Below are 115,343 nucleotides of genomic sequence, written 5' to 3' on the forward strand. Positions count from 1 at the left end.
GATTCCCGAGTGGCCAAAGGGGGCAGACTGTAAATCTGTTAGCAACGCTTTCGAAGGTTCGAATCCTTCTCCATCCACTTAGCTTAACAGCTAAGCCGATGTGGCTCAATTGGCAGAGCAGCTGATTTGTAATCAGCAGGTTATCGGTTCGAGTCCGATCATCGGCTTTTGATTTTAAAAATTAATATCGCGGGGTGGAGCAGTCTGGAAGCTCGTCGGGCTCATAACCCGAAGGTCATAGGTTCAAATCCTGTCCCCGCTATTTTGCCCAGATAGCTCAGTTGGTAGAGCAGAGGACTGAAAATCCTCGTGTCGCTGGTTCGATTCCGGCTCTGGGCATTCACTTTGAAAGTGATAATTAAATAATATGGAGCATTAGCTCAGTTGGTAGAGCACTTGACTTTTAATCAAGTTGTCCGGGGTTCGAATCCCCGATGCTTCACTTTGAAACTTCTGTGATATTCTCACAGAAGTTTTTTTGTGTTTTTTTAACCCTAACATCATTTTATGGAATTACTATAGAGAAATAAAAAAGTTCTAAAGTTTTATGCTTTTTCATATATTATTAGTACCTGATACCATTAACCGTAGGAAGTGCGCAGTCTTAACGGTGGACAGGCTGTTTGAAGTCAGTAGATGTAATGCAGAACAGGAGGAGTTTTTATGAAGAGTCCTTTAAAGAATCTGAAAAAATATTTTCAGTTAATCATGACTGCTCTTATTTGCTTTGTAATGGGAGTCATTGAAGACAAGAAAAGAATCTGCATAAAAGATACAGATTCTAAAAAAGACAGAACTGTTTTGCGTCCGGATGATAAAAAGAACAACAGAAAAAATAAAATCATTTACTGGAATGAACCACGAATCCAGAATAGAATAAATAGAGCTGTATATTTTAATACGGGGTAATGAAGCCCCGTATGCAGAAACTATCGCAGTCCTCTCAATTAATGAATTTGAGACAGTTCAGCAGGATTTTATGTTCTGATGAGCAGGATCAATATGCATTATTTACGAGAATTGCTATATAACAGAAGTGTTATAAATAATATACATACAGATAAATATATATGTATATACTAAAAAGAAGAAGTTTATAATGATGGTCTGATATGAGAAAGTCTTTTTTCCCTGGAACAACGGGAATCTTTGCTCTGTTTTTTGTTCCCTATATAGTTACAATTATTTTTAATGGTGCCAACACTACATTGATCAATAAAAAATTTAATGTGGAAATGCTTCTGCCGGTGATCGTTTCATCGCAGATTGAAGACAAATATGAACTTGAGACTATAAAAGCACAAACAATCATAGCAAGATCAAATTTTTACCGGACAATGAAAGAGGAGAAAAATCTGGCAATAACTTTATGTCAGATAAAGAAAGAGATGGAGGGGAAATCCCTGGCTTGTGTAATTTTACAGAATAAGTACGAAAAAGCAGTAACAGAAACAGAAGGAAAAGTCATTGTATGGAATAAAGAATTAAAGTTAGTTCCCTATCATGAATTAAGTGCAGGACAGACAAGAGATGGAATGGAAGTTTTCCACAACGAAGATGATTCGTATCTCAGATCCGTACACAGTCTTGTGGATAAAAATGCAAAAGATTATTTGAATAGTGTATACATAAATAAAAATGTCCTTCCGGAAAGAATTGAAATAAAATCCAGGGACAGTGCCGGTTATGTTACAGAAATTCTGGCTGACGGGAAAGTGTTGGAAGGCGAGGCATTCAGAAAAGGAATGGGACTCACGTCCTCAAATTTTACAATTCAGAAGTCTGGAAAGGAAATACGATTTTTATGTAGAGGAAAAGGTCATGGATTAGGATTCTCACAATATGGAGGGAATGAGATGGCAAAGGAGTCTGCGAATGCAAAAGAGATTTTACAATATTATTTTCCTGAGATGGATGTGCTGAACATAAAATCTGTAAATTGCTGAATAGACACGAATATTCTGGACACCCTATAGATATGAAGATGAAAACAGAGGTGAAAGGAATATGATGAATAACAAAGTGACAAGAATCATTGCCAATTCCGTTGGACTGGCCGCTGTAGCAGCATTGGGAATTACAGTTTATCAGTTAGGTACCTCCCCGGTCAAAGAGAAAACTCCTGAAGAAAAAACAGAAAATGTCGGTGAAAGTACACAGGATACGGAAGAACAATTGAGTGAAGATGCAGGAACGAATCATGTGGAGTCAGAAAATCAGTGGATATCCGATGACGGGGAAGATTTGGATGATACAAAGGTTACATTCCAAAAACAAGGAATGTATGGGGAAACAGCTCAGAATACTGTGGATAATAATGAATCAGATAATACTGCAGATGTGGATAAGACTGACAATGCTGTAAATTCTCAGCAAGCAGAAGAATCATCAGTAAATGCAAATATGAAATCCCAGACGATATCAGAAGATCAGGCAGATGAAGCAACAGATGTTTCGGCATCGGCCCTGAATCTTGCGACAGTAAATTTTTCGGAAGATACATTAATGGAGTGGCCGGTGAATGGAAATGTTCTCCTTGATTACAGTATGGATCAGACTACTTATTTTCCGACGCTTGATCAGTATAAATTGAGTCCGGCTATTGCTGTCGGTGCAGTAGAGGGAGCACCTGTGGTAGCTGCTGTTAATGGCAAGGTTTATTCTATAGAGCAGAATGCGCAGACGGGTACTACACTGACAATGGAACTTGGAAATGGATATCAGGCTGTTTATGGACAGCTTACAGATCTGACAGTGTCAGAAGGAGATACAATTAAAAAGGGAACGACGATAGGATATATTGCACAGCCTACAAAATATTACAGCACAGAAGGAACCAATCTTTATTTTGCAATGAAAAAGGATGGAGAACCAATAGATCCGATTGAATATCTTCCATAATGAAATAGAAGAAAAAAACAGGGCTGCCGTAGATCGGCAGCCCTTAATTTGGTATAGGGCCAAGACAGTAACGTATAAACAGTACTTTGATATTTGCAACAGAAATGATATGTGTAGTATAATACAAAATATGTAGTGATTCAGCAGTTAACAATTCGTGGATATCAGATTAGGGGCAAAATCTCCCACAAATTGTGACATACATCTTGCGGAAAGCATTTTTCAGACACGCTCTAGCATCATAAAATACTGCTGGTTATAAAAATACTTTCGGAAATTATACAGACAGCATGAAAGAGGAGCTTTTTATATGAATATTAATGAGATTGCCAAACTGGCAGGGGTCTCCAGAGCTACCGTATCCAGGTATCTGAACAATGGTTATGTCAGTGAGGAAAAGAAAAAAAATATCAGCAGAGTTATTGAAGAAACCGGGTATCAGCCTTCTTCACAGGCGCAGAGGCTGCGTACTAAGAAGACAAAACTGGTCGGAGTAATTCTGCCAAAGATAGATTCCAATACGATCAGCCGGGAAGTTGCCGGAATCAGTGACATACTTACCAAAAAAGGATATCAGCTGATACTGGCAAATACAAATAACAGTGTTGAAGAAGAATTGAAATATCTTTCGCTGTTCAGGGATAATCAGGTCGATGGTGTTATTTTTATTGCCACCATATTGACAAAACAGCACAGGGAAATGATGAAGGGATTTAAAGTTCCGATTGTTTTACTTGGACAACAGCTGGATGGTTATCCATGTATTTTTCAGGACGATTATAAGGCTGCTGTAAATCTTACTGAACAGATGGTGAAGACAGGAAAGAAGTTTGGATATATTACAGTTACGGATAAAGATGAGGCAGTTGGCAGGCAGCGAAAATCAGGTGTGGAGAAGGTTCTTGGAGAAAATCAGATTACATTGGAAAGTGGATGTGTAAAATGCGGAAATTTCACATTAGAGTCAGGATATGAGAAAGCGAAAGAACTTTTTACGGAGCATCCCGATGTAGATACATTGATCTGTGCAACAGATACCATGGCAGTTGGAGCGGCAAATTGGCTGAAGGAGAACGGATATCAGATTCCTCAACAGGTTCAGATTGCCGGAATGGGAGACAGTTTTCTGGGAAAGATCATAGAACCAAAGCTGACTACTGTACATTTTTTTTATAAGACAAGTGGAATGGAATCAGCAAAAGTGCTGGTAGATTTGATAGAATCTAAGGAAACATCATCTGTACATAAAGAAATAAAAATGGGATGTAAGGTGGTACTCAGAGAGTCTCACCGAAATATATGACTGAACATGAAAGAGGAACTCTGAGGCAATCATCAGAGTTCTTTTTTCCGGATAATTGAATTTACATATATTAATTTACATATATTAAAGGGAGTGTTTTGGAAATAATATATAAAAAATGGATATAATATTTGTGATATGTTACATATTTACAAATAAAAAACGCCCAGATATAATAGCATATATGAGAACGATTCCATAAAAGTACATACAATCCATAGGAAATACATATTGGTGATCAGATAAGAAATATCGTGAGAGTGCAAGACATCTGCTGAGTTATAATCAGATATCAGAGTAAATTTGGAATGGTATAAGATGATATTAAGGTTAAAAGGTATTTTTATAAGATTAACAAGTGAAATTTGTTGAATATGTGAGAATTTCGAAGTGTACATTTATATGAGAACGATTTCATAAAAGGAGGATATTATGGATTACAGAAAAACAGCACAGGAGATATATGACCATATCGGTAAAAAAGAAAATATTATTTCCGCAGCTCATTGTGCCACACGTCTTCGCCTGGTTATCAGTGATAATTCAAAGGCTGATAAGGAATATGTTGAGAACATTGAAGGCGTAAAAGGTGTTTTCTTTGCGCAGGGACAGATGCAGATCATTCTGGGAACAGGTGTAGTTAATAAAGTATATGATGAGTTCATCCGGATTGCAGGAGTTTCTGAGAGCAGTAAAGAAGAGCTGAAAAAAGTTGCGGCTTCCAGGGCAAATCCGGTACAGAGACTGATCAAGACACTTGGAGATATTTTTGTGCCGATTATTCCTGCAATTGTTGCAAGTGGTTTCCTGATGGGAATTATGGAAGCACTGAACTTCATGGTAAACAATGGATTTTTGAATATTGATACCAGCGGTTCTATTTATACATTTGCACAGCTTTTCAGTAATACGGCATATACGTTCCTGCCAATCCTCATCGCATACAGCGGTGCTAAAGTGTTTGGTGCAAACCCGTATCTGGGTGCAGTTATCGGTATGATCATGATTCATCCGAATCTCCAGAATGCATGGACAGTTGCCACAGAAGGTGTTAAAGCAACTCAGAAAGTATGGTTTGGACTTTACTCTATTGATATGGTCGGATATCAGGGGCATGTAATTCCGGTTATCATTGCAGTATGGGTACTGGCTCAGATTGAGAAGAGACTTCACAAAGTAGTGCCGGCAATGTTTGATCTGTTTGTTACTCCGCTTGTAAGTGTCTTTGTAACAGGATATCTGACATTATCCATTATCGGACCTATCTTTGTTACTGTTGAGAACGGACTTCTGAATGGGATTCAGTGGCTGATCGCATTGCCATTTGGTATCGGAAGTTTTATTATGGGTGCGTTTTATGCACCGACGGTGGTTGCCGGTGTTCACCATATGTACACGATCATTGATCTTGGACAGTTGTCTAAATTTGGAGTTACTTACTGGCTGCCTCTTGCTTCTGCAGCGAATATTGCACAGGGTGGAGCCACTCTTGCAGTAGCACTTAAGACAAAGGATCAGAAGATTAAATCAATGGCAGTTCCGTCTGCATTAAGTGCCTGTATGGGAATTACTGAACCTGCGATCTTTGGTGTTAACCTTCGCTTTGGAAAACCATTTGTGATGGGATGTATTGGTGGTGCATTTGGTGCACTGTTTGCATCTGTTACAGGACTGGGGGCTACGGGAACTGGCGTAACCGGTATCTTTGGAATTCTTCTTTGTCTGAATAATCCGGTTTCTTATATTCTTATGTTTGTGATTGCATTTGGTGCTGCCTTTGTACTTACCTGGTTGTTTGGATATAAGGACACTAATGTTTCTGAAAAGACAGAAAGTGTTGAAGCTGTGGGAGATAAATCAACAACAGAAAAAAGCAATGCAGATGATTCTGTGCTTTATAGTGTATCAGAAGGAACTGCGATTTTGCTTTCCCAGGTAAATGACGCTACATTTGCTTCGGAAGTACTTGGAAAAGGAATTGCCGTAATTCCATCGAAGGGTGAAGTTGTTGCTCCATGTGATGCTGTGGTTGAGACTGTTTTTGATACAAAGCATGCAGTTGGTTTAAGTACGGAAAGTGGTATGGAGCTTCTGATCCATATCGGGATCAATACAGTGGAATTGAATGGAAAATATTTTACATCTCATGTAAAGAATGGAGATCACGTAAAGAAAGGCCAGCTTCTGATTTCCTTTGATATGGAGAAAGTTAAGGCAGCAGGATACGATGTGACGACTCCTCTTATTGTAACGAATTCGGATGATTATAAAGATGTGAAAATCCTGTCGGAAGATTCGGTAACACCATCAGATAAAGTATTGGAGATTGTGAAATGAGTACGCTAACTAAAGTTCTTGAAAGAAATATAAAAGTAATTGAAAAGAACGCAGATCTGACAGAAGGAAGATTCCGGCTTGGACATCATCTGATGCCGCCGGTCGGATGGCTCAATGATCCGAATGGACTATGCTGGTATAAAGGCAGATATCATGTGTTTTTTCAATACGCTCCCTTTGATGTGGAAGGCGGACTGAAATTCTGGGGACATTATACAAGCGAAGATCTGGTAGACTGGAAATACGAAGGGACAGCTCTTTATCCGGATTCTCCTTATGACTGTCATGGTGTCTATTCCGGATCTGCATTGGCAGAGAGTGAAAAACTTCATTTGTTTTTCACCGGGAATGTAAAGATTGACGGTGATTATGATTATATTAATGAAGGACGTGAGACCAGTACGCTTCATGTAGAAAGTGAGGACGGAATTCATTTCGGAGATAAAGAAGAGATAATTTCTTTTGAAAAATATCCGGAAGAGTTTACCTGTCATATCAGAGACCCGAAAGTCTGGAAAGAAAACGACAGGTATTTAATGGTTCTTGGCGGACGTCTTAAGGGAGATAAAGGTGCAGTTCTGGTTTATGAATCAGAAAATCTGAAAGAATGGAAATTTAAACATATAATAACCACACCGGAAGCTTTTGGCTATATGTGGGAATGCCCGGACTATTTCGAACTGGACGGGAAGAAATTTCTGTCTGTATCACCACAGGGCTTGAAGAGGGAAGAATTTCGTTTTCAGAATATCTATCAGTCAGGCTATTTTCCGGTAAAAGAGGATGGCTCTGTAGATGAAAGAGACTTTCGTGAGTGGGATATGGGATTTGACTTTTATGCTCCACAGACCTTTACAGATAACAGCGGAAGGCGACTTCTGATAGGATGGATGGGAATGCCGGATGCAGAGGAGGAATATACCAATAAAACCATTGATGAAGGCTGGCAGCATTGTCTTACCGTACCGCGGGAACTGAGGGTAAAGGATGGAAAAATATTCCAGTATCCGGCAAAAGAACTGGAGAGACTCCGAAAAGAGAAAACAATTCTTGATGATGAAAAATCAATTGTTGAGGTTCGTGTAGCAGTAAATGAAGGTTTTGATCTGTTAATTGAAGATATTGCAGTGACAGACAGAAGTTTTCAGATCAGTATGGGCGGACAGATGCTCTTTAAATATGAAAATGAAATTGCGGAGATTGGATTTTCTGAAATTGCGGGTGCAGGAAGAAATAAGCGGAAAGCGAAAGTCAGTGAACTGAACAATATCCGGATTCTTGCAGATACTTCTGCAGTGGAACTTTATCTGAATGATGGAGAGATTGTATTCTCAACCAGATATTATCCGGATCGTGAAGATCTGCAGCTAAAGGTAAAAGGCGGAAAATTCAGGGGAAATCTCTGGAATCTTCGAAAAATGATATTCACAAAATAAGAAAATAAACGTATAATAAAGCAGGTGGGAAAGAAAATCCGCAGTCGGTTTCCCTGCCTGCTTTTTTGACATATTGGTATTTCTGGTGCTGAGAGATCTGGCTGTCAGAAAGAATATGTGTCCGGATGAGATACGTGTTTTAAACCGACTGTTTATTATAGAAACAGGGACGACCGCAAAAGATAGCAGTTGTCCTTTACATAAATTATAAAAAATTTCAAATAATGCAATTCCAGACAATAAGACAGTTGCTTGATTATAATATAAGACTGTCGGGTGATTATGATGAATTATACTTACATTGTTAAATGTGCAGATGGGACTCTTTATACAGGGTGGACAAACTGTCTGCAAAAACGTATGAAAGCACACAACGAGGGAAAGAACGGCGCGAAATATACAAGGACCAAAAGACCGGTTACACTTGTATATTATGAAGGATTTTCAACAAAAGAAGAAGCGATGAGACGTGAATATGAGATTAAACAATTTACCAGAAATAAAAAACTGGAGTTGCTGAGCTTCTGAACCCGTCAGATAAGGAGGATAAGAGAAAATGAAAAAGATGACAAAATGGCTTGCAGTATGCGCAGTATGTGTGATGGGCAGTGTTCCGGCCATGGCAGCAGAAGTACCGGATGTTACTGTAACACCGATCCCGATTGAAACACCGGCTCCGGATGTAACACCAATCGAGACACCTGCACCAACACCCATACCGGAGGTGAAAAATGGCTGGTGTGAGTATGGAACAAAAAATAAGAAATATTTTAAAGATGGACAGTATCTTACAGGAATGCGTAAAATCCATGGTGAAGTTTATTATTTCAGTCCAAAAGGATTTATGAAAACCGGATGGATCAAATACAATAACAAGAAATATTATTTTGATTCCAATGGAATACGTTACAGTGGCGTTAAGAAAATCAGCGGAAAATATTACTATTTCAGTGACAAGGGTGTTCTGAGAACGAAAACAGTTAAAGTTGGAAATACAATTTATTATTGTACAGAAAAGGGAATTCTGGAAGCCTGGAAAAAAGGAAAGACGATTTATTATCCAAATGGAAAGAAAATGAATTCCACCAAAGCGTATGAGTATGAGACTTTGCAGAGAGCAAAGGATGTTGTCAGCAAGATCACAAAACCGAGTATGTCAAAAAGTGAGAAATTTGAAACCTGTTTCAGATGGGTAATGTATCAGCATTATTACGATACCAGAAGAATATTTTATAATCAGACTGCATGGCCTGCGTTATATGCAAACGATTATCTGATACTGAGCGGAAAAGGCGGGGACTGTTTCTCAGATGCCTGTTCGTTTGCCTATCTTGCAAAGGCTCTTGGATATAAGAATGTTTATGTCTGCGTAGATACAACGGCAACTGACGGAAGCGGTCATTGCTGGGCTGAAATCGGAGGCAGAGTATACGATCCGCTGTTTGCAGAGGCGAAGAGCTATTATGGATATTTTGGCGTGGGATATGGATCCTATGGATTGTATCCGGAAAGAAGAGTAGCTGTGTAATATAAAAGCTTTCCTGCAGGGATTATGCTGTAGCAGAGAAAATTGTATTGTTAAGGGGTTGTAGCACCGAAAAAAATCCGGTGCTGCAACCCCTTGTTTTGTTTATTGGCAAATTGACGGTTATACAGGTAGTGGAGCAACAAAAAAGTACATGACAATGAAATGGCAGGCACTTCCAAGCATAACAAAGATGTGAAAGATCTCATGGGAACCAAAATTCTTATGTCTGGAATTAAAAAGCGGAACTTTTAATGCATAGATCACACCACCGATGGTATAAATGATTCCGCCTGCAAGAAGCCAGTCAAATCCTGCACGTGGGAGTGCATGGAAGATTGGAACAAATGCCAGTACACACAGCCAGCCCATGGCGATATACAGTACAGAGGACAACCATTTGGGACAGGTAATCCAACAGCCCTTTAAGATAATGCCGAGGACTGCAATACTCCATACCAGCGCGCACAGAATATATCCAATGCGGTTATGAAGAACGATCAGGCATACAGGAGTATAGCTTCCGGCGATCATCACAAAAATCATCATGTGATCCATTTTTCGCAGCCGTCGATTGACCTTCTCTGTAGAATCTACAGAATGGTAAATGGTACTGGCTGCATAGAGCAGAACCATGGTAAGGATAAAAATACTTAAAGCAACAATATGGAGCACATCATAAGAACGCGCTGCCTTGATAATAAGAGGAACTGCTCCGACTGCAGCGAGAAGAAGGGCAATACCATGAGTGATCGCACTTCCGGGATCTTTTAATTTAAATTTCATAAAAACGCCTCCATTCATTCAGATAAATATAATGAAAACAATATAATATAGTTTTAAAAACTACATATCAAGTATATAAATACTATAACACAAAAAAACAAAAAATCAAGGGCTTATTTTGGGAATCAAAGAAATGTTTGTCCGGCAATGCAAATGAGTTACAGGGTTGCGAAGATGAGGAAAACAGTTGAATCTATATGATAAATCTCCTATAATACAAGTAAAGTAAGTGGTAAAGGAGACAGTTCCATGGGAAAAACCATAACGATATGTTTTACAAATAATAAGGGTGGAAGTGGAAAAACCACAACCTGTTCAAACCTTGGAGCGGCGATGGCTCAGGCAGGGAAAAAGGTTCTTCTGATCGATGGAGATATGCAGTTAAATCTTTCTCTTGCTTTTTTTCCGGAGAACTGGGTGCTGGAGCAGGCGAAAGGAGAGAAGAATCTGTATTGCGCAATCGGAAAACAGGAAGAGCTCAGCGGTTATGTGGTACATACTCCCTACGAAAATCTGGATCTGATACCATCGTCTACATTGATGAGTTCTATAGAATATGAACTTTTTACAAAATGGCAGAGAGAATTTATCCTGCGAAAATGCATTCAGAAGATAAAGGATGCAGGAAATTATGACTATATTCTGATTGATGCACCTCCTACGCTGGGTGGTTGGGTGATGAATATCCTTTGTGCATCAGACAGGGTAATTATTCCTGTTGAGGCAAGTCCATGGGGAATGTTCGGACTTGCGAATATGTTTGAATTTCTTAATGAAGTAAAGCAGATTACTCCGGAACTGGAAGTTGCCGGAATTGCAGTGACAAAGGTAGATACAAGAAAGAGTTATTATAAACAGACAATGGAAACACTGCATGAACTTGAGGATATTCATGTATTTGAGCAGATCATCAGAGTGGACAGCTCTGTAGAATGGTCACAGGATAACAGTATTCCGGTTGTGGAATATAAAAAATCAAGCAGAAGTGCCAGGGAATATACGAGATTGGCAGAGGAGGTCATGGAATTATGTCAGTAGGCAGGGAGAGTATTCGGCGTGCAGCAAATGCAGGTGCCGGGAAAACCGTAAAGAAGCCCGTTGTATCCACAAAAGAGGCAGAGAAACCGGAAACAATATCTGTTGCAGAAGAAAAGAAAAAAACAGCAAAAGGTTCTGTTCATATTAATGAGGAACTGCCGGTATATCTTCTTTAAAAGTTATTTGTAAGTGCTTGAGTATTTTGTTATTTTATAGAAAATAATCAAGTGGTTGCGCAAAAAGTGGGGTATTTTATGGAAACAGAAGAAAAGAAGATATATACAATAGAAGATATCGCCCGGGAGCTTGGGGTAAGTAAGACTACGGTATCACGTGCTATTTCAGGAAAGGGAAGAATCAGTCAGGCTACAAGAGACAGAGTACGGGCATTTATAAAAGAACATGATTACAGACCCAATGTTGTGGCAAAGGGGTTGGCACAGCGTAAAACTTATAATATTGCACTGCTGATGCCGAAGGATTATGTTGCCACAGAGTTTCTTTTTTTTAAAGACTGTATGAATGGAATCTGTGAGATGGCTTCCTCCTATGATTATGATATTATTATTTCTATGATTGATGGAGCAGATGTATCGCAGATACAGAGACTGGAGGCAAATCGAAAAGTCGACGGGATCATTGTAAGCAGAGCAGTGGTAAGTTCCAAGGTACAGAAATATCTGAAGAACTGTAAGGAACCATATATATTGATCGGCCCATCTTCAGATCCGGAAGTTCCGTTTGTAGATAACAAGAACCAGGAAGCCGGAAAAGAACTGACAAGTATTATGTTGATGAAAGGTTTTCGGAATCTGGCACTTCTGGGTGGAAATCAGTCCTACAATGTTACCGGAAGCAGATATCAGGGGTTTCTGGAAGCACATGAGGAAATGGGAGTTTCTGTTAACGAAAATCTGATCTTCATGGATACGGATAATCAGGCAGCAGTATCTGATGCTGTGAAGAGACTGCTTGAAGAAGGCGCGGATGGTATTGTCTGTATGGATGATGTGATCTGCAGCATGTGTCTGAGCAGTCTGAGGGAAAAGAAAATATCGGTTCCTGCAGAAATAAAAATAGCCAGTATGTATGACAGTAAGAATCTGGAATATAATAATCCACCGATTACCAGTATACGCTTTGATACGGTAAGACTGGGAAAGATGGCATGTGCGAAATTACTGAACATCCTGGGAGAGAAGCCACTGGAGGATACAGTGCCTCTGAACTACCAGGTAGTGTTGCGGGAGTCGACACAGTAGTATATGGATGTAAAATCCGATCAGATTATAGAAATTGAAAATGAATGGCAGGATTAGAAAGTTCTCTGTATTTATTGTAAGGATCAATAAGCAGAGAACTTTTTGTGTATAAAAAAATCGGTTGAAATTCTCTGGACAATCTGATTTTATCAAAATGAAAACGGTTGCACAAATCAAGTATATCATTGTATGAAAAAACGAAAAAATCAAACTGAATTGTGCAATATGACAAAAAAAGAGTTTTGAAATTAGATAATAATGGCTAATTGACTTTATAAATATAAAGGAATATACTAAAAATATGAACAAACGGTTGCGCAAACAAAACTGAGGGCGTTTATTACGCAAATCGGATGCGGGCTGTTTAGGCATAACCATCAAAAACAGGAGGAAGAGAAAATGAGAAAAAATGTAAAAAAGGTGATTGCACCGTTACTGGCAGCAGCTATGGCACTTTCCTGCACAGTATGTGTAAGTGCAGCAGAGGATGAGACAATTAAACTGACTGTATGGGGAGCTGAAGAAGACCAGAATTTATTAAAAGAACTGACAGATAAATTCCAGGAGAAGTATGCAGATCAGAAATTTGATATTCAGATTGGCGTAGAATCTGAGTCTACTGCAAAAGATACTATTCTGACAGACGTAGAGGCTGGTGCAGATGTATATGCATTCGCAGATGATCAGCTTCCGGATCTTGTAAAAGCAGGAGCACTTCTGAAACTTGATGATTATGCAGAAGCACTTCAGCTTGCAGATACAACACTTGATGATGTAAAAGCTGCAAACGTTGAAGGCGCTATTGATGCAGCAACAATTGATGGCAGTCTGTATGCATTTCCAAGAGCAGCTGACAACGGATATTTTCTTTACTATGATTCATCTGTAATTTCCGAGGAAGATGCAGCAAGCTGGGACAGCCTTCTTGAAGCAGCTGATAAGGCCGGAAAGAAAGTTGGTATGACACTTGCTTCCGGATGGTACAATGCTTCTTTCTTCTATGGAGCAGGATTTACAACAGGACTTAATGATGACGGAACAACAACTATGGACTGGAACGGAACAAGTGCTGATGGATATACAGGTGTTGATGTAGTAAAAGGAATGCTTGATATTACATCTAATCCGGCATTTATGGCAGTTGCTGATGGTGATATGTCTAATCAGCTTGCATCCGGTAATCTGGCAGCATGCGTTTCCGGTACATGGGATGCAATCACAGCAAAGGAGATATTTGGTGACGGATATGCAGCAACAAAGCTTCCTACATTCACAGTTGGTGACAAACAGGTTCAGCAGGGATCTGTTGCCGGTTACAAATATGTTGGTGTAAACGGCTATTCTGAGAATTCCGGATGGGCAGTTCTTCTTGCTGAGTACCTTACAAATGAAGAATCCCAGCAGATGTTCTTTGATCAGAGAGAAAGCGGTCCTTCAAACAAGAATGTAGCAGCATCTGATTCTGTTCAGGAAAATGTAGCACTTGCAGCACTTGCAGCTCAGTCTGAATATGCACAGGCTCAGAAGGTTGGCGGAAAATATTGGGATCCTGCAAAGACATTCGGAGAACTGATTGCACAGGGAACATTATCTGCAGATGATGATAATGCAATCCAGGAAGCACTTGATAATCTGGTAGAGGGTGCTGCTGCTTCTGTAGAATAATTGTAAAATAAAAAAATTATATAACAGATTTAAAAAAATGGCCCATATGCATAACGGCATGTGAGCTGTTTTAAGGAAACGGCAGATGCTGTCTGAGAAAAGATAGTAACAAAAATGAAATGACGAGGAGGAGAGATATGGCAGCACAGGACAATAATTCTGCTGCAGCGGCAGTGAGTGGATTCTTTAAATCCATCGGTGGATTTTTTGCTGACTTTGGTACTGCTGTAGTGAAAGGTGATGCCTTTGTAAAGCTGTCCCTGATCTGGATGGGCGCAGGCTATGCAAAGCGTAAACAGTATGTGAAAGCAGTACTGATGACATTGCTGGAGATCGCAGTGATCGTTTTTTCAGTGAAATTTGCAATGCAGTATGTACCAAAATTCAGTACCCTTGGTACTGTAAAGATGGAAAAAGTCTTTAACATGAAAACAATGAAAAGTGAATTTAATGATTATGATAATTCCTTTACGATCCTGTTGTTTTCATTGTTCAGCTTTGTTGTATGGTTTGCGGTAGCTGTTGTGTGGTTTAAGAACGTGATCAATGCTTATACACTTCAGAAAATGGAAGAAGCGGGAAAGCATATCAATACTTTTAAAGAAGATCTCAGATCACTGACAGAAGAGAAGTTTCATATTACATTACTGACACTTCCGGTACTTGGAGTTGTGATTTTCACATTAATCCCCATCTTACTTCTGATCTTTGTAGCATTTACAAATTATGATCAGCAGCATATGCCTCCTACTGAGTTGTTCTCATGGGTAGGTTTCAGTAACTTTATCAGTTTGTTTGGCGGCGGCGGTCTTACATCTACGTTCGGATATGCATTTGTGCGGGTTCTGGGATGGACACTTGTATGGGCTTTCTTCGCAACATTTACAACTTATATCGGAGGTATCCTGCTTTCACTGCTTCTTAACAGCAAGAAGACAAGACTGTCGAAGATGTGGCGTACTTTATTTATCGTAACGATTGCAGTCCCGCAGTTTGTATCACTTCTGCTGGTGCGTAATTTCTTCTCCAATGGTGGTATCGTCAACACAATCTGTCACAGCATTGGACTGACCGGATTCTTAAGAAGCATAGGACTTGTGTCCACAAGCTATATTCCGTTTCTTTCTGCTCCGGGCTGGGCACATGTAATGATCATTCTCATTAATATCTGGATTGGTGTTCCGTATCAGATGCTGATCGCAACAGGTGTTCTGATGAACCTTCCTTCTGACCAGCTTGAGAGTGCAAGAGTAGACGGTGCAACAAACTTCCAGATATTCAGAAAGATTACAATGCCATATCTGCTCTTTGTAACAGGACCTGCTCTGATCACAGACTTTGTAAAAAATATTAATAACTTTAATGTTATTTATCTGCTCACACAGGATGTTTATACAACAACTAATCAGGCAATGGCAAGCTCACAGGCAAAAGAGGTTGACCTTCTGGTTACCTGGCTGTTCCGTCTGACTCAGGATTACTACAACTATAAGATGGCATCAGCAATCGGTATTATCGTGTTTATTATCTGTGCAGTATTCACCCTGGTTGCATTTAACAGGATGATCAAGGGAGATAAGGAGGGAACATATCAATAATGAAAAAGATGAAAGACAGTCGTACTTCTTCTATAGTATTACATAATTTATTGATCGCAGTGCTGGCATTTATCTGGCTGATCCCGATCATCTGGCTGTTATGTACTTCCTTCAGTGCATATTCAGGAATGAATACCAGTACATTTTTTCCGAAGGAATGGAGCATCAGCAATTACATGAAGCTGTTTCATTCAGATTCTGTATCTCAGTTTCCGCAGTGGTTTCTGAATACATTTATCATTGCATGCTTTACATGTGTGATTTCCACTATGTTCGTACTGATGGTTGCATATGCAACATCTGTTATGAGATTCAAGATGAGAAAACCGCTGATGAACATGGCAGTTATCCTGAATCTGTTTCCTGGTATGCTGGCAATGATTGCAGTTTACTTCACACTGAAATCTTTTAATCTGACAAACAGCTATGCCGGTTTGATCATGGTTTACTCTGCTTCTTCAGGTCTTGGTTATTTGATTGCGAAAGGATTCTTTGATACAGTTCCGAGAGCACTCTGCGAGGCTGCCAGAATTGATGGATGCAGTGAGGCAAGAATCTTCTTCCAGATGGTTCTGCCCATGAGCCGCCCGATTGTTGTTTATACAGTTATCAGCAGTTTCCTGGTGCCATGGATGGATTTCGTATATGCAAAGATGATCCTGAATGCCGGTATTTCTTCCAAATATACAGTTGCCATTGGTCTGTACAAGATGCTGGATAAGAGCCTTATCAATTCTTATTTTACTCAGTTCTGCGCAGGTGGTGTACTGGTATCCATACCGATTTCTATTCTGTTTATGATCATGCAGAAATTCTATGTGGAAGGAATTACAGGCGGTGCTGTAAAAGGTTGATATTATGAATATGACAACGGGAAGAAGAGGAATCGTCTGGAAAACTCCGGATATCACAGCTGATGGGCTGAAGATGTTTGCATGTATTACTATGCTGATCCAGACAGTTGGAATTGCCATTATTGAAAAAGGCCTGATCCATTTAGACCAGTATACTCAGGAGAGTCTGAACCAGGCGATGTCTCAGGATTCCCGTTTGATGACACTTGCGGGAGTCGGATCCATTATGCAGCTTATAGGCGGGATGGCGATTCCCGTATTTGCGTTTCTGCTGGTAGAGGGATTTCGTAATACATCGGATTATAAGAAGTATCTGATCATGATGGCTGTTACTGCACTGGTCAGTGAGATTCCATATGATCTGGCAATCTGCGGAAAAGTATGGGACTTTTCCAGTCAGAACGCAATGATCACGATGTGTATCTGCCTGATTATGCTGAAATGCTTAGATCTGTTTAAAGAAACTTCCGGATTTACAGGTGGTATGTTAAAGGTACTGATCCTGATCGCAGCTATTGTCTGGGTGAGCATTTTCCGGGCAGAGTATGGACTTTGTATTGTTCTGCTTGTGTTTGTGTTCTATGTGTTTGAGACAAGAAATGTGCTGAAAACAGTGCTGGGCTGTATTATCAGTCTGATGTATGTGACCGGACCGATTGCGTTCTATGGAATCTGGTGCTGCACTGGAGAGAGAAAGGATCACATCAATAAATATGTCTATTATGCTTTTTATCCTTTGCATTTGCTGGTGCTTGGAGTAATTGCAAACTATATCCTGTAAGAAGAATGAAATCAAATCCCGTCTGCTTTGACTGAGAAAAGTAATAAGCAGCGAGAATAGTGTGTTTTGAAATTGGATAGAGTATTAAATATGATAGTGAAAAAGAAAACGACTGAGAATAGAGAATTAAGAGGAGAACAAGTATGGACTTTAGAACGGATAAGCTGCTCCATGGAGGTGATTACAACCCGGAACAGTGGTTAAAGAGACCGGATATTCTGGAAAAAGATATTGATATGCTGGAGGAGTCTGGCTGTAATGTAGTAAGCCTTGGGATTTTTTCCTGGTCTACACTGGAACCGGAAGAAGGTGTATTTCATTTTGAATGGCTGCAGGAAATCATTGATAAGCTTTATAAAAGAGGAATTTCTACAATCTTGGCTACACCGTCAGGTGCAAGACCAAAATGGATGGCAGATAAGTATCCGGAGGTACTTCGTGTAGATGAAACGCGTCACAGAGCGTTATTTGGATTCAGACATAATCATTGTTATACTTCTCCTGTTTACAGAGAGAAGGTACATATTATTAACAAAAAGCTGGCACAGGAGGTTGCCACACATCCGGGTGTGATCCTGTGGCATATTTCCAATGAATATGGCGGAGAATGTCACTGCCCATTGTGTCAGGAAGCATTTCGTAACTGGTTGAAAGAGAAATATCAGACTATTGAAAATTTGAATGATAAGTGGTGCACCACTTTCTGGAGTCATACTTATAACAGCTTTGACCAGATCGAGAGTCCGTCTAAGATTGGTGAGACACAGCTTCATGCACTGAATCTGGACTGGAAACGATTTGTTACTCATCAGACAGCGGATTTCATTCATCATGAGATTGCAGCATTGAGAGAGGGAGGAAGCACACTTCCGACTACTGCTAATCTGATGCATTATTTTGGTGGTTTAGATTATTTTAAGATTGCAAAAGAGATTGATGTGGTTTCCTGGGATACTTATCCGACATGGCATAAAGAAGCAGTGATCGATACAGCTTATGACAATGGTATGTGCCATGATCTGATGCGTTCTCTGAAAGGAAAGCCGTTCTTCCAGATGGAATCCTGCCCGACTTCTACAAACTGGCAGAGTGTGAGCAAGTTAAAGAAACCGGGAATGCTTTTTGCACAGTCCATGCAGGCAATTGCACATGGCGGAGAAGGTGCTCTCTATTTCCAGATTCGCCAGAGCAGAGGTGCTTCTGAGAAGTTCCACGGAGCAGTGATCGATCATTACGGTGGAAATGATACAAGAGTGTTTAAAGAAGTTTCCAGAGTTGGAGAAGTTCTGAAAGAGTTAAAAGAACTGGCAGGAACAACTGTGAACAGCTCGGTTGCCATGCTTTATGACTGGGACAGCCAGTGGGCAATGGAGGACAGCCAGGGACCCAGAAATAAAGGGCTTCATTATCTGGAAGCAATGCTGAAATTCTACAGAGGTTTCCGGAAGCAGGGCGTCAATGTGGATGTGATCGATATGACCTGTGAACTGGATAAATATCAAGTACTGGCTCTTCCAATGGTTTATATGTTCAAGGAAGGTTTTGCCAAAAAGGTTCGTGCGTTCGTGGAAAACGGCGGTACACTGATCACAAGTTACTGGTCCGGAATTGCAGATGACACAGACAGGTGTTATCTGGAAGGAACACCACATGGACTGATGGATGTACTGGGAATCAGAAGCACAGAAATTGACGGCCTTTATGACTGGGAAGAAAATTCTTTTGTTCCTGTGGCTGGCAATGAACTTGGACTGGATAAGACTTATACATGTAAATATCTGTGCGACCTTGTGGAGCTTCGCGGAGCACGTACTTTAATGACCTACGGAAGTGATTTCTATGAAGGCTATTCCTGCCTGACAGTGAATGAATACGGCAAAGGTAAGGCATGGTATGTGGCAGCAGATGCTGATAAAGAATTCTATGGAGACTTCCTTGAAAAAGTGCTCAAAGACAGCGGCGTTTCCTGCGGAATCAAAGAAGAAATCCCGGATGCACTGGAGATCACAGTGAGAGAGAATGAAAATGAGAAATATTATATTTATCAGAATTTCGGAACAGAAGCTGTAAGCATTCCCGTACCGGAAGGCCAGATCAGTTGGATTTATGGCAATGGCAGCGATAAACTTAAAGTTTATGGTCTTGCAGTTGCGAAGGTTATCGTGTAAAATAAATAACGATGGATGAGGAAATCCCTTCACTTTAAGCAGAGATTGATGCTGCCTGGTGAAGGGGTTCTTTTTTACTCAGGTTTAACCGCCTGATTATGGTTAAATGGCATTTTTTGTAAATACAGAAATGTATATTCTGCCTGTTTTTCCACATAATAACCATACAACACATGATATGGAAACTGAAGGGTACAAAGACAGTAAACTTCGATAAAAGGAAAAACAGGAGGAAGAAAAGTGCATGAAAGCGACAGGAATTGTTCGGCGCATAGATGATCTGGGGCGTGTGGTCATTCCTAAGGAGATCAGAAAAACGCTGCGGATAAAAGAGGGGACACCACTGGAGATTTTTACTGACCGGGAGGGGGAGATTATTCTGAAAAAGTATTCCCCTATCGGAGAACTGAATGTTTTTGCAAAGGAATATGCAGAGGCGCTGGCGCAGTCAAGCGGGATGGTAGCGTGTATTACAGATCACGATCAGGTGGTGGCTGCTGCGGGACAGGGAAGCAGGGAATATGTGGGAAAACCTATCAGCAAAGCTCTGGAAGATGCAATTACGGAGAGAAGCTCTGTGTTTGCCAACGGAAATGACAGAAGCAGGATACCTGTGACTCAGGAACAGAGAGAACCTTTGTATTCCCAGATCATGCAGCCTATTATCAGTGCAGGAGATACAATAGGATCTGTGCTTTTACTGGGAAAGAATGAAAGGGATGTGATGGGTGAATCAGAGAAGATGCTCATCAGAACAGCAAGCGGATTTCTGGGAAGACAGATGGAACAGTAAAATTCATAGAATCTTCAGCAGCTTAGGGTAGTGTACCGACAAGTTGATTTCTCGAACAATCTTGCGTCTAAATTTTTTATTTCCGCGTTGTCGTCGGTCGCCGTAGCCACCGCTACGCCTCCTTCCTCCGCCTTGAAATAAGAAAATTTATCCTGCAAGATTGTTTCAAGAATCAACTTGTCGGCACACTAGCGGCTGAGGATTCTTTTTTGTATAATAAGAAGCAATTATGATTTTCTGGAATTGTTATAGTAATAAAATTGTTATGGCAATGAGAGTTGGAAAGGAGACATATTATATGGCTGCAATATATCTGGCACCGTTTTATCTGTTGGTATGCGTGTATATCCTGCTTCGCAGCCTGCACTGGTTTCAGGTATTGCATACGGTTTTTCAGAATGTGTGGGTGTGCAGGGGGATTGGACTTGTATATTTATTTGTAGTGTTTAGTATACTGATCGCATTTATGGCACCTGCATCAGGATTCAGGAGATTTATGAAGCTTCTGAGTAATTACTGGCTCGGTGTTTTGATGTATACACTTATGACTCTGGGAATCGCGGATGGATTGAGACTGTTACTGAAATATCCTCTTAGAAATTTTGCCTTTCCGGGGAGAGAATTGCTTTTCAGCAATATGGGAACTGCTGTTGTGGGAGCTGTCTGTGCGGTGATCATTTCAACAGTCAGTATTTACGGAGTGCTCAGTGCCGGAAATATACATACAACGAAGTACAATATTTCTGTTGATAAAAAGGCAGGAAATATGAAGGAGTTAAATGTGGTTCTGGTCGCAGATCTTCATCTGGGATATAATATTGGATGCAAGCAGATGGAGCAGATGACAGAGAAGATCAATAAGCAGAATCCGGATTTGGTGGTAGTGGCAGGAGATATTTTTGACAATGAATATGAGGCACTGGATGATCCGGAAAAACTGGCAGAGATATTGAGAGGAATTCGGTCGAAGTATGGTGTGTATGCATGTTACGGAAATCATGATATTCAGGAAAAGATCCTGGCAGGCTTCACCTTTGGCAGTAAGGAAAAGAAAGAGAGTACCCCGGAGATGGATGAGTTTCTGGAGAAAGCGGGGATTACGCTTCTGAGAGATGAGTATGTGCTCATTGATGATTCCTTTTATCTGTATGGCAGACCGGATTATGAGCGTCCCGGACGGGGGATTGATAAACGAAAGACTCCGCAGGAAATCACAGAGGGTATGGATGTGTCACTGCCAGTGTTGGTTATCGATCATGAGCCGAGAGAACTTCAGGAACTGGCGGATACAGGTGTGGACGTAGATCTCTGCGGACATACCCATGACGGACAGGTATTTCCGGGAAATATTGTGATCAGATTCTTCTGGGAAAATCCCTGTGGTTATCTGAAGAAAGGAAATATGCATAATATCGTTACATCCGGTGTAGGGCTTTTTGGACCAAATATGAGAGTTGGGACTAAAAGCGAAATTTGTGATGTCAGCATATGTTTTAACTGAATCAAGTAAGTCCCCGGCTTCAACTGCCTGTTGATTTTTGCGGTTGGAGCCGGGGACTTGTCTGTTTTGTTACTCTTAATCTGAGTTTATGCTCAGTCGAGAGCTTTCTCACTTATTTCTTCCAGAAGGTCTTTTTTCAGATCCCAGAGTTTCTGAGAAAGGTCTACATATACTTTCTGAGGATTTACGAAACGTCTGGATTCATCCCAGAGAGTATTCTGCTCTTTCTGGCAGTATTCGCGAAGCTCCATAACAGATGGAGATTCATAGACCCGTTTACCTTCTCTGATGACAGGAACGAGAAGTTCGCGTACTTCATAGGTTCCGCCGAGAACTTTTGTCTTTTTCCAGGTATCGATTGGATCAAAGAGAACCATGTTCTGGTCTGCATCAAGCTTTTCATCAGCAAGGCAGATAAGATCTGCTCTGATTTTTCCGGTTTTCTTATTATAGAGACGATATACGGTTTTATTTCCAGGGTTGGTTACTTTCTCTGTGTTTTCGGAAAGCTTGATCTTAGGTGTAAATTCGGTACTGTCTGCATCTTTGACAGCAGCAAGTTTGTATACACCGCCGAATGCAGGATTATCGTTGGCAGTGATCAGTCGTGTTCCGACACCCCAGGAATTAATCTTGGCATCCTGAGCCTTCAGGCTCTCAATGAGATATTCATCCAGATCGCTGGAAGCGGAAATAACTGCATCATCAAATCCGGCAGCAGCAAGCATCTTATATGCTTCTTTGGAAAGGTAGGCAAGATCACCACTATCGATACGGATACCGTATTTGGTAAGCGGAATACCTTCTTCACGCATTTCCTCAAATACACGAATTGCATTTGGAACACCGGATTTCAGGACATCATAGGTATCTACCAGTAAGGTGCAGGCATTGGGATAAAGTTTTGCATAGGTTTTGAATGCGGTATATTCATCTGGAAAGCTCATGATCCAGCTGTGTGCGTGAGTTCCAAGTACCGGTACATCAAACATTTTGCCTGTGAGAACACAGGAAGTACCGGCACATCCACCGATGACTGCGGCACGTGCGCCAAAGATACCTGCATCCGGTCCCTGGGCACGACGCAGACCAAATTCCATGATCGCATCACCCTTTGCAGCATAGCAGACGCGGGCTGCTTTGGTAGCAATGAGGCTCTGGTGATTGATGATATTCAGGATTGCTGTCTCTACAAGCTGAGCTTCCATGATAGGTGCTACAACTTTGACAAGCGGTTCTCTTGGGAAGACAACTGTTCCCTCAGGAATTGCATAGATATCACCTGTAAAACGGAAGTTGCTTAAATATTCAAGGAAGTCCTCTTCAAAAATATTCAGGCTTCTGAGGTATTCGATATCTTCATCTGTGAATTTAAGATTCTCAATATATTCAATCATCTGTTCCAGTCCGGCAGTGATGGCAAATGCACCTCCGCATGGATTGGTACGGTAAAACATATCGAAGATAACAGTCTGGTTCGTTGGGTTCTTAAAATAGCCCTGCATCATAGTAAGTTCATAAAGGTCTGTGAGCAGAGTAAGATTATTAGCTCTCATATATAGCTCTCCTTTTTGGTTAATAATAATATCTCATTATGAGAACAAAATTATTATTAAAATTTCCTCGTAAAAATATTTCCTGCTGTTTTAGAGTTCTGCGAAAGACATTATTATAAACAGCAATAAGTTTTTATTGATTATAGCATAATTTCACTCTGAGTACATAAAAAAAGTCCCGGAAATAGGCGGTATTTTCATGTTTTTGAAGAAAAATAAAAAAAATTAAAAAAATTTCAAAAAAGGGGTTGCATTTTCCGGAAGACTATTATATAATACCAATTGTCGCGAACGAAGTAGCGAAAACAAAACATAAAGGGCTATCGCCAAACGGTAAGGCAACGGACTCTGACTCCGTCAGTTCAAGGTTCGAATCCTTGTAGCCCTGCTAAATGAGACATCTCGGTATGAGGTGTCTTTTTTTTGTGTGACTTGAAGGAGTGTGGGTCTTTTTCCTTTTTTATTGAAAAATTTTGTAACCTATGTATAATTTTTTCGACTTATATAATAAGAAGATGATATCCTGCAGGAATAATCATATCTTATTGAAACAATAAAAGGAGAAATGCGGTGGAGGATATAAAAATTATCGAGTTGTTTTTTAACAGAGATGAAACGGCAATTCAGGAGTTAAGCAATAAGTATTCGGGTTATTGTTATAAAATTGTATGGAATCTTTTAAATAATCATGAGGATGTGGAAGAATGTTTAAATGATACGTGGCTTGCTGCGTGGGAATATATACCACCCAGGAGGCCGTCTGTATTATCTGCATATGTTGGAAAAATTGCACGAGGATTTGCAATTGATTGTTTTCGTAAAAAGCAGGCTGCGAAGCGCATGGATGGGCATGTTGCTGACGTTTGTGGTGAAATGGATGAATTAAGCTTTTCTTATGTAGTGGATGAAAAAATCGCGGAAAAAGAACTGATAAAAATCATAGAAAATTTTCTGAGAAAACTGTCAGATTCAGACAGGGATATTTTTATCAGGCGTTATTGGTATCTGGATTCCATAAAGGATATTGCGAAAAGACATGGCGTATCCCAAGGGTGTATTAAAACAAATTTATGCCGTAATCGAAAAAAACTATATCGTATTTTGAAACGTGAGGTGTTGATATGAAAAAATACTTAGACTTTTCACAAGAGTTTGGAAAGGTTGATGAAGAACTGATAGCAGAAGCAGGAAAACCATGGACAATAAAGAGAGGCGATATTTTCAGGCTGTACAGGCGAAAAATCGGTCAGGCAGCAGCAATCCTTTTGGCTTTTATCACAGTGGCTGGTAATTCGCATGTTCAGGCGGCAGTTAAAGAATTTACTACAAAAATAGGAGAGCTGATGGGATTTTCCAAAGATTTGTCTGCCTATACAGAAGTGATAAATCAGGTACAGACAAAGAGTGGGATATCATTAACAATCAACGAAGTAATTTTGGATAATTATAGTTTGATTGTATCAGTAAAACCTGACTATGAAGAAAAAAAGAAAGAATCTCTATATTTATGGATTAATGATGAAAAAACATTGATTAATGGTAAGCGATATCAGAGTTTTAGCAGCACGACAGGGCTAATGGATTTGGACTCTTATACAAAATATGAGATGGATACAGAAATGGTTCTGATGCAGGAGTATGATGGTGTGGAACTGCCAGCTGGAGAAACAGAGATACATCTTGTTTTGGATGTGGGAAGTAGCGCGCCAATTTCTGAGAAAAATCGTTCTGAGAATATTACGGAGTTTGTTTATGACTTTACTATTACAGCAGAGCAATTAAAAGAGCAGACGATACGAAAGAAAATGAATATGGAAATTTCAGGTGGAGATGGAGGTAATCTGATTTTAAAGGAACTTGCGATGAACGATTTACATTCCAGGATTACGGCACTTGGGGTGACTCCGGATGATAAATGGCTTAATGAATATGAATTGAAACTGAAAGGCACAGATAGTTTTGGCAATCCAGTGAGTTTTGAAGGTGCAGGATTTGGACCGGAAAATGAATTGAGGTTCGAAACCAGTGTTTTTGGTGACTATGAAGAAGGCGATGTAGTTGATGAGGATAACTTCCAGATGTCGCTGCCAGACAAAAACTGTCAATATCTCGATTTACAATTGTATCAGAGAAAAATCCGGTGGGATTTACAATCAGCAGAACAACTGGATGATGAATATTATGTACAGGAAAAAACTGATTCTGACGAGATATATTCAAAAGAAAATAATTATGGATGGGAACCGGTTGGGGAGAAGTTTCGAATCCAAATAGATGAAGATTTAGATATTGCTGATAAAATTATTGGTGGTGCTGGTGAACCAACATATATAGATCTTAAGTAACCATTCAGCAGTCTATTATTTTGCAAGGATGCTGAACAGTTACTAAAAGATAGGTAGTGTAAAATAGTTTGTATTTTTTATGGCAGTTGCAAAGGAACAAATTCGACAGATCATCTCAGAAAACAACAGTAATAGCGTTGCAGATATATACACGCTTCTGAAAGAAAGTTTCAAGGATATCTTGCAGGAGCTGATATTGGATCACATAAAAATTCAGCAAATATTTTTGTCACAGGTGAAACTATGGAAAAAATGGGGATTTTTAGTTGTAAGGAGCTTATCTGGTAATTGAGAAAAGTATATCCATGGTAAAAAATCGAAATAAAGAATCTGATGAAGAAAACAACTATGTATCTCTGGAAGGTAGCACTAAGAATCAAAAGGCAAGAACGATAGAACTGAATAAAGAAGCAAAATATATCTTACAGAAAATAAAATACAGTCGGGACAGCAGTCTGCCAGATGAATTTATAGTGACCACAAAAACGGGAAAGATTAATACAGCTTCTAATTTAGAACACCGCATGAAAGTTATTATGAAAAATGCAGAGTTACAAAAGGTGGATTGCATATTTTCAGAAAAACATTTGCAACCAGAATGTATGAAAGTGGTGCATGAGTAGAGGAGATAGCTGCCTATATTGGTGATCTTGAGTCAACAACTCAAAAATATTATATTGCTATCCGTAAAAAGGTAGTTTCAAATGGAGAGGTACGACAGGTTGTTAAACTTCCCGGAATAAAAGAAGAGACAACTGTAGCGTAAAAGATTTGCTCAGCATAGGAGCTTTTGTCGAAATGTTTTTTCGAGGGAAACTTGCTGAAAATAGATGCTTGTGGTAACATAAAAATAGAAGAAGTAGAAGACATGCTTGCGGGAGATGATGATTATGGAACGGCAAACAGATATAGCCAGACAATAGAACTGGCGGCAGACAGAGCACGATATGATGAATGTGCGAAAAAATTGCTGACGTATAAAGCAGTTATTGCCTGGATTTTGAAGTCTTGTACAAAAGAGTTTTCGCAGTATAGCGTAAAATTTATCTGCGATAATTGTCTGAATGAAAATGTGGAGTTATCGGAACATGCAGTCCATCAGGATCAGCTGAATCGTGATGAAAGACTAAATGGCGATAAACGTTTGGATGGTTTAAACACAGAGGCAAATGCTGTCAAAGACCAGACAGTGTATTATGATATTCGTTTTAAAGCAACCCTGCCAGAGAGCAAAGAGCCGGTACAGCTTATTATAAATCTGGAGATTCAGTTAAATGATACACCGGGATATCCACTGGTAACAAGAGGTTTCTACTATTGTGCCAGAATGATTTCAGAGCAGTATGGAACGGTCTTTACAGATGAACATTATGAGAAGATACAGAAGGTATATAGTATCTGGATATGTCCTGATCCGGCGAAGAAAAGGAAGAATGGAATATTCAGATATCATACCGTTGAAGATTCTGTTCGTGGTAACTCGTTTGTGAAATCAGAAGCATATGACCTTATGGAAGTTGTCATACTTAATCTTGGTGATGCGGATGAAAGCAGTGATCTGGAAATTCTGGATTTGTTAAATGTGCTGTTTTCAACAACTGCAACACCAGAAGAAAAGAAGAAACGTTTAAATGATGAGTTTGATATTGCAATGACAGCAGAGTTTGAAAGTGAGGTGCGTGATATGTGTAATTTAAGTAAAGCACTTGTTGAGCAGGGCATTGAACAAGGCATTGAACGGGGAATCGAACAAGGTATTGGAAAAGGAATCGAACAGAAAAATTTATCATTGGCAAAAATGATGATTGAAGGTAACGAACCAATAGATAAGATTGCGAAATATACAGGATATGATTGTTTCCTATTAGGAACGCTGTAAATACAAGGCTTTTCGGAGCCTACGAACCACAAAAAATAATATTTGATCTATCACATTACACAAAAAGCCGTCCGGCGTTCAAATCGGGCGGCTTTTTTGCGTGGATAGACCGGAAGGAGGCGGAAAAATAATTACAGAAATTTAGCCCGCAAAATTGTGCAACTTTCACGAAAAGGAGGATAGTGAATGGCAGATGAAAAATTGAACACAGGCCCCGGTGAGGAGAAGCTCCCGGAGGCTCCCGCTCCTGTTACGGTTGACGAGCCCCAGGCTCCGGCTCCCGAACAAACTGCCGCTCCCACACCCCAGCAGGAGGGGCCTGCCCAGCCCGAGCCCGGTGATGTGGTGGTGTCCTTTGACAAAATCAATGAGCTGATGAATGAAAAGCGGCAGACAGCCCGGGCCGAGGTAGAAAAAGAGGAGTCGGCAAAAGAGCCGAAGGAGAAAACGCAGGAGGAACCTCCCACCGCTGGGGATGATGAACCTAAAAAGGCCCGTCGGGGCCGTCCCCCAAAAGAGGAAAAAGCGGAGCCTGCTGGCAAGGAGGCGGCGAAGCCCCGCAAGGGCCGCCCACCCAAGGCGGATAAGGCGGCCCCCGGCGAGGCCACGCCGACTAAGCGAGACAAATTGTCCCGAAGTGGGAAAAAGGCTGCGGAGGTTAAAGCTGCCCCGGAACCCGAAAAGGCCCCACCCGAAAATGCGGCTCCGGCCCCGGAACAGGCTCCGCCTGAGCCAGCCGCTCCGCCCCGTCCTGTGGAGGAAGGAAAGCTGGTCTATCTGAAGCTTTCCGAAATGCATCCGTTCCACACATTCCGCCCCCACCCGTTTAAGGTGCGGGACGATGCCAAAATGCAGGAAACGGTAGCGTCCATCAAGGCAAACGGCGTAATGGTTCCCGGTCTTGCCCGCCCGGAAAAGGATGGCAAGGGTTATGAAATTGTGGCAGGCCATCGCCGCCATCATGGTTGTGAGCTGGCCGGGCTGGAGGAAATGCCCTTTATCGTCCGGGAAATGACTGACCACGAGGCGGTACAGGCCATGAAGGACAGCAACAAGCAGAGGGATCAGACGCTCCCCAGCGAACTGGCCGCCCTGTTGGAACTGGAAGTGGAGGACATCAAGCACCAGGGCGGGCGGCTGAAAAATGTGGCCGAGGGCGATATTGGAAAACGCTCCGTTGAGATCGTGGGCGAGGCGCACGACATGAACTATAAAAAGGTCATGCGTTATCTGCGGCTGAACTCCCTTGTGCCGGAACTGCTGGACAAGGTGGACGATAAAAAAATGGGCTTTATGCCCGCTGTGGAGATTTCCTATATCCGCCCCAAAAACCAGCGGCTGATCGCTGTTTCCATTGACGGAGAACAGGCATCCCCCTCTCTGGCCCAGGCGAAAAAGCTCCGGGAGCTGGACAAGGACGGGAAACTCAATGGTGATGTCATTGATGGCATCTTATCAGAAAAGAAAAAGGAGGATCGAGGCGTGATTATTTCTACCGCTGAACTGGAAAAGTATTTTGGCAAGGAAGCCACTCCCGCCAAAATGAAGGAGCAGATCATGACTTTGCTGGACGAGTGGAAAGAGAAACAGCCGCCCGAACTGGCGAAGGCTCCGAAAAAGATGGAGCAGGACAAGTAACCACTTCGAGACATTTTGTCCCGAGGGCCCTGCCCTCCGCATCATGGCTCTGGTGGTATATATCCCCCGTCGCCGCCTGTTTTTTCGTACAGCCGGGAGCGGGCTGTCAAGGGTGCATCGCACCGCCGTTTTACGGCGGCCTGCCCTTGACGGTCTGCCCCGGCTGTGCTATTTCCCCGGCAAGCGGCGGGGGTATATCCTCCAGAGCCGCCCCCTTTCCCATGATTGGGAAAGGGCGGGGGGATTGGGTTGAACTTTCTTATTAAAATATCGGAGGTATTGACTATGAAGCGTCCCCTTGCATACATTACCGCCGCATGGTTGAGCGGCGACAGTGAAAACGCAGAACAGGCCGCCCGCTACTGCCGGGCGGTTTATGAGGCAGGCTTTTCCCCAATCTGCCCGCCCCTTTATCTGCCCCTGTTTCTCAATGACGCAGTACCCGAGGAGCATAAAAGCGGCATCGACATGGGCCGTGACCTGCTCCGCCGCTCCCATGTGCTGGTGGTCTGCGGCCACACCATGACCGAGGCCATGAAAAATGATATTGCCGTGGCCCAGCGGCTGGGAATTACCGCCACCACCCTTGAGGGCATCCTGACCGTCAAGGGACAGGGCAAACGCTGATGGAGTCTGTTTTTGAGGCTTTCATTTCAAATCCTGCCCTTTACAGTGCGGGGCATCTGGTGGGGGAAACGCTGCATTTCCCCACCAACACGGAGGAGGTGCAGTCCCTCTTAAAGCGGATCGGCGTGGACGGGGTGCGCTGCCAGGAATACTTTATTATCTCCTTTGACAGCGACATTCTCGGCCTTTATGACTATCTGGGCGAGTATGAAAACATTGACGAGCTCAACCACCTGGCCCATCTGCTGAAGGAGCTCTCCCCATCAGAACGGGAAACGCTGGAGGCGGTTATGGACAGCGACCAGCATTGTGGCTCGGTGCAGGACTTGATCAACCTTACGCAAAATCTGGACTGCTACGACCTGCATCCCGGTGTGGACAATGAGGAAATGCTGGGCCGCCTTTATGTGGAGGATATGGAAAGTCTCGAAGTGCCGGACAATATAAAACCCTACTTTGACTTTGAAGCATACGGGCGGGACATTTCCATCAACGAAAACGGACACTTTGCACCGGGCGGCTATGTGACGAAGGTGAGTGACGATTTCCGGGAGGTCTACCACGGCCCCCAGGACATCCCCGCTGAACACAGGGTTTTTGCTTACCCTCAGCTTTCGATCCGGGAGCAGATGGCCGCTTATCAAGAAATTATTGACGGTTCCTCAAAGGAGGGGTTCCGGCGGCTGGCTGAAAAACACCATGAGGAACGGTAACTGGACTTCGAGACAATTTGTCCCAAGGCGAAAGGAGGCGGTGTAACTGATTGATGAAGAAATTTCCCGGAGCTCCATAGCGATTTCTGTCCGGGCCAGCAAGCTGACAGCCCGGGGGCTGGCCTATGTGCTCCGGGCGGCTGGCCGCCAGATCGCCAAACGGCATAAGAAAGCCCAAAGGCCCCACGGCAGGCAGAGCGTGAAAAAGCTCATGGCCCACGGCGAAAATGTGAACAGCATCGAGGTGGAGGCCCCGAAGCTCTTTGACCGCATGGCCCGCCGTTTCAATGTGGACTATGCTTTTTACAAAACCGGGCCGGACAAATACCTGCTGTTTTTCAAGGCAGGACAGGCGGATGCAATTACCGCCTGTTTTGAGCGGTACTCCCGCAGGCTGTTGGAACAGTCAAAATCCAGCCGCATCCCCATCCGGGAACAACTCAAAAAAGCGGCGGAACAGCTTGTAAAGGAACCGCCCAAAACACAGGAACGGACAAAGGAGGTGGTTCGTGAAGAACGATAGCATCAAAAAATACCTTATTCCCAACATCCCGTATCTGTTTGTCCTGTGGGCCTTTCTCAAGCTGGGGACGGCCTACCGTCTGGCGGCGGGTGCGGATTTTGCTCATAAGCTCATGGGGCTGGGCCAGACCATTGGCCCGGCCTTTGCCGACTTTGCCCCGGGGCTTGCTCCCTTTGACTGGCTCGTTGGCATTGTGGGGGCTGTGGCGTTCCGGGTAATGGTCTATGTGAAAAGCAAAAACGCTAAAAAATTTCGGCGGGATGAGGAGTATGGATCAGCCCGTTGGGGCTGTCCGAAAGATATAGCCCCTTTCGTAGATCCAAAGTTTGAAAACAACATCATTCTGACCGGGACGGAGTTCCTTACCATGAATACCCGTCCGAAAAATCCAGCCAACGCCCGCAACCTCAATGCCTGTGTGATCGGTTCGTCCGGCTCCGGCAAAACCAGGTTCTGGCTTACCCCGCAGATTTTGCAGGCCAGCGCAGACAAAAACGGCGGATGCAGCTATGTGTGTGTCGATCCCAAAGGAGGCGTTCTCGGGCAGGTGGGCCACTTCCTGCAAAAGCGTGGGTATCGGATCAAGGTGTTCAATTCCATTGATTTCACAAAATCCATGCACTATAACCCGCTGGCGTACATCCGTAACGAGGCCGACATCCTTAAATTTGTGGACGCTCTCATTTCCAACACAAAAGGCGAAGGCAAGGAAGGCGATCCATTCTGGACAAAATCGGAAACCCTGCTTTACTGCGCCCTCATCGCCTATATCATTTTTGAGGGTCCCGCCGAGGATCGGAACATGAACACCTTGGTTGACATGATTTCCGGGATGGAGGTCAAGGAGGATGACGAGGATTTTATGAACGCCGTGGACTATATGTTTGCGGGCCTGGAAAAACGAAAGCCGGATTGCTTTGCGGTCAAGCAGTATAAAAAGTACAAACTGGCCAGCGGCAAAACAGCAAAGTCGATCCTTATTTCCTGCGGTGCAAGGCTGGCTCCCTTTGACATCCCCCAGCTTAGGGAGGTCATGGCCTATGACGAGCTGGAGCTTGACCGCATCGGGGATCGAAAAACGGCGGTGTTCTTTATCATCTCGGACACTACGCAAACCTATAATTTCCTTGTGGCTCTGGCCTTTTCGCAGATGTTCAATCTGCTGTGCGAGAGGGCCGACAATGTTCACGGAGGCCGCCTGCCCCATCATGTACGGGTGCTGTGGGACGAGGCCGCCAACACAGGGCAGGTTCCCCAGCTTGAAAAGATCGTGGCTGTCATCCGTTCCCGTGAGATCAGCTTGACGCTGTTCTATCAGCAGTTGGCTCAGTGTAAGGCGATTTACGATAAACACGCCGAAACCATTTTGGGAAATATGGACAGCGTGATATTCCTCGGGGGCCGGGAGGCCAGCACCATCAAGGAAATATCCGAGAACTGGCTGGGTAAGGCTACAATCTCCATGCAGACGGACAGCCGCTCCCGTGGTCAGTCGGAAAGCTACAGTCAAAATAACCAGCGGCTGGGCCGGGAATTGATGACACCCAGCGAGTTGGCAACCATGCCCGGGGATAAGTGCATTTTACAGCTTCGGGGCCTGCCCCCGTTCTATTCCCCGAAATACGATTTGAAAAAGCACCCGAACTACCGATATACGGCTGAAGCCGACAAAAAGAAAAACACCTTTGACCTTGACCGGCTTATCAACCGCCGCAGGCGGCCCAGGCCGGACGAGCTGTGTGAGGTGTATGCCGTGGCTGTGCCGGATGATGGGCTCACAAGCGAGGACGAGGACATCCTCAATTATGATGACATCGACGATCCGGACGCCTTTGCATAAATAGGGCTTTGGGACAAAGTGTCCCGAAGTATGTAACCTGCCGCCAGAAATGGCGGTTTTTTTCATGGCCGGGAATACCCCGGAGAAAAGGAGGCTCTATGCAGTTTTTCACTTCCGCTATTGATACTTTGCAGACTCTTGTTGTAGCCCTCGGCGCTGGACTTGGCGTGTGGGGCGTTGTCAATCTGCTGGAGGGCTATGGATCGGACAACCCAGGTTCCAAGAGCCAGGGCATGAAGCAGCTCATGGCTGGCGGCGGCATCATCCTTTTGGGAACCACGCTGATCCCCCTGCTGTCTGGCTTGTTCTAAGGAGGGCTTATGGATTTTCTCACCGACTGGCTCACGAACTGGCTGAAAGAGCTGTTGATCAGCGGCATTATGGGGAACCTCGAAGGGCTCTTTGATACCGTCAATGCCAAAGTCGGAGAGATTGCGGTACAGGTAGGGACTACCCCGGCGGCATGGAACGCCGGGGTTTTCTCCCTCATCCGCCAGCTTTCCGAAACGGTGATCCTGCCGATTGCCGGATTGGTGCTGACCTTTGTTGCCACCTACGAGCTGATACAGATGCTTTTGGAAAAGAACAATATGCACGAGTTTGATGTGGCGAATATCTACAAATGGGTATTCAAAACCGCTTGTGCCATCCTCATTCTTTCCAACACCTTTAATATTGTCATGGCGGTGTTCGATGTGTCGCAGAGCGTGATTGCGGATGCGGCGGGGCTCATCCAAGGCTCCACTGACATTACGCCGGATATGCTGACGGAGCTGGAAACCACGCTGGAGGGCATGGACTTGGGGGCGCTCCTTGGCCTGTGGCTCCAGTCCTCTGTAATCGGGCTGACCATGCAGATCATGGGAATCATCATTTTCGTTCTGGTGTACGGAAGAATGATTGAAATATATTTAATGACCAGTCTGGCCCCCCTTCCCGTTGCCACGCTGTCCAACCGGGAGCTGGGCGGTACAGGGCAGAACTACCTAAAATCCCTGTTCGCCGTGGGCTTTCAAGGGATGCTCATACTGGTCTGTGTTGCGATCTATGCGGTGCTCATCCAAGGCATCGCCACAGGCGGCGATCCGATTGGAGCGATATGGGGAACCGTGGGCTATACGGTTCTTCTGTGCTTCATGCTGTTTAAGACAGGCGGCATCGCCCAGCGCATCTTCGGGGCGCATTAAACGGACGGACTTCGGGACAATTTGTCCCGAGGCCGGGAAAGGAGGAAACAATTTTGAGTAAGGATGTCATATTAACCCCGGAACAGATCGCCGCCGAGGAGCGGCGCTGGCTGTTCGATGCGCCGATTGCGGAACTGGCCGAGGTAAAAGGCGTGACGGTGGACGAGGCGGTTAAGCTGCGGACGGACGCAATTTTGCAGGAGGCCGCTGTTCCCATCGAAGTCACGGTTCGCCCGATTGAGCCCCAGGGCAAGCTCATCGGCTTTGCCAGCGTCAACTATGGCGGTGTAGTGATTGACGATTTCAAGGTGGTGGATGGTAAGAACGGGATTTTCCTCGGGGCTCCCAGCAAACCCGATCCCACCAGCAGGACGGGCTACCGCTCCACAGTGCGGATCAATGACCGGGCCACCCAGGAGCGACTCAATGCGGCGGGAGCCCAGGCGTACCATTCAGCGGTGGAAAAGCTCATCGCCCGGGCCGAGGCAGTCCGCCCCACCCCGATCAAGGAGCAGATGGCACAGGCCGCAAGGGAGGCCGGGAAGGAAAATGCCGCCCGAACCGCCCCGGCAAAGAAAAAGGAGGTCCGGGATGACAGGTGATGTGACCTCGAGACAAATTGTCCCGAAGTCTCCAGCCTGCCCGGAGGGGCTGTTTTTGATGGACGGGATTGAAGGGCTGCGCTCTTTGCCGAAGCACTCGGTTGATATGCTCCTTACCGATCCGCCCTATGGCACTACCCGGAACTTTTGGGATGTGCCGCTCCCGCTCCCGGAGCTGTGGGAGGCGGTCAAGTGGGCTGTCAAGCCGGATGGCGCAGTGCTGTTTTTCGCACAATGCCCCTATGATAAGGTGCTGGGGGCATCCAACCTCTCTATGCTCCGCTATGAATGGGTATGGTACAAAAGCAGGTGTACTGGCTTTCTCAATGCAAGGCGGGCTCCCCTAAAGCGGACGGAAAACATTCTGGTGTTTTATCAAAAATTGCCCTATTACGATCCGCAGTTTGAACAGGGCAAGCCCTATAAGAAAATTTCCCGGACAGGGGACAACAGCCCCAACTATGGAAAATTCCTGCGTTCCAGCAGTGGATCAGAGGATGGCCTGCGTTTCCCCGGAAACCTGCTGGCCTTTTCTTCCGTACAGCGCACCATCCACCCAACGCAGAAACCCGTGGAGCTGTGCGAGTATCTCATCAGAACCTATACCCGGCCCGGGGAGCTGGTGGCAGACATCTGCGCTGGCTCCGGCACGACTGCTGTGGCTGCTGTCAATACGCGCCGCCGCTTTGTATGCTTTGAAACCGCCCCGGCCTTTTACGCCCCGGCTACAGAACGCATCCGGCTGGCTACTGAGGCGGTCAAAGCCGGGCAGAAAGGAGTATGACTATCGGAAACTATTCTATCATTTACGCCGATCCCCCTTGGCAGTACCAGCGCAGTAAGGTACAGGGGGCGGCAGAAAACCATTATCCCACAATGGGGATTGACGAGCTGTGTGCGCTCCCGGTGGCTGATCTGGCCGCCCCGGACAGCGCACTTTTTTTGTGGGTGACTTTCCCCCAGCTCCCGGAGGCCCTGCGGCTCATAGAGGCGTGGGGCTTCCGCTATAAGTCGGTGGCCTTTGTCTGGCTGAAAAAGAATAAAAAGGCGGACAGTTGGTTTTATGGCCTTGGCTTCTGGACGAGGGGAAATGCGGAGATCTGCCTGCTGGCTACCAGGGGCCATCCCAAACGGCAGGCGGCAAATATCCATCAGTTTATCATTTCCCCGATTGAAGCCCACAGCAAAAAGCCGGACGAGGCCCGGGAAAAGATCGTGGCCCTTATGGGCGACCTGCCCCGGGTGGAGCTCTTTGCCAGACAGTCCCCGCCCGGCTGGGAGGTGTGGGGAAATGAAGTGAAAAGCACGATCCCGGACTTTGGGCTCATGGGGCCCCCGCAAAATCAGCGATTTTGTGGGGAGAGGAGGAACAACGGAGCGGACGGACTTCGGGACAAAGTGTCCCGAGGTAGTCAAGCGGAGTTTGTGACGACGAGTCCCGAGGTTAAAGGGGCCGGAAAGGAGGCTGATCCATGCCCTATGTGAATGTACCCAACGACCTGTCAAAAGTAAAAACCAAAATGGCCCTAAACCTTACCAAGCGCCAGCTCATCTGTTTTAGCTGTGCGGCGGCGGTAGGCATCCCGTCCTATCTGCTGGCCCGGGGCTCTATCGGTAATACCGGGGCCATGTTCCTTATGCTGGCCGTGATGCTCCCGGCGTTTCTTCTGGCCATGTATGAAAAAGACGGGCTCCCGGCGGAAAAGGTGCTGAAAAACATCATACGGGCCCGGTTTCTGCGGCCCGGAGTCAGGCCCTATCAGACACAAAACATTTACGCCCCCTTTGCCGGACGGGGCGCTGTGAGAAAGGAGGATGCGATTGCGAAAGGCAAATCCAACCAGCGGAAGAAAAACCGCAAAGGCTAAAAACCGGGCGGCCCTGTCCGCCCAGCAGACGATCCCCTATGTGGCGATGCACCCGGACGGGGTATGCAAGCTCCCCGGCGGGCTCTACACAAAGACCGTGGAATATGAGGACATCAATTATTCCGTGGCATCCACCGAGGATCAGACTGCAATCTTTGGCGGCTGGAGCTCATTTCTCAACTACTTTGACAGCTCCCTGCCGTTCCAGCTTTCCTTTATCAACCGCCGCTCCCACTCCCGGAGCCGCTATAAGGTAAACATTCCCCAGACGGATGATGATTTTAACAGCGTCCGGGAGGAATTTACCGGGATGCTGAAAAACCAGATCGCCCGGTCTAACAACGGGATTGAACGCTCCAAATACATTACTTTCGGCATCCCAGCCGGAGGGATCGTGGAGGCCCGTCCCCGTCTGGAGCGTGTGGAGGCCGATGTGATGGGCAACTTTAAGCGGCTGGGTGTTCCCTGTGAACCGATGGACGGGCGGGCAAGGCTGGCCCTGCTTCACAGCCAGATGCATCCGGGCAACCGGGAACCGTTCCGCTTTTCATGGAAGGACATCCCGCAGACGGGGCTCGGCACCAAGGACTATATTGCCCCGGACAGCTTTGACTTCCGGCACTCCCGCCTGTTCCGGGTGGGCCAGTATTGGGGCGCTGTTTCCTACTTGCAGATTTTAGCGTCTGAGCTCTCGGATAAACTGCTGGCAGAAATTCTGGAGCTGGATGCGGAAATGACCGTAACCCTCCATATCCAGACGGTGGATCAGCTAAAGGCTATCAAAACCATCAAGGGAAAAATCTCCGACATCGGAAAAATGAAGGTGGAGGAACAGCGGAAGGCTGTCCGGGCCGGGTACGATCCCGACATTCTCCCGCCCGACCTCATTACCTTTTCCAAGGATGCGGCGGAGCTTCTTGCTGACCTCCAGTCCCGTAACGAGAGGATGTTCCTTTTGACTTTTACGGTAGTCAATATGGCCCCTACCCGCCAGCGGCTGGAAAACGATGTGTTTACCGTGGGCGGCATCGCACAGAAATACAACTGCGCCCTCAAGCGGCTGGACTGGCAACAGGAGCAGGGCTTTGTGTCCTCGCTGGCCCTCGGCTACAACGAAGTGGAGATCCAGCGTGGTATGACAACCAGCTCCACGGCAATTTTTATCCCCTTTATGACAAGGGAGCTGCGGATGGACGGGCAGGCCCTCTACTATGGCATGAACGCCCTTTCCCACAATGTCATCATGGCTGACCGCAAAAAGCTGAAGTCGGCCAACGGAATGTACCTCGGCTCTACGGGCTCGGGAAAATCCTTTGCGGCAAAGCGGGAACTGCTCAATGTCTTTCTGACCATTCCCCAGGATCGGATTATCATTGTTGATCCGATGGGCGAATATGCCCCGCTGGTTCGCAGGCTGGGCGGACAGGTGATAGAGATTGCCCCGGACAGCCACCACCACCTAAACCCGATGGATGTGGATCTTAACATGGCCGCCGGGGAGAGCCCTCTTTCCATGAAGGCAGATTTCCTGCTTTCCCTGTGCGAGCTGGTGGTAGGCGGAAAGGAAGGCTTACAGCCCATCGAAAAGACAGTTGTTGACCGCTGTGTGCGGCTGGTGTACCGGGAACAGGCCCTTGGGCTTGATACGGGAAAAACCCCGCTTTTGCAGGACTTGTACGAGGAGCTCTTGAAACAGCCGGAGCCTGAGGCCCGGCGTGTGGCAACCGCCCTTGAGCTCTACTGCACCGGCTCCCTCAACCTGTTTAACCATCCCACGAATGTGAAAACCGACAGCCGGGTGGTGTGTATCGTGCTGAAAAACATGGGAGAAAACCTCCGCAAGATCGCCATGCACATCACAAATGAATTTGTGTCCCAGGCGGTAGATACCAACTTCCGGGAGGGCGTGGCGACATGGTGCTACTTCGATGAGTTCCATGTCCTGCTCCGTGATCCGCTGACCGCCAGCTATTTTGTGGCGGTGTGGAAAATGCTGAGAAAGAAAGGCTGCGTTCCCAGCGCCCTCACGCAGAATGTAAAAGACCTTCTGGCCAGCCGGGAGATTGAGAACATTCTGGATAACACCGATTTTATGATTTTGCTCTCGCAAGCTCAGAGCGACCGGGCGATTTTGGCAAGACAGCTCGGTATTTCCGAGCATCAGCTTTCCTACATTACCCACTCTAATTCCGGCGAGGGCCTGCTGTTTTACGGGAATGTGACCATCCCGTTTGTGGATCGGTTCCCGAAGGGGGAAATCTATGACCTCTTAACCACCCGACCGGAGGATATGAAGAATGAAGCGAAAACCGAATAAACCACGCCCGGAGTCCCAAACGCATACGGAACCCGGAGGCGGAGCTGCCGAGCCCGGGGGCTCTGCTTTTGGGGCTGGCTCTGAACAGGAGCCCGGGGCGTCTGGCACTTCGGGACAAAGTGTCCCAAAGTCAAAATTTCGGCAGAAAAGCCAGCAGGAACAGGCGGCGGCATCCAAGCTCCGCATGGAAAAGCGGGGCGAAAAACGGGAAGCCGCCCGGGAAAAGCTGGCAAAGCAGAAGCCGCCCAAACAAAAAGGCCCGATCCGTAAGGCGGCGGGGGCCGCTGGATGGGGCGTTCACGGCTTTGTGCATGGCAAGCTCTACGAGGTGGAGCAGGAAAATGTAGGAACGGAAGGGGCCCACCGTTCGGAGCTTGCCGGGGAAGTTATCCTGCGGCATGGCTCCCGGTTTGTAAAGCGCAAAGTCCGGGAGCATCCGGCAAGGGCGGCCAGCCGGGCCGAGGCCAGGTATCAGAAAGCGGCGGCGGATTATCATTTCCACACCGCCGCACAGGAGCACCCGGAGCTTTCCAAAAACTATTTTACCCGGTACTGGCAGAAACAGCGGCTTAGAAAGCAATACCAGAAGCGGGCGAAGGAGGCCGCAAAACAGAGCGCAAAAGCCGCCGGGAAAACAGCCGCCGCCACGGAAAAGCTGACAGCCCGGGCCGCCGGGTTTGTGAAGCGCCATCCAGTCGGATGCCTGCTGGCGCTGGCCTGTGTCCTTGTGATCGCCCTGATCCAGTCCTGTTCGTCCTCGCTGGTGTCCATCGGCAACGCCGGAGCCGGGGCGCTGGGAGCCACCACTTACCCCTCTGCGGATGAGGCGATTTTAGGGACGGAGGCGGCTTATGCCGGGCTGGAGGCAGAACTGCAAACCTACCTTGATACTTACGAAAGCACCCATGATTATGATGAGTACCACTTCGATCTGGACGAGATCGAACACGATCCCTATGTGCTCATTTCCCTGCTGTCGGCACTCCATGAGGGGGAATGGACGCTTTCACAGGTGGAGGGCTCCCTGCAAATGCTCTTTGACCGCCAGTATATTCTGACGGAGCGTGTGGAGGTGGAGACGCGCTATGACAGCGACGATGAACCCTATTCGTGGTACATCTGCTATGTGACGCTGGAAAACAAAAACCTGTCCCACCTGCCTGTTTCCCTGTTGAGCGAAGAACAGATGTCCCGGTATTCCATCTATATGTCCACACTCGGCAACCGTCCCGACCTGTTTCCCGACTCTCCCTATGTGGACAAATACATTACCAACCCGCCGGAGGGCTATGAGGTTCCGGGGGAATATCTGGACGATGAAACATTCGCCGCTATTTTCTCGGAGGCAGAGAAATACATCGGCTATCCCTATGTGTGGGGCGGCTCCAGCCCGTCTACATCTTTTGACTGCTCCGGCTATGTGTCATGGGTGATCAATCATTCCGGCTGGAATGTGGGCCGCCTTGGGGCGCAGGGGCTTTACAACATCTGCACCCCGACCAGCTCCCCAAGGCCCGGCGACCTTGTGTTTTTCAAGGGAACCTATGATACCCCGGGCGTGAGCCACTGTGGGATTTATGTAGGCGATGGGCGGATGCTCCATTGTGGCGATCCCATCGGATATGCAAACTTAAATACAAGCTACTGGCAGTCTCATTTTTACGCCTACGGGCGTTTACCATGATTGGAGGTCATTTATGGCAACGGCAAAAAGCATGAAAATCCAGGCCGAGATTGATAAGATCAAGGCCAAAATCAGCGAACAGCAGGCCCGGCTCAAGGAGCTGGAGCAGAAAAAGCTGGAGGCGGAAAACAGTGAGATCGTGGACATCGTGCGTGGCATGAGCATCCCTCTTGCGGAGCTGCCCCTGCTGTTTGAAAAGCTGAAAGGCGGCGGGGCTTTGGGACAAAGTGTCCCGAAGTCCGAGAATGAGGAAAAGGAGGAAAACTGAATATGAAACGGTTTCGAGTTTTGACAGCGGCGCTTTGTGCCGCTGTTTTGTTATGCGGCTTTAGCGTTCCCGCCTATGCCTACGCAGGCGGCGAGGGCGAGGACTACGGCGATCCCACAATGGAAACCCCGGCCCCGGAGCCGACTATTACGCCGGGCGAGGGCTTTTCTGAGGAGGGAAACCTTGTAACCCGTGATCTGCTCTATGACGAGCACACCAACAAGCAGTTTATTACCGTCCAGACCAGCGGCGGCAATACCTTTTACATTGTCATTGATTATGACAAGCCCGTGGATGATGAGGGCGAGCAGTATGAAACCTACTTTTTCAGCGTTGTGGACGAGGGGGATCTGCTGGCCGCCGCTGAAGCCGCTGGTGTAGAGCAGGCGGTCTGCTCCTGCCCGGAGAAATGTGCGGCGGGGACTGTGAATACAGACTGCCCGGTGTGCTCCGTCAATATGGGGAAATGCGTAGGTGCAGAGCCGGAGCCCGAGTCTGCCCCGGAGCCCGAGCCGGAACCCGAAAAGAAAAGCAATTCCGGGATGCTCCTGCTGGTGCTGGGGATTGCCCTAATTGGCGGCGGGGCTGGCTGGTATTTCAAGGTTTACCGTCCGAAACACCAGCAAGCTGACCAACCCGAGGAGGACGATGGCGGGGAGTACCCGGACTATGACGAGTTTGAAGATGACGGCCCCCCGTGGGACGAGGAGGACGAAACCGAAGAAAAGGAGGAAATCAGATGAATTTTACCAACAGTCCCTTTGAACGAATGATGAAAGAAAAACCCCGTCCCCAGGCTCCCGCTGAGAACAGGCCGCCCAGGGGCTCTGCCTGTTATGGCTGCTGTTACTGGCGGGGGATCGCCTGTGTGTCCTGCTACAAGGAGCTTTTGAAGGCCGGGGCTGGCGGGAGGTGATGGATTGTCCCGTGAACTGACACGCAAGGAAAAGACAGCGATCCGCTCTCTTGTGGTAACATGGTGCGCTAACTATGACCGGGAATACGGATGCCTGCCGCTGGATAGCGATTGCTATATGCTGGGTAAATGCTGGACGGGATCATACTGCCGCTATTTCCGGGAGTCCGTCCTGCCCCTTGATCCGGCGCTGGAAGTGGCCCTTATGAGCGAGGGCCCAAGGCCAGATTTTAAGATATGCCCGGTATGCGGCGGGCCTGTTCCCCCGGACAGGCGGCAGGCGTACTGTTCGGCGGCCTGTGCAAAGAAAGCCCACCGCCGCCAGCAACGGGAATATATGCGGAAAAAGCGGGGTGCATCCGTTGACAATTAGGGCCTGCAAAATCCGCTTATAGCAAGGCTTTCCGGGGCCATTTCGTTGGCCTGCCGTATCATTCTACGGTATGGCCCCGTTTGCCCTGATGCTGTCAACATCCATACAGCGGGACTTTGGGACAATTTGTCCCGAAGTACCCGCTTTCTGAGAGGAGGAATTATGCCGAAATATTACCCCATCAATGAGGAGGCCGCCCGGCGTGCCAAAAACGCCAACAGCTTTTCCGACTATGTTCCCGGCTCCGCCACCGCCGCTTACCGTGAAATGGTGGATCGGGCCTATACCCTCGGGAAACAGCAGAAAGGGCGTGTCGATCCCATGTACCACGAAAAGATTGACGGGCTCATAGACCGCTATGCCCGAAAGCTGGCGGAGAACATCAACCAGAGCAACCTCATAGATGCCCGTGTACCCTCCATCCTCATCGCCGGAGGCTCCAACTTCCCGGTGCGGAAAAAGGAAAAGCAGAACGCCGCCCGGGATAAGAACATGGGCGAATATATGCAGATCGAGGGCCTGCTGGATAAGGTGCGCTCAACGGGCAGGGGCGGGATCAGCGCAGACGATGACCGGGCTGTGGAAAAGCTGGAGGCAAAGCTGGCAGGGCTGGAGGCCATGCAGGAGGAAATGAAAACCGTCAATGCCTACTACCGCAAGCATAAAACGCTGGAGGGCTGTCCCGTCCTGTCCGCCGAGGAAATCGGAAAGCTCCAGTCCTCTATGGCATCCGACTGGCGCAAAAATCCCGTACCCTATCCGTCCTATCTGCTTACCAACAACAACGCCAACATCCGCCGCACACGCCAGCGCATTGAGGATTTGAAAAGCCAGTCGGAATATGCGGGCTGGGCCTTTCCCGGAGGGCGGGCGGAAATCAACGAAGGAGAAAACCGCTTGCAGCTCTTTTTTGAGGAAAAGCCATCGGAGGAACAGCGGCGGGAACTGAAAAGCAACGGTTTCAAGTGGGCTCCCAGCCAGGGGGCATGGCAGAGACAGCTTACGAAAAATGCCATCTATGCGGCGGGCCGGATGGAGTTTTTACGCCCGGAGGATGGGCAGAGCCCTTACCAGCTCCAGCCCTTTGCCCGAAAAACGGAAAAGGATATGACACGATGAAGGAGGTGTATTTGTGGACAAAAATCAAGGCTATTCCATTTTGAAGGCTGTGATGCTGGAAAATGGCAGGGGCTTTGCGCTGGGGCATCATCCCACAGCCCCATCCCCCTATGTCACATGGGCCTGTTACGATGATAAGAACGGCCAGCGGCAGTATGAATGGGGACATTACGGCAACGATCTGGCCGCTATGGAACAGGATTTTTCAGACCGGGTAAAGGACTATCAGCGGCTTTACCATGTGGGGATCGTGCAGACCGAGGCCCCCGGCCTTTACAAGTATTACTCTACCCAGCGGCCTGTGGACATCGGGACATTCCCCAAACCGCCCCACAATGCCCCGGATGAGATCGTCAACTATGACCGCCGCATCCCGGTGGAGGGCGGCGCATTTCTGGCATGGGGGCATCTGACTTATACAAGGCCGCTGACCGAAAAGGAGGCGTCTGACTATGAGCTCCGTCCTGCCCCCGTCATTTCTGAATTATCCCGAAAAAACGATGACAGGCCCCTCTCGATTGCCCAGCAGATGAAAGAGGCCGGAGCTCTGGCCGAAGCCAGCCAGGGCGATCCCATCCATAAGAAAAAGGCCCCCGACCGGGGCGACCGATAGGAGGATTTGTATGGAAGAAAGATATAACCCGATGAAAAGTGCGGAGATCGCCACCGAGCACAATTACAATATGCTGGACGGTGTTCTCAATAACCAGGCCCCACCCCCGGAGGAAAAGGAGCTGGATAAGGTTAAGGAACCGCCCCACAAGCGCCGGAGCCGGGAACGGGAGGAACGATGACAAAGAAACGCCGCCGCCCGATCCATCTCCATGTGATGGTGTCCGAGGAGGAGCAGGCCCTTATTCAACAGCGCATGGCCGAGTCGGGCATCCGCAATATGGGGGCCTATATGCGGAAAATGGCCCTCAATGGCTATGTGCTCCATGTTGACCTCTCGCCCGTCCGGGAGTTGGTATCGCTCCAGCGGCGGTGCTCAAACAACCTCAATCAAGTGGCGATCCAGGCCAACACCTACGGCGGGATTTACCCCGAGGAGATCGCCGCTTTGCAACGGGACTATGCCGCCCTGTGGGGGCCGCTGTCCGATCTGCTGAAAAAGCTCTCCGCATTGGTGGAGCTCTGATCCTGCCGGGGAGTGGCGTATGCCGCTCCTCGGTTTTCACTACTTCGGGACAATTTGTCCCGAGGTGCTGAAAGCCGGAGGCATCCTTGTTGTCCCTCCCGGACAGAGGTATAATTATCATGTAAGGAACCATAAACCACACTTTTCAAGGAGGTATCAAGCGATGCGGATCATTCTGAAACTTTTAGCGGCCCCCTTTGTTCTGGCCCTCACGCTCCTTGTGGCAGTATTGAATTTTGCTTTTTCCTTTGCGTCATGGGTGTTCTGCGCCCTGTCCTTTCTCTGTCTGATCGGAGCCCTGTTTGCTTTATTCACGGGGGATCGCTGGGGCATACAGGGGCTTGTGATCGCCTTTGCTGTTTCGCCCTTCGGCCTGCCCGCTGTGGCGGAGTGGCTCATTGACAAGCTGGACAGTCTCAACTACTCGCTAAAGAGTTTTATCACAGGATAACGCTTTGGGACAATTTGTCCCGAAGCCCCCTGCGGCGGCTGGACGGACAGCCGCCGTTTTCTTTTGGAAGGAGGTGTGCTCACGGCTACAACTTATATCCGGCCCTACAAGGTGGCGGCTGGGAAAGGCGCTGTCCAGACAATGGAGGAACGCTTTAACTATGGGCTTAATCCGAAAAAGCTGGGAGCCCTGTCCTCATACCTCTGCGATCCGGCCACGGCTCCCGCTGAGTTTCTGCTGGTAAAGAGCCAGTACCAGGCGGAAATGGGCCGGGCCGTAGAGCGTGGAGCCCTGTTTTTTCAAATCCGGCAGGCGTTCCCACCCGGCGAAGTAACAGCAGAGGAGGCCAACCAGATCGGCTATGAAACAGCCATGCGCTGGACAAAGGGAAAGTATCAGTTTTTTGTCTGCACCCACACAGACAAGAGCCACCTCCACAATCACATTTATTTCAATTCAACGGCCTTTGACCGCTCCCGGAAGTTCCATAATTTTATCGGCTCCAGCTTTGCCCTGCGGCGGCTCTCTGACCGGGTGTGCATTGAGCATGACCTCTCTGTGATCCAAAATCCAAAACAGCACAGCAAGGGCCGGTATCTCCATTATGGCCAGTGGATTGGGGAAAAGCCGCCCTCTGCAAAACAGCGGGTGCGGCTGGCCATCGTGGAGGCTCTGAAAAAACAGCCTGCCGATTTTCCGGCGTTTCTGAGACTTATGGAGGAGTCCGGCTTTCTGGTAAAGCATGGCCGTGGCGGTGTGATCTCCTTCCTTGCTCCCGGGCAGGATAAGCCCACCCGCCTGCGGGCATCTACCCTCGGGGATGGTTTTGATCCCGAGGACATCCGGGCTGTGATTGCCGGGGAGCGTCCGATCCCGGAGCTCCCGCAGGAGACCCCGGCTTCTGCCCGTCGTGTCAATCTGATTATAGACATTCAAGAGCGCATGGCACAGGGCAAGGGCCCGGCCTATGAACGGTGGGCCAAGGTTTACAATCTGAAACAGATGGCTGCTGCACTCCAGTACCTGCGGGAAAATGATTTGATGGACTATGAGACGCTGGCGGTCAGTACAGAAAAGGCAGTAGAGCGTTTTCACACGCTGTCCGAGGAATTGCGGCAAACGGAGACGGAGCTGGAAAAGACCTCCGGGCTCATGGCGGCTACTGTGGACTACGCAAAAACCCGGCCTGTGTTTGACGGTTACAAGGCGGCCCGGTACAGTAAAAAATATCTGTCGGAGCATGAGGCGGAGCTTACCGCTTACCGAGCGGCCCGGGCCACTATGAATGAGCTTTTGGACGGTGCAAAATTGCCAAAGATGGCGGATATGAAAAAGTCCCGCCAGGAATTGGCGGGAAAGAAAAAAGCCCTCTATGCGGAATACCGCAAGGCCCAGGCGGATATGCGGCAGGCTGTGGCGGTCAAAGCGAACATAGATCATCTGCTCGGCGTGACAGACGGGCGGGAAAATAAGGCCCAGGAGCGATAGCGACAGGCCGCAGACAACAGGCGCATAGCGCCGGAACTTTGGGACAATTTGTCCCGAAGTCCAGCGGGTTTGGGGAGCTCCCCAACAAGCATTTTTGCGGGCCTGCGGCCAGCAAAAATTTCGGAGTGTGGCCACACCCGAATTGCTTGCCATTTAGCGGCACCCCCGAAAAGCCCCCTAAAAACGAGAAAAACGAAGGCCCTCTTACTTGACCTCCGTTTCTCTGGCTTTTTGTAGTCCCTCTGCTGTGGCCTCCATGACCGTCAATTCCTTTTCGTCCATTGTATTGAGTAGCCTGTCAATATGCTGGCGGCAGTCGCTTTCGCCGTTCTGCCTGTCAGGATAAAAGAATTGGTCTACGGAAATGTCCAACAGGGTGACGATTTGGTAAAAGGTGTTCAGGCTCGGATGCTGGCCCCGGTTCTCAAAATACATGATGGAACGAGGGGTACGATCTACGAGCTGTGCAAGGTATTCCTGTGTCCAGCCTTTCGCCTCCCTCTTGCGCTTGATCTCCCGGCCTAATGCGTGGAAGTCAAGCCGCCTGGTGTCTTGGTACATTCTCATATCACCCCTATATTATTTTACATTTCGGGTTTGACTATGAGAACGAAACACAGTTTTATGTTTTGGTAGTATTTTATTGTCCGCTGACAAGGTTGCCGATGTTACACGGCCAAGGTATAATAACAGAAAGAAAATTTGAAAACTACACTTTAATCACAAAAATCTATGATACGCTATCTTTGGAGGTGTTACCATGCAAAGAATTTTAGTCGTTGAGGACGATTTTGATATTCAAGAACTTTTACAGAATTTTTTACAAGAAGCAGGATATGAAGTAGCTGTTGCAAATGATGGTGTCGAGGCACTCTCTTTATTTGCAGGCCAACGATATGACTTGATTGTATTGGACATTATGCTCCCCAAAATTGACGGTTACGGTGTCTGTGAATTGATACGCAAGCAATCTGATGTTCCTATCATTATGCTAACCGCATTAAGCGGAGAAGAAGATCAGATTAAAGGATTGGATTTGCAGGTGGATGACTACATCACAAAACCGTTTTCTATGCCTGTCCTGCTCCGCAAAATTGCGGCTGTACTTCGGCGCAGTAACCGGGAAACAGATGAAAAGTATCAAATCATTACTTATGGCAATTTGCTTTTGAACTGTGACAGCTACACCGCCACCGTGGACGGAGCTAATTTTGAACTGACACAAAAGGAATTTGAAATACTGCGGGAACTGCTGACCCATCAGGGCCGGATATTGACCCGGCAGAACTTGTTGGATAAGCTGTGGCGATATGATTTTTATGGGGACGAGCGTGTTGTTGATACCCATATCAAAAATCTACGAAAAAAATTGGGAATAGATTTCATTCAAACAATCAGAGGGGTGGGATATAAAGTTGATAAAGAGAATTAAAGGCAGTCTGTTTGCTAAAGTCTTTATTCTGACTGTGGCAGTTTTGCTCTGCGTGAGCTTTCTTGTCTATGGCGTTTTGGCTTGGTATATGCCTCAAACCTATTCTAACAATCTCAATGCGGCATTAGATGAACAGACAAGCGACTTTATTTATGAATTAGAACATATCCGTATGCAGGATAGCGGCGGACTTTTTGATCAGTTTCTTCAAAACACGACAATTAGCATGGTGGAGCTTTATACTGCTGATGGTGTTCTGGTGGAAACACCGTCTAACCAAAATAGCTTTAACGATGGGATCACCGGGGAGGCTCTTGGCGGAGCATCTTATGAAAGTGCGCCGATTATATCCAACAGCTATTACTTCTCATTTGCAGATGATAATAGCCAATATATTTTAACAGTTTATGGAGAAGCCTCTCAAATCGCAGAACTGCGGCAATCATTTGTAAGCGTATTACCGATTTTGTTTTGCGTTATTCTCCTTGTATCGTTGGCAACTGCTTGGGTGTATTCTCGTATTATTACAAACCCGGTATTAAAAATCAGTCGGATTTCTAAAGAAATGTCTGATATGCGGCTGGAATGGCAACTTGAGGAACGCCGTTCTGACGAGCTGGGTGTACTGGAGAATAGCTTGAATACGCTGTCCCGGAAACTATCTGCTACCTTGGAGGAGTTGCAAAGTGCAAATCTCCAGCTCCAAAAGGATATTGAACATCAAAAGGCGCTGGAACGGGCACAACAGGATTTCTTTTCTTCCGCTTCCCATGAACTGAAAACCCCTATCACCATTATCAAAGGTCAATTAGAGGGGATGCTATTGGGTATAGGGGCATATAAAGACCACGAAAAGTATCTTGCCCGATCCTTGGAAGTTGCAGCTACGCTTGAAACGATGGTGCAGGAAATATTAACGATTTCAAGGCTGGAAACCAATGTCGATTTCAAAATGGAGCATTTTGATTGCGCTCCCATGATACATGGCTATTTGAGGGAGATTGATGATTTAGTGGCAACAAAAGAGCTACAAATACATCTTGATATACAGTCTCCCGCTTTTATCAATGGGAACAAATTACTGATTGAAAAGGTGTTCTCCAATTTGATTTCAAATGCTGTAAAGTATTCGCCGCATGGAGCAAGCGTTGATATTATTTTACAAAATACCAACGGACGCTTTTTGTTCTCCGTAGAGAACACAGGTACACATATACCAGAAGATGATATTCCCAAATTGTTTGACGCTTTTTATCGTATGGAGCAATCCCGCAGTAGAAGAACAGGCGGTAGCGGCTTAGGGCTTTATATGGTTCAAAGAATTTTACAACAACATAACAGCTATTGTGAGGCTTGCAACACAGAAAACGGTGTTAAATTCTTCTTCACGATTTAGCGGACAATCAGCGGCAGGTGAACAACCTGCCGCTTTTTTTAACTACACATAAATCACAAACTAATCCCAAAGGTATCCCAAAATGCTTTGCTATACTTGGGGTACATTCAAAGAAAGGATTGGTAAACACTATGAGAAGAATGGCATTATGCGCTGCGTCCATGCTCTTGTTAGGCTGTTTGGCTGGATGCAGTACGACACCACAGAACAGCCAGGAACAAGGTAATCCCGTTATCAAGGAAGAAATCAGTCAACCTCTTGGCGGTTCTGAGGCGCTGGGAAACAGCGAGGACAGCTCGGCACTCTCCGCCGCAGACAAAGAAAAAATGTTTGCACCTTATGAACAATACGGGATGACCTATGACGCGGTCAAAGATGAACTTACCTATAACGGGAATTTGGTTCGCTGGTTTGAGGACTATTATCCCATCAGTAACAACGAAACCGCCGGTATTGATTTTCTAAATGAGAACGGCACAGTAGATGTGTATGCTGTACGGGATTTAGAGAGCTTTTCAAAAGCGGCTGACGGCTCCGTTGATCCGGCGGGTAAACTGATTGGCTTAAAAGAGTTTACCCAGCAGGAATTTGACGCACGGGATATTGAGGCGTTGAAAAACAGCACATCCGTTGCTATGGCAGGAACGCCGCTTGAAGATAGCGAAACTGCAAAGCTCGTTGCAGAGTATGAGGCATTTGGAGTAACCTATGATGCCGAAAAAGATCAGTGGTATTTCAATGGTGAGGAAGTCCGCTATTTCCGGGATGTTCTTACTTCTAATGGTGAAAGCCTCACCAGCGGAAAATTCCGAGGCGAAATGAGAACGCTTGGAAGTGGTGTTGGCACAATAGACATTTATACCGTTCGTGATTACGGCCACTTGAACAGCGAACATCACGGAACATTAACTGGCATTGAGAAATACAGTCAAGAGGAATTTGACGAGCATACACAGGCCGGAATGTCTGGAAATCAGCCCATAGGTAATGCAAGCCATAACTAAACAAACCATCTATCTGCCGGACGACGGCAAAAGAAAAAAAGCCGTCGTAGAGCAGACAATTTGACACGCCCATTTGAAACGGCGGCTTTGATTTTCAGAGCCGCCGTTTCTCTTTGGATATCCAGTAACCCCACGGCGGCCCATAGGAGGGTGTCGCCGTGTCCATCTTACTTTCTCACAATTCCCATGACCTTCACCAGCTAAAAAAAGCGTAGCTCCCCCTCCGGGACAGTCTGGCTATGAAGGTACAATATATCAGTACAATTATGATAATGTAATTTCATGCGTCTGCATAGTGTCTTGCTGTGCGGGCGCTTTTTTGTACTTCGAGACAAATTGTCCCGAGGTGCGGGGCGGCTCCCCGGGATGCCGCTCCCCACCGAGCCCCGTTTCGGTCACTCATCCACCCAACACCGAAACGGAGGTTTATTTATGACTACAATCAATCTGAAGGATTTTTATTATTGGTACACACAGGATCAGTTTATTGAGGTTTCTGACGAGGTAGCCGAAGTGTTTGTGTCCGATGCCCGGCACGAAATGGCCTACCAGCGGCGGCTCTCCCGGCATAAGGCGCAGTATTCTCTGGACTGCGATGACGGGATCGAATATTCCGCCTGCCTGCATGAGCCAACGCCCCAGGAGCTTCTGGAGCGCATGGAGCTGTTCATCCGTCTGTGGAACGCACTCAACTCTTTGCCGGAGATCCAGGGCCGCAGGATTGATGCCCACATCATTCTTGGAAAGAGCATCAAGGAAATTGCCGAGGCCGAGGGCGTACATGAGGAGTCTGTCCGCCAGTCGATCAAGCGTGGCCTTGAGCGTATGAAAAAAACTTTTTGATTTTTTCATTTTCCCCACTTGGAAATGATGAAAAAATGTCTCGGTTTATGAAAGGGGATATTCTTCTTTCCGCAGATAAACAGCGGCGGCCCCGGGCATAGTCCGGGGAGCCGGGCGGCGGGTGCGCTATGACTTTTTCTTTGGAAGAACGAGCGAACAACACCAACGCCGCAACTGGGCCGGGCCAACCCACGGCCACGATCCGGCATAGGACAGGCTGGCCGCCTGTCCCTCCGGGCCGCCCTCTTATCTGCGAGGGAACGCCGCTCTGAGCATGGTTGTCTTTGGACAGGGCAAGAAAATGGGAGCGGCGTTCTCTATTTTATACTTACATGGAGTGAGGCAAGAGGGCAGCATCGTTTGGGTGCTGCCCTCTTGCGTTTCCCCACGATATGCGGGAGGCGTATCCTATTTTTGATAAGGAGGTTTTACCGTGAGATTAACGGCAAAGGAACTGGAACAAATGAAAAGCGTTGACATCGGCGCAGTGGCTCCCGAGTCCCTGCCGGATGTGAGCGGTATGGCCTTTGACACCTCTCTCCCCCGAGAGGAGCGGATCGCTCTGTTTTTGCAGGCGGTAGAAAATCCATACTGCTTTTGCATCGGCGGGATCGGTGTAAAAATTGAATTTGCGGAAAGCGGGCCGTCCTTGCAGGACACGCTGACGGACTTCCTGCTCCGGCAAAAAAGCGGGCTGTAACTTCGGTTATGGCCCGTTACTACTTCGAGACAAAGTGTCCCGAGGCGGAGGCATCCTTGTTGTCCCGCCCGGGCAGAGGTATAATATAGATGTAATGTGATAGGGAAGGAGGAACAATGGCACGAACAAAAAACAGAGGATTGCAACAGAGTTTCTCTCCCTCTTATACCGTCCGCCGCTGGCGGCTGGGCGAATACATCCGGCTTTCCAAGGAGGACTTGAAAAAGGGAAAGGACGACAGCAACAGCGTCATCAACCAGCGTGATCTGCTCAATGACTTTTATCAGAAGCATATCGGAGAATTTGAAAGTGTTTCCGAATATGTAGACGATGGACACACAGGAACGGACGCCAACCGGGAAAATTTCCAGCGGCTCCTTTCCGATGTAATGAGCGGGAAAATCAACTGCGTGGTAGTAAAAGACCTTTCCCGTTTTGCAAGAAATTACAGTGATGCGGGAAGTCTGATTGATAACCTGTTTGTGCAAATGGGTGTCCGTTTTATCAGTCTTGCTGAAAATGTGGACAGCTATCTCAACCCGGACAGCGTTTCCAGTATTATCGTCCCGATTACGAATGTAATGAACGATCAATACTGCTACCAGACCTCAAAGAAAATTCGCCAGGTATTTGACTATAAGAGGCGCAACGGGCAGTACATCGGCGCATTTGCTCCTTATGGATATGTAAAGTACCCAAAGGACAAGCACCAGTTGATCATCGACCCCGATGCCGCTGAAATCGTCAAACTGATTTTCTCTTTGTTTCTAAAAGGGACATCGAAACGGGCCATCGCTTTGTATCTGAATGAACACGGCGTACCCAGCCCCTCAGCTTATAAACTGCAAAAGGGCATACCTGTTTCAACAAGAGGATATGACGATCCCATGTGGGGAGCCCGCATGATCCACTCCATTCTTACGAACCCCACCTATACCGGGGATTTGGCGCAGGGCCGCAGTCGGGTAAAAAGCTATAAGGTACACGAGGTTGAAAGCGTTCCCCGTGAAGAATGGGTGGAAGTAGCTGGTACGCATGAGGCAATCATTGATTATGAAACCTTTGATAAGGTACAGGCCCTTTTACAGCGGGATACCCGTACTTCTCCAAAAGGCCGGGAAGTCCACCTGTTCAGCGGTTTTCTGAAATGTGCTGACTGCGGGCGGGCAATTACCCGGAGCGTAGGCAACAACAATAATGTGTACTATGCCTGCTCCACCTACAAGAACCGCTCCCGGACAGCCTGCACAATGCACTCAATCAAGCATAACCGTCTGGAGGCCGCTGTCCTCTTTGCAGTACAACAGCAAATCCATCTGGCTGTTTCATACTCGGAAATGATTGCCCGTATTAACACCGCCCCGGTCAAAAAGAGCCAGTCCATCCGCTTGGAAGAACTGATTGCTGCGAAAGAGCGGGAACTGGCAAAAATCAGCCGCTACAAGCAGTCCCTTTATCAAGACTGGAAAGACGGGGAAATTACCCAGCAGGACTACCGGGATATGAAAGCCGATTATGAACGACAAACCATCGCTCTTACGGATGTGCTGGCCCGGCTGAACGCTGAACGGGCGGAACTGGCAAACGGTGTAAAGAGTGAACATCCCGCATTGGTGGCATTTACAAAACATCAAAATATCGACCAGCTTTCCCGGGAACTTCTCGTTGAGCTGATCGACCATATCAAGGTTTATGAGAATGGAAACATTAGTGTGAGATTTAAGTTTGCGGATGAATTTAGACGCATAGCAGAATACATTGAAATCAACACCACAAAACCCGCAGTAGCGGGCTAACCCCCGCTACATACCCCTTTGACAGTGTGTTTTCCTAATAGGAGCTAATCATATGGAATTGACAGAATCAAGGAAATTGCAGAACAGATGAAAACACCTGTATCAGTATAAGAAATCTGATAGGTCAATTTATAGGTCAATTTAAAAAATTATAAGGCGAGGAAGCCTGAATTTACAGGGATTCTGACGCATGTTCTGACGGACTCTGACTCCGTCAGTTCAAGGTTCGAATCCTTGTAGCCCTGCTACATGAGGCACCTCGGTATGAGGTGCTTTTTTGTGCTATAAGAGAAACTGAAATTTTTTGGAAGTGAAAGGTAAGATTAAGATGGAAAATTCGGGTAAAAAATATCAGATAGATACAGAAGAAAATAAAATGTTCTTAGGTGAATTGCAGAAAAATCTTTTAAATTTTGGAAAAGGATTTTTATCACCGGGAGGAAGTGCTTATTTCCTTGGGGATGATGGAACACCATGGAAAGACAGAAACAGAGAAACATGGATCACATGCCGTATGGTCCATGTATATAGTATGGGAATCATGCTTGGGGATAAAGAAAGTCCGGCACTGGTCCATGGTGCTGTACATGGATTACTGGAAGAACTGAAAGATCGTGAAAATGGAGGATGGTATCCGGGAATTACACCGGATAATAAATTCCTGCCAGATAAACAGTGTTATGCTCATGCATTTGTTCTTCTGGCTGCGTCTTCTGCTTTGCTGGCAGGAGAAAAAGATGCAGAAACTCTGCTTAAAGATGCATTGGAATTATTTGATAAACGGTTCTGGGATGAAAAACAGGGACTTACTTATGATACCTGGAATACAGAATTTACAGTTCTTGATGATTATCGCGGTCTTAACGCGAATATGCATACAGTAGAAGCGTTTCTGGCAGTAGCAGATGCAATAAAAGAAGAAAAGTACAGAATACGTGCAGGAAGAATTATAGATCATGTTATTGGATGGGCAAGCGCAAATGACTGGAGAATACCTGAACATTTTACAAAGGAATGGAAAGCTGATCTTGATTGCAATAAAGAATGTCCTGCTGATCGTTTTAAACCTTATGGAGCAACACCGGGCCATGGAATTGAGTGGGCCAGATTGATCGTGCAGTGGGCATATTCTTCTTATAAAGATACCCCTGATTCTGCAGAAGTATATTTAAAAGCTGCAGAGAAACTCTACAACAGAGCAGTTGAAGATTCCTGGAATGTGGATGGAAATCCTGGAATTGTGTATACGACTGACTGGGATGGAAAACCTGTTGTTCATGACAGAATGCATTGGACATTGGCAGAGGCAATCAATACATCAGCAGTCTTATGGCATATAACTCATAAGCAGAAATATGCAAAAGATTATGAAGAGTTTATGAGATACCTGGATGATAAGGTATTGGATCATAAAAATGGTTCCTGGTTTCATCAGTTAGATGAAAATAATAATGTGATAGGAACCGTATGGCCGGGAAAATCAGATGTATATCATGCTTTTCAGTCAACCTGGATCCCATATGGAACACCATATATATCAATCGCTTCAGATGTAAAACAGTATATGGAAGTATGCCATCAATAAAGTAAGTGTTTATTTGTACCCGGCGTACAAGATTTCTGTAAAATGTAGCCAGAACCTGACGGAACAAGGTTCTGGCTGCATTTTACTTCAGGATGATAAAAAGAATGATGTGGGTAACTATTTTTTAATCTCCGGCTGGAATTCTTTTACATCTTTGGCAATCTCGCCGCTTAACAGGAGCATGCAGATCAGGTTCGGGATAGCCATCAGTGCGTTGGCGATATCGGAGAAGTTCCATACCAGAGCTCCGGGACCACCGGAAACCATGGCTGTGGCAACACCGACGATATTTCCGGTACTGATGGTGGCTGCCAGTGCGGTTGTCAGTGCGGAAAAAGGTGATACATCTCCCTGTCCGCGGCTCTTGGTGCGGGCTTCCTTGCTGAGTGTGCTTTTCAGTGCATAGCCAAGGTTACGCCATGTAAGAAATCTGGTGCGCACAGTCAGGAAGATACCGGTTCCGACCAACAGGATCAGCATCACCGGTCCCCAGACAAAGTCATCAATTCTGGTAACAATTTCTTTATAAAATACTTCGAAGATTTACAGAGCTGAATATCCGTAGCTGCTGACAATGGCATCGATTTTCTGCTGCCTCTGACACATTGGACATTTTGTAGATGAATAGGAATGATAGTCCGGTATATCTTTGGTGTTAAAAATAGAATATACAGGGAGAGAAGCCACGCTGTCTACTCTGCTGAATATGGCTGCGATACCTCTGATAGTGCCTCCGTAATACAGAATGCTCTCGATTGCTTTGGACAAAGTAGAGCCTGTGGTAATCGAACCATTGAGGATCAGTACATTTTTGCCCTTGATCATTGGCTGAAAATTATCACGGAAGATAATCTGTCCGGAATTGCTGGATTCAGGAGTAATCACGTAGATCGTCTGATGAGCATTCAGGGAAAAAATGCCGGCTTTGGTAAGTTCTTCAGAAAGATATGCGCCAATTACTTCCAGTCCGTCCATACAGATAATGGTATCAACAGGAGTAGATACTTCATAATTAGCAGCCAGTTCGTGAGCAATATTCTGCGCTTCGGCAGTTCTGGATTTCATAGTTGTAAGATCCAGATAGTGAGTGATATGTGACTGAGATGTGACGAAATGTCCGGGAATTACCTTCAGCTGAATGCGGCTGTCACCACGGGCGTAGATTTTTGTCATGTTTTCCAGATTCATAAGAATACCTCCCTCGTTGAAAAAAAACGTGTAACTGTTCAGTAGCTTTGCGGTTAGCAGACCATTGAACAGTTATAAATCAGTACACTAGAGTGTGTCTGAAAAATCATTCCCGCAATCTGCACGCCCCACTTTGCGGGATATTTCACCCGAATTCAGTTGCCGTAGCCCGCTACGGCGCCCTCATCCGGGCAAAATATACCACAAATTGTAACGCACATCTTGCAGAAAACCTTTTTCAGACACGCTCTAATCTTGTAAAACATTGTAGCATTGTTTTGCCGAAAAATAAATAATATTGTACAAAATCAATAAAAAATTATGCGATATGTATGAAGATTGTTAATAAAATACCAAAAAACATATAACGATGATCCCCTGGTGCATTGATGGAAGTATTATTTACGAGGGTTGCTATAGATTGGTTGTGAGTTATGGAGAATGGAATAAACAGTGATGGGTGTGGAAATGGGAAACAGAAGAGAATATTCTATAGAAGTAATATATGTGAAATGATATAATGATTTTCAGTCTATTATTGACTGTCAGAAAAAGAGAAAAGATGAGATAAAAAATGTATACAGCAGAACGAATAGAAGAATTGGATGAAAATAGGAGCCTGATAAAAGTGACAGATTAACAGCCTGATATTTTGACTGCGAAAAGTGAATAATCATAAGAAAATCTTAAGAATTTGTCCCTTTCATATTAAGAAGCTTCGATTATTCTAATATCAGAAATACAAAATAAGAAGCCGGGATGTCTGTACATGAGAGATTTCAGACAGGCATTTCGGATGATGAGGGAGGTGTATAAAGTGGCGAATATTCTGGTCTGCGATGATGATAAAGACATTGTAGAGGCAATCAGTATTTATCTGGAGCAGGAAGGGTATGTGATTTTTAAAGCATATGATGGTTTGGAAGCAATCAATATACTGCGCAGTCAGCCGGTGGATCTGCTGATCATAGATATTATGATGCCGAAGCTGGATGGCATCCGGGCTACTTTGAAGATAAGGGAAGAGAATCCTCTTCCGATCATTATTCTTTCTGCGAAATCAGAGGATGCAGATAAGATCCTTGGATTAAATGTAGGGGCAGATGATTATGTAACCAAGCCCTTTAATCCCCTGGAACTTGTGGCAAGGGTGAAATCACAGCTTCGAAGATATACAAGGCTGGGAGCAGCAATACCTGTGGAGAATGCTCATATCTACGAGACAGGAGGTCTGAGCATAAACGATGACCTGAAGGAAGTCAGGGTGGACGGTGATGTGGTGAAGCTGACACCCATTGAGTACAATATCCTGCTTCTGCTGATGAAGAATCAGGGAAGGGTATTTTCCATTAATCAGATTTACGAAAACATCTGGAATGAGGAAGCAGTTGCTGCAGATAATACGGTGGCAGTGCATATCCGGCATATCAGAGAAAAAATTGAGATTAATCCAAGGGAGCCAAGATACCTGAAGGTTGTGTGGGGGCTTGGATATAAGGTGGAAAAAATTTAACCAAATCAAGTAAGTCCCCTGCTTCAATTGCGAAAAGCAATAAGCAGTGGGTGGGGACTTGCTTGTATCAGGAGGCGTGCAAGCGCATTCTGATAAACTGCGAAGCAGTTATTTGGTTATGAGCAAGTAGCAAAGCGGATTGCGAATATCCGCTTGACAAAGTAATAAATTAAATAAAAAAGGAAAGGGACAAACATTATGAAGGGAAAAGGATACAGAAGCAGTTCTGTCAAGGCAATCTGGATCGTGATCGCGCATCTGGCAGCAGTTGCAGCAGCAGTCTGTGCAGCTATGTTTGTGATGATCTATCAGACTGGAATCCGCCTGGATGACAGAGGCAAAAGTTACACAGAATCAGAAGCATTTGAGAAACAGGTCAGCAACAGAGGATCAGATATTCTGGTCAGTCTGGCAGCGCAGGATGACATTAACTATCTGAAAAATGCTGGTTCATCGGCAGTGATTGATCTGGCAGAATTTGAGGAAAAAGGAAACACCCGTGATTCCATCAGAGACCTTTCTCTGAAAAATACTTCCGGGCTTGCGTACTCTGTAAGTGATCTTCTGGAGTGGGGAAAAGACTGGGAGGCAAACTATTATGAAGGTGTTTATGACGAAGATTCACAGGTCATAAGATGTGAATCTTCTGACGGAACCAGCCACTATTTTTATCGGACTGACTTTAAAAAGATGGTGGCAGATGGAACACTGAAAATTAATTACAATACAGATTTTCTTGAAGAAGATGATTTCGAATCAAAGACCGAGTCCGAGAAACTGGATACCGTAGCAGATGAACTTTATTACAGATATACCTCACAATCAGAGAATATCGGCAACGTTACGGATACCAGAACAAACACAGAATATCCGGGATGTTTTTTCGTAGAACTGAGTCAGCTGGACGAGAAATTTGCACCACAGGGAGCTGAGAATATCCTGGATGCGGTAAACAAAAGCACGGAATGGAATGGGAGACTGGAGGATGCATATAAGGAGTTATTCACACTTCTGGACTGCATCCGTGCCATACAGTCAGATGAACAGTTCAATGATTATGAAACATCACTGGCATCCGTCTTTCACAGCGTGGGAGACTATACCGAAGGGAGTACCAACCTCACATATCTTTTCGCAGATAAAGAAACACAGACAATCTATACAAATAAAAAAGCGTACAGCAGTTACGCACAGCTGGAGCAGAACCTTGAGAAAATATTTAAGGAAAAAGCATATGCAGTTGTTTACCCGGAATTAAGTGAGTGTGTTACAAATATTCCGGGTGCAGATCTGCAGGTGTGGAATCATACCATTGATCAGAGCTTTGACACAAAGGATTTTGTATTTGCAGTTTCGGTTGATACGAAATTTTCTGTGGCAGATTCCATGGCTGATGAGGCAGAGAACTATGAGACATATTCAAAGCTTATGTTTCCGATGCTGGCAGGAGCAATCTTCGGAAGTGTGCTCTGGCTGATCGGTATGGTGTGGCTGACTGTGACAGCAGGAAGGAGACCAGAGGATGAAGAAATACATCTGAATGGATTTGACAGATGGTATACAGAAATTGCGGCAGGAACAGTAATCGGTATATGGCTGGCAGGAACGATCATATCGGGAACCTTGATCGCCAACTCATCATTGGGTTACAGTCATGTAGTAGTGACAGTGATTGTTATCTGTCTCATATGTGGGACTTATACAATGGCATGGTTTCTGATCGGATATCTCAGCCTGGTAAGAAGAATAAAGGCAGGAACCTTATGGAAAAACAGTCTGATTAGAAAAGTTCTGAAATGGATTGGAAAATGCAGTGGGAAGCTTGCTGATTTTGCCAGAGCTTTTTCCAGAAATACAGCAGAAAAAATAAAAGTTCTGCTTGTGGGAGGTGCATTTTTATTTTTGCAGTTCCTGATCATCGGCTGCGTATTCAGTGGTGCAGGAGTATTTCTGCTGGCATTGATGGCTGTAGATGTGGCTGTTATGATTTTCGCCATCAGAAAAGCGGATGGGCTGGATCTTATTATGGATGGTCTGAAGAAAATAAGCGATGGAGAACTGCAATATAAGATCAAAACAGATACACTTACAGGAAAACAGAAGGTGATGGCAGAATATATTAACAATATTGGCAGTGGTCTGGATGCTGCTGTGGAGAACAGCCTGAAAAAGGAAAGAATGCAGACAGAGCTGATCACAAATGTTTCCCATGATCTGAAAACACCTTTGACTTCCATTATTAATTATGTAGATTTGATGAAACGTGAGAACCCGACAGATCCGAAAATACAGGAATATCTTCGCATCCTGGATGAGAAATCCCAGAGACTGAAGGTGCTCACAGAGGATGTGGTAGAGGCATCCAAGGCAAGCACCGGAAACATCAAACTGGAGATGAATGATATTGATTTTGTGGAAATGGTGCAGCAGGTGATCGGAGAATTTGAAGAGAAATTCCAGGAGAAGAACCTGACTATGATGGTACATTTCACAGACGAACCGTCCATTATTTACGCAGACGGCCAGAGAATGTGGCGTGTTCTGGAAAACGTATTCGGCAATGTTGTGAAGTACGCAATGGAGGGCACCAGAGTTTACGCAGAGATCAGCAACAGAAATAAAAAAGTAACCTTTTCCCTGAAAAATATTTCAGCACAGCCTTTGAATATCTCTGCGGATGAACTGACAGAACGGTTTATCAGAGGAGATGTGGCGAGAAATACAGAAGGAAGCGGACTGGGACTCTCTATCGCAAAGAGCCTGACAGAGCTGCAGGGAGGTGAGTTTAAGCTATACCTGGATGGGGATCTGTTTAAGGTGATGATCACATTTGCGGCAAAGAATTGAAGTAAGTGATATAAGGTAGAACAAAGATAAGGCATAAAACAGTTTATAAAAAACTGTTTTATGCCTTATACTTTTGGCTTGTTATAATAATAGAAAAGAAGTATATTAAAAAATCATAGCGACATAAGAAAAGGGGACATAAAAAATGAATTACAGTTTTAACAGCAGAGTCAGATACAGTGAGACAGGTGAGAACGGCAAACTGACATTACCGGGTGTTTTGAATTATTTTCAGGATTGCTGTACATTTCATGCGGAGTCGGTCGGGCTTGGAGGAGACGTGCTGAAGGCAAGAGACAGAGCGTGGGTTCTTTCTTCCTGGCAGGTAATTGTGGATGAATATCCTGCTATGGGAACGGAAATCAGGATCACGACAGCACCTTATAATTTCAAAGGATTCATGGGTATGCGTAATTTCACCATAGAAACAATGGATGGGAAGAAGCTTGCCTGGGCGAACTCCAACTGGACACATCTGGCCATCAGTACAGGGATTCCGGTGAGACTGACACCTGCAGATACAGACAATTACATACTCGGCGAAAAGCTGGAAATGGATTATGCACCGAGGAAAATCAAACTTCCGGATGACATGACTTCACAGGAATCATTCACAGTGCAGAAGCATCATCTTGACACTAATCATCATGTAAACAACTGTCAGTATATCTGTATGGCAGAAGATTTCCTGCCGGAAGATTTCAAAGTATACCAGATGCGTGCAGAGTATAAGATGCAGGCAAAACTTGGAGATATAATCTGCCCGAAAGCAAAAGCAGAAACAGGAAAGGTGATTGTATCGCTTGATGATACAGACGGAAAAGCATACGCAATTATAGAATTTCAGCAAAAATAACGGTAAAAATCTTCTGAACAGGATGAATAGCAGGACAGAATTGACAAAGATATTTCGGAATTGATGTGTGGTTTTGTGAGAGATTTTTTGAATAAATTATTTACAAACAACAAGAAACAATATATAATACATTCATAAACAACAAGAAACAATATATTGTTAAAAACAAACAACATAAAACCACAAAAAGCGGAGGGTATATATATTATGAAAATTCTGGAATCTAAATTTGTACAGGGATTTATCAAAATGGCAAATGACGGTTATCTTCAGGGATGGCATGAGAGAAACGGCGGAAACTTAAGCTATCGTCTGAAACCGGAGGAAGTAGAGATGATCCGTCCCCGTCTGAATACACCTGGAGAATGGATACCGATCGGGGTAGAGGTTCCGGGATTAGCAGGAGAGTTTTTCCTTGTAACGGGAAGCGGTAAATATTTCAGAAATATTATCGTGGATCCGGAAGTATGTCTTGCGATCATTGAACTGGATGAGACAGGAATGAATTACAGAATCCGCTGGGGCCTGGTTGAGGGCGGCAGACCTACCAGTGAGCTTCCGACTCATCTGATGAATCATGAAGTGAAGAAGAAACTGACAAACGGAAAACATCGTGTTATTTATCATGCACATACGACAAATACAATTGCTCTGACATTTGTTCTGCCACTGGATGATAAGATCTTTACAAGAGAGTTATGGGAATCTGCTACAGAGTGTCCGGTTGTATTCCCGGACGGCGTAGGTGTTGTCGGCTGGATGGTACCGGGTGGAAGAGAAATTGCCATAAAAACAGCAGAATTAATGAAGAAATATGATGTTGTTATCTGGGCACATCATGGAATGTTCTGCTCAGGTGAAGATTTTGACCTGACATTTGGTCTGCTCCATACGGTAGAAAAATCTGCAGAGATCCTGGTGAAGATTCTTTCTATGACTCCAAATAAACTTCAGACTATTACACCGGACAATTTCCGTTCACTTGCAAAAGATTTCAAGGTAAGTCTGCCTGAAGAGTTTTTGTATGAGAAACAGTAAAATAATCAACATACAAGTTGGTACATGTACCGTACAAGTGCTATAATACAGATATTAAGAGATTTTCCGGGTGGGATATGCAGAAAAAAGCCGGAACATCTGAAAGCTGTTGTAAAAGAATATCTGAAAAGCAAAAGGAGAGGTACGAATCATGCTGGAGAAATTAAAAGAGGAAGTTTACAAAGCAAACATGGATCTTCCAAAATACGGACTTGTTACATTTACATGGGGAAATGTAAGCGGAATCGACAGAGAATCAGGACTTTTTGTCATCAAACCAAGTGGGGTTGATTATGATCTGCTGACACCGGATGATATGGTTGTTGTAGACCTGAATGGAAATAAGGTAGAAGGAAAATACAATCCATCTTCTGATACAGCAACTCATGTAGAACTGTACAAAGCATTCCCGAATATCGGAGGAGTTGTACATACACATTCTTCATGGGCAACAAGCTGGGCACAGGCCGGAAGATCAATCCCATGTTATGGAACCACACATGCAGATTATATTTATGGTGAAGTTCCATGTGCACGCTGCCTGGAAGGCAAGGAATTTGAAGAATATGAGAAAAACACAGGACTTCTGATCGTAGACCTGTTTAAGGACAAAGATTATGAAGCAGTACCTGCAGTACTTTGCAAAAACCATGGACCATTTGCATGGGGTAAGGATGCTCATGAAGCAGTACATAATGCAGTTGTTCTTGAGGAAGTTGCCAAGATGGCATCCCGCTGTGAGCTGATCAATCCACAGGTAAAACCTGCACCACAGGATCTGCAGGATAAGCACTACTTCAGAAAACATGGTGCAAATGCATATTATGGACAGGGAAATAAATAATCACTGATCTGAAAATAAAAGATATGAACTTGTTAAAGATATAAAAAATCTCCCGGATAAGAGTAAGCGCTTCTCTTATCCGGGAGATTTTTTGTAGCAGAAGAAACAAGGAAAATTCTTCTGCCATATTGCAGAAAGTCCGGGCAATTTTCTGCAACTTTATCGAAGGAGGAGAACGTTTCAGGGCAGACCGTTAGCATGAATGCAAAAGATGTCATGATCCTTGAAAGATAATAACAGCTGAACTTTAATATTGTATGGTTCGTTTAATTTGCAGTAAACGGGACAGCAACATTTTATTTTGCACCTTAACAATTACATATATTTACCTTATAATGAACTCATAAGAAAATGCAAGAAATTAGGTTGATATACCGGAATAGTAACAGTAAGGATTTCAGACAACCGGAGGAAATGCATATGAAAGAGCAGCAGGAAAAAATAAGAGTATTAGATCCACATATAATACTGATATTATTTATATCAGCGTTTGTATTCGGCATAGGAATGCTGATGATTTTCCTGGAAAGAAAGGAAATAAGAACAGAGGGATATGAATTTATAATTTTTAGTGTGGAAATATTAATGTTGCTGTTAATCTTGTATTATATGAGAACTGTTGTGCTGAGCAGAGAAGGCTGTACGGTATCCTGGCTGTTTTGGAAGAGAAATTATAAATGGGAAGAGCTTGCTGTTATCAGAGAGGATGTCTGGTATACATATGGTAAAGGAGGGAGCATACGTTATCAGGGGATTGTATTTTCCAAATATGCAGTAAATAAGAAGAAAAAGAAATATACTACCAGGATGATCGTTGATGCGTTTCCGCTTTCAGATTGTTTTTACATTACTTTTGATGAACATGGCAATGTTTTTTCTTATAAATTAGAAAAAGGAAAAAAGCAAGTTATTAGAAAAATGTACGTAAATGTTCGTGAAAAAATGAAGGAATGGGGAGTGGAGGCAGAAAAAGGAGAGGGAATAAAAGAAGAAGAAAAACAAAGACAATATGATGAAATGATAGAATTGAGGAGGCAACAAAGAAAAAAAATTCAAAGCAAAGGAGCAGACTGTACAAATTTAAAAGAATATCAGCAAGAAGTAATAAAGATCAGAGATTTTTTGCAGATAACCATGGTAATACTTATTACGGTACTGCTTATTTGGACAGGGCTGTCTGCTGAAGAGGGAGAAAGAATTCCAATATTGATTCTTGAGTTTTTGATTGATGCACCATTATTGTTTTTCTCTTCAAAAGTCGTAACATTAAGTAAAGAAGGCTGCAAAATATCGTATCTGTTTTTCAAAAAAATGTATAAATGGGAAGAACTTGAAATTATACGTGAAGATTATTTTCCAAGTTTCCGAGACAGGAGAAGCAGAGGGATTGTTTTTTCTAAAAGAAAAAAGAATAAAGCAGGATATATATATACAACACGGGAAATTGTAGGATCAGGTCATATTTTAGAGTGTTTTTATATTGTTCTTGATGCAGATGGAAATATACATTTATATAAGCGTCTGGCAGCAAAGGATGGCAAAACAAAACTGAGAAAAGTAGCTGTAAATATTCCCCAAAAATTAGCGGAATGGGGAGTAGAAATGGAAAAAATGATGAAATATACAGGAGGAACTTATGATTTATAAGAAGATTGAAATTGCAGTAGACGGATATAAAGAAACTGCAGATTTATACACTTATTTTCTGGATAATTCCATTGAAATGCATATCAACAGAAAGCGTCCGGTAGTTGTGATCTGCCCGGGAGGCGGGTATGCTATGACTTCTGACAGAGAAGCAGAACCGATTGCCATGCAGTATCTGGTAAGGGGATATCATGCAGTGATCCTGCGCTATAGCGTAGAACCTGCCAGATATCCACTGGCACTCTTGCAGCTTGCGAAGTCTGTTGCTTTTTTAAGAAAAAATGCTACAGAGTTTCATATTGATACGAATAAAATTGTTCTGCAGGGCTTTTCCGCAGGTGGTCATCTGGCAGCAAGTCTTGGCGTTTTCTGGAAGAAAGATTTTATTGCACAGACACTTGGGGTAACTTCTGATATGGTGAAACCAAATGGTATGATCTTAAGTTATCCGGTGATCACTTCCGGTGAGTTTGCACATACAGGTTCCTTTGAATGCCTGCTTGGAGAGGATTATAATGATCTTGATAAGAGAAAAGAACAGTCTCTGGAATTCCAGGTATCTAAAGATACACCAACCACATTCCTGTGGCATACAGTGACAGATGATTGTGTTCCTGTAGAGAATTCTCTGTTGTTCTTCAATGCGTTGCGCAAATTTGAAATTCCGGTAGAAATGCATCTTTATCCGGTTGGCGGACATGGTTTAAGTCTTGCAAACGAAGAGACAAGCCACGAAGACGGCGGCTGTGTACAGAAAGAATGCCAGTCCTGGATGGAACTGGCGTGCAAGTGGATGCAGAATATATAATGCACGATAAAGAATCTGTCTGAGTGTATGTGAAATCGATTTGGAATAAAATACATCCTGATCTATAGTGAACAGTAACGTAAAATAAGATAATAAAAAATAATAAGGCGGCATTGTGCCGCCTTTATTATTTATGTTATACTGAAATATAAAGCTAATGTCAGAGGATGATGAAAGTATAGTATATTTTTAATTTTCTTTAAAAAGATACTATCACAACAGAAATGGAGATTATATGATTGAGTTAGGAAAAAAACAGAAATTAACAGTAGTAAAGTCCGTAGATTTTGGTGTATATCTGGGTGAGGATATGCAGGCAGATGCAAAGAACCGTGTTCTTCTTCCGTCCAGACAGGTTCCGGAAGGAACAAAAGAAGGCGACAGCATTGAAGCATTTATCTACAAGGATTCTCAGGATCGTCTTATTGCAACAACAAAAGAACCGAAGCTTCAGGTAGGCCAGACAGCAGTTCTGAAAGTCTCTCAGGTAACAAGAATCGGTGCATTCCTTGACTGGGGACTGGAGAAAGACCTTCTGCTTCCATATCATGAACAGACTCTGAAAGTAAGAGAGGGAGAAGATGTGCTGGTAGCACTCTATATTGACAAGAGCAGTCGTCTCTGCGCAACTATGAAGGTTTATCATTATCTTTCCACCAGAACTCCTTATGTAGTGGGAGATATGGTGAAAGGTCGTGTTTATGAGATCAGCGACAGATTCGGTGTATTTGTGGCAGTTGATGATAAATATTCCGCACTGATCCCTGCAAGAGAAGCCAAGGGAAAATACCGCCCGGGCAAGATTCTGGAGCTGCGTGTCAGCGAAGTAAAAGAAGACGGAAAAATGAATGTCACAGACCGCCAGAAGGCATACCTGCAGATCAATGAGGATGCGGAGAATGTCCTTGAAGTGATCAATGAGTTTGCAGGTGTTCTTCCATTTGATGACAAGGCATCACCGGAAGTAATCCAGCGAGAATTTGGTCTGAGTAAGGGAGCATTTAAACGTGCCATTGGCCATCTGATGAAGGAAGGCAAAGTAGAGATTAAGGACAAGAGAATCTACGCGAAATAGTAACAGACAAGCAAGTCCCCACCCAATGATTATTGCTTTTCGCAATTGAAGCATGGGACTTACCTGATTCAGTTAAATTTATAAAAATATGCTGCGATAAAATTGCAGATATTAGAACAGGAGAGAAATAGAGTTGGAGTTTACACATCTTCACGTCCATACAGAATACAGTCTGCTGGATGGTTCCAATAAGATAAAAGAATATGTAGCCCGTGTCAAAGAACTTGGCATGGACAGTGCGGCGATCACAGATCATGGAGTCATGTACGGTGTGATTGATTTTTATCGTGCAGCAAGGGCCGAGGGAATCAATCCTATTTTGGGATGTGAGGTATATGTAGCTCCCGGTTCCAGATTTGACCGTGAAGCAGGAAGCGGCGAAGACAGATATTACCACCTGGTTCTTCTGGCAGAGAATAATCAGGGTTATGCAAATCTGATGAAAATTGTGTCCAAGGGTTTTACAGAAGGATTCTATTATAAACCGCGAGTAGATCTTGCGGTATTAAAAGAGTACCATGAAGGGATTATTGCCTTAAGTGCCTGCCTTGCAGGTGAGGTTGCCAGATATCTTCAGAGAGGCATGTATGAGGATGCAAAGGCAGCAGCTCTTCGTTATCAGGATATTTTTGGAAAAGGCAATTTCTTCTTGGAATTACAGGATCATGGAATTCCTGCGCAGAGACTGGTAAATCAGGAACTTCTCCGTATGCACGAAGAAACAGGGATTGACCTTGTGGCAACCAATGATGTGCATTATACAAGGGCGGAGGATGCTGATCCTCATGATATTCTTCTCTGTCTGCAGACAAACAAGAAACTGGCAGACGAGGACAGAATGCGTTATGAGGGCGGCCAGTATTATGTGAAATCCCCGGAAGAAATGGCAGAACTTTTCCCATATGCTTTGGAGGCCCTGGAGAATACTCATAAGATTGCACAGAGATGTCATGTTGAGATTGAATTTGGCGTGACCAAGCTTCCAAGATTCGATGTGCCGGATGGTCTTACATCCTGGGAATATCTGAACAAGCTATGCTTCGAGGGACTGGAGGAACGTTATCAGCCGGTTACAGAGGAATTAAAAGCTCGTCTGAATTACGAATTATCTACTATAAAAAATATGGGCTACGTGGATTACTTCCTTATAGTATGGGATTTTATTAAATATGCCCGCGATCATGACATTATGGTAGGACCGGGACGTGGCTCTGCAGCGGGAAGTCTGGTTGCTTATACCTTGGGCATCACACAGCTTGATCCTATTCGCTATGATCTGCTCTTTGAGCGATTTCTGAATCCGGAACGAGTATCTATGCCTGATATTGACGTTGACTTCTGCTTCGAAAGAAGGCAGGAGGTTATTGAATATGTCCGCCGTAAATATGGGGATGATTGTGTGGTTCAGATCGTTACTTTTGGTACGCTGGCAGCCCGTGGTGTGATCCGGGATGTGGGCCGTGTACTGGATATGCCTTATGCACAGGTGGATTCCATTGCGAAAATGATCCCGCAGGAACTAAATATTACTATAGATAAAGCCCTTACTATGAACCCTGAGCTGAAAAAAGCATATGAAGAGCAGGATGAAATTCATTATCTGATCGATATGGCAAGACGTCTGGAGGGACTTCCCAGACATACCTCCATGCATGCGGCAGGTGTTGTTATCAGCCAGAAGGACGTATCAGAATATGTACCGCTTTCCAGAGCATCAGACGGGTCTATTGTCACTCAGTTTACCATGACAACACTGGAAGAATTGGGACTTTTGAAAATGGACTTCCTGGGACTTCGTACTCTGACTGTGATCCAGAATGCAGTAAAGCTGATCCAGAAGGATGCAGGAGTGACTCTGGATATGCAGAAGATTAATTATGATGATAAAAAGGTTTTGGATTCCCTTGGCACCGGTCGTTCTGATGGTGTATTTCAGCTTGAAAGTGCGGGAATGAAAAACTTCATGAAGGAACTGAAGCCTCAGAGTCTGGAAGATGTGATCGCGGGAATTTCTCTTTACCGCCCGGGCCCCATGGATTTTATCCCTCAGTATATCCGGGGCAAAAACCGTCCGGATACCATCCGTTACGACTGCCCTCAGCTGGAGCCAATCCTGAAGCCTACTTATGGGTGTATTGTCTATCAGGAACAGGTTATGCAGATCGTTCGTAACCTGGCAGGTTATACTCTGGGCCGAAGCGACCTGGTGCGCCGTGCAATGTCCAAAAAGAAGGCCTCTGTCATGGAAAAGGAGCGCCAGAACTTTGTTTACGGAAATGAAGCAGAGGGAGTTCCAGGCTGTATTGCAAATGGAATTGATGAGGCAACGGCAAATAAAATCTATGATGAAATGATTGATTTCGCCAAATATGCCTTTAATAAGTCCCATGCAGCAGCCTATGCAGTTGTTTCCTACCAGACAGCCTATCTGAAGTACTATTATCCTGTAGAATTTATGGCTGCACTTATGACATCGGTTATTGATTTTCCAAATAAGGTTGCAGAATATATTTTGGTCTGCAGACAGATGGGGATTAAGATCCTGCCGCCGGATGTGAACTGTGGAATGTACGGATTCTCTGTAGATAACGGTGCGATCCGATATGGTCTGTCCGCTATAAAGAGTGTGGGACGTCCGGTTATTGAAAGCCTGGTAAGAGAGAGGGAAGAGAACGGACAATATCGTTCCCTGAAGGATTTTATGGAACGAAACTCTCCGCAGATGAATAAGCGTGCAGTAGAAAACTTTATCAAAGCAGGTGCGCTGGATTGCCTGGATGGTAACCGCCGCCAGAAAATGCTGGTTTATCAGAAGATTTCCGACAACATCAGTCAGGAGAAGAAGAATTCACTGGCCGGACAGATGAGTCTTTTTGATCTGGTAAGCGAGGAGGACAAGAAAGAATTTGAAATCCGTATGCCCGATGTGGAGGAATTCGGAAAAGAGGAACTTCTGGGATATGAGAAGGAAGTTCTGGGAATCTACCTCAGTGGTCATCCTCTGGAAAATTACCGGGAAATGATGGAGAAAACCATTTCTGCGAAAACCTCTGATTTTCAGCAGGATGAAGAAACAAATCTTCCGAAAGTCATGGATGGTCAGAAAGTAATTATCGGTGGAATGATTACGGATAAAACCATCAAATATACAAAGAATAATAAGGTTATGGCATTCCTCACAGTGGAGGATCTGGTAGGAACAGTGGAGGTAGTTGTGTTCCCCAGAGATTATGAGAAAAGTCAGCAGTTCCTGAATGAAGAAGGCAGAGTATTTATTCAGGGCAGAGTATCTGCAGAGGACGATCGCGCCAGTAAACTGATCCTTGAAAAAATCCGTCCCTTTGACAATATGCCAAGGGAAATCTGGATACAGTTTGACAATAAAGAAAGCTACACACAGCAATCTCAGGAACTGCTTGCAGACCTCAGACGTTCACCGGGTGACAGTGCTGTTGTGATCTACCTGAAAGACGTAAAGGCCATAAAGAAGCTTCCGGTTGGATATCATGCACAAATTCAGGACTCATGGCTGAACTATATGTACGAAAAATATGGTAAAACCAATGTTAAAGTTGTAGAAAGAGGATTGAAAAACTTATAGAAATGCGCTAAACTATACCCGGATATGTGTATAGTAAAAATGAGATAGATTCAGAAGATGGAGGAAGAAAAGATGGCAGAAAACAAGATAAAAACCATTGGTGTCCTTACCAGCGGTGGTGACGCACCTGGAATGAATGCTGCAATTCGTGCAGTTGTCAGAAGAGGTTTAAGCAATGGATTAAATGTAAAAGGTATTCTGAAAGGATACAATGGTCTGTTAAACGAAGAGATTATTGACATGAGCGCAAAAGATGTATCTGATACAATCGAGCGTGGAGGTACAATCCTTTATACAGCACGTTGTGCAGAATTCCGTACAGAAGAAGGCCAGAAACGTGGAGCAGAGATCTGCAGAAAACATGGAATCGACGGACTTGTTGTCATCGGTGGTGACGGATCCTTCGCAGGTGCTCAGAAGCTTGCGAATCTCGGAATCAATACAATCGGTCTTCCCGGAACAATCGACCTTGACATTGCATGTACAGAATATACCATCGGATTTGATACAGCTGTAAACACAGCAATGGAAGCAATTGATAAAGTACGTGATACTTCCACTTCTCATGAGAGATGCAGTATCATCGAGGTTATGGGACGTGGTGCAGGATATATTGCTCTGTGGTGCGGTATTGCCAACGGTGCTGAGGACGTTCTGGTTCCTGAGAAATATGACTATGATGAGCAGAAGCTGATCAATAACATTATCGAGAGTCGTAAGAAAGGCAAAAAGCATCACATCATCATCAATGCAGAAGGTATCGGTCATTCTGAAGCAATGGCAAAACGTATCGAAGCTGCCACAGGTATCGAAACACGTGCTACAATCCTTGGACACATGCAGCGTGGTGGAAGCCCGACATGTAAAGACCGTGTATATGCATCTATGATGGGTGCCCTGGCTGTAGACCTTCTTGTTGCAGGCAAGACATGCCGCGTTGTCGGATATCGTCACGGTGAATTCGTAGACTTCGATATCAATGAAGCACTTGCTATGCAGAAAGGTATCTCTGATTACCAGTGGGAAGTATGCCAGTCACTTTCTCATAACTATGATAAAAACAACAAATAACAAATGAATAAAAAGATGCAGTTATATAACAGACTGCATAAATTAAATACTGCTCAGATAATTACCCTCGGTTTTGCGGGGGTGATTATCTTAGGGGGATTACTTCTGTGGCTGCCGTTTTGTACGGCACCCGGATACCACACATCTTTTACAGATGCCATGTTTACCGCAACCACAAGTATATGTGTAACAGGGCTTGTGACAGTTGTTACGGCAACTCACTGGACTCTGGCAGGCAAGATTATTATTCTTGTCCTGATCCAGATCGGAGGTGTGGGATTGATTTCCCTGGGCAGTATTATTTTTATAAGTCTGAGAAAGAAAATATCGCTGAGGAACCGGCGTGTTATCCAGGAGTCCTATAATATGGACAGAATGGGTGGGATGGTCAGGCTGGTGAAGAAAGTTCTGATCTGTGTGTTTGGAGCAGAAGGAATCGGTGCAGTGTGTTATGCAGTTCGATTTATTCCGCAGTTCGGTCTGGCAAAAGGTCTGGGATACTCTGTTTTTACGGCAGTATCTGCATTCTGTAATGCTGGTATTGATCTGCTGGGAGAGGATAGCCTGGCTCAGTATGTTGCTGATCCAATCGTAAACTTTACAAGTGTAGGACTGATCATTATGTCAGGACTTGGATTTGTGGTCTGGTGGGATATCTGGGATAAGATCAAACGAGTCATCAGAGGGAAACTTCCTGTGGGACGTATATTTAAAAATCTCCGTCTTCACAGTAAGATCGTGTTGATGATGACGCTGATACTTGTTGTGGGCGGTACAGTACTGATCTTTCTGTTTGATCATGGAAATCCGGAAAGTATTGGGACATATTCGCCGGGAACGAAGTGGATGGCATCTTTGTTCCAGTCAGTTACCACAAGAACAGCCGGATTTTTCACTGTAAGCCAGGAGAGATTTTCCAATGCAACTTATATGCTGTGCCTGATATTGATGTTGATCGGCGGTTCCCCTATGGGAACAGCAGGTGGAATTAAGACAACAACAGTTGCGGTCCTTCTGCTGAGTCTGAAATCCAATCTTCAGGGAAAACGGGATGTGGAAGTACACCACAGGAGAATCAGAGACAGCTACATCCGTTCTGCGATCGTAGTGACAGGTATGGTACTTACAGTACTTATTCTCATGAGTATGCTGTTGTGTGCAGCCATGCCGGAAGCACCTATAGAAGATGTTGTTTATGAAATTACATCTGCGGTTGCAACGGTAGGACTTAGCAGAGGGCTGACACCCTGCCTGAATACAGCAGGCAAATGGATCGTGATCCTGACTATGTATCTGGGAAGAATCGGTCCGCTGACTCTGGGAACTGCAGTGACTGTACGTGTACAGAAAATGCCGGCAGATTCACATCTGGCAGAAGAAGATATTATGATTGGATAGTAACGGTTTGGCAGTCAGGCATATATTCGCAGAGGATAACGAATATATGTTCAGAAAGAGAAATGAGGAAGAAAATGAAGAACAAATCTTATGCAGTGATCGGTCTTGGGCAGTTCGGGATGACGGTAGCTCTTACTCTGGCAGAGGCGAACTGCGATGTACTTGCCATTGACGATAAAGATGATAATGTGCAGGATATCGCAGAGAAAGTTTCCTATGCTGTCAAGGCAGATGTGCGTGATCCGGGAATTTTGGAATCGCTTGGAGTTCAGAACGTAGATGTTGCGGTCATCGCAGTAGCCGAGAATATGGAGGCCAGTATTACAGCAACGATGCAGGTGAAAGAACTTGGAGTTCCTTTTGTCATGGCGAAGGCAATGAATTCTCTTCATGGCAGGATACTGGAGAAAATAGGGGCAGATAAGGTGATTTATCCTGAACATTCCATGGGTATCAGAGTTGCAAGAAATCTTCTCTCCAGTGGATTTGTCGATATGTTTGAGCTTTCTTCTGATTTCAGTATGGCAGAATTTAAGATCCCGCGGGAATGGATAGGAAAAACACTTCGGGAGCTGAAGGTCAGGGAAAAGTATAACATCAATCTGATCGGTCTGAAGCATGGCGATAAGATGAATATGAATGTGGCGCCGGATGAAGTGTTTCCGGCAGACTGCACAGTTGTTGCAGCAGGAGCAAACAGTGACCTGAATAAGGTTTCGGAAAATTGAGGATAAGATATGATCACCAGTGTAAATAACGGACAGGTAAAAAATATCATACAGCTGAACCAGAAAACAAAAGCCCGCAGAGAACAAGGGCTTTTTGTTGCAGAAGGAAGAAAAATGTTCGGCGAAGCACCTAGGGATTGGATTTCGAAGGTGTATGTATCAGAAGCTCTCAGCGGTGATGCAGAACTGATGGCTCAGGTGGAGAAACTTCCATATGAAATAGTAACAGATTCTGTTTTTCGACAGATGAGCGATACGCAGACGCCGCAGGGAATTATGACAGTGCTTAAGAAACCTTCCTATATAATGGAAGATATTCTCGGCGGGAAAAATCCGCTGGTTATGATTCTGGAAGATCTGCAGGATCCGGGAAATGCGGGAACTATTCTCCGTACAGGAGAGGGTGCCGGAGTAAGCGGAGTTCTTCTGACAAAGACCTGCGTGGATATCACAAACCCGAAGGTTATACGATCAACCATGGGTTCTGTCTACAGAATGCCTTTCCTATATGTGGAAAGTGTGGTATCATTAGCACAGGAACTGAAAGACAGAAATATCCGCACATTTGCGGCGCATCTGCATGGTAAGAACTCTTATGATCAGGAATCCTACACAGGAGGAACTGCTTTCCTGATCGGCAATGAGGGAAAAGGACTGACAGATGAAGCGGCAGACAGTGCTGATTGTCTGATACGGATTCCTATGTGTGGAAAAGTAGAATCTCTGAATGCTGCCATGGCATCCGGAATTCTCATGTATGAAGCTGCTCGTCAGAGACGATAGCAGACGAAAGGAGGAGTTTCATGCAGCCTTTGATCTGGCTTGGGATTCTTGCGTTATTGCTTGTTGTAGAGGCAATTACGGCAGGACTGACCACCATCTGGTTTGCCGGCGGCGCACTGGTCGCTGCTATTGCATGTTATGCAGGAGCGAACCTCACTGTACAGATATTGCTGTTTCTGTGTGTTTCATTGGTACTTCTCATCTTTACCAGACCACTGGCAATGAAGTATTTCAACAAAGAAACCATACAGACCAATGCAAATAGTCTGATTGGAAAGAAAGCAGTTGTGATTCAGGAGATTGACAATCTGGCGCAGACAGGCCAGGTTCGTATCAATGACATTGAATGGACTGCACGTTCTGCTGATGACGAAAAAATCGGCGAAGGCACCGTTGTAACGATCGAAGAGATCCGAGGTGTGAAACTTATCGTAAAACAGAATAAGGAGGATTAGTTATGGGCGTGGTTTTTCTGATAGTTATTATCGTTATTGCGGTATGGGTCCTTGCATCCTGCGTCCGCATTGTACCACAGGCATATGCAGTAATCCTGGAACGTCTGGGAGCTTATCAGGCAACCTGGAGTACAGGAATTCACTTCAAGGTTCCGTTTATTGAACGAGTAGCCAGAAAGGTAAATCTGAAGGAACAGGTAGTGGATTTTCCACCGCAGCCGGTTATCACAAAGGATAACGTAACCATGCAGATCGATACTGTCGTATTCTTTCAGATCACAGATCCGAAGCTTTATACTTACGGTGTGGAGAATCCGATCATGGCAATCGAGAATCTGTCCGCAACAACCTTAAGAAATATTATCGGTGACATGGAACTGGATGAGACACTTACATCACGTGAGACGATCAATACCAAGATGAGAGCTTCTCTTGATGAAGCTACTGATCCATGGGGAATCAAGGTCAATCGTGTGGAACTGAAGAACATTATTCCTCCGGCAGCTATTCAGGATGCAATGGAGAAACAGATGAAAGCTGAGCGTGAACGTCGTGAAGCAATCCTGATCGCAGAAGGTCAGAAGAAATCTACGATCCTTGTTGCAGAAGGTAAGAAACAATCCGCAATTCTGGATGCAGAAGCTGAGAAACAGGCAGCAATCCTCCGCGCAGAGGCTCAGAAAGAGCGTATGATCAAGGAGGCAGAAGGACAGGCTGAGGCAGTTCTGAAAGTTCAGAATGCCAATGCAGAGGGTATCCGCATGATCAGAGAGGCAGGAGCAGATGAAGCAGTTCTGACACTGAAGAGTCTGGAAGCATTTGCCAAGGCAGCAGACGGTAAGGCAACCAAGATCATTATTCCGTCGGATATTCAGGGAATCGCAGGTCTGGCAAGTTCGCTGAAAGAGATCGTCACTGATCCGAAAGTGGAGACAGACAAATAACAAAAGAGAATAAATGACATCGGGGAGAGAATTATTATGAACTTAAAAGGAAGAAACTTTCTGACACTGAAAGACTTTACACCGGAGGAGATCACATATCTTATTGATTTATCCGCAGAACTTAAAGCAAAGAAGAAAGCCGGCGAGCTTCACGAATATTACAGAGGCAAAAATATTGCACTTATTTTTGAAAAAACAAGTACAAGAACCCGCTGCTCTTTTGAGGTAGCTGCCCATGATCTTGGAATGGGAAGCACATACCTGGATCCGACAGGTTCTCAGATCGGTAAGAAAGAAAGCATTGCAGATACAGCAAGAGTTCTGGGAAGAATGTATGATGGTATCGAATATCGTGGATTTGGTCAGGAAGTCGTAGAAGAGCTTGCAAAACATGCAGGTGTTCCGGTATGGAATGGCCTTACGAACGAATATCATCCGACACAGATGATCGCTGATATGCTGACAATCCGTGAGCATTTCGGAGATTTAAAAGGACGTAAGCTTGTATACATGGGTGATGCCCGCTACAATATGGGTAATTCCCTGATGATTGCCTGCACAAAACTTGGCATGCATTTCGTAGCCTGCACAACTAAGAAATATTTCCCGAATGCAGAGTTAGTTGCTCAGTGCGAGGAATATGCAAAAGCATCCGGCGGAAGCATCACTCTGACAGAGGATGTTCAGGAAGGAACAAAGGATGCAGACGTTATCTATACAGACGTATGGGTATCCATGGGTGAGCCGGATGAGGTATGGACAGAGAGAATCCATGATCTGACACCTTATAAAGTAACAAAGGACGTTATGAAGAACGCAGGAGAGAAAGCAATCTTCCTTCACTGTCTGCCTGCATTCCATGACCTTAAGACAAAGATCGGCAAGGAAATGGGCGAGAGATTCAATCTGACAGACATGGAAGTAACAGACGAAGTATTTGAATCTGAGCAGTCCAAAGTATTTGATGAGGCAGAGAACCGTATGCATACCATCAAAGCTGTTATGGTAGCAACATTAGGAGAGCCGGAGAACAAATAATGGCACATCTGTATAATGAAGAAACAATTTCACAGGCGATAGACACAAAATGGGCGGGCAAAACCGTCCATTTTGCAAAAGAAACAGATTCTACCAATTCATGGATCAAGCGTCTGGCAAAAGATGGTGCAGAGCATGGAACTCTGGCAGTTGCGGAATTTCAGTCTGCGGGAAGAGGGCGTTTTGACAGAAGATGGGAAGCACCGGAGGGCAGCTCTATTATGATGACACTGCTCTTACGTCCGGAATTTTCACCGCAGTATGCGTCTATGCTGACACTGGTTATGGGAATGGCAGTGGCACAGGCAGCAGAGGAACTGGGGTTTAACGTAAGTATTAAATGGCCCAATGATATTGTGATCTCTAAGAAGAAAATCTGTGGTATCCTGACCGAGATGGGAACAAATGGTGTGAAGATCAATTATGTTCTCATCGGAGTAGGAATCAATGTAAACCTGAAAGAATTTCCGGAAGAAATGCAGGACAAAGCGACTTCGCTGATTCTGGAGGGCGGTCGTGAATATGACAGAAATCAGGTGATTGCACTGGTGATGAAATATTTCGAGATCAACTATGAGAAATTTATCCAGACCTGTGATTTTACTCATCTGCTGGATGATTACCACAGAATCCTTGCAAATCTGAACCAGCCGGTCAGAGTGATCGATGGTGACAGAAGTTTCGAAGGAATCTGCAGGGGGATTGATGAAAAAGGTGAACTGCTTGTGGAAAGGCAGAATAAAGAAGTTGTGAAAGTCAGCGCAGGAGAGGTTTCGGTGCGTGGACTTTACAGCTATGTATAAAGATTCTGAATAATTTCGAAAGAGGGAAACAGTAATTTATGTATCAGGACAACATTACTCTCTGCGGCGCAAGTGCCTATGAGAAGAAATTTTATTTTAATCAGGATTTCAATGCACTTCCGGATCATGTGAAGAAAGAACTTCAGATCATGTGTGTTCTTTACACAGAGGATGTAGGAGGAATCCTGACTCTGGAATTTGACGAAAACGGCAGACTTCAGTTTAAAACAGAAGCTCTGGAAGCAGATGCCCGCTACGATGAGATCGGAAGCGGACTGAAGATCAAACAGCTTCAGCAGGACAAGAAAGAACTTCTGGAATCTCTGGAAATGTATTATAAAGTATTCTTTCTCGGAGACATCCCGGAAGAAGAACTGAAGAAAACATCGGGCAGTGAGGACTGAATCCATGCAGACAAGGAATGAGCCGGTACAGGCAAGAGAACCATTCATGAAGATGCAGTGGAAAATAGGAAACGTACAGATTGATAATCCGTTTGTTCTTGCACCAATGGCAGGTGTCACAGACCTGCCATTTCGAACGCTCTGTAAAGAGCAGGGGGCCGGACTGATCTGTATGGAAATGATCAGTGCAAAAGCGATTTCTTTTCACAATAAAAACACTATTGCCCTGATGGAGATTGATCCATGTGAGCACCCGGTTTCCATGCAGCTTTTTGGCAGTGAACCGGATCTTATGGCAGAGGTTGCGAAATCCATTGAGGACAGAGATTTCGATATCCTGGACATCAATATGGGATGCCCTGTGCCGAAGGTTGTCAATAACGGCGAGGGATCTGCATTGTTGAAGAACCCGAATCTGATTGAAGAGATCGTTCGAAAAGTATCATCTGCAATCAGTAAACCGTTGACTGTCAAGGTGCGAATCGGATTTGAGAATGAACCGGTAGATATTGTTGAAATCGCGAAACGTATTGAGGATGCGGGAGCAGCAGCACTTGCAGTGCATGGGCGCACCAGACAGCAGTACTATTCCGGCACTGCAGACTGGGATACGATCCGCAGGGTAAAAGAAGCGATTACCATTCCTGTAATTGGAAACGGGGATGTAGATTCTCCGCTGAAAGCAGAAGAACTGGTGAAACAGACCGGATGTGATGCAGTTATGGTGGGACGTGCAGTAAGGGGAAATCCCTGGTTGTTCCGCGAGCTGAACCATTATTTCCGGACAGGAGAGCTGTTGGAACGCCCGTCTGTAGAGGAAATACGTGAAATGATCCTGCGTCATGCCAGAAAACAGATTGAATTAAAAGGTGAATTCGTAGGAATACGTGAGATGCGTAAACACGTTGCCTGGTATACTGCAGGCATGCGTCACAGCGCAGGGCTCAGAAGAGAGTCAAACACCATAGAAAGTTATGAAGCTCTGGAGGCGCTTTTATCAAGATTATAATAAAAGTTAAAACAATGTGAAATGAGAAATATAAACAATAGCAAAGGCGCTCGGAATGCTTGACAATCCGGGTGCTTTTTTGTATAATACAGAAATTGTGAATATCCTAGAATAAGTCTGCCCTTTTTCAGGTATGATGTATCAGGAAGCACATAAATCCATGTAGTGATCCGGGGCGAAAAGAAACGCAGAAGACTATACCGGATGTTGAAAGGGAGTAAGGTTATTATGGAAGAAAAGAAAAACTTACTAACTTATGCAGGACTTAAAAAATTAGAAGAAGAGCTGCATGATTTAAAGGTAGTAAAGAGAAAAGAAGTAGCAGAGAAAATTAAGGAAGCCAGAGAACAGGGCGACTTATCTGAGAATGCGGAATACGATGCAGCGAAAGACGAACAGAGAGACATTGAAGCACGTATCGAAGAAATCGAGAAGATCTTAAAGAATGCTGAAGTTGTTGTAGAGGACGAAGTAGATCTGGACAAGATCAGCGTTGGATGTAAGGTTAAAGTACACGATTTTGAATTCGAAGAAGACATCGAGTTGAAGATCGTAGGTTCCACAGAGGCTAACAGCCTTGAAGGCAAAATCTCCAACGAATCTCCCGTAGGAAAAGCACTTATCGGTGCGCATACAGGCGATGTAGTAGAAGTAGAGATGCCGGCAGGAATCATGAAATACAAAGTTCTGGAGATCCAGAGAAACGTATAAGAGACAGATGACTGAGGTGCGCGTAGAGATTTATCATGCAAAGGCATAACGCGCACCTTTCTCTGACTATATAAGCAGATAATAAGAAGACAATAAGAAGTTTGTTATTTCTTATTTTTGTCTGTATATCTGATAAATTGATATTTGAAAATACAGGATTCTGTTGAATGGAATCTTCTGTTACATCTGATATCACATGGAAATGTAGAATAAATGTAACTATTCAGTAGTCTACTATCCCGCGAGGTGTTTTGGCACGTAAGTACCAAAATCCCGAGACATACAAGCCAAAATGCCATCACCGCAGGTGATTTTTAATGCATTTTGGCTCGTAACTGTGAAGGTACTGAACAGTTACGAACAAATAATAATTATACAAGTATATAAGGAGGAACCAAGGTGGCACAGCAGAAGCAGGAACAGGATTTAAACCAGTTACTGAAGGTACGTCGCGATAAACTGGCAGATCTTCAGGCTAATGGAAAAGACCCATTTCAGATCACAAAGTTTAACCAGACTCATCACTCAATGGAAGTGAAGAGTCTTTATGAAGCACATGAGGCAGAACTTCTCAAAGATCGTGCAGAAGTAGATGTAACAGGTCTTGATGAAGAACAGGCAAAGGAAGCTGTTAAGAAAGATTATGAAGAGAGAAGAGAAATCATGGACGCAAGCCCGATTCACGTAGCGATCGCAGGCCGTATGATGTTCAAGAGAGTTATGGGTAAGGCTTCTTTCTGCAATATCCAGGATTTACAGGGAAATATTCAGGTATATGTAGCAAGAGATGCGATCGGAGCAGATTCTTATGCAGATTTTAAGAAATCCGATATCGGTGATATCTTCGGACTGGAAGGTTTTGCATTCAGAACAAGAACAGGTGAGATTTCTATCCATGCAGAAAGCATGACTCTTCTTTCCAAGAGCTTACAGATTCTTCCTGAGAAATTCCATGGACTGACAGATACAGATATGCGTTATCGTCAGAGATATGTAGACCTTATCATGAATCAGGACAGCAAGAACGTATTTATCAAACGTTCCCAGATTCTGAAAGAAATCCGTAACTTCCTTGCAGACCGTGACTTCATGGAAGTGGAAACTCCGATGCTGGTTGCAAATGCAGGCGGTGCTGCAGCAAGACCGTTTGAAACTCATTATAATGCATTGAACGAAGATGTTAAGCTTCGTATTTCTCTTGAGCTTTATCTGAAGAGACTGATCGTTGGTGGTCTTGAGAGAGTTTATGAGATCGGACGTGTATTCCGTAATGAAGGTGTAGATACCCGTCATAATCCGGAGTTTACTCTGATGGAGCTTTATCAGGCATATACAGATTATGAAGGCATGATGGAACTGACTGAGTCTATGTTCCGTTATCTGGCAGAGAAGGTTTGTGGTTCTGCGAAGATTTCCTACAATGGTATCGAGATCGACCTCAGCAAACCTTTTGAACGTCTGACCATGAATGATGCGATCAAGAAATATGCAGGAATTGACTTTGATGAAGTTGCAGATGATGAAGCAGCTAAGAAGCTTGCAGATGAGCATCATATTGAATATGAAGAACGTCATAAGAAGGGTGATATCATCAACCTGTTCTTCGAGGAATACTGTGAAAAAGAACTGATCCAGCCAACATTTATCATGGATCATCCGATCGAGATTTCTCCGCTGACAAAGAAGAAACCTTCTGATCCGAATAAGGTAGAGCGTTTCGAGCTGTTCATTAATACATGGGAAATGTGTAACGCATATTCCGAGCTCAATGACCCGATTGACCAGAGAGAGCGTTTCAAAGCACAGGATGCTCTTGCTGACGCAGGAGATGAGGAAGCAAACCACACAGATGAAGACTTCCTGAATGCACTGGAGATCGGTATGCCGCCTACAGGTGGTATCGGATACGGAATCGACCGTCTGGTTATGCTGCTTACAGACAGCCAGGCAATCCGTGACGTACTGCTGTTCCCGACAATGAAGTCCCAGGGCGCTGCTAAGAACGAAGCAAACAACGTTGCGCAGGCTAAAACGGTTTCAGAAAAGCCAGTTGAGAAGATTGATTTTTCAAAGGTAGAAATCGAACCATTGTTCAAAGATGAGGTAGATTTTGAGACTTTCAGCAAGTCCGATTTCCGTGCAGTAAAGGTAAAAGAGTGTGTCGCAGTGCCGAAGTCAAAGAAACTTTTACAGTTTACTCTGGATGATGGAACAGGCGTAGAACGTACCATTTTAAGCGGTATTCACGCATTCTACGAACCAGAAGAACTGGTAGGTAAGACACTTATAGCTATCACAAATCTGCCACCTAGAGCAATGATGGGAATTGAATCTTGTGGAATGTTACTTAGTGCAATCCATGAAGAAGAGGGCGAAGAAAAACTTCATCTTCTGATGGTAGATGACCATATTCCGGCTGGTGCAAAATTATATTAATATCAGGACACTTCGCTTTTAGTGAAATACTAAAGGCGGAGTGTTATTTATATTATAGGAAATTACTCTGTAATGTTCCTATAATATAAATAACACTCCGGGCAGGATCGCACTGCGATGGAGAGTAATGATACTGCTGCAGGTATGCCATATATGGCATATATAAGGCACAAAAAGGAATATGTCAATATCCCCCCGCAGGGCTTACTGATGTCAGAATTGTCTGATATCATAAAAGCCAGTTACCAATAAAGAAAAAGCGAGGGAACATGAAATGAAAAAGGGTTTATTGACAATGGCCGGAGTGCTTCTGACTGTATCACTGGTCAGTGCCGGAACAACAGTGCCTGTACTGGCAGAGGAAGAAACAACACTGGTATACGGAAGCGGAGATTATACCAGGATCAATCCTGCTATGGATGAACATGGAGAGATCAATATTCTGATCTTCAACGGTTTAACTGCACATGACGGAGAGAATCAGGTAGTTCCGGGACTGGCAGAGAGCTGGGATTTTGATGATGAAACCAATACTTATACATTCCATATGGCAGAAGATGCCAAGTGGCAGGACGGCGAACCTGTGACAGCAGAGGATGTTAAATTTACTATTGAAGCGATCATGGATCCGGAAAATGGTTCTGAGAATGCACCCAACTACGAGGACGTAGAGGAAATCAATGTTATTGATGATCATACGGTTGCGTTCAAGCTTGAGGACAAAAACGTTGCATTCCTTGACTATATGACAATGGCAGTTCTTCCTAAGCATCTGCTTGAGGGAGAAGATATGCAGACTTCTGACTTCTTCCGTAACCCGGTAGGAACAGGTCCATACAAGATTGAATCCTGGGATGAGGGACAGGCGATCACACTGGTTAAGAATGAAGATTATTTCAAGGGTGAGCCTTCCATCGATAAAATTGTATTCAAGATCGTACCGGATGACAATGCGAAAGCACTTCAGTTAAAATCCGGAGAACTTGATCTGGCATTATTAACACCAAAGGATGCAGCTGCTTTTGCAGATGATGAGGCATATACATGCTACGATATGAAGACTTCTGACTATCGTGGAATCATGTTTAACTTTGGAAATGAATACTGGCAGAAAAACCGTGATCTGATCCCGGCAGTATGCTATGGGCTTGACCGTCAGGCGATCATCGACGCAGTTATCCTTGGACAGGGAATGCCGGCTTATGGACCTCTTCAGAGAAATATCTACAATTATGAAGATGTAGAGCATTATGATTACAATCCTGAAAAAGCAAAAGAAATTCTGGAAGCTGCAGGATGCGAGATGGGTGATGACGGATTCTATTATCGTGACGGCGAAAAAGTGGGATTTGTGATCAGCGTAAGTGCAGGAGATCAGGTACGTATTGATATGGCTCAGATCGCAGCACAGGAACTGAAAGAGATTGGCATGGATGTATCAGTAGAGATCCCTGCACAGACAGACTGGGCAGGACAGATGGCATTCCTGATCGGATGGGGAAGCCCATTTGACGCTGACGACCATACATACAAAGTATTCGGAACAGATAAGGGAGCAAACTACTCCGGCTATTCTAATGCAGACGTTGACAAGTATCTGACAGAAGCAAGACAGTCAGCTGATCCGGAAGTTCGTGCAGAAGCCTATGCTAATTTCCAGAAAGCTCTGGCAGAGGATCCGGCTTATGCAATGATCTGCTATATTGATGCCAACTATGTTGCTGACAGCAATATTAAAGGAATCGATCCTGATACAATTATGGGACATCATGGAGTTGGAATCTTCTGGAATGTAGCAGACTGGACTATTGAATAAAAAGATAAAGGTTGTGACGGGGGCACTAAAGGTGCCCCCTTTTTACACGAGCGGAAAAAGGATTGAAAATGGAACATTTATTAGAGGTTAAAAATCTTTCAGTCAGCATTGACGGTCCTGCCGGAGAAGTCCAGGCAGTAAGAGAAGTGTCTTTTTCATTAAAAAAGGGAGAGGTGCTGGCTATAGTTGGAGAATCCGGATGCGGGAAGAGTGTGCTTTGCAAAAGTATCATGAAGCTTTTGCCACCAAGCGCAAAAATAAAAGAGGGAAGCATCTGTGTGAACGGACAGGATATCACCTGTTACAGGGAAAAGGAGATGCAGAAACTGCGTGGAAGAGTTTTTTCGATGATCTTTCAGGATCCTATGACATCCCTGAATCCAACTATTAAAATTGGAAAACAGATTGGGGAAGCAGTGGTGATCCACAATAAGAACTACACGAAGGAACAGGTAAATAAGAAGGTTCTGGAGCTTATGGAACTGGTAGGTATCTCCCATCCAAAGGAACGATATCATCAGTATCCCTGGCAGTTCTCCGGAGGAATGCGTCAGAGATGTGTTATGGCCATTGCTCTGGCAGCAGATCCGGATATTTTATTTGCAGATGAACCAACTACTGCACTGGATGTGACCATACAGGCACAGATTCTGGATCTTCTGCGGGAAATACAGATGAAGCTTGGAACAGCTACCATACTGGTATCCCATGATCTGGGGGTGGTTGCACGTGTGGCAGACAGAGTGGCAGTCATGTATGCAGGCAAGATCGTAGAGATCGGTACAGCAGAGGAAGTGTATTATGATCCCAGACATCCATACACATGGGGGCTGATGAGATCATTGCCTGCATTTGCAAATGGAAAAGAAAGCCTGTACACTATCCCTGGCATGCCTCCTACTTTGATAGATCCGCCGAAAGGTGATGCTTTTGCATGTAGAAACGAATATGCCCTGAATATTGATTATGAAGAAATGCCACCTATGTTTAAGATAACAGATACTCATTATGCGGCAACCTGGCTGCTGGATCCAAGAGCACCGCAGATCAAATCACCTATGGGAGGAATCGTCCATGAGTAAAGAAATTTTATTGGATGTCAGGCATCTGACTCAGCAGTTTCATCTGACAAAAAAGATCAAGGTAAAGGCTGTAGATGATGTCTCATTTCAGATCCATAAAGGTGAGATCTTTGGTCTGGTAGGGGAATCTGGTTCAGGAAAGTCCACAGTTGCCAGATGTCTGATGAATATATATCAGCCGGCTCAGGGAGAAATCTGGTATAAAGATGTAAATATCTGCGACAAAAAGGAATTCAAAAAGCATAAAAAAATGCTGCAGACCCGCCGCCAGATGATATTTCAGGATTCCGCATCCAGTCTGAACCAGAAAATGAAGGTATCAGATATTATTACGGAACCAATGAGGATTCAGCATATTACACCTCCGAGAGGAAGCTTTGTGAAGGAAGCTGCCTTTCAGATGGAATATGTAGGTCTTGAGAGTAGTTTCCTGGATCGTTATCCATCTGAATTATCAGGGGGACAAAGACAGCGAGTGGCCATAGCCAGATCTCTGTGTATGGAACCGGAATTTCTGGTGGCTGATGAACCGATAGCTTCTCTGGATGTGTCCATACAGGCCCAGATCGTCAATCTGTTCCGTCATTTGCAGGAGGAGCATGGATTTACATTTCTGTTTATAGCTCATGACCTGGCTATGGTTGAGTATCTCTGTGACCGTGTGGGAGTTATGTATCATGGAAAACTGGTAGAACTGGCGCCATCGGAAGAATTGTATTCCCATCCGGTGCATCCTTATACAAAAACCTTGCTGTCTGCAATTCCTGTTCCTGACCCGATCAGGGAGAGAAAAAGAGTTCTGCAGTACTATGATGGCGAAGGAATGGAAAACAGCGTGTGGACAGAAGTGTCACCCGGACATTTTGCAATGCTTCCGGCTGAAGGAAAGGGGTGCAGTATATAATGAGACAAAAAAAGTTAGTCTACTATGGTAAAAAATGCCTGATATTCCTGATCTCAGTATTTATATTGTCTGTAGCTGTATTTTATGTAGCCCGTCTTGCACCGGGAGATCCGCTGATCTCCTATTATGGTGACCGTACAGAGAAGATGAGTCCGGAAGAACGTGAATGGGCTATGGGAAAGCTGGGATTGAACGAACCGATTTCTGTGCAGTATGTGAAGTGGGTAAAAAATGCCTTTCATGGAGAATTTGGAATTTCATTTAAATATAAACAGGATGTGGTAGAAGTGATCGGCGGCCGTATTGGCAATACACTTGTACTTGGAGGAATCGGATTTATCATTATGTTTGCCGGAGCCTTGCTCCTGGGAATCCTGTGTGCCTGGTACGAAAACCGGCTGGCAGACCGGATCCTGTGTAAGCTGGGAACCATATCCAGCTGTATTCCTGAGTTCTGGATGGCTCTGGTCCTGATCCTTGTTTTTTCTGTAAATCTTAAGATCCTGCCAAGCAGTGGAGCTTACAGTACAGGAAATGCAGGAGATATCGGTGACAGAGTGCTGCATCTGATGATGCCTCTGACCATCGTGGTCATGGAGCATTTATGGTATTATGCTTACATGATCCGAAATAAGATCCTTGAAGAGGTTCGCGCAGATTATGTACTTTTGGCAAAGGCAAAAGGCCTGGATAAGAAAAAGCTTATGTTCAGACATTGTGTCCGAAATGTAATGCCTGCTTATCTGAGTATTATGGCCATTGCAGTCCCCCATGTACTTGGAGGAACCTATGTGGTAGAAAGTGTATTCTCTTATCCCGGAATCGGAGCTCTGTCCTATGAGAGTGCCAGATATCATGATTACAATCTGCTGATGCTGCTTTGTATGATGTCAGGAATCCTGGTTATTTTCTGTAATATCGTCAGTCAGACTATTAATGAACAGATAGATCCCCGTATGAAGGATGAAGTAATAACCGAGAAATCGGAGGTAGTAGAAGGATGACCAATCATTTATTTGAACTGGCAGGAAACAGAAAGACAGAAACCGTAATTCCCAAATCAAAGAAAAAGTGGTATCAGGGAAAACCCGTTGTTTCAGCAGCAATCCTGATTCTTATCGTACTGGGCTGCCTGTGTGCGGAACTGATCATGACAAAGGATCCTGCTTATATGGATCTGTTAAACTATAATAAAGCTCCTGACAGGGAGTTCCTTTTTGGAACAGATACTATGGGAAGGGATATTTTTTCCATGATTTGGTATGGAGGAAGAATCTCGATCCTGATCGGTGGATTAGCCACAGTTATTTCTACTTTTATTGCAGTGGTAGTCGGTGCCTTCAGTGGAGTGGCACCTGCTTGGCTTGATGAACTGATCATGAGATTTACAGAAATATTCTTAAGTATACCAACTCTGCTCCTGATCATTTTGCTGCAGGCTATCATGGGGGAGGCCAATATCCTGAGTCTGTCCTTTGTGATCGGTGTGACCAGCTGGACCAGTATTGCGAAAGTAGTACGCACAGAGGTACGGCAGATACGAAACAGTGAGTATATCATCGCAGCAAGATGTATGGGAGCAGGATTCTTCCGTATTTTGTGGAAGCACCTGGTACCGAACTTTTTTTCATCCATTATGTTTATGGTAGTCATGAATGTAAGAACTGCAATGATCTCTGAAGCTACTTTAAGTTTTATGGGTATTGGACTTCCGATAGAGGTTATCACATGGGGAAGTATGCTGTCTCTGTCAGATAAGGCATTAATGACAGGTTCCTGGTGGATCATTCTGATTCCCGGACTTTTCCTGATCACCACAGTGCTCTGCCTGACCAATATAGGAAATGCCTGCAGAGAGCAGACAAACAGAAAAGAAAGTAACTTTTAAAATTTGACCGAAATCTCGCTGCCTTGTTGCTGATTTGTCTGATTTATGATATTATGGAAATATCTTAAAAAATCTAAAAAACAAGGCAGGAGTGGTCAAAATGTATCAGGAAGAATACAAACGTTGGTTGGCAGCAGATCTGCAGGATGCGGATCTTAATCCGGAATTATCCAAAATCGAAGGAAATGATGAAGAGATCAAAGATCGTTTCGCAGTAGCGCTGAAATTCGGAACAGCCGGACTTCGCGGAGTTCTCGGAGCCGGAACCAACCGTATGAATATTTATGTAGTTCGCCAGGCAACACAGGGACTTGCGAACTGGGTAAAAACACAGGGCGGTAATCAGACAGTAGCCATCAGCTATGACAGCCGTCTTAAGAGTGATGTATTTGCAAAAACAGCAGCAGGCGTACTGGCGGCAAATGATATCAATGTCAGAATTTATGACGCACTGATGCCTGTACCTGCACTTTCCTTTGCAACACGTTACTATGAATGCAATGCAGGTATTATGGTAACAGCATCCCACAACCCGGCTAAGTACAACGGATATAAAGCATACGGTCCTGACGGATGCCAGATGACAGACGATGCAGCTGCCATTGTATATGAAGAGATCCAGAAAACAGACGTACTTACAGGTGCGAAATATATGTCCTTCGCAGAAGGCGTAGAACAGGGAAAGATCCGTTTTGTAGGAGATGACTGCAAGCAGGCTCTCTATGAAGCTATCGAATCCCGTCAGGTTCGTCCGGGTCTCTGCAAGACAGCAGGACTGAAACTGGTTTACAGCCCGTTAAACGGATCAGGACTTGTACCTGTAACTCAGGTATTAAAGGACATCGGAATTACAGATATCACAATCGTTCCGGAACAGGAATATCCGAACGGATACTTCACAACCTGCAGTTATCCGAACCCGGAAATCTTTGCAGCTCTGGAGCTTGGATTAAACCTCGCAAAAGAAACAGGTGCAGACTTAATGCTTGCAACTGACCCGGATGCAGACCGTGTTGGTATCGCAATGAAATGCCCGGATGGTTCCTATGAGCTGGTAACAGGTAATGAGGTAGGTGTACTCCTTCTTGATTATATCTGTGCAGGCCGTATCGAAAAAGGTACAATGCCAAAGAACCCGGTAGCAGTGAAATCCATTGTTTCCACACCACTTGCAGATGCAGTTGCAGAGCACTATGGAGTAGAACTCAGAAGCGTACTTACAGGATTCAAGTGGATCGGCGATCAGATCGCACAGCTTGAAGCAGCAGATGAAGTAGACAGATTTATCTTCGGATTTGAAGAGAGCTACGGATACCTTGCAGGACCATATGTACGTGACAAGGATGCTGTTATCGGATCTATGCTGATCTGTGAAATGGCTGCATATTACAGAAGCATCGGAAGTTCCCTGAAACAGAGAATGGAAGAAATCTATGCACAGTACGGACGTTACCTGAATAAAGTAGACAGCTTCGAATTCCCGGGATTAAGCGGAATGGATAAGATGTCAGCTCTGATGCAGGGACTTCGTGACAAACCTCTCACAGAGATCGCAGGTCATGCCATCGTAAAAGTAACAGATTACCAGAAACCGGAAGAAACAGGACTTCCTGCAGCAAACGTACTGATCTACAAGCTGGATAACGGCGAGACAGTAGTTGTCCGCCCATCCGGAACAGAACCAAAGATCAAGATCTATTACACAACTCTCGGCAAGAACCTGGAAGAGGCAGAAGCTGAGAAAGAAAAGCTTGCAGAAGCATTAAAACCGATCATGGCATAAGCAATTGTAAGCAGAACTGAATAAAATATACCAAACCGGAAAGGCTGTGCTCATTGGAGGTGCAGTCTTTCTTTTTGTAACCCGCAGGGGCCTTACTGTTACTGTTCACTCCGTTCACAGTAACGACTTACTTGATTCGGTTAAATAGGATTGATATAATTAACACTCTTTGCTACAATAAAAAACAGCGAAAATAAGAATAAGACTGCTTATGAATGAAAGGAAAACATACTATGGAAGAATATGAAGTAATCAGCATCCCGGTATCTGACGGAACAGAACGGGATTTTGCGATCATGGATACCTTTGAATTTGAAGGACAGGGATATCTGGCAGTTTCTCTGATCGAAGGAGATGAGATCCAGGAGGGCGTTTACATTTACCGTTACCACAATGCAGAAGATGGAGATGTTGTGGTAGAGCAGATTACTTTGCCTGCAGAATACAAAAAGGTGACAAAATTTTACGAACAGATGTAAGCAAAAAAATATCTCGAAAAGAACCTGCATCTTGTGATAAAATAAAAAAGAAAATCAAATTTTGATCAATAAAAACAGGAGGAAAAACGATGGAAAAATCAACCGTTTATTTTACTGATTTCAGATGTCCGGTTGGCACCAGCCAGCTTGATAAACTGAAGAAACTCTGCGTTACAGCCGGAATCAAAAACATTGATATGGATGGAAAATTCGTGGCTATTAAAATGCATTTCGGAGAACTTGGCAATCTGGCTTTCCTGCGCCCAAATTACGCAAAAGCAGTAGCTGATCTCTGTAAAGAGCAGGGAGGACTTCCGTTCCTCACAGACTGCAACACTCTTTATCCGGGAAGCCGTAAGAATGCACTGGAGCATCTGGAGTGCGCAAATCTCAACGGATTTAACAGCATTTCAACAGGATGCCAGATCATCATCGGTGATGGCTTACGCGGTACAGACGAAGTAGAAGTACCGGTAGTTAACGGTGAATATTGTCAGACTGCACTGATCGGACATGCGATCATGGATGCAGATATTTTTATCAGCTTAAGCCACTTCAAAGGACATGAAGCAACCGGCTTCGGCGGTGCACTGAAGAATATCGGAATGGGATGCGGAAGCCGCGCAGGTAAGATGAAACAGCATGCCAGCGGAAAACCTGCAGTAAATGAAGAACTCTGCCGCGGATGCCGTCGCTGCGCGAAAGAGTGCGGAAGTGATGCGATTACATATCCGAATAAAAAAGCAGTCATTGATTATGATAAATGTAAAGGCTGCGGCCGTTGTATCGGAGCCTGCGGTTTTGATGCAGTATACAATCCAAACAGCAGTGCGAATGAACTTCTTGACCGTAAGATGGCAGAATATGCACAGGCAGTCTGTCATGGCCGTCCGCATTTCCATGTAGCGCTTGTTCAGGATATCAGCCCGAACTGTGACTGCCATGGCGAAAATGATGCACCAATCCTTCCTGATATCGGAATGTTTGCAAGCTTTGACCCGGTTGCTCTGGACCAGGCCTGCGCAGATGCCTGTCTGAAAGCAACTCCGATCGAGAACAGCCAGCTTGGAGAACACCTGGCAAAACCTGACTGGCATTGCCACCACGACCATTTCAAAGATTCCAACCCGAACATTGAATGGCAGGCAACACTGGATCAGGCAGAGAAGATTGGTCTGGGAACCAGACAGTATGAACTGAAGATTGTGAAATAATATGTTTATCAGCAGTGGAAAATAAATGCGAAAAAGTAATAAACAAAAAGGACCGGATGAATGAACTATATTGTCTTTGACCTGGAATGGAATCAGAATCCTTCGGGAAAGAAAACACGTAACGACAGGCTTCCATTTGAGATTATCGAGATTGGGGCTGTAAAAGTAAACAGCAAAAAAGAAATAACGGATCATTTTCACCGACTGATCAAACCACAGGTCTATAAATGGATTCATGACAGCATCCATGAGGTAATTCATGTAGATTATAAAGATCTAATGAAAGGAGTGCCCTTTGAGCAGGCAGTCAGGGAATTTATTGACTGGTGCGGAGAAGACTGGTACTTTTTTACCTGGGGAAATCAGGATGTGATGGAACTTCAGAGAAATATGAAGTTCTATGGCCTGCTGGATCTGCTTCCCGGACCTGTGACCTATTATGATGTGCAGAAACTATACAGTATCAGTTATGATGACGGTACACACAGGTGTGCATTGGAGCATGCGATCGATGAGCTGAAAATAGAGAAATCCAGGGGATTTCACCGGGCGCTTGCAGATGCGTGGTATACAGCGAAAGTCCTGGAGAAAATAAATAACATAATCATCATCAATCATCCGTCACTGGATGTTTACCAGAATCCAAAGAAGAAAAAAGACGAGATACATATTTCCTATCCGGATCATGACAAATATGTATCCAGAGAATTTGCCACAAGAGAGCGAATCATGAAAGACCGCGAGGTGACCAGCACCAGATGTCCGGTCTGTCATCTGCCTGCAAAGCGCAAACTCCGATGGTTTATGAATAATTCAAAGGTTTATTACAGCATATCCAATTGTGAAGAACATGGACTGATAAGAGGCAAGATCCGCATCCGAAAAACAGAAGATGAGAAATATTTCGCTGTGAAGACATTGCGTTTCACAGATACAGAAGAAGCGGAAGAACTTCGTGAAAGAAAAGAAGTCCTCCGCCTCAGGCGAAAACTAAAAAGAAGCGTTGAGAAGGAGATCTGAAAGGATCTCCTTTTCATATTGCATTCCATATCCGACCATATGATCGTCTAAATAATATTTACTTTTAATTCGCTTTGGACCGACAGAATTGTTCAGAAGTTTCTGCTTCTTTACAAGCTGGCTCACATCGGTTCCTGTGGGGACAGTTACGTACACATGCCTCATATAATAGAAGGAACACAGATTATTCCAGTCCTTTAACAGGTGCTTTTCGCATGGGAGAAATACTGCCGGTACCGGATTGGTATCTATATTCAAGTCTACTTTTTCAAAATTGTCGAAGCCGTAATCCAGCAGAGAAGTTGTGTCAGGAAAAGCACCGTTTGTAGAATTCAGCACAACTGCAATGAGAATGGAATTTCCCCTCTTGGCATAGGTGACAAGCGTACTTCCCGCTGCATCGGTGTATCCGGTCTTTCCTCCCAGAACCCCATCGTATGCATAAGACTGTCCGGGCATCATCTTATGGTGATTGAGAAGATAACGGGTTTCAGACTGCTTATTAGTCGGAGGAATCTCATAAACCTGTGTGGTCACAAATTTACGGAATCTGGGATTATACCAGGCTGCCTTAGCAATCTTCATCATATCACCAGCGGTGGTATAATGCGTCTCATCCGGAAGACCATTTGGATTATTAAAATGGGTGTTCTTACAGCCAAGCTGAGCTGCCCTCTGGTTCATCAGTTCAACAAACTTCTTTACAGAACCGCTTGTTTTTTCTGCCAGAGCAAGAGCCATCTCATTGGCGGATTCCAGCATCAGAGCCATCAGGGCCTGCTCTACGGTGAAAACCTCTCCTGTTTCTGCGTAAATGCTGGAGCTTCCGGCCTCAATCCCATAAGCCGCTTCCTGCGACATGGTGATCGTATCGTCCATATTCAGATGTTCACAGGCCAGAAGAGCGGTCATGATCTTAGTGATACTGGCGGGATATAGCTTATCCTTGGCATTTTTGGAATAAAGAATAGTATCAGTGACTGCATCCATCAGCACTGCGGACTGTCCCTCGATATTAGGACCTGTGGGCCATCCTTTGACAGAATCGATATCTGAGGCCTGTGAATAGGTTTCTGAATGACCGGCTTCAGGAGTGGCAGAGGTTTCGGCAGCGTAAGTGACTGCAGGCTGGGAGGTCAGAATCCCTGCACAAAGCATTCCGGTGAGGAAACGTTTCATTAATTTATGAAATTTTGTTTTAAACATTTGAAATTACCCTTCATTAAATATACATAGTAGTTGCTTTCCATATCCTAGAGCGTGTCTGAAAAATCATTCCCGCAATCTGCACGCCCCACTTTGCGGGATATTTCACCCGAATTCAGTTGCCGTAGCCCGCTACGGCGCCCTCATCCGGGCAAAATATCCCACAAATTGTGACGCACATCTTGCAGAAAGCCTTTTTCAGACACGCTCTAGTACATCGTTTTAAATGACGTTCGGACAAAATATTCTACCTTATTATATCATTAATTACAATGCCTGTGTAAAATTTATATGATAGTATGTTAACAGTGTGTTACTGTTCGGGAGTTTGACAGTAACCAGTGTTATTAAACAGTAACAGGATTACCCTAATATTCAAAAAAATACTTGACACAGTGAATTTTGTGACCTTATAATGAATCCGCATAGTTAAATAAATGATATGTCCACAAAAACGTTGATGGAGAGAGTAACTGCAGGGGAAAGCAGACAGCGAACCGGGGAGGGTGTGAGCCCGGTGGTGAGTAAATGCAGTGAAGATCACTCCGGAGTTGCAGCTCTGAAGGGTGTACAGACAGGTAAGAGCTGACGGAAATCCCCGTTAAAAGATTCATGTATCGGCAGAGGATGCCCGTACAATGTAACAGGTGGTATAGCGAACGTCAATAAACCTTCGTCCTTTTACAAAAGGGCGATTTTTTTATGGGCTTATTTTCGTTCTTAAAGGACACTGGAAATATTTTTCAGCGTATATAAACGTCCTGCATATTTTCAGGTGTCTGATACAAATAATTTAAACAGGAGGTAAATTACTGTGTACCAGAAAGTTAATACGAACTTAAACTTTGTAGACCGTGAGAAAAAAGTAGAAGAATTCTGGAAAGAGAACCATATCTTTGAGAAAAGTATGGAGAACAGAAAAGAAGGAGAAACCTATACATTCTATGATGGACCGCCCACTGCAAACGGCAAACCGCACATCGGCCATGTACTTACCCGTGTAATCAAGGATATGATCCCGAGATACCGTACAATGAAGGGCTACATGGTTCCGCGTAAAGCAGGATGGGATACCCATGGACTTCCGGTAGAACTGGAAGTAGAGAAGAAGCTTGGTCTGGATGGCAAAGAGCAGATCGAAGAATACGGTATGGAGCCATTCATCAAACAGTGTAAGGAAAGCGTCTGGAAATACAAAGGAATGTGGGAGGATTTCTCCTCTACTGTTGGTTTCTGGGCCGATATGGAACATCCATACGTAACTTACTATGACGATTATATTGAATCCGAATGGTGGGCATTAAAAGAAATCTGGAACAAGAAGCTTCTGTATAAAGGCTTCAAGATCGTTCCTTACTGTCCAAGATGCGGTACCCCTCTTTCCGCACAGGAAGTATCCCAGGGATACAAAACTGTAAAAGAGCGCTCCGCAGTTGTAAGATTCAAGGTTGTTGGTGAAGATGCATACTTCCTTGCATGGACAACAACACCATGGACACTTCCGTCCAACGTTGCACTCTGCGTAAACCCGGATGAGACTTACTGCAAAGTAAAGGCAGCAGACGGATATACCTATTATATGGCAGAAGCACTCCTTGACAAAGTCCTTGGCAAGCTTGCAAAAGAAGAAGGCGAGAAAGCATATGAAGTTCTGGAAACCTACAAAGGAACAGACCTGGAATACAAAGCATACGAACCGCTTTTCGCATGTGCAGGAGAGGCAGCAGCAAAACAGAAAAAGAAAGCTCATTTCGTAACCTGTGATAACTACGTTACTATGAGTGATGGTACAGGTATCGTTCACATCGCACCTGCATTCGGTGAAGACGACAGCAGAATCGGACGTAACTATGAACTGCCATTCGTACAGTTTGTAGACGGACAGGGTAACCTGACAAAAGAGACACCATACGCAGGCGTTTTCGTAAAGAAAGCAGATCCTATGGTCCTCACAGATCTGGACAAAGAAGGCAAGCTCTTCGATGCTCCGAAATTCGAGCATGATTATCCACACTGCTGGAGATGTGACACACCACTGATCTACTATGCAAGAGAATCCTGGTTCATCAAGATGACAGCAGTTAAGGATGACCTGATCAGAAATAACAATACAATCAACTGGATCCCTGAGAGCATCGGTAAAGGACGTTTCGGCGACTGGCTTGAAAACGTTCAGGACTGGGGTATCAGCCGTAACCGTTACTGGGGAACACCACTGAACATCTGGCAGTGTGAATGCGGACATATGCATTCCATCGGAAGCCGTCAGGAGTTATTCGAGATGAGCGGTGATGAGAGAGCCAAGACAGTAGAGCTTCACCGCCCATATATCGATGAGATCACACTGAAGTGTCCGGAGTGCGGTGGAGAAATGCATCGTGTACCGGAGGTTATTGACTGCTGGTTCGACTCAGGAGCAATGCCTTTCGCACAGCATCATTATCCATTTGAAAACAAAGAATTATTTGAGCAGCAGTTCCCTGCAAACTTTATCTCCGAGGCAGTAGACCAGACCCGTGGATGGTTCTACTCACTCCTTGCAGAATCCACACTGCTCTTCAACAAAGCACCATACAAGAACGTAATCGTTCTGGGACATGTTCAGGATGAGAACGGACAGAAGATGAGTAAGTCCAAAGGAAATGCAGTTGATCCATTCGATGCACTGAACAAATACGGCGCAGATGCCATCAGATGGTACTTCTACATCAACAGTGCTCCATGGCTTCCGAACCGTTTCCATGGCAAGGCAGTTGTGGAAGGACAGCGTAAATTCATGAGCACACTGTGGAATACTTACGCATTCTTCGTATTATATGCAGACATCGACAACTTCGACCCGACCAAATATGAACTGAACTATGATCAGCTTCCTGTTATGGACAAATGGCTCCTCAGCAGATTAAATACAACTGTTCAGGCAGTTGACAATGACCTGGCTAACTACAAGATCCCGGAAGCAGCAAGAGCACTTCAGGAATTCGTAGATGAGATGAGTAACTGGTATGTAAGAAGAAGCCGCGAACGTTTCTGGGCAAAGGGAATGGAGCAGGATAAGATCAATGCTTACATGACTCTGTACCATGCACTGGTAACCATTGCCAAGACAGCAGCTCCGATGATCCCGTTCATGACAGAAGACATCTATCAGAATCTGGTAAGAAGCGTGGACAAAGATGCTCCTGAGAGTATCCATCTCTGCGACTTCCCAACTGTAAACGAAGCATGGATCGACAAAGATCTGGAAGCAGACATGAAAGAGCTTCTGGAGATCGTAGTTCTGGGACGTGCCTGCAGAAATACAGCAAACATCAAGAACCGTCAGCCGATCGGAACCATGTATGTAAAAGCTGAGAAGAAAATGAGTGAATTCTACACTGACATTATCGCAGATGAACTGAATGTCAAAGAAGTGAAATTCGCAGATGATGTAGAATCTTTTATCTCCTACAGCTTCAAACCACAGCTTCGTACAGTAGGACCGAAATACGGTAAACTCCTTGGAGGAATCAGACAGGCTCTCACAGACATCAATGGAACAGCAGCAATGAACGAACTGAGAACCAACGGTGTCCTGAAACTGGATATCAACGGAAACGATGTAGAGCTTACAGAAGAAGACCTTCTTATTGAAACAGCACAGACAGAAGGCTATGTATCCGAATCTGACGGTGAAACATCCGTAGTCCTGGATACAAACCTGACACCTGAACTGATCGAAGAAGGATATGTACGTGAGATCATCAGCAAGATCCAGACCATGCGTAAGGAAGCCGGCTTCGAAGTTATGGACAAGATCGTAGTATACGCTCACGGAAACGACAAGATCCAGGATGTCATGAAAGCACACGAAGATGAGATCAAGTCAGAAGTACTTGCAGACGAAATGGTACTTGGCGAGACCGATGGTTATGTGAAAGAGTGGAACATCAACAAAGAAGCAGTAACTATGGGTGTTAAGAAACTGTAATTGACAACATTCGGTCAATTACTGACAAGGTACTGATAAGTTACAGGTATTTCACAGGAAATATACTACTTTCGCAATGCACGATAACAAAAAAATGTTATAAAATTCGGCAATTATACACATGACAGACTGTCGAAAAAAGAGTATCATTATCTTTGACAGTCTGATTTCAGAGAGGAAATTGGAGGCAGAGATTCTTTGCCCCCAATTTCTCTGATATGAGAAAACAGAAGAGTTGACGGAATGAAGAGGTTCACCAGCAATATCCGCAAGGTGTATTGCTGAGAATAAAGTGAACAGTGAAACCATTACGGGAGGTATGAAATGACAAACGAAATGTTCAAGAAAGAGGCATTCAAGAAAAGCGTAAAAGACAACGTAAAATTCCTCTATCGAAAAACAATTGAAGAAGCTACACAGGAGCAGATTTTCCAGGCAGTAAGCTACACAGTTAAGGATGTTATCATTGATAACTGGCTTGCAACACAGAAAGCTTACGACGAACAGGATCCGAAGATCGTATACTATATGTCCATGGAATTCCTGATGGGACGTGCTCTCGGAAACAACCTGATCAACCTTTGCGCTTACGGTGAAGTAAAAGAAGCTCTCGAAGAGCTGGGATTTGACCTTAACTGTATCGAAGACCAGGAGCCGGATCCGGCACTTGGAAACGGTGGTCTGGGAAGACTGGCTGCATGCTTCCTTGATTCTCTCGCAACTTTAAATTACGCAGCATATGGCTGCGGAATCCGTTACCACTACGGAATGTTCAAACAGAAAATCCAGAACGGTTATCAGATCGAGGTACCGGATAACTGGTTAAAGAACGGCTATCCATTCGAACTGCGTCGTCCGGAATATGCCAAAGAAGTACACTTCGGCGGATATGTAAGAGTAGAGTACGATCCTAAAAAGGGCGGAAACAAATTTATCCATGAAGGATATCAGGCAGTAAAAGCCATTCCTTATGATATGCCGATCACAGGATATGACAATGATGTAGTAAACACACTTCGTATCTGGGATGCAGAGCCGATCGTAGACTTCGAGCTTGATTCCTTTGACAAGGGTGATTACAAGAAAGCAGTAGAGCAGGAGAACCTTGCCCGCAATATCGTAGAAGTCCTTTACCCGAACGACAACCACTATGCAGGTAAAGAGCTGAGACTGAAACAGCAGTACTTCTTTGTATCTGCAAGCCTCCAGGCAGCAATTGCCAAATACAAAAAGAAACATGACGATATCCATAAATTATATGAAAAAGTAACCTTCCAGATGAACGATACTCATCCGACTGTAGCAGTAGCAGAGTTAATGCGTATCCTCATGGATGAAGAAGGACTTGGATGGGATGAAGCATGGGAAGTAACAAGAAAATCTGTTGCTTACACAAACCATACTATCATGTCCGAAGCACTTGAGAAATGGCCGATCGAGCTCTTCTCCAGACTGCTTCCGCGTGTATACCAGATCATCGAAGAGATCAACCGTCGTTTCATCCTTGAGATCCAGGCAAAATATCCGGGAAATTATGAGAAGATCAAAAAGATGGCTATCATCTATGACGGACAGGTTAAGATGGCTCACCTTGCAATCGCAGCAGGCTACTCTGTAAACGGTGTTGCACGCCTTCATACAGAGATCCTGAAGAATCAGGAATTAAAAGACTTCTATGAAATGATGCCTGAGAAATTCAACAACAAGACAAACGGTATCACTCAGAGACGTTTCCTGCTCCATGCAAATCCACTCCTTGCAGACTGGATCACAGAGCACATCGGACCGGACTGGATCACAGACCTTCCGCAGTTAAAGAAACTTGCAGTTTACGCAGATGATGAAAAGGCACTCCAGGAATTCATGAACATTAAGTTCAAGAACAAAGAGCGTCTGGCTAAATACATCCTTGAGCACAATGGCGTAGAAGTAGACCCGCACTCCATCTTCGATGTACAGGTTAAGAGACTTCACGAGTACAAACGTCAGCTCCTGAACATCCTGCATGTTATCTATCTGTACAACCAGATCAAGATGCATCCGGAAATGGAATTCTATCCAAGAACATTCATCTTCGGTGCAAAAGCATCCGCAGGTTACGCAACAGCCAAGAAGATCATCAAACTCATCAACTCAGTAGCAGACGTAGTAAACAACGACGCTTCCATCAATGGCAAGATCAAAGTTGTATTCATCGAAAACTACAGAGTATCCAACGCTGAGTGGATCTTCGCAGCAGCAGACGTTTCCGAGCAGATCTCCACAGCAAGTAAAGAGGCATCCGGTACAGGTAACATGAAGTTCATGCTCAACGGTGCTCCTACACTTGGAACAATGGACGGTGCTAACGTAGAGATCGTAGAAGAAGTTGGCGCAGAAAACGCATTCATCTTCGGTTTAAGCTCCGACGAAGTAATCAACTACGAAAACAACGGCGGATACGATCCAAACGTAATCTACAATACAGATGAAGAAATCCGTCAGGTACTGATGCAGCTCATCAACGGAACCTTCTCCAATGATACAGAACTCTTCCGTGACCTGTACGATTCACTTCTCAACACAAAGAACACAGACAGAGCAGACCGCTACTTCATCCTCGCAGACTTCCGTTCCTATGCAGACGCACAGAAGCGAGTAGAAGCAGCATACAGAGATGAAAAAGGCTGGGCGAAGAAAGCACTCCTCAACACAGCATGCAGCGGTAAATTCACATCCGACAGAACTATCCAGGAATATGTAGATGATATCTGGCATCTGGATAAGGTTATTGTCAGAAAGAAATAATATGTTTGCTTTAACACCTTAAAGCAGATGGTAGAGAAACAGCAGAGAATGATAAAAAAGTTCTCTGCTGTTTTTGTGATGCTGGAAACAGGAAGATATTTTTGATAAAATAAGAAAAGATAATCAGTTTTGACAGAATGGAGGAATACAAGATGCTGAAAATATTTTTTGGGGACAATCCGGGAGACAATTATATTTTTAATCCTGATGTGTTCTTCAATAACACATATGAAGATGAGTGGATCACATCAGAAACTTCCAGAAAAATGATTAAAGATATAGATGGATCAGAGGTAAAAGGTCCATGCATGATCGACAGCCCATTTCTCGGCCCGATTCCACCGGAACGCCTTTCAGGAGGAGTAAAAACCCTGATATTGATGCAAAATGATTCAGATCATATATTTAACGCATCTGCCTGCGGAAACAACTGTGCACAATGGATTTTAAAACTGGCAGAACAAAAAGACATTACAATTCGCCTGGGCTATATCATGGACTTTGGAAAACAGCCATTTGATATCTATATTGTAAACACAGGAAAAACGGTTCACTCCATGCTTGAACTGGATGACGAAATCATTGTAAACCGATTATTGAGAGGATGATAAAATATGACAGGAAAGTATGATATTGAAATATACAACAAACGAGTTCATTATCATCTTACAGTAAAGAGAAATATCACTGTCATTCAGGGAGATTCTGCAACAGGAAAAACAGAACTCCTTCGAATGATTTCTGATTATGAGAACAATGGCATATCATCAGGAATTACCAAAATATGTGAAAAACGATGTGTAGTAATAGAAAACGCTTCATGGAAAGAAAGACTTGCCACACTGCAGCAATGCATTATATTTATTGATGAAGGAGCACCATTTTTACGCAGTAAAGAATTTACCAGAATGGTAAAAGGCAGCGACAATTACTTCGTTTTGGTCACAAGGGACAGTCTGGAACATTTACCATATAGTATCGAAGAAATTTACGGCATGAGACAAGAGCGAGACAGTCAGAAATATCAAAACGCTAAAAGAATATATAATGAAACTTATCAGTTATATAATTTGCAGGCAAAAGAGGATATCCAACCAGATCTGGTAATAACAGAAGACTCTAATTCAGGATATGAATTCTATCATAAATTATTCGGAGAAGCATGTTGCTCAGCAGGAGGAAAAAGCAACATACTTTCATATCTGCAGAAAAGCAGGGAAAAAGAAATCCTTGCGATTGTAGACGGAGCCGCATTCGGTCCGGAAATGCAGCATGTAATGCAATATATGAGAGATACCAGAAATAAAATCGTATTATACGCACCGGAATCATTTGAGTATTTGTTGTTAAGAGCAAATATTATAGATAAAACTTCTGAAGTAACAGAAAAGACTTATGAACTGGCAGACAGCAGACAATATTTCAGTTGGGAAGAATTTTACACTGCTTATTTGATAGAACAAACAAGAAATACAATATATGAATATAGCAAGAAAAAGCTCAAAGATACATATCTGACCTCGGGAAATTTCCGAAAGATTGTAAGCCAGCTTCCAGAACAGATCAGGACTAACTGTTAGAATCGGTAAAAAAGAGAATACTACATCATCTTGTGATAAACAGGAAAAACTCACTACATTTGTAACAAGTTATAGATTTTAAACCCGAAAAATCAAGGAAAATAAATGCTTTTGAAGTGTATGAAATTTAAAAAAATCGTAAAATTCTTGAGCATTACCCTTGACAAAAAGTGGTGAAAGCACTATTATTAACCATAACAGACAGATTATGTCTAGGAATCTTTACCCAAAAAGAAATAGTTATATTAAGGAAAGGGGAACTATAATCATGACAAAGATTAAGAATACGAAGAAAGGCATGGCTAAGAAAACCTTAAGTATGTCTCTCGTCGTTGCAATGCTGGCAACCTCTAACGTGCCGGTTTGGGCTGCTGAATTTAGTGACGGAACAGATGCAGCATTTACATCTGAAGCAGATGCTCCGGTTGTTGAAGGCAATACAGCAGATGCTCCAGAGGCACAGTCTACAGGTGATGTTTGGACTGTAAAATTAGACAAAGAACTTCCAACCTCTGTTGCATGGGGAAATTCAGATAGTGTAACAGGTAATATTAAACAGACTGGTGTAGAAAATACATCTGTAACAAGTCTGAAATATACATGGAAAAATATAGCTACAGGTTTAGCAACAGATGCTGGAAACGCCGTTAAAGTAGACGCAAATGGAAAATTTACAATTGCTCTGCCATCAGCTAAAGATTGTGTAGGAAATTCTTATACATTATTTATGTGGGATAACAATGGAGACTGGACATATACTTCTTCTGCAGTTGCTGTAGTTGCCAAAAACATCAAAGATGCCGGAGCAACTGTTACACTTAAAACAGGTGCTAAAACAGAATATACCGGAAAAGAAGTAAAAGCTGATGTAGATGTAAAAATGCCGGCAGACTTTGAAACTACTGGAAAATACAGTGTTGACTATACAGGAACTCCAGACCTGGTTAACAAAGGTTCTAAAGTCACAGTAACCGTTACAGTAACTAATTCAAAATTATATACCGGAACTGTTACAACAGAGTACACAATCGGACAGAAGGCAGCAACAGCTGGAGACTTTAAATTAAGCTATATCAATAATTCTTTTGAATATACAGGTTCCAATGTTGCACCGAAAGCCGCTGATATCCGTGTTCAGGACATTAATGGAAAAACAATTGACGGTGCTGTAAAAACAGTAACTCCGATTACCGCTTCTAAAGAAGTGGGTTCATATGAAGCAAATGCTGAAATTGATATGAGCAAATTCGAGAATTACAGTGGAACATTAACAACTAAGGTTGAAGGAAAATATAATGTTGTTGCCCGTGATCTCAGCAAATGCACCGTAACGGTTAAAGCTAAACCTGCATCCACAAATAACAAAGCTGTTACTTTAACAGCAAGCGATTTAACAATCAAAGATGCCAAGGGGAATATTTTGCCTTTAACAGATAATGATGTTACAGTTACCGTTCCTGCAAATGCAATTGCATCTGGAACATATACAGTAACAATCGGACCTAAATCCGGAACTAAGAATGTAACAGGTTCTACAACTGCGACTCTTACATTATATGCATCTGATATTTCAGACGCAATTGAACTGGATGCTACAGCAAAGACTGAATTAGCTAAAGCTGCTTATTATACAGGTTCTCAGATTACTAAAGATACAACTAAATTTAACGGACATATTTACAAAAAAGGAACAACTCAGTACCTTGACCAGAATCAGTATACCGTAGAATTTGGTACAAACGTAAATGCCGGAACAAACGCAGGTATTGTTCGTATTGTTGGTAAAAACACATATGCCGGATCTGTTAAAGAGTATACATTTGACATTACACCTGCAACAATCAAGAAGAAAGAAGCGACAGATGTAGAATACAAAGAGGGTGCAACATATAAAGACTACGCTCCAACTGTAACTATTACAGCAGAAAACGGAGATAAAAAGACCTGGACATTAAAAGAAGGTACAGACTATACCGTTACTTATGCTATTAAGAAAGATGCTTCCGGAAAAGCAGAAAATAAGTTAGGCAATACTGTTGTTTCAACAATTAAGTACAGCAAAGATGCCCAGAATAACTATGGTGTTGGTGAAACGGATACTGTTGAAAGCACTATTGTAGGTAAAACTTTAACATCTGCTAACATTAAGATGGATAAAACATCTTATGATTACACAGGAAAAGCAATTGTACCTGAATACAAAGTATATGACGGTGACAAACTTCTTAAAGAGGGAACTGATTACGAAGTAAAGAACACAATTGGTGGCAAAGAGGTTGGAGAAGCAACATTAGTAATCGTTGGTAAAGGAAATTACAATAATAAAGTTGAGGCTACTACTAAATTCAATGTTGTTCCTGTAAGTGCTGATAAGGTAACTGTTACATATAAAAATGCTGAATATACAGGTGAATCTATCCAGCCTAAGTTAAATGATATTGATGTTAAATTAGGTGATGTTGATGTTAAATCTCAGTTCCAGATTACAGGATACGGTGAAAATATCAACGCTGGTAAAGAGGCAGGAAGTCTTGTATTAACACCTGTAAAAGATAACAAGAACTTTACATCCGGAACAACAAAAAATGCAACATTTGATATTGCGCAGGCAACATTAGCTGGTACTATTAGAGTTTACAATGCAAATGGTATTGAATTAACTGGTACTCAGAAGTTCACATACGATGGAAAAGAGAAAACATTTGCTAAAGTTGTATTTACGCCAAATGTTGTTGGAAATAAGAAAGTAACAAGTGCTGATTATGAGATCCAGTATGTAAACAATACAACTGGTGCAGGTGGAGCAAAAGTTATCGTTATAGCTAAGGGAAATTATAAAGCTGATGGTACTGTGAAAGATCTTTCAACTGGTAAAGAAGTTGAGGTAAAAAATGTTGCCGCTGTTAAAGACTTTACAATTGAATCCAAACTGTACTTCACAGAAAAAGAAGTTACTGTAACAGATGCAGAATATGCAGGACCAAACATGGTTGCTGAACCTACTATTGTAGTTCGTGATGGTGATAAGGTATTAGTTAAAGATAAAGATTATACTGTAGAACTGAGTCAGGTAAAAGCTGGTACTGCTCCAAGTGCAACAAATTATGCATGGACTGTAAAAGGAAAAGGTGTTTATGCAGGCAGTAAAGATGTAAGAGGAGCATGGAAGATTGTTAAGAAAAATGTAGCAAATCTTGACATCAAAGTTGATCTTGATGCTAAGGGCGAAGCTGTTCTTACTGTAATGAATGGTAACCTTAAAGTTGATAACAAAGATTTTACAGTTACATTAAGTGATGACAAGAAGACAGCAACTGTAGCAGCAACAGCTGGAAACCAGTACTATGTTGGTTCAAAAGATGTTACCGTAGGTGGTGAAGTTGTTAAAGTTGGAACTCCAATCATCAGCAGTGTAAAAGTCGCTGGCAACAAAGCAACTGCAATCCTTTCAGGAGAAGCTGATGGTGCTGTTGGTTACGACTATGTAATCTCTACAGACCGTGACTGCATCAACAACAAGAAATACGATTCCATCAGCAAGAATCAGGTACAGACTTCTACTACATTCAAATATGTACAGCAGGGAACATACTATGCATACTGCCATGCTTGGAAACGTGACGCAAACGGTAAGAAAGTATTCAGCGACTGGTCTAATGCATATCCATTCGTTGTATCCGCAATCACACCGGACGCTCCTGTTATCACAAACGTTAAAGTAAGCGGATCTACTATCAAAGTAACATACAAAGCAGCTGCAAACGCAACTGGTTACGATGTAGTACTGGGAACTGGCTCCAAGAAAGAAAACGGTGAGACACGTCCATACCACTATGGCAATCACAAGAAACTGAACCTCAAAGAAGGTACAGTAACAGCAACATTCAAGAAAGTACCAAAGGGAACATGGGTAGTTGGAATGCATGCATTCAACAGAACATCCGAAGACGGAAAGAAAGTCTTCAGCCCATGGTCAAACCTGAAAAAAGCTACTGTTAAATAATCCATTTGGGTAATTAATACAGATTCCTAAAAAGAAAGCTCCGGTCATTGCGACCGGAGTCTTTCTTTTTAGGAACTTTTTCCCACATCCCCAGATAATCTTATGATATAATCAACATACAGAACCATCACTTAAAATATCTCTATATGAAAGGAAATCATGTATGAAGAAAAGAAAATCATGTTTTATCTGGCTCTTGTGTATTCTTCTCCTGGTCACAGCTTTACCTGCTGTAGATTTTACAGATGTCCAGGCAGTATCTGTCAGCAGTACTTTCACCGGATGGAAAACCTACGGTGGAAAAAAATACTATTATAAGAATGGCAAAAAGCTGACAGACCTGCACAAAATCGGAAAGTATTATTACTGTTTTGCTGCAGACGGTACTATGCTTACAGGGTGGCATCGTATTCATAACCGTTTCAGGTATTTTGGCAAACAGACCGGAAGAATGCGTATCAATCAGACTGTAAATGGACGAAAGATCAACAGTAAAGGTGTCTGGACTCCTGTTGTTGTACTGGATCCGGGGCATTCTGCTGTCGTTGCCGGTGGTTATGAACCTCTTGGTCCTGGTTCCAGTCAGCTGAAGGAGAAAGATACTTCCGGAACCCAGGGTGTTGCTACAGGTGTGGAGGAATATAAGCTCAATCTGAGCATTGGCCTTCAGCTAAGAACCCTTCTTCAGAAAAGAGGGTTTAAGGTAATAATGACCAGAACCAACAGTAAAGTAGCTCTCAGCTGTATTGACCGCGCAAAAGTGGCGAATAAGGCAAATGCAGATGCGTATATCCGTATCCATGCCAATGGAAGTGATAATTCCTCTATCAGTGGAGCACTGACTATCTGTACAACCAGAAACAGTCCTTATATTTCATCTATGTACAGAAAAAACAAAGCTCTTTCTGAGGCTGTGCTCAATGCATATGTGTCAGCTACAGGATGCAGAAAAGAATACGTCTGGGAAACAGACTCTATGACCGGAAATAACTGGAGTAAAGTTCCGACAACGATTATCGAAATGGGATATATGAGTAATCCTTCCGAAGACCGCCGTATGCAGCAGAGTTCTTATCAGAAAAAAATGGTACGGGGAATTGCAAATGGAATTGAGAATTACCTGATCAAATAGCCTTGCTTTTGAGTCGCAGACAGTTTATACTGGACTGAATGGGTATAAAAAATAATTTGGAGGATTTTTCAAATGAAAATTGCAGTAACATACGATAATGGAGAGATTTTTCAGCATTTTGGAAAAACAGAGTCTTTTAAAGTTTATGAAGTGGAAGACAACAAAGTAGTTTCCAGTGAAGTGATCGGTTCTAACGGTACAGGACATGGTGCACTTGCAGGTCTGCTTGCTGAGCAGGGTGTAAATGTTCTGATCTGCGGTGGTATCGGCGGTGGTGCTCAGACAGCTCTCACAGAGGCAGGAATCGAATTATGCGCCGGAGCCCAGGGAAATACTGATCAGGCAGTTGAAAGTTATTTAAAAGGCGAATTAGTGTCTTCCGGAGCTAACTGCGACCATCACCATCATGAAGAAGGTCATTCCTGTGGCAGCCATGAGGAGGGACACTCCTGTGGAGACAGCTGCGGTGGCGGATGCGGTGGATGTGGCGGATCACAGCCACAGCTTACAGGACGCAATGTAGGAAAAACCTGCCGCACACATTACAGAGGAACTTTCAATGACGGAACACAGTTTGATTCTTCTTACGACCGTGGCGAACCGCTGGAATTCATCTGCGGTGCAGGCCAGATGATCAGAGGATTTGATGCAGCTGTAGCTGACATGGAAGTTGGTCAGATCATAGACGTTCACCTTATGCCAGAAGAAGCATACGGTATGGCAGATCCAAACGCTATCTTCACTATGGAAATCGCCCAGCTCCCAGGTTCCGAAGACCTGACAGTTGGCCAGCAGGTATATCTGTCAAATCAGTTCGGTCAGCCATTCCCTGTTAAAGTGACAGCTAAAGATGAGAAAAATATCACATTTGATGCAAACCACGAAATGGCTGGAAAAGAACTTAACTTCAAGATTGAATTAGTAGAAGTGAAATAAGACAAATACTCAGGGCATCCTCCCGGCAAAGATTTTGCCGATGAGACTGCCCTGTTTTATACTTTATTTACCAAAGTGATAGTGCTTTTTGTAGTTTTATAATTTACGAGTAAAGATTTATCGTTTTTGTGGGCTTACTGTATATTCGCTTACCGTTTACTGTCTTAAAAGCTTTTACATAATAGTTATAAACCCAGTACATGCCTGTCTGGGAATCATAAGCCTTTGTGTCTTTCCAGGTTAAGACAGAGGACTTCACTGTTTTGACTGCAGAACCATTGCGGTAAATCACATATCCGGAAGCACCGGCTACTTTTGTCCAGGAAACCTCTGTACCACCGTTACTCATTTTACATGAAACCTTAGATGGAGCCGGGACAGCAGCTTTTCTTGATTTCACCGCTGAAAATTTAGAATATTTGTTTTTTCCACTTGCGTTGGTTCCATAAGCACGGACTTTAAATGAATAGGTTACTCCCGGTACTACAGCTGCATCGAAACTGAGGGATCCTGTTTTCAGAGTTTTTATCCGCTTATAAGAAGACTGTGAATCTGTTTTGCAGTAAATCTGGTATCCTTTGGCACCCGGAACCTTTTTCCAGGTTAAATGTATTTGATCTGCAGATTTCTGGGAAAGTTTCAGCACAGGTTTTGTCAGTGGTGTGTTGTTCTCAGATACCTTTACCGTCACCTGACACTGAGCCTGAAAATCTCCGGCAGAAGCAGTGATTACTGCCTGACCATAACCGTTCCCCTGAATGGTTCCATCCTCTGAGACAGACGCAACCCCAGGATTACTGCTTGTCCAGACCACATCTTTTACATCATCAGAGTTAGATGGTGTAAAGGAAGGCGTGAGTTTTTGTGTATTGCCTTCGTCAATTGTCAGATTTGTCTGGTTCAGAGCAATTCCATTAAGTGGAGTTGTCACTACGGGGATTTCATACAGGTATGTGCGGGAACTGTCATAGTTGCCGTTATCATAATTTCCGGATACCCATACAATATTACGTCCCCATAAGATCGGCTGGGAATCCGTCTGGATCGTTACATTCTTGTATAACTTGGATAATATTACGTTCCCGGAAGCATCCATAAGGAGATAATGCAGAATACTCTGGTCTGAGGTTTCCTCTGAGAAAAGGACTGCATACTGATTATTTCCTACGGGGATAAGTTTTGGTTCTGTCAGAGTTATTTCTGCTCCTGATGGTGAATACTGAGTGAGCCAGATAAATCTGGAAGCCATACTGTTCTTATCTGTGATTATCATAAAGATGTTTTTATTAAGATTCTCATATCCGGTCTGTCCATTCACAGCAAAGCCATGGGGAACAGATTTGCCTACTGTGATCAGATTATTTCCGGCCAGAGAAAATCCGGTTACCTCGCATCCGGTATAATTATCACCTGTAGCCCCCATAAAAGGAAAGATATTTACCGCACGCTCCTGAGCGATATATCCGCCGGAATATGCGGAGAAGGAGGACAGGATCAGACCTCTGTAACAAGAATCCCCATGATCCAGAAAATATACATGAGAGCCGTCATTTACAACAAACTGATTAAAGGAATGGCTGCAATAGGGCATATCTGAATTAATAAGCGTCATATCCTGAGTGTTGATGACAAAAGTGACATCACTCTGATGGTGTATTCCTTCCATTCCATACATTTCCCGTCCTGTATGGACGATCAGGGTAGAACCAGTCTGGGTCATGCGCAGGGAAGCAGCATCAAAAGGAATGTAGATTCCTTCAAACATATTTGTGTATCCGCCGCCAATGTCCGTTGCACCAAGCAGTTTCCAGGCACGGCTGTATTTGAGGATCCGGACAGCAGTTATGCTGTTGTCTTCATTCAGATTTTTCTGTCCTACTGCAACATAAAAATTCCCATCGGGTGCAGCGTAGAACCCTCCCCACAATGGAAGCGGAAGCTTTACTGTTGTTACATTGGTAACATTAAGATCGGAATTGCAGACAGCATCATATAAAGTCTGATCTTTCCAGGCAACAATGTGAAGATTTCCTGTTTCATCTGTATAGTAAGAAGTATATTCAGGACTTGCCCAGTTCCAGCTGTAAGATCCGCTGTTGATTCCCATACCCTGAAGCTGGGAGAGAACTTTTCTCCTACCAAAGGAGGATTTTGAGGAATAGGTGGAAGTACCGGATGTTATTCCCTGACCAGCATTTTCAACCAGCGTATCTCCCTCCTGGACAGAAGGCATTTCCTTTTCATCCGAAAAGAAATCATCATCTGTCTGTTCCGAAGTAAACTCATCTTCAGTGTCATTGAACTCTCCATTGTTATCAAGCTCCTCAGGAACAGAAATTACATCTTCGTTTGCCGCATTATCCGGGTCAGTAAAAATATCTGTACCATATGCAGGAGCAACATTCATTAGAGCCATAGAAGAAGCCAGTAATAAAGCTGACAATTTCTTTTTCATCTTTCAAATCCTCCTTGGAAATAATGGTGGTTTTGTGTTGGAGTTGCATTGTACCAATCAGTGGTCTGGTACATCGAAAGAAATATTCTTATATAATCAATATAGCATACAACTTCTGCAACGTCTATGACAGATTATGTTGATTTAATGTGTGAAATTGCCAGCCAGAAACTGCTCAGCGGATATAACGAAAGATTAGTGTCTTACCTCGGGAGACCCTACTCATCCTGCTATTATCCAATCCTGTTACTGAATAATCATGCAGCCTAAGGGGGGGATTTTCTCCCCTACCCAGTTACATATATCAGTTCATTATAAAATGCTTAAATTTTTGTCTTGACAACTGAACCACTATAGCTGTCAACTATATAAAAAAATACTGGTAAACAAAAAAACATCAGCAGGAGTTTTTGATCCATCTGGTCAGGGGCTCTTTATTTATATTGGGATAAAATATAATATACTACTATATCTAATATACTTGTTTTACCACTTCCATTTTTGTCGGTAAAAATCAAACGCTTTGTGTCGAAATCTTTATACTGACATAGATGTTAGAACAATGTTATAATAAAATCAGCTGAAAAGTGAATTTAAGGAGGGTATAAAATGAAAAGTCATGTTAATATTATGGACTCTGATATAGCATATGAGAATGTAATTGTTTATCATGGTTCTGATCATATTTTAAAAGAACCAATTTATCAGGGTGGAAAAACAGATAATGATTATGGAAATGGATTTTATACCACTGAATATAAAGACCGTGCAAAAAGTTGGGCTGTTTTAAATGGTGATCCGGAATACTCTTTTGTTAACCGGTATATTTTGAATACTTCTGGTCTGAAAATAATGGATCTGAACGATTATGGTATCTTAGCCTGGATCGCAGAGGTCATTGCCAACAGGGGAACAAGCCTGGAGAGTGCTGAAATCACAGGTTCGCGGATTGTAGAAATGTACCGTATTTCTACAGCAGATTTTGATATTATCAAAGGCTATCGTGCAGATGACAGTTATACACAGGTCATAGAAGCTTTTTTGCTAAATCAGATCAATATTGAAGAAATAAAGAAACTTTTCTATAAAGGTTCTCTTGGTAATCAGATATTTTTGAAATCACAAAAAGCATTTAAACAGATTGAATGGAAAGATGCATGGCAGGTATACAAAGACGAATCAGATGTAACAGCTGACTTTCACGCTCGCAGAGAAGTAAATCAATTTCTTTCTGCAAGAAACCGTGCAATTTTGCTGGAAGGATTCGAAGTTCCGGGAATTACGGTGAGAACTGCTATGGGGAAATTTTTAATTTATCATCAGGAGGGCGATTTTTATGAATAATCCGGCATATGATTCAGGTTACCTGAACAGTGCAAAACTATCTGGAAGATATTTATTTAAATTGATAGCTCGAAATTGTTCTGACTGTTTTGGTATAATCTATAAATATATGAAAAGTGATTATCGTAGATATATGGATATGGGGAATCCCCTGTATTTATGTAAAACTCCGAAACAGATTATGGGAAATATGGGAATTACTGTAGATTTAAATGCAGAAATAAGTAATACTTATGATGAATTTATTCTGGAATGGATGTCTGACTGCTATATTACTCTGCAATGGAAGTACCGGCTCTGGTCTTCTGAAATAATTGACATTGTAAAACCGGAAAAATTATATAAGCAGTATTATCCACTGCACGAAACATCTCTTACCAATGCGGTTACAAAAATATATGAGATTTATCATTTGAAAGACTTATATATGCATCATAGTGAACTACTCGGCAACTGAGTTACCAGAGCATCTGGATTGCTGTTTTTAATCCATCAAAATCCATATAATTTGTCTGGCATAAATCCCTGACTTCTTTTTCCGTAAAGCTAACATATTCTGCCAGAAGCCCCGGTTCCAGCATTGAAAATTCACGAAAGTCTGTCAATGCAGACGGTGTTCCATATTTTTTTATTGGCAGGCTTCCTGTCATATAAGAACCTGCTAGGAACTGAGATATCTGTACCCCTTTAAACAGTGCACGAAGTAACCGGATATACGATTTCTGCAATGCCTCATCTGCAGAAGCTTCGCGGAACAGAGAATGTAAATGGGAAAAACATATATAGTGATAAGAGCGTAGCCAGAAAGATAACCTTAAAATCTCCTACTGTAAAAGGTGATTATAGTTATGGCAGTGTGTATGGTCCATATCTGGATACTGCCCATCTGGCGCAGGTAAGAAGTGTTGTACAGAGCTTTAAACTGAATTATATCCGAAAAGGAATGTCAGATTATGATAAAGTCCTGACTGCTTTTAATTATCTCCGCAGCAATTGTAGATATGCATACAGGGGATGGCAGTATAATTATGCAAATACAGCCTGGGGTGCACTGGTATATGGAGAGGCACAGTGTTCCGGATATGCAAGAGCCATGAAAGCACTCTGTGATGCGAGCGGGGTAGACTGCCGTTACGTCCATGCAAATGCCAAAGCCAGTAACCCAAGCCACCAGTGGAATCAGGTAAAGGTTGGTGGTAAATGGTACATACTGGATGCTCAGTCAAACGGCTTTCTTCTCGGGACAAATACCTGGATAAAACAGGCCGGGATGTCCTGGGATACAAAAGGACTACCAACCTGTAGTAAAACAGATTATAAGAGATAAAGACTTTCTTTTCGTCTTCGGATGTTATGTTATTTATATAAAAAAATCCAGAATATAAGCCCAGAATCGTTGAATTTTCAGCATTCTGGGCTTATTTTAAGTACCAAATTTTTCTATTGTCTTATTATGTATAGCTGCCATAGGAGACGTATTCTAAGCAGTAAGGTTTGTTCCGATAGATGCTGCAATCTCTTTTAACTTATCGGCAGAAAAACCAGTATATTTTTCAATCTTATCGAGAGATTCTTTATCTTTGATCATCATTTTTGCAAGAGATAGATTTTTCTTTTCTACACCTTGCTCAATGCCTTGTTCAACAAGTGCTTTTCCCAGATTACACATATCCTGCACCTCACTTTCAAATTCTTCTGTCATGGCGATGCCAAAATCTTTCTGAAGACGTTTTTTCTTTGTCTCAGAGGATGTAGAAAGAGAGAAGAGTGTATTCAGCAGATCAAGGATCTCCAGATCACTCTCTTTATCTGCATCACCTAAATTTACGATAACAACTTCCATAAGGTCATAACTGCCAAGAGTTTCATAAGGCTTTCCCAATACTGTATCCTGTACTGTATGGTATCTGAAGATTCCATTTCTACGTTTTTTCGCCGGATCCGGGCAGATCCAAATACTGTAGACTTTCTGAAGCTTTTCATAATGTTCACCAGTAAAAATAGTTCCATACTGCTCGGAAATCATTCTTGCACAATAATAAAATCCTCTTGTAACTAATGGATACCCCGGTGTGTCATTTAACTGGATTTCCAAATTGATGATCAGCTGTACGGGTTCTTCGGTGTTCGGAATATATGCCTTAAAACGAATATCATAATACACAGTCTGGTCTTTGATAGCATTTGCTTCGGAATTAAGGCAGTCTATTTGTTCGTTTCCATCCAGTAATTTACTGCGGTCAGGATGGTCCTGATGTACTGCCCGACTGGAAATTTCGATATTTTCTTTCAGGCAGTTATCACAGATAAAATTGACACTATATTGGGAAAATTCTTTTGTACAGGATTTGAGGATCCAGGCAATGACTGCCTTATAGGTTAATAGTTTCTTGGCACATTCATCATATCTTGCACGATCTGCGGCAAAGTCTATCATTTGTGCCAGATTCGTTTGACGTATTATGGATGTCACCTCCTGTCACATATTTTGTACTTATATTTTATCAGAGCAGATATTTATTTACCAGAAAAATTTTTCGACAATCGCAGGATAAGTTTTGACAAAGAAAGACCCCAGTCAAAATGACTGGGGTTTTCTTTTTAGGAATCTGTATTATTTACCCAAATGGATTATTTAACAGTAGCTGTTTTCAGGTTGGACCATGGGCTGAAGACTTTCTTTCCGTTCTCGTCACGTTTCCAAGCGTGGCAGTATGCGTAGTAGGTTCCCTGCTGTACATATTTGAATGTAGTAGAAGTCTGAACCTGATTCTTGTTTACAGATGTGTAATCTTTGTTTGTAATGCAGTCACGATCTGTAGAGATTACATAGTCATAACCTGCAGCACCATCTGTATCACCGGAAAGGATTACAGTTGCTTTATTACCAACAACTTTAACATTGCTGATCATAGGTGTTCCTGGTTTTTCATTAGCTTCAGAACCAGCTAATGTAACTGTCTTAGAACCGATGTAGTATTTACTATCTTTTGCCGGAGTAACTGTTACTGTTCCGTCAGCATTTTCTGTAACAACATATTTTTCTGTTGGAACTTTAACATTTCCGTTCATTACAACAACAGATACAGAACCTTTAGAATTCTTAGCGGCTGTAATATCACAGTCAGCAAGATCTTTTTTATCAATTCCCCAGTTAACAGAAGATGTTGTTCCTGTATATCCATTGATACCTTCAACACTTACTGTATATTTCTTTGTTGTAGGCTCTGTATAAGCACCCACACCAACTAATTTGTAGTCCTTACCTTCTTCTAATGTAAGAGCATCTCTACCATATGATACTTTAACAA

The 115,343-nt window shown here is 44.0% G+C and carries 101 protein-coding genes, 6 tRNA genes, 5 pseudogenes and 1 other annotated feature (1 of these 113 running past the window's edge); of the genes and pseudogenes, 100 read left to right on the plus strand and 12 right to left on the minus strand.

The features are described from left to right. Nucleotide 1 precedes the first annotated feature (1 nt). The 14 genes from ACESZG_RS12195 (at nucleotide 2) to ACESZG_RS12260 (ending at nucleotide 9,505) form a co-directional block, all read left to right on the plus strand. Nucleotides 2–77, plus strand: a tRNA-Tyr gene (locus tag ACESZG_RS12195). Between the two features lie 17 nt (nucleotides 78–94). Further along, nucleotides 95–167, plus strand: a tRNA-Thr gene (locus ACESZG_RS12200). Between the two features lie 21 nt (nucleotides 168–188). Next, nucleotides 189–262, plus strand: a tRNA-Met gene (locus ACESZG_RS12205). A gap of 4 nt (nucleotides 263–266) precedes the next feature. Beyond that, a tRNA-Phe gene (locus ACESZG_RS12210) sits at nucleotides 267–339 on the plus strand. A 30-nt stretch (nucleotides 340–369) separates the two neighbouring features. Beyond that, nucleotides 370–442, plus strand: a tRNA-Lys gene (locus ACESZG_RS12215). A gap of 221 nt (nucleotides 443–663) precedes the next feature. Beyond that, complete coding sequence (locus tag ACESZG_RS12220) at nucleotides 664–909, plus strand: hypothetical protein (protein ID WP_020993336.1); 246 nt, start codon at nucleotides 664–666, stop codon at nucleotides 907–909. Between the two features lie 203 nt (nucleotides 910–1,112). Then, entirely contained in the window at nucleotides 1,113–1,946 is an 834-nt protein-coding gene (locus tag ACESZG_RS12225) for a SpoIID/LytB domain-containing protein (RefSeq protein WP_008707838.1), read from the plus strand. A 61-nt stretch (nucleotides 1,947–2,007) separates the two neighbouring features. Next, complete coding sequence (locus ACESZG_RS12230) at nucleotides 2,008–2,901, plus strand: M23 family metallopeptidase (RefSeq protein ID WP_020993335.1); 894 nt, start codon at nucleotides 2,008–2,010, stop codon at nucleotides 2,899–2,901. A 157-nt stretch (nucleotides 2,902–3,058) separates the two neighbouring features. Beyond that, nucleotides 3,059–3,163 (plus strand): DUF6783 domain-containing protein, encoded by a 105-nt coding sequence (locus ACESZG_RS12235; protein WP_368187745.1) that lies wholly within the window; start codon nucleotides 3,059–3,061, stop codon nucleotides 3,161–3,163. Between the two features lie 48 nt (nucleotides 3,164–3,211). Beyond that, on the plus strand, nucleotides 3,212–4,204 hold the full coding sequence (locus tag ACESZG_RS12240) for a LacI family DNA-binding transcriptional regulator (RefSeq protein ID WP_022379868.1): 993 nt from the start codon (nucleotides 3,212–3,214) through the stop codon (nucleotides 4,202–4,204). A gap of 432 nt (nucleotides 4,205–4,636) precedes the next feature. After that, on the plus strand, nucleotides 4,637–6,541 hold the full coding sequence (locus ACESZG_RS12245) for a PTS transporter subunit IIBCA (RefSeq protein ID WP_227227105.1): 1,905 nt from the start codon (nucleotides 4,637–4,639) through the stop codon (nucleotides 6,539–6,541). After that, nucleotides 6,538–7,977: a sucrose-6-phosphate hydrolase gene (locus ACESZG_RS12250; RefSeq protein ID WP_373218418.1), complete on the plus strand. Its 1,440-nt coding sequence runs from the start codon at nucleotides 6,538–6,540 to the stop codon at nucleotides 7,975–7,977. The genes ACESZG_RS12245 and ACESZG_RS12250 overlap by 4 nt, the downstream gene beginning before the upstream one ends. 285 nt (nucleotides 7,978–8,262) lie before the next feature. After that, the gene (locus ACESZG_RS12255; RefSeq protein ID WP_025580986.1) at nucleotides 8,263–8,505 is read left to right on the plus strand and encodes a GIY-YIG nuclease family protein; all 243 of its coding nucleotides are present in this window, start codon (nucleotides 8,263–8,265) and stop codon (nucleotides 8,503–8,505) included. A gap of 28 nt (nucleotides 8,506–8,533) precedes the next feature. After that, complete coding sequence (locus ACESZG_RS12260; protein WP_020993332.1) at nucleotides 8,534–9,505, plus strand: N-acetylmuramoyl-L-alanine amidase family protein; 972 nt, start codon at nucleotides 8,534–8,536, stop codon at nucleotides 9,503–9,505. Nucleotides 9,506–9,625: 120 nt separating this feature from the next. On the opposite strand, the gene ACESZG_RS12265 is transcribed toward ACESZG_RS12260, so the two are convergent. Then, nucleotides 9,626–10,288, minus strand: a complete 663-nt coding sequence (locus ACESZG_RS12265; protein WP_020993331.1) for a hemolysin III family protein — start codon at nucleotides 10,286–10,288, stop codon at nucleotides 9,626–9,628. Between the two features lie 249 nt (nucleotides 10,289–10,537). Here ACESZG_RS12265 and ACESZG_RS12270 point away from each other — a divergent pair, with 249 nt between their 5' ends. The 10 genes from ACESZG_RS12270 to ACESZG_RS12315 all read left to right on the plus strand — a co-directional run bounded on the left by ACESZG_RS12270 (nucleotide 10,538) and on the right by ACESZG_RS12315 (nucleotide 21,948). Then, nucleotides 10,538–11,326 (plus strand): ParA family protein, encoded by a 789-nt coding sequence (locus ACESZG_RS12270; protein WP_022379873.1) that lies wholly within the window; start codon nucleotides 10,538–10,540, stop codon nucleotides 11,324–11,326. After that, the gene (locus tag ACESZG_RS12275) at nucleotides 11,317–11,502 is read left to right on the plus strand and encodes a hypothetical protein (protein WP_119253805.1); all 186 of its coding nucleotides are present in this window, start codon (nucleotides 11,317–11,319) and stop codon (nucleotides 11,500–11,502) included. Before ACESZG_RS12270 ends, ACESZG_RS12275 begins: the two co-directional genes overlap by 10 nt. Nucleotides 11,503–11,580: 78 nt before the next feature. Then, nucleotides 11,581–12,588: a LacI family DNA-binding transcriptional regulator gene (locus tag ACESZG_RS12280; RefSeq protein ID WP_025578973.1), complete on the plus strand. Its 1,008-nt coding sequence runs from the start codon at nucleotides 11,581–11,583 to the stop codon at nucleotides 12,586–12,588. A 399-nt stretch (nucleotides 12,589–12,987) separates the two neighbouring features. After that, nucleotides 12,988–14,253: an extracellular solute-binding protein gene (locus ACESZG_RS12285; protein ID WP_025578975.1), complete on the plus strand. Its 1,266-nt coding sequence runs from the start codon at nucleotides 12,988–12,990 to the stop codon at nucleotides 14,251–14,253. A gap of 137 nt (nucleotides 14,254–14,390) precedes the next feature. After that, nucleotides 14,391–15,851, plus strand: coding sequence for a carbohydrate ABC transporter permease (locus tag ACESZG_RS12290; protein ID WP_195284572.1), 1,461 nt, complete (start codon nucleotides 14,391–14,393; stop codon nucleotides 15,849–15,851). Then, complete coding sequence (locus ACESZG_RS12295; RefSeq protein WP_025578978.1) at nucleotides 15,851–16,705, plus strand: sugar ABC transporter permease; 855 nt, start codon at nucleotides 15,851–15,853, stop codon at nucleotides 16,703–16,705. The genes ACESZG_RS12290 and ACESZG_RS12295 overlap by 1 nt, the downstream gene beginning before the upstream one ends. 4 nt (nucleotides 16,706–16,709) lie before the next feature. After that, entirely contained in the window at nucleotides 16,710–17,486 is a 777-nt protein-coding gene (locus ACESZG_RS12300; protein ID WP_243259929.1) for a TraX family protein, read from the plus strand. Between the two features lie 143 nt (nucleotides 17,487–17,629). Continuing rightward, on the plus strand, nucleotides 17,630–19,654 hold the full coding sequence (locus tag ACESZG_RS12305) for a beta-galactosidase (protein ID WP_195284573.1): 2,025 nt from the start codon (nucleotides 17,630–17,632) through the stop codon (nucleotides 19,652–19,654). 244 nt (nucleotides 19,655–19,898) lie between these two features. Next, a complete protein-coding gene (spoVT, locus tag ACESZG_RS12310; protein WP_118617053.1) occupies nucleotides 19,899–20,447 on the plus strand; it encodes a stage V sporulation protein T in 549 nt (182 codons plus the stop codon). A gap of 298 nt (nucleotides 20,448–20,745) precedes the next feature. Beyond that, nucleotides 20,746–21,948 carry a metallophosphoesterase gene (locus ACESZG_RS12315; protein ID WP_195284574.1) on the plus strand — a complete coding sequence of 401 codons (1,203 nt, stop codon included), beginning with the start codon at nucleotides 20,746–20,748 and terminating at the stop codon, nucleotides 21,946–21,948. Nucleotides 21,949–22,040: 92 nt separating this feature from the next. Here the strand turns inward: ACESZG_RS12315 and ACESZG_RS12320 are convergent, their stop codons facing one another. Beyond that, nucleotides 22,041–23,504 (minus strand): nicotinate phosphoribosyltransferase, encoded by a 1,464-nt coding sequence (locus ACESZG_RS12320; protein WP_118330674.1) that lies wholly within the window; start codon nucleotides 23,502–23,504, stop codon nucleotides 22,041–22,043. A gap of 316 nt (nucleotides 23,505–23,820) precedes the next feature. On the opposite strand from ACESZG_RS12320, the gene ACESZG_RS12325 reads away from it, so the two are divergent. From ACESZG_RS12325 to ACESZG_RS12455, 27 genes and pseudogenes are all read left to right on the plus strand, one after another. Continuing rightward, nucleotides 23,821–23,892, plus strand: a tRNA-Gln gene (locus tag ACESZG_RS12325). Between the two features lie 182 nt (nucleotides 23,893–24,074). After that, the gene (locus tag ACESZG_RS12330; protein WP_025578994.1) at nucleotides 24,075–24,629 is read left to right on the plus strand and encodes an RNA polymerase sigma factor; all 555 of its coding nucleotides are present in this window, start codon (nucleotides 24,075–24,077) and stop codon (nucleotides 24,627–24,629) included. Next, entirely contained in the window at nucleotides 24,626–25,849 is a 1,224-nt protein-coding gene (locus ACESZG_RS12335) for a DUF4179 domain-containing protein (RefSeq protein WP_118569756.1), read from the plus strand. Before ACESZG_RS12330 ends, ACESZG_RS12335 begins: the two co-directional genes overlap by 4 nt. A gap of 305 nt (nucleotides 25,850–26,154) precedes the next feature. After that, complete coding sequence (locus ACESZG_RS12340) at nucleotides 26,155–26,472, plus strand: hypothetical protein (RefSeq protein ID WP_195284575.1); 318 nt, start codon at nucleotides 26,155–26,157, stop codon at nucleotides 26,470–26,472. A 194-nt stretch (nucleotides 26,473–26,666) separates the two neighbouring features. After that, the gene (locus ACESZG_RS12345) at nucleotides 26,667–27,728 is read left to right on the plus strand and encodes a PD-(D/E)XK nuclease family transposase (RefSeq protein WP_373218423.1); all 1,062 of its coding nucleotides are present in this window, start codon (nucleotides 26,667–26,669) and stop codon (nucleotides 27,726–27,728) included. A 186-nt stretch (nucleotides 27,729–27,914) separates the two neighbouring features. Further along, nucleotides 27,915–29,366 carry a ParB/RepB/Spo0J family partition protein gene (locus ACESZG_RS12350; RefSeq protein ID WP_373218425.1) on the plus strand — a complete coding sequence of 484 codons (1,452 nt, stop codon included), beginning with the start codon at nucleotides 27,915–27,917 and terminating at the stop codon, nucleotides 29,364–29,366. Nucleotides 29,367–29,651: 285 nt separating this feature from the next. Next, nucleotides 29,652–29,993 carry a hypothetical protein gene (locus tag ACESZG_RS12355; RefSeq protein WP_014080816.1) on the plus strand — a complete coding sequence of 114 codons (342 nt, stop codon included), beginning with the start codon at nucleotides 29,652–29,654 and terminating at the stop codon, nucleotides 29,991–29,993. Beyond that, on the plus strand, nucleotides 29,993–30,706 hold the full coding sequence (locus ACESZG_RS12360; protein WP_373218427.1) for an antirestriction protein ArdA: 714 nt from the start codon (nucleotides 29,993–29,995) through the stop codon (nucleotides 30,704–30,706). Before ACESZG_RS12355 ends, ACESZG_RS12360 begins: the two co-directional genes overlap by 1 nt. A 49-nt stretch (nucleotides 30,707–30,755) precedes the next feature. Then, nucleotides 30,756–31,229: a PcfB family protein gene (locus ACESZG_RS12365; protein WP_334290590.1), complete on the plus strand. Its 474-nt coding sequence runs from the start codon at nucleotides 30,756–30,758 to the stop codon at nucleotides 31,227–31,229. Continuing rightward, a complete protein-coding gene (locus ACESZG_RS12370; RefSeq protein ID WP_373218429.1) occupies nucleotides 31,216–33,069 on the plus strand; it encodes a VirD4-like conjugal transfer protein, CD1115 family in 1,854 nt (617 codons plus the stop codon). Before ACESZG_RS12365 ends, ACESZG_RS12370 begins: the two co-directional genes overlap by 14 nt. A 98-nt stretch (nucleotides 33,070–33,167) precedes the next feature. Next, complete coding sequence (locus ACESZG_RS12375) at nucleotides 33,168–33,380, plus strand: Maff2 family protein (protein WP_014080814.1); 213 nt, start codon at nucleotides 33,168–33,170, stop codon at nucleotides 33,378–33,380. 9 nt (nucleotides 33,381–33,389) lie between these two features. Further along, on the plus strand, nucleotides 33,390–34,256 hold the full coding sequence (locus ACESZG_RS12380; RefSeq protein ID WP_373218431.1) for a VirB6/TrbL-like conjugal transfer protein, CD1112 family: 867 nt from the start codon (nucleotides 33,390–33,392) through the stop codon (nucleotides 34,254–34,256). 53 nt (nucleotides 34,257–34,309) lie between these two features. Then, nucleotides 34,310–34,858 (plus strand): septation protein SpoVG family protein, encoded by a 549-nt coding sequence (locus ACESZG_RS12385; protein WP_373218433.1) that lies wholly within the window; start codon nucleotides 34,310–34,312, stop codon nucleotides 34,856–34,858. Then, entirely contained in the window at nucleotides 34,848–35,642 is a 795-nt protein-coding gene (locus ACESZG_RS12390; RefSeq protein ID WP_205488813.1) for a site-specific DNA-methyltransferase, read from the plus strand. The genes ACESZG_RS12385 and ACESZG_RS12390 overlap by 11 nt, the downstream gene beginning before the upstream one ends. Next, nucleotides 35,639–36,178, plus strand: a pseudogene (locus tag ACESZG_RS12395) (MT-A70 family methyltransferase); the annotation flags it as partial. The gene ACESZG_RS12390 and the pseudogene ACESZG_RS12395, both read left to right, overlap by 4 nt. A gap of 152 nt (nucleotides 36,179–36,330) precedes the next feature. Then, entirely contained in the window at nucleotides 36,331–36,726 is a 396-nt protein-coding gene (locus ACESZG_RS12400) for a PrgI family protein (protein ID WP_195522540.1), read from the plus strand. Beyond that, entirely contained in the window at nucleotides 36,674–39,043 is a 2,370-nt protein-coding gene (locus tag ACESZG_RS12405) for a VirB4-like conjugal transfer ATPase, CD1110 family (protein ID WP_205488812.1), read from the plus strand. Before ACESZG_RS12400 ends, ACESZG_RS12405 begins: the two co-directional genes overlap by 53 nt. Further along, nucleotides 39,024–40,727, plus strand: a complete 1,704-nt coding sequence (locus ACESZG_RS12410) for a C40 family peptidase (protein WP_205488811.1) — start codon at nucleotides 39,024–39,026, stop codon at nucleotides 40,725–40,727. Before ACESZG_RS12405 ends, ACESZG_RS12410 begins: the two co-directional genes overlap by 20 nt. 13 nt (nucleotides 40,728–40,740) lie before the next feature. Next, entirely contained in the window at nucleotides 40,741–40,995 is a 255-nt protein-coding gene (locus ACESZG_RS12415) for a DUF4315 family protein (RefSeq protein WP_205488810.1), read from the plus strand. A gap of 2 nt (nucleotides 40,996–40,997) precedes the next feature. Further along, a complete protein-coding gene (locus ACESZG_RS12420; protein WP_205488809.1) occupies nucleotides 40,998–41,738 on the plus strand; it encodes a DUF4366 domain-containing protein in 741 nt (246 codons plus the stop codon). A gap of 177 nt (nucleotides 41,739–41,915) precedes the next feature. Then, nucleotides 41,916–42,284 carry a cysteine-rich VLP domain-containing protein gene (locus ACESZG_RS12425; protein ID WP_005933611.1) on the plus strand — a complete coding sequence of 123 codons (369 nt, stop codon included), beginning with the start codon at nucleotides 41,916–41,918 and terminating at the stop codon, nucleotides 42,282–42,284. Between the two features lie 162 nt (nucleotides 42,285–42,446). Then, nucleotides 42,447–43,403, plus strand: coding sequence for a hypothetical protein (locus ACESZG_RS12430; protein ID WP_205488808.1), 957 nt, complete (start codon nucleotides 42,447–42,449; stop codon nucleotides 43,401–43,403). A gap of 13 nt (nucleotides 43,404–43,416) precedes the next feature. Beyond that, complete coding sequence (locus tag ACESZG_RS12435) at nucleotides 43,417–44,016, plus strand: hypothetical protein (protein WP_057572720.1); 600 nt, start codon at nucleotides 43,417–43,419, stop codon at nucleotides 44,014–44,016. Nucleotides 44,017–44,026: 10 nt separating this feature from the next. Further along, nucleotides 44,027–44,197, plus strand: a complete 171-nt coding sequence (locus ACESZG_RS12440; protein ID WP_005933602.1) for a DUF4316 domain-containing protein — start codon at nucleotides 44,027–44,029, stop codon at nucleotides 44,195–44,197. Further along, on the plus strand, nucleotides 44,194–44,541 hold the full coding sequence (gene mobC / locus ACESZG_RS12445) for a plasmid mobilization relaxosome protein MobC (protein ID WP_148355534.1): 348 nt from the start codon (nucleotides 44,194–44,196) through the stop codon (nucleotides 44,539–44,541). The genes ACESZG_RS12440 and mobC overlap by 4 nt, the downstream gene beginning before the upstream one ends. Nucleotides 44,542–44,704: 163 nt before the next feature. Next, nucleotides 44,705–44,992: a CD1845 family protein gene (locus ACESZG_RS12450; protein ID WP_055246214.1), complete on the plus strand. Its 288-nt coding sequence runs from the start codon at nucleotides 44,705–44,707 to the stop codon at nucleotides 44,990–44,992. A gap of 141 nt (nucleotides 44,993–45,133) precedes the next feature. Next, on the plus strand, nucleotides 45,134–46,480 hold the full coding sequence (locus ACESZG_RS12455; RefSeq protein ID WP_373218437.1) for a relaxase/mobilization nuclease domain-containing protein: 1,347 nt from the start codon (nucleotides 45,134–45,136) through the stop codon (nucleotides 46,478–46,480). A 204-nt stretch (nucleotides 46,481–46,684) separates the two neighbouring features. Here the strand turns inward: ACESZG_RS12455 and ACESZG_RS12460 are convergent, their stop codons facing one another. Beyond that, nucleotides 46,685–47,041, minus strand: a complete 357-nt coding sequence (locus ACESZG_RS12460; RefSeq protein ID WP_025579572.1) for a helix-turn-helix transcriptional regulator — start codon at nucleotides 47,039–47,041, stop codon at nucleotides 46,685–46,687. 199 nt (nucleotides 47,042–47,240) lie between these two features. On the opposite strand from ACESZG_RS12460, the gene ACESZG_RS12465 reads away from it, so the two are divergent. The 7 genes from ACESZG_RS12465 (at nucleotide 47,241) to ACESZG_RS12495 (ending at nucleotide 55,236) form a co-directional block, all read left to right on the plus strand. Next, nucleotides 47,241–47,912, plus strand: coding sequence for a response regulator transcription factor (locus ACESZG_RS12465; protein ID WP_195522534.1), 672 nt, complete (start codon nucleotides 47,241–47,243; stop codon nucleotides 47,910–47,912). Further along, nucleotides 47,896–49,308, plus strand: a complete 1,413-nt coding sequence (locus ACESZG_RS12470) for a cell wall metabolism sensor histidine kinase WalK (RefSeq protein ID WP_205488806.1) — start codon at nucleotides 47,896–47,898, stop codon at nucleotides 49,306–49,308. Before ACESZG_RS12465 ends, ACESZG_RS12470 begins: the two co-directional genes overlap by 17 nt. Before the next feature lie 131 nt (nucleotides 49,309–49,439). Next, a complete protein-coding gene (locus ACESZG_RS12475; RefSeq protein WP_235254653.1) occupies nucleotides 49,440–50,312 on the plus strand; it encodes a hypothetical protein in 873 nt (290 codons plus the stop codon). 432 nt (nucleotides 50,313–50,744) lie between these two features. After that, complete coding sequence (locus ACESZG_RS12480) at nucleotides 50,745–51,155, plus strand: RNA polymerase sigma factor (protein ID WP_117465015.1); 411 nt, start codon at nucleotides 50,745–50,747, stop codon at nucleotides 51,153–51,155. Nucleotides 51,156–51,588: 433 nt separating this feature from the next. After that, nucleotides 51,589–51,855, plus strand: coding sequence for a DUF6870 family protein (locus ACESZG_RS12485; RefSeq protein ID WP_054328128.1), 267 nt, complete (start codon nucleotides 51,589–51,591; stop codon nucleotides 51,853–51,855). A 116-nt stretch (nucleotides 51,856–51,971) separates the two neighbouring features. Beyond that, entirely contained in the window at nucleotides 51,972–53,651 is a 1,680-nt protein-coding gene (locus ACESZG_RS12490) for a recombinase family protein (RefSeq protein ID WP_205488805.1), read from the plus strand. A 310-nt stretch (nucleotides 53,652–53,961) separates the two neighbouring features. Beyond that, the gene (locus ACESZG_RS12495) at nucleotides 53,962–55,236 is read left to right on the plus strand and encodes an AGE family epimerase/isomerase (RefSeq protein WP_096788337.1); all 1,275 of its coding nucleotides are present in this window, start codon (nucleotides 53,962–53,964) and stop codon (nucleotides 55,234–55,236) included. A gap of 117 nt (nucleotides 55,237–55,353) precedes the next feature. On the opposite strand, the gene ACESZG_RS12500 is transcribed toward ACESZG_RS12495, so the two are convergent. The 3 genes and pseudogenes from ACESZG_RS12500 to ACESZG_RS12510 all read right to left on the minus strand — a co-directional run bounded on the left by ACESZG_RS12500 (nucleotide 55,354) and on the right by ACESZG_RS12510 (nucleotide 56,645). After that, on the minus strand, nucleotides 55,354–55,716 hold the full coding sequence (locus ACESZG_RS12500) for an alanine:cation symporter family protein (RefSeq protein ID WP_195284576.1): 363 nt from the start codon (nucleotides 55,714–55,716) through the stop codon (nucleotides 55,354–55,356). A gap of 63 nt (nucleotides 55,717–55,779) precedes the next feature. Then, nucleotides 55,780–56,424, minus strand: a complete 645-nt coding sequence (locus ACESZG_RS12505) for a phosphoribosyltransferase (RefSeq protein ID WP_008707815.1) — start codon at nucleotides 56,422–56,424, stop codon at nucleotides 55,780–55,782. 53 nt (nucleotides 56,425–56,477) lie between these two features. After that, a pseudogene (locus ACESZG_RS12510) lies at nucleotides 56,478–56,645 on the minus strand (DUF6783 domain-containing protein). On the opposite strand from ACESZG_RS12510, the pseudogene ACESZG_RS12515 reads away from it, so the two are divergent. The 31 genes and pseudogenes from ACESZG_RS12515 to ACESZG_RS12665 all read left to right on the plus strand — a co-directional run. After that, a pseudogene (locus ACESZG_RS12515) lies at nucleotides 56,583–56,720 on the plus strand (DUF6783 domain-containing protein); the annotation flags it as partial. The pseudogenes ACESZG_RS12510 and ACESZG_RS12515 overlap by 63 nt on opposite strands. Before the next feature lie 521 nt (nucleotides 56,721–57,241). After that, entirely contained in the window at nucleotides 57,242–57,937 is a 696-nt protein-coding gene (locus ACESZG_RS12520; RefSeq protein ID WP_118338867.1) for a response regulator transcription factor, read from the plus strand. 198 nt (nucleotides 57,938–58,135) lie between these two features. After that, complete coding sequence (locus tag ACESZG_RS12525; RefSeq protein ID WP_373218441.1) at nucleotides 58,136–60,784, plus strand: sensor histidine kinase; 2,649 nt, start codon at nucleotides 58,136–58,138, stop codon at nucleotides 60,782–60,784. A 145-nt stretch (nucleotides 60,785–60,929) separates the two neighbouring features. Continuing rightward, the gene (locus ACESZG_RS12530; RefSeq protein ID WP_055053593.1) at nucleotides 60,930–61,640 is read left to right on the plus strand and encodes an acyl-[acyl-carrier-protein] thioesterase; all 711 of its coding nucleotides are present in this window, start codon (nucleotides 60,930–60,932) and stop codon (nucleotides 61,638–61,640) included. Nucleotides 61,641–61,847: 207 nt separating this feature from the next. Then, entirely contained in the window at nucleotides 61,848–62,678 is an 831-nt protein-coding gene (rhaD, locus tag ACESZG_RS12535; RefSeq protein WP_055053592.1) for a rhamnulose-1-phosphate aldolase, read from the plus strand. 151 nt (nucleotides 62,679–62,829) lie between these two features. Then, nucleotides 62,830–63,522, plus strand: coding sequence for an L-ribulose-5-phosphate 4-epimerase (locus ACESZG_RS12540; protein ID WP_055053591.1), 693 nt, complete (start codon nucleotides 62,830–62,832; stop codon nucleotides 63,520–63,522). Nucleotides 63,523–63,942: 420 nt separating this feature from the next. After that, nucleotides 63,943–65,169 (plus strand): hypothetical protein, encoded by a 1,227-nt coding sequence (locus ACESZG_RS12545; protein ID WP_055053590.1) that lies wholly within the window; start codon nucleotides 63,943–63,945, stop codon nucleotides 65,167–65,169. Next, entirely contained in the window at nucleotides 65,159–65,977 is an 819-nt protein-coding gene (locus ACESZG_RS12550) for an alpha/beta hydrolase (protein ID WP_373218444.1), read from the plus strand. The genes ACESZG_RS12545 and ACESZG_RS12550 overlap by 11 nt, the downstream gene beginning before the upstream one ends. A gap of 235 nt (nucleotides 65,978–66,212) precedes the next feature. Next, nucleotides 66,213–67,052 (plus strand): S1 RNA-binding domain-containing protein, encoded by an 840-nt coding sequence (locus ACESZG_RS12555; protein ID WP_008707806.1) that lies wholly within the window; start codon nucleotides 66,213–66,215, stop codon nucleotides 67,050–67,052. Nucleotides 67,053–67,185: 133 nt separating this feature from the next. Next, nucleotides 67,186–70,653, plus strand: coding sequence for a DNA polymerase III subunit alpha (locus ACESZG_RS12560; RefSeq protein WP_022380132.1), 3,468 nt, complete (start codon nucleotides 67,186–67,188; stop codon nucleotides 70,651–70,653). Between the two features lie 72 nt (nucleotides 70,654–70,725). Continuing rightward, a complete protein-coding gene (gene pfkA / locus ACESZG_RS12565) occupies nucleotides 70,726–71,724 on the plus strand; it encodes a 6-phosphofructokinase (protein WP_025579016.1) in 999 nt (332 codons plus the stop codon). A 3-nt stretch (nucleotides 71,725–71,727) separates the two neighbouring features. Beyond that, nucleotides 71,728–73,122 carry a TrkH family potassium uptake protein gene (locus ACESZG_RS12570; protein WP_022380133.1) on the plus strand — a complete coding sequence of 465 codons (1,395 nt, stop codon included), beginning with the start codon at nucleotides 71,728–71,730 and terminating at the stop codon, nucleotides 73,120–73,122. A 74-nt stretch (nucleotides 73,123–73,196) separates the two neighbouring features. Next, nucleotides 73,197–73,850 carry a TrkA family potassium uptake protein gene (locus ACESZG_RS12575; protein ID WP_022380134.1) on the plus strand — a complete coding sequence of 218 codons (654 nt, stop codon included), beginning with the start codon at nucleotides 73,197–73,199 and terminating at the stop codon, nucleotides 73,848–73,850. 9 nt (nucleotides 73,851–73,859) lie between these two features. After that, the gene (locus ACESZG_RS12580) at nucleotides 73,860–74,633 is read left to right on the plus strand and encodes an RNA methyltransferase (RefSeq protein ID WP_025579019.1); all 774 of its coding nucleotides are present in this window, start codon (nucleotides 73,860–73,862) and stop codon (nucleotides 74,631–74,633) included. Nucleotides 74,634–74,653: 20 nt separating this feature from the next. After that, nucleotides 74,654–75,088 (plus strand): NfeD family protein, encoded by a 435-nt coding sequence (locus ACESZG_RS12585; protein WP_008707795.1) that lies wholly within the window; start codon nucleotides 74,654–74,656, stop codon nucleotides 75,086–75,088. 2 nt (nucleotides 75,089–75,090) lie between these two features. Further along, entirely contained in the window at nucleotides 75,091–76,032 is a 942-nt protein-coding gene (locus ACESZG_RS12590; protein ID WP_173681193.1) for an SPFH domain-containing protein, read from the plus strand. Between the two features lie 36 nt (nucleotides 76,033–76,068). Next, nucleotides 76,069–77,070 carry an ornithine carbamoyltransferase gene (argF, locus tag ACESZG_RS12595; RefSeq protein ID WP_008707793.1) on the plus strand — a complete coding sequence of 334 codons (1,002 nt, stop codon included), beginning with the start codon at nucleotides 76,069–76,071 and terminating at the stop codon, nucleotides 77,068–77,070. Beyond that, complete coding sequence (locus tag ACESZG_RS12600; RefSeq protein ID WP_118670091.1) at nucleotides 77,070–77,873, plus strand: biotin--[acetyl-CoA-carboxylase] ligase; 804 nt, start codon at nucleotides 77,070–77,072, stop codon at nucleotides 77,871–77,873. Before argF ends, ACESZG_RS12600 begins: the two co-directional genes overlap by 1 nt. A gap of 38 nt (nucleotides 77,874–77,911) precedes the next feature. Beyond that, a complete protein-coding gene (locus tag ACESZG_RS12605; RefSeq protein WP_008707791.1) occupies nucleotides 77,912–78,277 on the plus strand; it encodes a DUF6145 family protein in 366 nt (121 codons plus the stop codon). A 52-nt stretch (nucleotides 78,278–78,329) separates the two neighbouring features. After that, on the plus strand, nucleotides 78,330–79,286 hold the full coding sequence (gene dusB / locus ACESZG_RS12610) for a tRNA dihydrouridine synthase DusB (RefSeq protein ID WP_334298411.1): 957 nt from the start codon (nucleotides 78,330–78,332) through the stop codon (nucleotides 79,284–79,286). A gap of 228 nt (nucleotides 79,287–79,514) precedes the next feature. Further along, nucleotides 79,515–79,997 (plus strand): transcription elongation factor GreA, encoded by a 483-nt coding sequence (greA, locus tag ACESZG_RS12615; protein ID WP_008707789.1) that lies wholly within the window; start codon nucleotides 79,515–79,517, stop codon nucleotides 79,995–79,997. A 399-nt stretch (nucleotides 79,998–80,396) separates the two neighbouring features. Then, nucleotides 80,397–82,433: a lysine--tRNA ligase gene (gene lysS, locus ACESZG_RS12620; protein WP_008707788.1), complete on the plus strand. Its 2,037-nt coding sequence runs from the start codon at nucleotides 80,397–80,399 to the stop codon at nucleotides 82,431–82,433. A 274-nt stretch (nucleotides 82,434–82,707) separates the two neighbouring features. Continuing rightward, nucleotides 82,708–84,249: an ABC transporter substrate-binding protein gene (locus tag ACESZG_RS12625; protein ID WP_195284581.1), complete on the plus strand. Its 1,542-nt coding sequence runs from the start codon at nucleotides 82,708–82,710 to the stop codon at nucleotides 84,247–84,249. Nucleotides 84,250–84,317: 68 nt separating this feature from the next. Then, complete coding sequence (locus ACESZG_RS12630) at nucleotides 84,318–85,331, plus strand: ABC transporter ATP-binding protein (RefSeq protein ID WP_195284582.1); 1,014 nt, start codon at nucleotides 84,318–84,320, stop codon at nucleotides 85,329–85,331. Continuing rightward, on the plus strand, nucleotides 85,324–86,235 hold the full coding sequence (locus ACESZG_RS12635) for an ATP-binding cassette domain-containing protein (protein ID WP_373218449.1): 912 nt from the start codon (nucleotides 85,324–85,326) through the stop codon (nucleotides 86,233–86,235). The genes ACESZG_RS12630 and ACESZG_RS12635 overlap by 8 nt, the downstream gene beginning before the upstream one ends. After that, nucleotides 86,235–87,239, plus strand: coding sequence for an ABC transporter permease subunit (locus tag ACESZG_RS12640; protein WP_177968963.1), 1,005 nt, complete (start codon nucleotides 86,235–86,237; stop codon nucleotides 87,237–87,239). Before ACESZG_RS12635 ends, ACESZG_RS12640 begins: the two co-directional genes overlap by 1 nt. Then, nucleotides 87,236–88,123, plus strand: coding sequence for an ABC transporter permease (locus ACESZG_RS12645; protein ID WP_173703523.1), 888 nt, complete (start codon nucleotides 87,236–87,238; stop codon nucleotides 88,121–88,123). Before ACESZG_RS12640 ends, ACESZG_RS12645 begins: the two co-directional genes overlap by 4 nt. Before the next feature lie 100 nt (nucleotides 88,124–88,223). After that, nucleotides 88,224–89,906, plus strand: a complete 1,683-nt coding sequence (locus ACESZG_RS12650) for a phospho-sugar mutase (protein ID WP_055053573.1) — start codon at nucleotides 88,224–88,226, stop codon at nucleotides 89,904–89,906. Between the two features lie 233 nt (nucleotides 89,907–90,139). Further along, nucleotides 90,140–90,385 (plus strand): DUF1292 domain-containing protein, encoded by a 246-nt coding sequence (locus ACESZG_RS12655; RefSeq protein ID WP_026649908.1) that lies wholly within the window; start codon nucleotides 90,140–90,142, stop codon nucleotides 90,383–90,385. Nucleotides 90,386–90,474: 89 nt separating this feature from the next. Further along, a complete protein-coding gene (locus ACESZG_RS12660) occupies nucleotides 90,475–91,599 on the plus strand; it encodes a DUF362 domain-containing protein (protein WP_022380448.1) in 1,125 nt (374 codons plus the stop codon). A gap of 60 nt (nucleotides 91,600–91,659) precedes the next feature. Continuing rightward, the gene (locus tag ACESZG_RS12665; protein ID WP_118575817.1) at nucleotides 91,660–92,619 is read left to right on the plus strand and encodes a 3'-5' exonuclease; all 960 of its coding nucleotides are present in this window, start codon (nucleotides 91,660–91,662) and stop codon (nucleotides 92,617–92,619) included. On the opposite strand, the gene ACESZG_RS12670 is transcribed toward ACESZG_RS12665, so the two are convergent. Together ACESZG_RS12670 and ACESZG_RS12675 are read right to left on the minus strand one after the other, a co-directional pair. Further along, entirely contained in the window at nucleotides 92,590–93,825 is a 1,236-nt protein-coding gene (locus ACESZG_RS12670) for a D-alanyl-D-alanine carboxypeptidase family protein (RefSeq protein WP_195284586.1), read from the minus strand. The two genes, ACESZG_RS12665 and ACESZG_RS12670, sit on opposite strands and share 30 nt — an antisense overlap. Before the next feature lie 16 nt (nucleotides 93,826–93,841). Beyond that, nucleotides 93,842–93,994, minus strand: a pseudogene (locus ACESZG_RS12675) (DUF6783 domain-containing protein). Between ACESZG_RS12675 and ACESZG_RS12680 the strand changes: the two are divergent. From ACESZG_RS12680 to ACESZG_RS12715, 8 genes and pseudogenes are all read left to right on the plus strand, one after another. Continuing rightward, nucleotides 93,944–94,051, plus strand: a pseudogene (locus ACESZG_RS12680) (DUF6783 domain-containing protein); the annotation flags it as partial. The pseudogenes ACESZG_RS12675 and ACESZG_RS12680 sit on opposite strands and share 51 nt — an antisense overlap. Nucleotides 94,052–94,273: 222 nt before the next feature. After that, nucleotides 94,274–94,509, plus strand: a binding site (T-box leader). Between the two features lie 130 nt (nucleotides 94,510–94,639). Beyond that, nucleotides 94,640–97,795, plus strand: a complete 3,156-nt coding sequence (ileS, locus tag ACESZG_RS12685; protein ID WP_373218452.1) for an isoleucine--tRNA ligase — start codon at nucleotides 94,640–94,642, stop codon at nucleotides 97,793–97,795. A gap of 324 nt (nucleotides 97,796–98,119) precedes the next feature. Then, a complete protein-coding gene (locus ACESZG_RS12690; RefSeq protein ID WP_368256330.1) occupies nucleotides 98,120–100,582 on the plus strand; it encodes a glycogen/starch/alpha-glucan phosphorylase in 2,463 nt (820 codons plus the stop codon). A gap of 152 nt (nucleotides 100,583–100,734) precedes the next feature. Then, nucleotides 100,735–101,190, plus strand: coding sequence for a DUF4869 domain-containing protein (locus tag ACESZG_RS12695; protein ID WP_118569709.1), 456 nt, complete (start codon nucleotides 100,735–100,737; stop codon nucleotides 101,188–101,190). Between the two features lie 6 nt (nucleotides 101,191–101,196). Further along, nucleotides 101,197–102,162, plus strand: a complete 966-nt coding sequence (locus ACESZG_RS12700; RefSeq protein ID WP_118569708.1) for a translation initiation factor 2 — start codon at nucleotides 101,197–101,199, stop codon at nucleotides 102,160–102,162. A gap of 268 nt (nucleotides 102,163–102,430) precedes the next feature. After that, nucleotides 102,431–106,165 carry a hypothetical protein gene (locus ACESZG_RS12705; protein ID WP_373218455.1) on the plus strand — a complete coding sequence of 1,245 codons (3,735 nt, stop codon included), beginning with the start codon at nucleotides 102,431–102,433 and terminating at the stop codon, nucleotides 106,163–106,165. A 163-nt stretch (nucleotides 106,166–106,328) separates the two neighbouring features. Then, a complete protein-coding gene (locus tag ACESZG_RS12710; RefSeq protein WP_349063273.1) occupies nucleotides 106,329–107,297 on the plus strand; it encodes an N-acetylmuramoyl-L-alanine amidase in 969 nt (322 codons plus the stop codon). A gap of 72 nt (nucleotides 107,298–107,369) precedes the next feature. Continuing rightward, complete coding sequence (locus ACESZG_RS12715) at nucleotides 107,370–108,233, plus strand: NifB/NifX family molybdenum-iron cluster-binding protein (protein ID WP_022380208.1); 864 nt, start codon at nucleotides 107,370–107,372, stop codon at nucleotides 108,231–108,233. Nucleotides 108,234–108,336: 103 nt separating this feature from the next. Here ACESZG_RS12715 and ACESZG_RS12720 read toward each other — a convergent pair whose 3' ends face one another. Further along, entirely contained in the window at nucleotides 108,337–110,688 is a 2,352-nt protein-coding gene (locus ACESZG_RS12720) for an Ig-like domain-containing protein (protein ID WP_373218458.1), read from the minus strand. 609 nt (nucleotides 110,689–111,297) lie between these two features. On the opposite strand from ACESZG_RS12720, the gene ACESZG_RS12725 reads away from it, so the two are divergent. Then, complete coding sequence (locus ACESZG_RS12725) at nucleotides 111,298–112,032, plus strand: DUF3990 domain-containing protein (RefSeq protein ID WP_025581126.1); 735 nt, start codon at nucleotides 111,298–111,300, stop codon at nucleotides 112,030–112,032. After that, a complete protein-coding gene (locus ACESZG_RS12730) occupies nucleotides 112,025–112,489 on the plus strand; it encodes a hypothetical protein (protein WP_025581125.1) in 465 nt (154 codons plus the stop codon). Before ACESZG_RS12725 ends, ACESZG_RS12730 begins: the two co-directional genes overlap by 8 nt. Nucleotide 112,490: 1 nt before the next feature. On the opposite strand, the gene ACESZG_RS12735 is transcribed toward ACESZG_RS12730, so the two are convergent. Continuing rightward, entirely contained in the window at nucleotides 112,491–112,682 is a 192-nt protein-coding gene (locus ACESZG_RS12735; RefSeq protein ID WP_025581124.1) for a hypothetical protein, read from the minus strand. Nucleotides 112,683–112,726: 44 nt separating this feature from the next. Between ACESZG_RS12735 and ACESZG_RS12740 the strand changes: the two genes are divergently transcribed. Continuing rightward, nucleotides 112,727–113,359, plus strand: coding sequence for a transglutaminase domain-containing protein (locus ACESZG_RS12740; protein WP_025581123.1), 633 nt, complete (start codon nucleotides 112,727–112,729; stop codon nucleotides 113,357–113,359). A gap of 153 nt (nucleotides 113,360–113,512) precedes the next feature. Here ACESZG_RS12740 and ACESZG_RS12745 read toward each other — a convergent pair whose 3' ends face one another. After that, the gene (locus ACESZG_RS12745) at nucleotides 113,513–114,469 is read right to left on the minus strand and encodes a PD-(D/E)XK nuclease family transposase (protein ID WP_055058971.1); all 957 of its coding nucleotides are present in this window, start codon (nucleotides 114,467–114,469) and stop codon (nucleotides 113,513–113,515) included. Between the two features lie 194 nt (nucleotides 114,470–114,663). After that, nucleotides 114,664–115,343: the 3' portion of a hypothetical protein gene (locus ACESZG_RS12750; RefSeq protein ID WP_025581291.1), read on the minus strand. Its footprint extends 547 nt past the window's final position; the window shows 680 of its 1,227 coding nt (coding positions 548–1,227); its start codon lies off the right edge, out of view; its stop codon occupies nucleotides 114,664–114,666.

Source organism: Blautia sp. Marseille-P2398 (genome assembly GCF_964240315.1).
In the GTDB taxonomy this organism is placed as follows: Bacteria; Bacillota; Clostridia; order Lachnospirales; family Lachnospiraceae; genus Blautia_A; species Blautia_A wexlerae.

Excerpts from the sequence above, each read along its gene's own strand:
- ACESZG_RS12220 (WP_020993336.1), top strand. The coding sequence starts at position 664 with ATGAAGAGTCCTTTAAAGAATCTGAAAAAATATTTTCAGTTAATCATG.
- ACESZG_RS12225 (WP_008707838.1), top strand. The coding sequence starts at position 1,113 with ATGAGAAAGTCTTTTTTCCCTGGAACAACGGGAATCTTTGCTCTGTTT.
- ACESZG_RS12230 (WP_020993335.1), top strand. The coding sequence starts at position 2,008 with ATGATGAATAACAAAGTGACAAGAATCATTGCCAATTCCGTTGGACTG.
- ACESZG_RS12240 (WP_022379868.1), top strand. The coding sequence starts at position 3,212 with ATGAATATTAATGAGATTGCCAAACTGGCAGGGGTCTCCAGAGCTACC.
- ACESZG_RS12245 (WP_227227105.1), top strand. The coding sequence starts at position 4,637 with ATGGATTACAGAAAAACAGCACAGGAGATATATGACCATATCGGTAAA.
- ACESZG_RS12250 (WP_373218418.1), top strand. The coding sequence starts at position 6,538 with ATGAGTACGCTAACTAAAGTTCTTGAAAGAAATATAAAAGTAATTGAA.
- ACESZG_RS12255 (WP_025580986.1), top strand. The coding sequence starts at position 8,263 with ATGAATTATACTTACATTGTTAAATGTGCAGATGGGACTCTTTATACA.
- ACESZG_RS12260 (WP_020993332.1), top strand. The coding sequence starts at position 8,534 with ATGAAAAAGATGACAAAATGGCTTGCAGTATGCGCAGTATGTGTGATG.
- ACESZG_RS12265 (WP_020993331.1), bottom strand. The coding sequence starts at position 10,288 with ATGAAATTTAAATTAAAAGATCCCGGAAGTGCGATCACTCATGGTATT.
- ACESZG_RS12270 (WP_022379873.1), top strand. The coding sequence starts at position 10,538 with ATGGGAAAAACCATAACGATATGTTTTACAAATAATAAGGGTGGAAGT.
- ACESZG_RS12275 (WP_119253805.1), top strand. The coding sequence starts at position 11,317 with ATGTCAGTAGGCAGGGAGAGTATTCGGCGTGCAGCAAATGCAGGTGCC.
- ACESZG_RS12280 (WP_025578973.1), top strand. The coding sequence starts at position 11,581 with ATGGAAACAGAAGAAAAGAAGATATATACAATAGAAGATATCGCCCGG.
- ACESZG_RS12285 (WP_025578975.1), top strand. The coding sequence starts at position 12,988 with ATGAGAAAAAATGTAAAAAAGGTGATTGCACCGTTACTGGCAGCAGCT.
- ACESZG_RS12290 (WP_195284572.1), top strand. The coding sequence starts at position 14,391 with ATGGCAGCACAGGACAATAATTCTGCTGCAGCGGCAGTGAGTGGATTC.
- ACESZG_RS12295 (WP_025578978.1), top strand. The coding sequence starts at position 15,851 with ATGAAAAAGATGAAAGACAGTCGTACTTCTTCTATAGTATTACATAAT.
- ACESZG_RS12300 (WP_243259929.1), top strand. The coding sequence starts at position 16,710 with ATGAATATGACAACGGGAAGAAGAGGAATCGTCTGGAAAACTCCGGAT.
- ACESZG_RS12305 (WP_195284573.1), top strand. The coding sequence starts at position 17,630 with ATGGACTTTAGAACGGATAAGCTGCTCCATGGAGGTGATTACAACCCG.
- spoVT (WP_118617053.1), top strand. The coding sequence starts at position 19,899 with ATGAAAGCGACAGGAATTGTTCGGCGCATAGATGATCTGGGGCGTGTG.
- ACESZG_RS12315 (WP_195284574.1), top strand. The coding sequence starts at position 20,746 with ATGGCTGCAATATATCTGGCACCGTTTTATCTGTTGGTATGCGTGTAT.
- ACESZG_RS12320 (WP_118330674.1), bottom strand. The coding sequence starts at position 23,504 with ATGAGAGCTAATAATCTTACTCTGCTCACAGACCTTTATGAACTTACT.
- ACESZG_RS12335 (WP_118569756.1), top strand. The coding sequence starts at position 24,626 with ATGAAAAAATACTTAGACTTTTCACAAGAGTTTGGAAAGGTTGATGAA.
- ACESZG_RS12340 (WP_195284575.1), top strand. The coding sequence starts at position 26,155 with ATGGTAAAAAATCGAAATAAAGAATCTGATGAAGAAAACAACTATGTA.
- ACESZG_RS12350 (WP_373218425.1), top strand. The coding sequence starts at position 27,915 with ATGGCAGATGAAAAATTGAACACAGGCCCCGGTGAGGAGAAGCTCCCG.
- ACESZG_RS12355 (WP_014080816.1), top strand. The coding sequence starts at position 29,652 with ATGAAGCGTCCCCTTGCATACATTACCGCCGCATGGTTGAGCGGCGAC.
- ACESZG_RS12360 (WP_373218427.1), top strand. The coding sequence starts at position 29,993 with ATGGAGTCTGTTTTTGAGGCTTTCATTTCAAATCCTGCCCTTTACAGT.
- ACESZG_RS12375 (WP_014080814.1), top strand. The coding sequence starts at position 33,168 with ATGCAGTTTTTCACTTCCGCTATTGATACTTTGCAGACTCTTGTTGTA.
- ACESZG_RS12380 (WP_373218431.1), top strand. The coding sequence starts at position 33,390 with ATGGATTTTCTCACCGACTGGCTCACGAACTGGCTGAAAGAGCTGTTG.
- ACESZG_RS12390 (WP_205488813.1), top strand. The coding sequence starts at position 34,848 with ATGACAGGTGATGTGACCTCGAGACAAATTGTCCCGAAGTCTCCAGCC.
- ACESZG_RS12400 (WP_195522540.1), top strand. The coding sequence starts at position 36,331 with ATGCCCTATGTGAATGTACCCAACGACCTGTCAAAAGTAAAAACCAAA.
- ACESZG_RS12405 (WP_205488812.1), top strand. The coding sequence starts at position 36,674 with ATGCGATTGCGAAAGGCAAATCCAACCAGCGGAAGAAAAACCGCAAAG.
- ACESZG_RS12410 (WP_205488811.1), top strand. The coding sequence starts at position 39,024 with ATGAAGCGAAAACCGAATAAACCACGCCCGGAGTCCCAAACGCATACG.
- ACESZG_RS12415 (WP_205488810.1), top strand. The coding sequence starts at position 40,741 with ATGGCAACGGCAAAAAGCATGAAAATCCAGGCCGAGATTGATAAGATC.
- ACESZG_RS12420 (WP_205488809.1), top strand. The coding sequence starts at position 40,998 with ATGAAACGGTTTCGAGTTTTGACAGCGGCGCTTTGTGCCGCTGTTTTG.
- ACESZG_RS12430 (WP_205488808.1), top strand. The coding sequence starts at position 42,447 with ATGCCGAAATATTACCCCATCAATGAGGAGGCCGCCCGGCGTGCCAAA.
- ACESZG_RS12440 (WP_005933602.1), top strand. The coding sequence starts at position 44,027 with ATGGAAGAAAGATATAACCCGATGAAAAGTGCGGAGATCGCCACCGAG.
- mobC (WP_148355534.1), top strand. The coding sequence starts at position 44,194 with ATGACAAAGAAACGCCGCCGCCCGATCCATCTCCATGTGATGGTGTCC.
- ACESZG_RS12450 (WP_055246214.1), top strand. The coding sequence starts at position 44,705 with ATGCGGATCATTCTGAAACTTTTAGCGGCCCCCTTTGTTCTGGCCCTC.
- ACESZG_RS12455 (WP_373218437.1), top strand. The coding sequence starts at position 45,134 with ATGGAGGAACGCTTTAACTATGGGCTTAATCCGAAAAAGCTGGGAGCC.
- ACESZG_RS12460 (WP_025579572.1), bottom strand. The coding sequence starts at position 47,041 with ATGTACCAAGACACCAGGCGGCTTGACTTCCACGCATTAGGCCGGGAG.
- ACESZG_RS12465 (WP_195522534.1), top strand. The coding sequence starts at position 47,241 with ATGCAAAGAATTTTAGTCGTTGAGGACGATTTTGATATTCAAGAACTT.
- ACESZG_RS12475 (WP_235254653.1), top strand. The coding sequence starts at position 49,440 with ATGAGAAGAATGGCATTATGCGCTGCGTCCATGCTCTTGTTAGGCTGT.
- ACESZG_RS12480 (WP_117465015.1), top strand. The coding sequence starts at position 50,745 with ATGACTACAATCAATCTGAAGGATTTTTATTATTGGTACACACAGGAT.
- ACESZG_RS12490 (WP_205488805.1), top strand. The coding sequence starts at position 51,972 with ATGGCACGAACAAAAAACAGAGGATTGCAACAGAGTTTCTCTCCCTCT.
- ACESZG_RS12500 (WP_195284576.1), bottom strand. The coding sequence starts at position 55,716 with ATGCTGATCCTGTTGGTCGGAACCGGTATCTTCCTGACTGTGCGCACC.
- ACESZG_RS12505 (WP_008707815.1), bottom strand. The coding sequence starts at position 56,424 with ATGAATCTGGAAAACATGACAAAAATCTACGCCCGTGGTGACAGCCGC.
- ACESZG_RS12525 (WP_373218441.1), top strand. The coding sequence starts at position 58,136 with ATGAAGGGAAAAGGATACAGAAGCAGTTCTGTCAAGGCAATCTGGATC.
- ACESZG_RS12530 (WP_055053593.1), top strand. The coding sequence starts at position 60,930 with ATGAATTACAGTTTTAACAGCAGAGTCAGATACAGTGAGACAGGTGAG.
- rhaD (WP_055053592.1), top strand. The coding sequence starts at position 61,848 with ATGAAAATTCTGGAATCTAAATTTGTACAGGGATTTATCAAAATGGCA.
- ACESZG_RS12540 (WP_055053591.1), top strand. The coding sequence starts at position 62,830 with ATGCTGGAGAAATTAAAAGAGGAAGTTTACAAAGCAAACATGGATCTT.
- ACESZG_RS12545 (WP_055053590.1), top strand. The coding sequence starts at position 63,943 with ATGAAAGAGCAGCAGGAAAAAATAAGAGTATTAGATCCACATATAATA.
- ACESZG_RS12550 (WP_373218444.1), top strand. The coding sequence starts at position 65,159 with ATGATTTATAAGAAGATTGAAATTGCAGTAGACGGATATAAAGAAACT.
- ACESZG_RS12555 (WP_008707806.1), top strand. The coding sequence starts at position 66,213 with ATGATTGAGTTAGGAAAAAAACAGAAATTAACAGTAGTAAAGTCCGTA.
- pfkA (WP_025579016.1), top strand. The coding sequence starts at position 70,726 with ATGGCAGAAAACAAGATAAAAACCATTGGTGTCCTTACCAGCGGTGGT.
- ACESZG_RS12570 (WP_022380133.1), top strand. The coding sequence starts at position 71,728 with ATGAATAAAAAGATGCAGTTATATAACAGACTGCATAAATTAAATACT.
- ACESZG_RS12575 (WP_022380134.1), top strand. The coding sequence starts at position 73,197 with ATGAAGAACAAATCTTATGCAGTGATCGGTCTTGGGCAGTTCGGGATG.
- ACESZG_RS12580 (WP_025579019.1), top strand. The coding sequence starts at position 73,860 with ATGATCACCAGTGTAAATAACGGACAGGTAAAAAATATCATACAGCTG.
- ACESZG_RS12585 (WP_008707795.1), top strand. The coding sequence starts at position 74,654 with ATGCAGCCTTTGATCTGGCTTGGGATTCTTGCGTTATTGCTTGTTGTA.
- ACESZG_RS12590 (WP_173681193.1), top strand. The coding sequence starts at position 75,091 with ATGGGCGTGGTTTTTCTGATAGTTATTATCGTTATTGCGGTATGGGTC.
- argF (WP_008707793.1), top strand. The coding sequence starts at position 76,069 with ATGAACTTAAAAGGAAGAAACTTTCTGACACTGAAAGACTTTACACCG.
- ACESZG_RS12600 (WP_118670091.1), top strand. The coding sequence starts at position 77,070 with ATGGCACATCTGTATAATGAAGAAACAATTTCACAGGCGATAGACACA.
- ACESZG_RS12605 (WP_008707791.1), top strand. The coding sequence starts at position 77,912 with ATGTATCAGGACAACATTACTCTCTGCGGCGCAAGTGCCTATGAGAAG.
- dusB (WP_334298411.1), top strand. The coding sequence starts at position 78,330 with ATGCAGTGGAAAATAGGAAACGTACAGATTGATAATCCGTTTGTTCTT.
- greA (WP_008707789.1), top strand. The coding sequence starts at position 79,515 with ATGGAAGAAAAGAAAAACTTACTAACTTATGCAGGACTTAAAAAATTA.
- ACESZG_RS12625 (WP_195284581.1), top strand. The coding sequence starts at position 82,708 with ATGAAAAAGGGTTTATTGACAATGGCCGGAGTGCTTCTGACTGTATCA.
- ACESZG_RS12630 (WP_195284582.1), top strand. The coding sequence starts at position 84,318 with ATGGAACATTTATTAGAGGTTAAAAATCTTTCAGTCAGCATTGACGGT.
- ACESZG_RS12635 (WP_373218449.1), top strand. The coding sequence starts at position 85,324 with ATGAGTAAAGAAATTTTATTGGATGTCAGGCATCTGACTCAGCAGTTT.
- ACESZG_RS12640 (WP_177968963.1), top strand. The coding sequence starts at position 86,235 with ATGAGACAAAAAAAGTTAGTCTACTATGGTAAAAAATGCCTGATATTC.
- ACESZG_RS12645 (WP_173703523.1), top strand. The coding sequence starts at position 87,236 with ATGACCAATCATTTATTTGAACTGGCAGGAAACAGAAAGACAGAAACC.
- ACESZG_RS12650 (WP_055053573.1), top strand. The coding sequence starts at position 88,224 with ATGTATCAGGAAGAATACAAACGTTGGTTGGCAGCAGATCTGCAGGAT.
- ACESZG_RS12655 (WP_026649908.1), top strand. The coding sequence starts at position 90,140 with ATGGAAGAATATGAAGTAATCAGCATCCCGGTATCTGACGGAACAGAA.
- ACESZG_RS12660 (WP_022380448.1), top strand. The coding sequence starts at position 90,475 with ATGGAAAAATCAACCGTTTATTTTACTGATTTCAGATGTCCGGTTGGC.
- ACESZG_RS12665 (WP_118575817.1), top strand. The coding sequence starts at position 91,660 with ATGAACTATATTGTCTTTGACCTGGAATGGAATCAGAATCCTTCGGGA.
- ACESZG_RS12670 (WP_195284586.1), bottom strand. The coding sequence starts at position 93,825 with ATGTTTAAAACAAAATTTCATAAATTAATGAAACGTTTCCTCACCGGA.
- ACESZG_RS12690 (WP_368256330.1), top strand. The coding sequence starts at position 98,120 with ATGACAAACGAAATGTTCAAGAAAGAGGCATTCAAGAAAAGCGTAAAA.
- ACESZG_RS12695 (WP_118569709.1), top strand. The coding sequence starts at position 100,735 with ATGCTGAAAATATTTTTTGGGGACAATCCGGGAGACAATTATATTTTT.
- ACESZG_RS12700 (WP_118569708.1), top strand. The coding sequence starts at position 101,197 with ATGACAGGAAAGTATGATATTGAAATATACAACAAACGAGTTCATTAT.
- ACESZG_RS12705 (WP_373218455.1), top strand. The coding sequence starts at position 102,431 with ATGACAAAGATTAAGAATACGAAGAAAGGCATGGCTAAGAAAACCTTA.
- ACESZG_RS12710 (WP_349063273.1), top strand. The coding sequence starts at position 106,329 with ATGAAGAAAAGAAAATCATGTTTTATCTGGCTCTTGTGTATTCTTCTC.
- ACESZG_RS12715 (WP_022380208.1), top strand. The coding sequence starts at position 107,370 with ATGAAAATTGCAGTAACATACGATAATGGAGAGATTTTTCAGCATTTT.
- ACESZG_RS12720 (WP_373218458.1), bottom strand. The coding sequence starts at position 110,688 with ATGAAAAAGAAATTGTCAGCTTTATTACTGGCTTCTTCTATGGCTCTA.
- ACESZG_RS12725 (WP_025581126.1), top strand. The coding sequence starts at position 111,298 with ATGAAAAGTCATGTTAATATTATGGACTCTGATATAGCATATGAGAAT.
- ACESZG_RS12730 (WP_025581125.1), top strand. The coding sequence starts at position 112,025 with ATGAATAATCCGGCATATGATTCAGGTTACCTGAACAGTGCAAAACTA.
- ACESZG_RS12735 (WP_025581124.1), bottom strand. The coding sequence starts at position 112,682 with ATGACAGGAAGCCTGCCAATAAAAAAATATGGAACACCGTCTGCATTG.
- ACESZG_RS12745 (WP_055058971.1), bottom strand. The coding sequence starts at position 114,469 with ATGATAGACTTTGCCGCAGATCGTGCAAGATATGATGAATGTGCCAAG.